Source organism: Rhizobium esperanzae, from assembly GCF_014197615.1.
GTDB classification, from domain to species: Bacteria; Pseudomonadota; Alphaproteobacteria; order Rhizobiales; family Rhizobiaceae; genus Rhizobium; species Rhizobium esperanzae_A.
Map to the genome: position 1 here is coordinate 56062 of NZ_JACIFY010000005.1, position 109906 is coordinate 165967.

Sequence of the window (109906 nt, forward strand, 5' to 3'; positions counted from 1 at the left end):
ACAGCCATTTGGCGATGACGACCTTCTGCTGGTTACCGCCGGAAAAAGTACGGACGGCCTGATGGATGGACGGGGTCTTGATCCGGAGTTCGCGCACCAGGCGCTGCGCGTGCTCATCCTCGGCCTTGCCGAGGATCAAGCCGTTGCGGGAGATCTTGTCGAGAGCGGTGATGGTGGCGTTTTCGGCGCAGCTCATATCGAGCATCAGGCCCTGCATCTTGCGGTCTTCGGTCGCCAGGCACAGCCCGGCCGCAACGGCATCCTTGGGCGCATTGATCTCGACCGGCTCGCCGTTCAGGCGGATCTCGCCAGCCGCCTTGACGTCGGCGCCGAACAGGGCGCGAACCGCCTCGGTACGGCCGCTGCCGACCAGGCCGGCAATGCCGACGATCTCGCCCTTTGCCACGGAGAACGACAGTTCCGGGCTATGCCGCGTCACCTTGAGGCCGGAAACGCCGAGCGCCTCGCCGGATACGGTGCTGTCGCCTTTGAAAATGCCGTGATCGGAAAGCTTGCGCCCGACCATCAGCTCGACGATTTCGGGGATGCCAAGTCCGGCCAGCGGCCGGGTGATCACATGCTGGCCGTCGCGCAGCACCGTCACATCGTCGCCGACTTCGAAGATCTCCTCCAGCCGGTGCGAGATGTAGAGCGTGGTGACGCCGCGGCTCTTCAGGCGCTTCAGAATTTCGAAGAGGCGATCGACCTCCTTGGAGGTCAGGGTCGCCGTCGGTTCGTCGAGAACGAGAAGCTTGCTTTCGTAGCAAAGCGCCTTGGCGATCTCGACCAGTTGCAGCTGCGCGACGCTGAGGCGGCTTGCCAGTGTCGTCGGCGCCACGTCGAGGCCGACCTCTTCCAGCAGCTCCGCGGCTCTGGCGTTCATCGCCTTGTAGTTCACCAGGCCGTATCGGCGGGGCAGGTGCTCAAACAACAGGTTTTCGGCAACCGTCAGGTTGGAAAGCGGGTGCAGCTCCTGGTGAATGACCCGGATGCCCGCCCTGAACGCCTCGAGCGGCGAAGACGGATGATAAGGCTTGCCGTCAAACAGGATATGGCCATCATCCGGCCGGAAGACGCCGCCGAGCAGATTGATCAGGGTCGACTTTCCGGCGCCGTTCTCGCCGAGGAGAACGTGCCCCTTGCCGCGACCGATCCGAATGGACACATCCCTGAGCGCCACGACGCCGGGGAAGCGTTTGCCGATCCCCTCAAGGCTCAGGATGTCGTCATCTGCTCTGTCTGACACGGCGACCTCATGCATGGTCTCTTCAAACCTCCACGCAATGCGCATCAGGGAGGCCCGAAACGAGCCTCAACCGAAGCGATCAACGCGTCAATCGGTTGGTGGCGATGGCGTCGGCCGGCAGCCGACGCCACGTTTGCTTTTTGGGGCTTGATATCCCGACTATTTCAGATCGGCAGCGGTGACCAGCTTGACGTCGGTCTTGACCCAGCCGGTGAATTTCTCGCCGGCCAGTTCGCGCATGCCATAGTCGATGCCCATGACCGCCATCTGCGCGCCATACTGCTCGACGGTGGCAAGCATCTTGCCGTCCTTGATCAGCGGCTGAACGGGCGGGATGTTGTCAAAGCCGACGACCTTGATCTTGCCAGCCTGGCCGGCAGCATCGAGAGCCTTGACGACGCCGAGGGCCATGGAGTCGTTGGCGGCCATGACACCTTGAATATCCTTATACTTCGTCAGGAAATTCGTCATGACGGTATTGGCTTCTTCGGTCTCCCAATGGGCGGTCTTGCTGTCGAGAAGCTCGAGCTTGCCCGTCTTGACGGAATCCATGAAGCCTTCCTTGCGCTCCTTGGCATTGTCGGCCTCGGGGTTGCCCTCGAGGATGACGACCTTGGCGCCGGCGCCGAGATCCTTGGCAAGCGCATCGCCCGCGAGCTTTGCGCCTTCCTTGTTGTCAGGCCCGAAGAAGGCGAGATCGATCCCGGCCTTCTTCTTGGCGTCGGCATCGAGCGGCACGTCGATGTTGATCACCTTGACGCCGGCCTTCACAGCCTTTGCCAGCGGGGTCGCCATCGCCTTGGAATCGGCGGGCGCCACGACGATGATGTCGTATTTCTGGGTGACGAAGTTTTCGACGGCGTCGACCTGCGCGGCGAAATCACGCTCGTCCTTCATGCCGACGGCCTTGAAGTCGAACTTGTCCTTGTTCTCGGCCGCATATTTGTCGGCGCCGGCCTTCATCTGCTTGAAGAACTCATTGGACAGAGACTTCATGATCAGGCCGACCTTCGGCTTTTCGGCCGCAAAGGCGGGCGAGACGCTGCTCGCCAGCGCCAGCACCAGGGTGCCGGCAAGGCCGAGCTTCAAGGCCGCACGGCGCGGTGCACTGATCATGACGGATTCACGCTTAGAATTGGACATTTTTTCCTCCCTAACGGCTCTGGGCTCAGCTCCATCTGAGTTGCCCGCGGCAATGAACCGTTTCCAACACCATCTGGGTAGCACGCCCCTGAAAATTGTCAAGCGGCCGAAAAGACGGGCGGACAATATGTTGGATCGCCCTGTCTGGCAGATATTGACATATGCACGATGAACCGTTTCCATGCAGTGCCTTATCGAATGTTGCATGCAGGTTCAGCCGTCGAAATCGCCACACAGCCCTTTGACTAGGAACCTGAAGACCATTAGCTGGAAGCCTCGATCAGGCGCTCTCGGGCGTTTTTCGAAAGGCGAAGAAGAAGGGCCACTGTTTCTGTCATGTCAAAGGTCGGGATTAGGGACGTTGCCAAGCTTGCGGGAGTTTCCACCGGCACCGTTTCGCGGGTTTTGAACGACCATCCCTCGGTGACCAGGGAATTGCGGGCGCGCGTCACCGGGATCATCAACGACCTCGGCTACCTGCCCGACCCGTCGGCGCGGAGCATGCGCAGCAAGGTCAGCCGGCTGATCGGCATCGTCATTCCGGATCTGACCAATCCGTTCTTCGCCGAACTCGTCCAATCGGCGGAACAAGCAGCAGCCAGTCACGGCTACAACATCATCGTCATGACATCCTTCGATCATGCGGCCAAGGAGGCTGACCGCATCAGCCAGCTGACGAGCCGGAAGGTCGACGGCATCATGCTCGTTCCCAGCAATGATTTCCACAAGATCAAACTGCCGAAGGGCGTGCCGATCGTCGTCGTCGACCGGCTGATGCCGGGATATTCCGGCATTGCCGCCGATCACCGCAACGGCGTTCGTCTTGGCGTCGAACATCTTCTGAAGCTCGGCCATCGCCGCATCGGCTTCATCTCGGGGCCTGGGCACTCCGTGCCCGCCAATGACCGCCTCAGAGGTTATCTCGACGCGATGGAACAGGCCGACGGCGGCACGAAAATCGCAGGGCCGCCGCTGATTGCCGAGGCGGCCTTCGACTATGAGAGCGGCCGTTCGGCGGGAAATTATCTTCTGGCCCGCGCCCGCAACGAGCGGCCGACGGCGATCTTTGCCAGCTCGGACCAGCAGGCGATCGGCTGCATGCGGGCAGCCCATGATCTCGGCATTCCGGTCCCCGCCGCCCTTTCCATCGTCGGCTTCGACGGTATCCCGCTCGCCAGCATGACGACGCCGCGCCTGACGACGGTGAAGCAGCCGATTCAAGACATGGCCGCAGCGGCGGTCGCCGTTCTCCTGAACAAGCAAACCGCGCCCGAGCTCGACAATCCGATCCTGTTTGCCTGCGAGGTTTTAGCAGGCGAAACGACCGCCCCGCCCCAGCCCGATTAAAGCATGTCGCGCAAAAGTGTGCAGAGGTTTTGCGGCAACGACATGCGCAAAACAAGAGCTAAAGCGCAAAGAGCGAATCTGAAAGATCGCGACGCGCTTTAGGCAGCGATGCCCTGGTTGCCGCCGCTGTTGCGCAGCATGTTGCGGAGGCGATAGGCGATCGCCAGCGGCTTCGGGAAGGGCTTGCGCAGGAAGGCGACCTTGCGGACGTAATTGTCGACCCGCCAGCTCGCCCAGGTTCCGCCGGCGAAAAAGGCGACGTCGCCGACGCTGAGCGTTCGTTCGGTGCCATCCTCGGCGGTGATATGGACCTCGCCTTCGAGGATCATCACGGTCTCGTCCCAGCCGAAACGCCAGCGGAATTCGCCCGCCGTGCAGTCCCAGATCGCCGTCAGCGAGGCCTCGTCATGACCGCGCGAATGTTCGCCGGTGCGAGCCTGCGGGTTGCCGCTGACGATCCAGTCCGGATTGATCGGCGACGGCTTCATCGGCAACAGGTCGCTCGCATGGGCGACGAAGGATTTCCCGGCCGGCTTCGCCACGGCATAAGGCACCGTGCGCGCGGCCATGGCGACCGCACTTGCAAGCATCATTTTCCAGGCCATGAAACAATCCCCAATTGTTATCCCCATCGAGGGGGTAGCAGAGAGGCGTAAGGAGCTGGTTCACGCGGGAACTAAAAGTTTAACGATCCGGAAAGCGATCGGTCAAAAGAGGGTCAGAACGCATCCGGAAAATGCCGCGGCAGCCGGCCGGGCGTAACCGCGACGATATCGTAGCGCTGGGAAAGACGGACCTGATCCACTTGCCGGGCAAGCCAGAGATCGCTTGCCGCCCTTATCCGTTTCTGCGAGGCGGCAGAGACGGCGTCGACAGCCGCGGCCTCGCCATGGCGTGCCTTGACCTCGACGAAGACGGCGAGATCGCCCTTGCGGGCAATAATGTCGATCTCGCCGAGCCGGGTGCGGTGGCGCAGCGCCAGGATGCGGTACCCTTTCAGCATCAGGAAGACCGCCGCGATATATTCCGACATCAGGCCCCGGCGCAGCGCCCTCCGCCGGATAGCGGTCAGACCCTTATCGCCCATCGGCGCCCTTCAACTCCAGCAGGCGCTGGTAGAGTAGCTTCCGCGGCAGGCCGGTGAGGCGGGCGGCTTCCGTCGCGGCCTTGGCCGTCGGCATGATCTTCGAGAGGTCCGCCAGCACCGCTTCGACATCGGCCTCATCGGTCTCCACCGGCTCCGGCGGACCGACGACGAGGACGATCTCGCCCTTGACGTTTTCCACTTGCTCGTAATGGGCAGCCAGCTCCGCAAGCGTGCCGCGGCGGAACTCCTCGTAGGTCTTGGTCAGTTCGCGGCAGACGGAGGCTGGCCGGCCGCCTCCGAGCACATCGGCGGCGGCGATAAGCGTTGCGCCGATGCGATGCGGCGATTCAAAGAAGATCAGCGTCGCCGGGGCTGCGGCAAATTCGCCGAGACGGTCGCGGCGGGCCTTGTCCTTGACCGGCAGGAAGCCGGCGAAAAGAAAGGCATCGTTCGGCAGGCCGGAACCGACAAGGGCCGCCAGCGGCGCCGAGGCGCCCGGAATGGGGATGACGCGGTAACCGGCCGCTATCGCCTGCTGCGCCAGCCGATAGCCGGGGTCGGACACCAGCGGCGTGCCGGCATCGGACACCAGCGCCACCGAGCGCCCGGCCTCCAGCGCCTGCAGCAGTCGCGGGCCGGCCTCGTCGGCATTGTGTTCGTGATAGGAGAAGGGGCGGTTCTGGATGCCGTAGCGGTCGAGCAGCACGCGGGTGACGCGCGTATCCTCGCAGGCCAGCACATCGGCGCCGGCCAGCGTTTCCAACGCGCGCAGCGTGATGTCGCCGAGATTGCCGATCGGGGTTGCGACGAGATAGAGCGCCGGCTCCAGCGGCCGCGCCGGCACCGCCATATTGTGCAGGCGGAAACTTCGCCGGGTGGCGGCCTCCGCTGTCGTTTCCTCATTCATGCCATTTGCTTTCGTCGCGGCGTCATCGCGCCTTTATGGGCGAGCGGCATCGCTTCGGCAAGGGTTCGGATTTCTGTGAGCATCGCTCGGGAAAACCTGAAATGCAGGCGCTTGACCCTGCATGCCTCTTGCAAACCGGTGCTGAAGTCTGCCATTTTGCCCGTCCACTCCCCCGGCCTCAAAGTCGGGAAAGCATTCTCGGGTGCTCGACGCGCCCGGACAGTCACGGTCGAAAGCGGTAGCATCCCATGCGTATTACTATTGAGCGGTCAAACCTGTTGAAATCGCTGAACCACGTCCACCGCGTGGTCGAACGTCGCAACACGATCCCGATCCTGTCCAACGTATTGCTGAAGGCCGACGGCCAGAACCTCGACATGAAGGCGACCGACCTCGACCTCGAAATCACCGAGGCGACGCCGGCAAGCGTCGAACAAGCAGGCGCCACGACCGTTCCCGCCCATCTTCTCTACGACATCGTGCGCAAACTTTCCGACGGCTCGGAAGTGCTGCTCGCCACCAGCACCGACGGCAGCTCGATGACCGTGCAGTCCGGCCGCTCGAAATTCTCGCTGCAGTGCCTGCCGGAATCCGATTTCCCGGATCTGACCGCCGGCACCTTCACGCATTCGTTCAAGCTGAAGGCGACCGATCTGAAGATGCTGATCGACCGCACGCAGTTTGCGATCTCGACGGAAGAGACACGTTATTATCTCAACGGCATCTTCTTCCACACGATCGAGAGCAAGGGCGACCTGAAGCTCAGGGCCGTCGCCACCGACGGCCACCGGCTGGCGCGCGCCGATGTCGATGCGCCCTCGGGCTCCGAAGGCATGCCCGGCATCATCATTCCGCGCAAGACGGTGGGCGAACTGCAGAAGCTGGTCGACAATCCGGAAGCGATTGTGACGGTCGAGGTCTCCGACGCCAAGATCCGCATGACGATCGGCTCGATCGTCATGACCTCGAAACTGATCGACGGCACCTTCCCGGATTACCAGCGCGTCATCCCGACCGGCAACGACAAGGAAATGCGCGTCGACTGCACGAGCTTCGCCCAGGCCGTCGACCGTGTCTCCACCATTTCCTCCGAGCGCGGCCGCGCCGTGAAGCTGGCCCTGTCCGAGGGGCAGCTGATGCTGACCGTCAACAATCCCGATTCCGGCAGCGCCACGGAAGAAGTCGCCGTCGGCTACGATACGGATGCGATGGAAATCGGCTTCAATGCCAAATACCTGCTCGACATCACCGCGCAGCTTTCCGGCGAGGAAGCGATCTTCCTGTTGGCCGATGCCGGCTCGCCGACGCTGATCCGCGACACGGCGGGCGACGACGCGCTCTACGTGCTGATGCCGATGCGCGTCTGACGGGAACGAAGCCTGCCTGCCTCCGTTTTCATCCTGTGAAAGCGGAGGATCCCCGGATGAAGACGGCTGGAACGGTGCGCATCGGCATATCCGGCTGGACCTAGAGCATGTCGCGCAAAAGTGTGCAGCGGTTTTGCGATAACGACATGCGTAAAAACAAAGACCTAAAGCACGAGAAGCGAATCTGAAAGATCGCGACGCGCTTTAGGCCCCCTGGCGCGGCCAATTCTATCCGGAGGACCTGCCGCAGAAGCAGGAGCTTTCCTACGCCGCCCGGCACTTCCCGTCGATCGAGATCAACGGCACCTTCTATAGCCTGCAGCGGCCCGAAAGCTTCGGCCGCTGGCGCGACGAGACGCCCGACGATTTCGTCTTTGCGGTCAAGGGGCCGCGCTTCATCACCCATATGCTGCGGCTGCGCGATATCGAGACGGCGCTTGCCAATTTCCTCGCCTCCGGCCTGTTCCGGCTCGGCCCCAAGCTCGGGCCATGACGTCTAACTCTATTTCGACAATACCGACAAGAAGCTGCGCGCCCCTGTCGATGCCGATCACTTGAGCGCAAGGCTTGCCGATCTCATGCCTCGGCGCCACGGACAAGCCGCATGAATTGTTGATGTCGATGTCCTTGTTGCGAAAATCCTTGTCCCCAGAGCGACAAGCAGCATATTAAGACAGTCGATCAACATGCGGAATGGGTGGAGAATGCGCTTAAGGGTCAAGGTGAAGGAACACCTCGGGAAAAAATTCGATGAGGAAATCCGTTTCTTCCGAGGCATGATGCAGGGACCGAAGACGGTGGGCTCGATCGTGCCGACCTCCTCGATCACCGCCAAGCGCATGGCAAGCGTCATCGACATCCATTCCGGGCTGCCGGTGCTCGAACTCGGGCCGGGCACCGGCGCCATCACCAAGGCCATCCTCGGTCGCGGCGTGCGGCCGGACAATCTGGTCGCGATCGAATATTCGACGGATTTCCACCAGCATCTGTTGCGGGCCTATCCCGGCGTGCACTTCATCAACGGCGACGCCTTCGATCTCAAGACCACGCTCGGCGACTATGGCGACCGGACATTCGATTGCGTCATCTCCTGCATTCCGCTCTTGAACTTCCCGATGGCGATGCGCGTCTCGCTGCTCGAAAGCCTGCTCGACCGCCTGCCGGCCGGACGGCCGGTGGTGCAGATTTCCTACGGCGCGATTTCGCCGATCGCCGCCAACGCCGATCGCTACAGCATTCATCATTTTGACTTCGTCGTGCGCAATATTCCGCCCGCCCAACTCTGGGTTTACAGGCGAGGATAAATGTTCGGACTTTATATCACCCACCCACAGGTCAAGATCGACCCGCAGGTTCCCGTTCCCAAGTGGGGTCTTTCCGATATCGGCGCCGAGCGTGCCCGCAAGGCTGCGTCGAGCCATTGGGCAAAACGGCTGGCCCGCATCATCTCCAGCGACGAGACGAAAGCCATCGAAACAGCGGAAATCCTGGCCGAAGCTGCCGGCGTGAAAATCGAGATTGCGCACGGCACGCATGAGAACGATCGCTCCGCCACCGGCTTCCTGCCGCCGGACAAGTTCGAAGAGGCAGCCAACTGGTTCTTCGCGCACCCGCAGGAGAGCTTCAGGGGCTGGGAGCGGGCCGCCGATGCGCAGGCCCGCATCGTTTCTGCCGTCGAGACCATCCTCTCCGCCCATGATGCGACGGCACCGATCGCCTTTGTCGGCCATGGCGGCGTCGGCACGCTGCTCAAATGTCATCTGGCCGGCAGGCCGATCGGCCGCGACCGCGACCAGCCGGGCGGCGGCGGCAATCTCTATGCTTTCGGCCTTGCGGATCGCCGCTTATCATGCGACTGGACGCCCATCGAAGACTGGCGGGGGTGAGTTGAAATGGACGCACGCGAGCGGTTGATCGTCGGCCTGGATGTTCCAACGGTCGGCGAGGCGGAGAAACTGGTTTCGACGCTCGGCGACGACATTCTCTTCTATAAGATCGGCTATCAGCTGGCCTTTGCCGGCGGCCTCGAATTTGCCCGCGATCTCTCTGCCAGTGGCAAGAAGATCTTCCTCGACATGAAGCTGCTCGACATCGACAACACGGTGGCATCAGGCGTGGAAAACATCGCCAAGATGGGCATGTCGATGCTGACGCTGCATGCCTATCCGAAGGCGATGAAGGCGGCGGTCGAGGCCGCGGCCGGCTCCGGCCTCTGCCTGCTCGGCGTCACCGTGCTGACCTCGATGGATGCCGCCGACCTTGCCGATGCCGGCTACAGCCAGGACCCGCACAGCCTGGTGCTCAGGCGCGCCGGCCAGGCGCGCGCCGCCGGCATGGGCGGTATTGTCTGTTCGGCGGCGGAAGCGGCCGAGGTGCGCGAAATCGTCGGGCCCGACATGGCGATCGTCACCCCCGGCATTCGCCCGACCGGCAGCGACCATGGCGACCAGAAGCGGGTGATGACGCCTTTCGACGCGCTGAAGGCGGGGGCGACGCATCTCGTCGTTGCCCGGCCGATCGTCAGAGCACCCGATCCGAGAGAGGCCGCCCGCGCGGTACTCAACGAAATGGTCGGCGCGCTCTGGCCGGCCAACCGCTGAATTCATAAAGCAAGAGGGAGAAGATCATGGCCAAGGGATACTGGATCGCCCGCGTCGACGTTCGCGATGCCGAGCGCTACAAGGATTACGTGGCGGCGGCGAAGCCCGCCTTCGAAAAATACGGCGCGAATTTCCTCGCGCGCGGCGGTGCCTTCACCGAACTGGAGGGCAAGGCGCGCGCCCGCAACGTCGTGATCGAATTCCCCTCGATGCAGCATGCGGTCGACTGCTACAATTCGCCGGAATACCAGATCGCCGCCAAAATCCGCCAGGAAGCGGCGGATGCGGAAATGGTCGTCGTCGACGGCATCTAAGCTGCTCGCATCGCCAAAAACTGACGGCGCGATGGGCCTTCCCGTCGCGATCGGATTCGGTTAAGACGGAGCCGATCAAGCATCTCCCAAAGCCTTTCGAGGAACCTGCCATGACCCTTGCCAACCTGCCGCCGCTCGTCACCGTGTTCGGAGGGTCCGGCTTCGTCGGCAGGCACGTGGTTCGGGCGCTGGCCAAACGCGGCTATAACATCCGCGTCGCGGTGCGCCGTCCCGATCTCGCCGGCTTCCTGCAGCCGCTCGGCAATGTCGGCCAGATCTCCTTCGTGCAGGCAAACCTGCGCTATCGCAGCTCGATCGACCGCGCAGTCGACGGCGCAAGCCATGTCGTCAACTGCGTCGGCATTCTGCACGAGACCGGCCGCAACACCTTCGACGCCGTGCAGGAATTCGGCGCCCGCGCGGTCGCCGAAGCGGCGCGCAACGCCGGTGCGACGCTCACCCATATTTCAGCGATCGGCGCCGACGCCAAATCCGCTTCGGATTACGGCCGCACCAAGGGCCGCGCCGAAGCCGCCATCCACTCCATCAAGTCCGATGCGGTGATCTTCCGTCCCTCGATCGTCTTCGGGCCGGAGGACAGTTTCTTCAACAAGTTTGCCGACATGGCCCGCATGTCGCCGATCCTGCCGCTGGTCGGCGGCGGCAAGACGAAATTCCAGCCCGTCTATGTCGAGGATGTCGCCGAGGCCGTCGCCCGTGCCGTCGACGGCAAGGTCGCCGGCGGCAAGGTCTATGAGCTTGGCGGCCCTGAAGTGCTGAGCTTCCGCGAATGTCTGGAGACGATGCTGAAGGTGACCTGCCGCAAGAACCCGCTGGTCTCCCTGCCCTTCGGCGTCGCGTCGCTGATCGGCAGCATTGCCTCGTTGATCCCTTTCATCACGCCGCCGATCACGCCTGACCAGGTGCGGATGCTGAAGCACGACAACATCGTCTCCGCAGCAGCAGAAGCGGAAGGCCGCACATTGAAGGGCCTCGGCATTACACCCACCATGGCCGCATCGGTGCTCGGCTCCTATCTCGTGCACTATCGCCCGCACGGCCAGTATACGGGCACCGGCAAGGCCGCCTGACCAATTTCGCCCCTTCGGAACAACGCCGTTCGCATATGATGCGGGCGGCGTTTTCCTTTGCCGTCTGAAGCAAAGCCGGCGCAAGTTTGAAATGTTGTTGTGCCGGCCATATCAAGTGCAGTTGCATAAAAGACGCATCGGAAAATTTGTGAAATTAACGCCAAATTTAGCAGGAACATTTATTGCTATTTGCCATTCCACTGACTACCAAACCCGCGCGTCTTCCAACGGACTCAACGCTTGGGATCGCGTGCGGCAATCACTGTGAAAGGCAATTCTCGATGGGCAAGTCAATCGCGCTCCTTTTTGCGTGTGCGGCGCTAATTATCCTGGCAGGCTCTTTCGTTGCGCCAGGTTCTGTCGCAGCGGTCAAGGGCGACTGCTCGCCGGCCTACGGCGTCGATCCTTGCTCGACGGCTTCGATCAGCCACTGACGAAAAGTCCGGCCTTGGCGCCGGCATTCTTAATCCAAGACAGGCAGCGGTCGGAATGTCCGAAGCAGGACGTTCCCAAATGAACGCTCAGTCTTGCCGGCCTCAAAATTGGCGGCCGTTTATCCTCTCGATATTGCGAGCTTAAAAAAATCGGCGCCTGCCGACGATCCCATGTCCGTTCGCGAGATCCGACGTCCGGAATCGCGTAAAAACAAAATGCATTCGCGCTGGGGGCCGCGCGAATGCAATGCAGTGGGAATACCTCAGGCGATCAGGCCGGTGGCGGCCATGCCGAGCAGCAGGGCGCCCAGAATGATGCGGTAGACGGCAAACAGCGTGAAGCGGTTGCTTCTGATATAGGCGAGCAGCCATTTGACGGCGATGAAGGCGACGATCGTGGACACGACGAAGGCTATGCCGAGTGCCGTCCAGTCTTCGTTTGCCGCACCGCCGTCCTTGAACGTCTTCAGCAATTCATAGCCGCTTGCGGCATACATTGTGGGAATGCCGACGAGAAAGGCGAATTCCGTTGCCGCGGCGCGGTTGCCGGTGCCGGCGAGCATGGCGACGAAGATCGTGGCGCCGGAGCGCGACGTTCCCGGAAAGATACCGGCAACGATCTGGGCGATGCCGACCAGAATGGCGACGAGCCAGGTGATCTCCTTATGGGGAGCTTTGCGCGCCGCAGCCCATTCGGCAAAGATCATCCAGATACCGCCGATGATCAGCGCCCAGGCGATCGGCGTCGCCGTCTCCGGCAGTTCGAAGCCGAGCTTCTTGACGATAAGTCCGAGAATTGCGGTGATGAGAAAGGCGACGATCAGCTTGGCGGCGTAATCGCGGTTCTCCGGCTGGCGCCAGCCGAGCACCAGATCCAGCAGGCGACGCCAGTAGATGATGGTGACGGCGAGAATGGCGCCGGCCTGGATGACGATATTGAACATGTCCGACCGGTGTCCGAGCCATTGCTCGGCGATGATCAGGTGGCCGGTGCTCGAGATCGGCAGAAATTCGGTGATCCCCTCGATGACGCCGAGAATTGCAGCATTGATATAATCCATACATTGTCTCCGGTTTAAAGTGCGGGCGGGCCTGAGCGCTTGGGCCGATCAGGCTGCCGCTTTCATTCGTTCGTCAGACCGTGTTTCGTCATCCTCAGATGGCGTAAAATCCGATTCGCTTGTATTGGCGGGGCCAAGCTCCTATAGCTTCAACCAATGAGTCATGACTAGGGCGCTATAATCGAGCTGCCACACAGTCCTGTAACAGCAATCACAAAGCCCGAGTATCGATGCCCACGCTTTATCATCATCCCATGTCATCCGCATCTCGCTTCGTCCGGCTGATCCTGGCGGAATACGGCTATCAGGCGGATCTGATCGAGGAGCAGACATGGGAAAAGCGCCGGGATTTCCTGGCGCTCAACCCGGCCGGCACCCTGCCTGTCTATGTCGACGACAGCATGCGGGCGCTCTGCGGCGCGACCGTCATTTCCGAATATCTGGACGAGACGCACGGTGTGCTGAAACGCGACCGGCGGCTGCTCGCCGAGGACCCTTTCCAGCGGGCGGAAATCCGCCGGCTGAGCGAATGGTTCATGCAGAAGATGGAAAACGACGTGACCAAGCCGCTCGCCCGCGAGCGTGTCTATAAGTTGCAGATGACCGCCGATCAGGGCGGCGGAGCGCCGGATTCGAAGATTTTGCGCACGGCCCGCGCGAATATCCGCCAGCATATGCGCTATCTCACCTGGCTTGCCGGCTCACGCCAGTGGCTGGCGGGCGAGAGGATGAGCTATGCCGATCTTGCCGCCGCCGCCTCGATTTCGATCCTCGATTATCTCGGCGAAATCGAGTGGGCAGATTCGCCCGTCGTCAAGGACTGGTATCAGCGGCTGAAATCGCGCCCCTCCTTCCGGCCGATGCTGACCGAGCGGGTGCGCGGCCTGACACCGGTTTCGCATTATGCCGATCTGGATTTCTGACGAGGGCTCTCCATGCCCGAAGCCGATAGACGAGATGACAAAGAGCGCCGCCGCCGCGACAATTTGACCGAGTTCGTGCGGCGGGAATCTGCCGCCAAGGGCTTCGATCTCTGCCGCATCACGCGACCGGACGCGATCCCGCAAGCCAAGCAGCGTCTCGGCGCGTTCATCGATGCCGGGCACCACGGGACGATGGAATGGATGGCGGAGACGCGCGACCGGCGCGGCGACCCCCGGACACTCTGGAGCGAGGTGAAATCGGTCGTCGTCTTCGGCCTCAATTACGCGCCGGAGGAGGATCCGCGCGGCATCCTTGATAAGCCCGATAAAGCAGCCATCTCCGTTTATGCCCGCAACCGCGATTATCACGATGTCATCAAGGGCCGGCTGAAGGAGATCGCCACGCGTTTTGCGGCGCGGGCCGGTGCCGACGTGAAGGTGTTCGTCGATACCGCGCCCGTCATGGAAAAGCCGCTGGCGGCGGCAGCCGGCTTGGGCTGGCAGGGCAAACACACCAACCTCGTCAGCCGCACACACGGTTCCTGGCTGTTTCTCGGTACGATGTTCACGACCGCCGATCTTGCCGTCGACGCCGAGGAGACCGATCATTGCGGCTCCTGCCGCGCCTGTCTCGACGCATGCCCCACGGCCGCCTTTCCGGCGCCTTATCAGATCGACGCACGGCGCTGCATTTCCTATCTCACCATCGAACACAAGGGGCCGATCGATCCCGACCTGCGGGTGCTGATCGGCAACCGCATCTATGGCTGCGACGACTGCCTTGCCGCCTGTCCCTGGAACAAGTTCGCAACTGCGGCCTCCGAGATGAAGCTGCAGGCGCGCGAAGAACTGAAGGAGCCGTCGATCGCCTTTCTGCTGACGCTCGACGATGCCGCCTTCCGCGCCTTCTTCAGCGGCTCGCCGGTCAAGCGGATCGGCCGCGACCGTTTCGTCCGCAACTTGCTGATCGCTGCCGGCAATTCCGGCGAGACGGCGCTGATTGCCCAATGCCGCCTGCTCGCCGGCGATGCCTCGCCGGTGGTGCGTGCCATGGCGGTCTGGGCGCTTTCGCGGCTGATGGAGGCTGGCGAATTCTCTCTCTTTGCCGCACAAAGGGCTGATGAGAGCGATGGCGACGTGTTGAACGAATGGCTGATGGCAGGAGCGGGCTGATGCATGTGATGATCTTTGGCTGCGGTTATTCCGGCACGGCGATCGCCAGAGCCTTCGCCGGCGACGGCGTGCGCATTTCCGGCACCACGCGCTCGGCGGAGAAGATGGACGCGCTCGGTCAAGCCGGCATCAAGGCCTATCTCTTCGACGGAGAGACCTTGGACGAAGGGCTCATCCAGGCTTTGGCCGATGTCACCCATCTCGTGCAGTCGATCGCGCCGGGGAAGGCCGATCCGCTGCTGCGGCTGCTCGGCGAAGACAGCGCAAGCCTGTTGCCCCGCCTCGAATGGATCGGTTACCTCTCCACCGTCGGCGTCTATGGCGATCACAAGGGCGCCTGGATCGACGAGGAAACGCCCTGCGTGCCCGTGTCCGGACGCTCGAAGGAGCGGCTCGAGGCGGAAGCGGGCTGGCTGGCCATGGGCAGGCAGCGCGGCGTGCCGGCGGCGGTGCTCCGCCTTTCCGGGATTTACGGGCCGGGCCGCAATGCCTTCTGCAATCTGGAAAAGGGCACGGCGCGGCGCCTGATCAAGAAAGACCAGGTGTTCAACCGCATCCGGGTCGAGGATATCGGCGCGGCGACCCGCTTTCTGTCCGACCACAGCCTCGGCGGCCTCTATAACATCACCGACAACCGGCCCGGGCCGCCGCAGGATGTGATCGTCGAGGCAGCACGGCTGATGGGTGTCGAACCGCCGCCGGAACAGGCCTTCGAAACAGCCGAGCTGACGCCGATGGCGCGCTCCTTCTACGGCGAGAACAAACGGGTTTCGAATGCGAAACTCAGGGCCGCCGGCTTCGAATTATCCTTCCCCGACTACCCGATGTCACTTGCGCAATTGTGGCAGGACGGACGCTGGCGCGGTTAGACCAGCCCCGCCTGAGGCGACCGGGTTATCACCCGAAATGAGTAGGAAATTCCTACTTTCTGCATTTGGCAGAACAATTCTCGCCGCATGTCATGGTTAACGGCCTTTGAATTTGCGCAAATGTGGCAGCAAATATGGCGAAGCCCGAAAAAATATTTCGTGATTTTTGTGAAGGGTGGGAAGTTTAAAACTTCTTCGGAAAAATCATTTGAATTTTAGCTGATTTCATTGCGTTTTTTCCACGTTCTGCCGCACGCGGCAAATTCTCATATTTTATCAATGGCCTCACAAATATTACAGACTGTAATATTCCGTGATCGCGCGCGGCACTTTTTCGCCATTTTTCGACGGATTTAAGCCCCGCCGCCTGCAAGGGCGTTGAGTTCAATAGTTGAGGGATACTCTGTTTTGAAGAAAATAAGCCGTTCTATTATCGCTGCCGCAACTATTGCAGCCTGCTCTTCCTTGCTTCCGGCGGAGAGTTTTGCTGGAAATGGCTGTGGCGGCGCTTCATGGTACGCACTTCACTCCAAAACTGCTTCCGGGGAACGTATGAACCCTGCCGTCTTGACTGCCGCACATCGTTCGCTTGCCTTCGGCACCAAGGTGAAGGTCACCAACCGCAACAATGGCCGCACCGTCGTCGTTCGCATCAACGATCGCGGTCCGTTCATCCGCGGCCGGGTGCTCGATCTGTCGCGCGCCGCCGCGCAGAATATCGGCATGGTGAGCTCCGGCACGGCGAAGGTCTGCTACCAGGTGATCAGCTAAGACCAACAACCGGCTGCGCCGTCAGCGGCGCTTGCTCTTGCCGCCAATCGCGGTTACCACGCGGTTGAGACTTGTGAACAATCCATCCCGCGACTGTCGCGGCTGACGGGATCCTTCGCAGGCATGGCAACAGGAGACTTGTGAATGCGTCTGGGCGGCCGCCTCGAAGGGGCGATTTCTGTGCTCGCGGACATCGATGCCCGCAAGCGGCCTGTCGCCGACGCGCTGAAGGACTGGGGCCTTGCGCATCGTTTCGCCGGCTCCGGCGATCGTGCCGCCATCGGCAACATCGTCTACGATGCCCTGCGCATGCGGCTTTCCCATGCCTGGCTGATGGATGACGACAGCGCCACAGCAATTGCCCATGCCGTCATGTTCCGCCAATGGGGTTTTACGCCGGACCGTCTTGCCGCCGAACTGGCGGACGACAAGTTTGCGCCGGCGCCGCTGTCGGCCGAGGCCGTCTCGGCCTTCGAAAGCCGCTCGCTCGACGATGCACCGCCGCATATCCGCGGCGATATTCCCGAATGGGTTCAATCCTCCTTCGAACAGGCTTTCGGCGCCGGCTGGCTTGCCGAGGCACAGGCGCTCGCCGCCCGCCCGACACTCGATCTGCGCGCCAATATCCTGAAATCCTCCCGCGACAAGGCGGTCAAGGCACTCGAAAGATCAGGCGCGCAGGCCGCGAGGATCGCCCGCTACGGCATCCGGATTGCCGCCGGGGAAGGCGCCTCGCGTCTTCCCAACGTGACAGCCGAGCTTTCGTTCCAGAAAGGCTGGTTCGAGGTTCAGGACGAGGGTTCGCAGATCGTCGCCGATCTGGTGCTCGCCAGGGACGGCGAACAGATTCTCGACTATTGCGCCGGTGGCGGCGGCAAGACGCTCGCCATGGCGGCGGCCATGCAGAACAAGGGACAGGTTCACGCTTATGACGCCGACCGCAAGCGGCTGGCGCCGATCATCGAGCGGCTGAAGCGGGCGGGCACGCGCAATGTCCAGGTGCATGACGACGCCAAGGCGCTCTCCGGCCTTGCCGGGCGCTGCGACAAGGTGCTGGTCGACGCGCCCTGCACCGGCACCGGCACATGGCGCCGCCGCCCCGACACCAAATGGCGGCTGACGGCAAAGAACCTCGACGAACGCACCGCCCAGCAGCAGGACGCGCTCGCCCAGGCGAGCGGCTTCGTCAAACCGGGCGGCGAACTGATCTACGTCACCTGCTCGGTCCTGCCTCAGGAAAACGAGGAGCAGGTGCGCCGCTTCACCGCCGGCAATCCCGATTTCCAGATCGTCAGCGCCCTGCCCGCCTGGGACGGCCTCTTCGGCAAAGACGCTCCGCGTCCGCACTCTTCCGATGGCCTGACGGTGACGCTGACGCCGGCTTCCACCGATACGGACGGCTTCTTCTTCTGCCGCCTGCAGCGCAAGGGCTGACGCGGCCTGGCAAAGCCAACAATAAATTGGAGATACCCGCGGCGCAATGACGCTGCGCGGCAACGGTTGCTGCCGGTTTTTCAAGCAGATGCCGTTCAAAGGAAACCGGTTTGCCGGCGCCAATCCATCCTTAAAACCATTCCAAACTAGAGCGTTTGACACCAGTTTACTTTTGCGCGAAGAGACGGAGCCCGATTAGACGGAAAATCCCGTCACAGGAGAGGATTATGAAGCTCAACCGCAAATTCCGCGCAGCCGTGCTGGCGATTGCCCCCGCCGCCCTGCTCGCCTTACCCGCCCATGCCGAGACCGATGCTAGCGCCGTGGTGAAACACTATACCGACGTGGCGCATGCGAAATACGAAGACTCGCTGACGACGGCCAAGGCACTCGACGCCGCCATCGACGCCTTTCTGAAGGCGCCGACCGATGCGACGCTGAAAGCCGCCCGCGACGCCTGGATCAAGGCGCGCGTTCCCTACCAGCAGACGGAAGTCTATCGCTTCGGCAATCCGATCGTCGACGACTGGGAAGGCAAGGTCAACGCATGGCCGCTCGATGAAGGCCTGATCGATTACGTCGATGCCTCCTACGGCACCGAGAGCGACGAAAATTCGCTCTATGTGGCCAATGTCATCGCCAATAAGACGATCAAGATCGACGGCAAGGATGTCGACGCCTCGAAGCTGACGCCGGAATTCCTCTCCGGGACGCTCGCCGAGGCCGGCGGCATCGAAGCCAATGTCGCGACCGGCTATCACGCCATCGAATTCCTGCTCTGGGGCCAGGATCTGAACGGCACCGGACCCGGCGCCGGCGACCGCCCGGCAACGGATTACGATCTCAAGAACTGCACGCACGGCAATTGCGACCGCCGCGCCGAATATCTGAAATCCGCCTCCACCCTGCTCGTCTCCAACCTGCAGGAAATGACCGACAACTGGACGCCGGACGGCGCTGCGACGAAGAACGTCGAAGCCGATCCGAAGGCCGGCCTTGTCGCGATCCTGACGGGCATGGGTTCGCTTTCCTACGGCGAACTCGCCGGCGAGCGCATGAAGCTCGGCCTGCTGCTGCACGATCCGGAAGAAGAGCATGATTGCTTCTCCGACAATACCTACAACTCGCATCTCAACGACGCGATCGGCATCGCCGCCGCCTATACCGGCAACTATACCCGCGTCGACGGCACCAAGCTCAGCGGCCCGTCGCTGCACGATCTCGTTGCCGCCAAGGACAAGGCGCTCGATGCCGAGATGGAAGGCAAACTCAACAAGACGCTCGATGCCATGAACGCCATGGCCAAGCGCGGCGAGACCGTCGAGAAGTACGATCAGATGATCGCCGAGGGCAACAAGGAAGGCAACGCCGTCGTCCAGGCTGCCATCGACGGGCTGATCGACCAGACGAAGTCGGTACAGCGCGTTATTGCCGCACTCGATCTCGGCACGGTTCAGCTTGAAGGTTCCGACAGCTTGGATAATCCTAACGCCGTCTTCAAATAAGCAAAAAGGCGGGCCGCTTCCATGGGAGCGGCCCGGACTCTGAAATGTCGCATGCTCCGGCCCGCCGATTGATCGCCAGCGCAACGCTCTGCGCCATGTTTGCCGGTATTTCCGCAGCCATCGCCGCCGGTTTCGATCTGCCGACAAAACGCGCCGACCTTTCCGACGCGGATCTGAAACGCGTCGCCGATGTGACGCGGCCGACCGAAGACTTTGCCAAGGCCGAACAATATGAAGCGATGCAGGCGGGGGCTACGACCTCGATCGACCCGGTCACCGAGGACAGCTTCTCGCATATTTCGGCCAACATCCCCTTCGAGGAAGAGCAGAATTTCAAGCTCGGCAACGCGCTCTTCCGCAAGCTCTGGGTATCCGCTCCCTCCTCGACGCAGGCCTCCGATGGCCTCGGGCCGCTGTTCAACGCCCGCTCCTGCATGAGCTGTCACGTCAATGATGGCCGCGGCAAACCGCCGGAGGGCGGCCCAAGCGCCGTCTCGATGTTCCTGCGGCTTTCCCGCGCAGCCAAAACACCCGGGGAAGAAAAGGCGATCGCGGGCGCGGATATCCTCAATTTCCCCGATCCGGTCTATGGTCACCAGCTGCAGGATCTAGCCGTTCCCGGTCTTGCCGCCGAAGGCCGGATGGCGATCCGCTATGATGAGGAGACGGTGACACTTGGCGACGGCGAGACCGTGCCGCTGCGCCGTCCGCATTATGCAGTGACCGACCTTGCCTACGGACCGCTCGATCCGGCGACGACGATTTCGGCGCGGGTTGCCCCCGCGATGATCGGCCTCGGGCTGATCGAGGCGATATCCGAGGCCGATATCCTTGCCCACGCCGATCCCGACGATGCCGATGGCGACGGCATATCAGGCAAGGCGGCGATCGTGCGCGACCACCGCAGCGGAAAGATCGCCCTCGGCCGGTTCGGCTGGAAGGCGCAGAACGCCACGGTGCGCGACCAGAATGCCGATGCCTTCGCCAATGATATCGGTATTTCCACGCCCGACCACCCGGATGCATATGGCGATTGCACCGAGGCGGAAAAGAAATGCCTCGATATGCCGACCGGCGTGCAGAAGCGCCTCGGCGACGAGGAAGCGCCGGGGCCTGTTCTCGACCTCGTGACCTTCTATTCCGAAAATCTTGCCGTTCCCGCGCGCCGCAAGGCGAGCTTCCCCGAGACGCTGCGCGGCAAGCGGATCTTCTACGAAACCGGCTGCATTTCCTGCCATGTGCCGAAATTCGTCACCCGCCGGGATACATCAGACAAGGCGCAATCCTTCCAGCTGATATGGCCCTATTCCGATTTTCTTCTGCACGATATGGGCGACGGGCTTGCCGACGGACAACAGGTCGGCCTTGCAAGCGGACGTGAATGGCGCACGCCACCGCTATGGGGTATAGGACTGACCCGGACGGTCAGCGGACACAGCTTTTTCCTGCATGACGGCCGTGCGCGGGATCTCACCGAGGCGATCCTGTGGCATGGCGGCGAAGCTGAAAAAGCCCGCAATGCTTTCTCCTCCCTGTCGAGAGATGACCGGGCGGCCCTGATTACATTCCTGGAGTCACTTTGATGCGCCTTTGGCACCCCCTGCTCTGCCTCACTCTGATCGGCCTCGCCACACCGGCCGCCGCCCAGACCGCCGCTCCTCCGGCAGGGCTGAACGAGGATGCCGTTCCCGCCGTCATGCAGCGCGCCGTCGACGAGGTCATCCGGCCCGGCTATCGCAACATGCAGCAATCGTCCGCCCGGCTGACGACGGCAATGAAGGACCTTTGCGCCGACGGCACGCAGCAGTCGCTCGACAAGGCGAAATCGGCCTTCGACGATACGATCCGCTACTGGTCGATCATCGAGATCGTGCAGACCGGACCGGTCATCCAGGACAATCTCTTCGAGCACATCCTGTTTTATCCCGACCGCAAGGGTGTCGGCTTGAAGCAGGTGCAGGCGCTGATCGCCAAGGCCGATCCGAAGGATGCGACGGTCGATGCGATTGCCGGCAAGAGCGTGGCTTTGCAGGGCCTGACGGCACTGGAATACGTGCTTTACGGCAATGGTTCCGACGATCTCGTCAAGCAGAAGGGCGGCTTCCGCTGCCTCTACGGCCAGGCGGTCGCCGGCAATATCCAGCGGGAGGCCGGCGAGATCGTCGCCGCCTGGGAAAAACCCGACGGCGTGCAGGCAAGCTGGAAACATCCCGGCCCGCAGAGCAACGATTTCATGGACAACAAGGAAGCCGTGACGGCACTGCTCGGCATTCTCGTCCACGGTGCGGAAAATCTCCGCGACCAGCGGCTCGAACAATTCTACAAGGGCAAGGACACCGCGCCGCGTCCGCGCATGGCAATCTACTGGCGCTCTAAGAACACCTGGAAATCGATGGCCGCGAATATCGACGGCCTGCGCACGCTCTGGCAGAAGGCCGGTATGGCCGAGCTTCTGCCGCCGGACAAACAGGCCGTCGCCGCCTCGATCGACGAGGACTTCAAATCGCTGCTCGACAGCGTGCCGAAGCTCAACCCTGACATCGACGCCGCCGTGAGCGATGCGGAGAAGGCCAAACTCGATACGCTGCTGGCCGAGAGCCGCGACCTGATCACCAGGATCAGCGACGAATATGGCTCCGCGATCGGCCTTTCGGCCGGCTTTTCCTTTTCGGATGGAGACTGAAGCGATGATGCGAAGTGCCGCAATCGACCGACGCAGTTTCGTCAAGGCGGCCGGGATCGGCTTTCTTGCGGCCTTGACGCCAAAGTCGCTTCTGGCCCTGGAGCGGGCCGATGCGGTCTATGCTTCCGGCATTCGTGCCGCCGACGGCTCCTATGCGGTTGCCACCGTGACGGAGCGCGGCGAGGTCGTCGATCAGGTGGTGCTTCCGGCCCGGGCGCACGGCATGGCCTTCAGCGCCGTCACCGGCAAGACCGTCGCCTTCGCCCGCCGGCCCGGCACCTATGCGATGATTTTCGATGCCCGCAACAAGCGCGAACCGATCGTCATCAGCTCTGCGGAGGGCCGGCATTTCTACGGCCATGGCGCCTTTTCCCCTGATGGCCGTGTGCTCTACGCCAGCGAAAACGACTTCGACGGCAATCGCGGCATGATCGGCCTCTACGACGCCACCGACCGCTTCAGCCGCATCGGCGAATTCGAAACCTACGGCATCGGTCCGCACGACATGACGGTTTCGGACGACGGACGCCTTCTGATCGCCGCCAATGGCGGCATCGAGACACATCCGGATTTCGGCCGCACCAAGCTCAATCTCGGGGCGATGCAGCCGTCGCTTGTTCTAATCGATGCGGCGACCGGGGCGCTGATCGAAAAACATGTGCTGCCGGCGCAATGGGCCCAGCTCTCCACCCGCCATGTCGATCTCGACGATAAGGGCCGTATCTGGTTTGCCTGCCAGTACGAAGGCCATCGTAAGGACCTGCCGCCACTTGTCGGCCATTTCGCCAGGGGAGAGGACCTGTCCTTCATCGACCTGCCGGAAGAGACGACGCGCAGGCTTGCCAATTACGTCGGAGCAATCGCCGTCAACCGCAGCGAAGGCCTCGTCGGCGTGACGTCGCCGAAAGGCGGTGCCTCGGTGACCATCGATGCGAGGTCGGGCAAGGTGCTGACCGAGACGACCATTCCGGATGCCGCGGGCATCGCGCCGGCAAGAAGCGGCTTTGCCGTTTCCTCCTATGACGGCGATTTCCTGTCGACCCGCAGCGATGTCGCCTGGGACCAGCACATCGTGCGGATTTCTTAAAGCGTGTCGCGATCTTTCAGATTCGCTTTGCCACGCTTTAGGTCTTAGTTTGCCGCATGTCTTCAGCACAAAACCGCTGCGCACTTTTGCGCGACATGCTTTATTGGCCGCGCGCATAGGCCTTCTGCTCGGCACCGACGCTTGATGCGGCGGCCCTTGCCGCCTCATGCAGCCATTCAGGTCCCCTGGCCTGCACGTCCTGCAGGATCGCGGCAGCCGCCGACGCATCGTCGGAATGGCAATTGGCGATCTCGAAGCCCATCAGCTCGAGCATCGTCGGCGAAAGCAGGACCTCCGGGTGCTTGTCGATCTCGATCTTGCGGCTGTTCGGCGAAAGCCGACGCACGAGAATACGGCCGGAGACGCTATAATGAGGATCGGGTGAGCGCGCCCGTCCGCCGGCGATTTCGCCCGCGTGGATTGCCAGGTCCTGCGGCCTGTGGCGAAGCGACCAGGCCGATGGCAGCAGCGCCTTCGCCTCGCGCAGCACCGGCCCGCCCTGCCATTCGGCGTAGGCGACGAAACGCGGCCGGCCGAGGCTGCCGGTGCCGCCGCTGCGCGGCTTGGCGACGAAGGGTCCTGAGCCGGGCGGCAGCGCATCGGCGAGCGCCTTTGTATAGGCGGCGGGCGCCTCGGTCTTGCCCGGCGTCAGCGTCTTGTATTTCTCCCAGAATTCCCGACGTTCGGAATTCGGCAGCATCAGCGCCTTGCGCAGCCATTTGTGATCGCGTTCGAGGATCACCGGCAGCGGATTTTCAAGGCCCCGGCGATAGCCGCCGAGGATCAGTTCGCCGATCATCCGCACCGAGGGGCCGTCGCCGCCCCGGGCCAGGATGGCGCTTGCAGCAAGGCGAACGAGATCCAGCGCATAGGGCATGACAGCCGCATCGTCGAAATCATTGACGCCCCAGACGAGCCGGCCCTCGGCATCGCGCCAGGTGCCGAAATTCTCCAGATGCGTATCGCCGATCGCCAGCACCTCGGGCGCGCCTGCGAGCTCCGGGCGGATATCGAGGATGATTTCGCACCAGCGCCAGTAGGTGGCGCGCAGGAAGACGAAATCGTCACTGCGCATCTTCTCGTGCTTCTCGCGGAGATCGTCCTCGACGAGATCGCCACCGAGTTTGCCGGCGAGCCAGCTCTCGAAATTCCGCACCGATTGCGATATCGTCGTCATCCGCCGGCGCTCCGTCGTTTCGAGATATAGAGCATGTCGCGCAAAACTGTGCCGCAGTTTTGCGAGAACGACATGCGTAAAAACAAAGACCTAAAGCGCGAGGAGCGAATCTGAAAGATCGCGATGCGCTTTAACGCGGAGAATACCCGCTGAGCGCGAAGCTGCAATCGTCTTCGCACCGGCTTGCACTGCGATCGAAAGTCGAAAGGTGGCCCCGGGGACACGCTGCGCGCTTTCCACTGCTGCCCAGACCGATTTCGGCAATGTGCAGCTTGTCGAATCCGGCCCGCCATGCCACTTTCGCCGCTGCAAGAGGGGCAGACATGAGCGAGACTGACAGGGGCGATTTCCGCGCGCGAATCCGCCGCAATTTTGCGCGGCAGGCGGCGATGGAGACGATCGGCGCGGAACTGACACGTGTCGAACACGGCGTCGTCGAGATCGAGCTTCCCTTCGACGTCAAACTGACACAGCAGCACGGCATCCTGCATGCGGGCATCATTTCCGCCGCGCTCGATTCGGCTTGTGGTTTTGCGGCCTACAGCGTCATCGACCCCGAAGCCTCGATCCTGACGATCGAGTTCAAGGTCAATCTCATGTCGCCGGGGCGTGGCGATCGTTTCCTGTTTCGCGGGGAAATCACCAAACCCGGCTCCACCATCATCGTCGCCGACGGGCGAGGCTACGCGATCAGCGACGGGCCGGCGAAACTCATCGCCTCCATGACCGGAACGATGATGGTGATCCGCGGTAGGGAAGGAATTACGGGATGAAGTTCGAACTGAAATCGGTCGCAGGGAAATCCATCCTTTTCGTCATGGCGGCCGAGGCCGAATACGGTCCCTTCCTGCGTTCGCGCATCGAACCCTTGATGACCGGCGTCGGCCCGGTCGAGGCCGCGGTGGCGCTGACCAAGACGCTGGCACGTCTCGATGCGGCCGATGATCTGCCCGATCTCGTCGTTTCCCTCGGCTCGGCCGGCTCGGCGAAACTGGAGCAGACCGAAATCTATCAGGTGACCTCGGTTTCCTACCGCGACATGGACGCCTCGCCGCTCGGCTTCGAAAAGGGCCGGACACCCTTCCTCGACCTGCCGGCGGTGATCGAGCTGCCGCTACGCATTCCAGGCATTGCCGAAGCCAGCCTTTCCACCGGCGGCAACGTCATTTCGGGTGCGGCCTATAGCAATATCGACGCCGACATGGTCGATATGGAGACCTTTGCGGTGCTGCGCGCCTGCCAGGGCTACAAGCTGCCGCTGATCGGCCTTCGCGGCATTTCCGACGGCGCGGTCGAACTGCAGCATATCTCCGGCTGGACGGAATATCTGCACATTGTCGACCGCAAACTCTCCTATGGCGTCGACAGCCTGTTCACGGCGCTGGAGGACGGAGTTTTCTGGTTCTGAACCCTCGACGTCGCCACGCGTCTTTTCAGGCGCGCGAGGGACAATCGGAACAATAAAAACCCGATGCCGCCGATTTCCCGGATTGCCAGGCGAAGCGCTTTTCATTAAAGCCTCGCCATGACCCAGACAGCACATCCCGACTCCGTTCTCATCGTCGATTTCGGCAGCCAGGTGACCCAGCTCATCGCACGGCGCGTGCGTGAGGCTGGCGTCTATTGCGAAATCGTTCCCTTCCAATCGGCCGAAGAGGGCTTCAAGCGCTTGGCACCGAAAGCCGTGATCCTGTCCGGCAGCCCGGCTTCGACGGTGGACGAGGGATCGCCGCGGGCGCCGCAGATCATCTTCGACAGCGGCCTGCCGGTCTTCGGCATCTGCTACGGCCAGCAGACGATGTGCATGCAGCTCGGCGGCAAGGTCGAGAGCGGCCATCACCGCGAATTCGGCCGCGCCTTTCTCGAGGTCGACAAGGACTGCCAGCTGTTCGAGGGCCTCTGGTCCTCTGGCTCGCGCCATCAGGTCTGGATGAGCCATGGCGACCGCGTCACGGCGCTGCCCGAAGGTTTCGAGGTGGTCGCCACCTCCTCCAACGCGCCCTACGCCTTCATCGCCGACGAGAAGCGCAAATATTACGGTGTGCAGTTCCATCCGGAAGTCGTGCATACGCCCGACGGCGCCAAGTTGATCGGCAACTTCATCCATAACGTCGCCGGCATCAAGGGCGACTGGTCGATGTCGGCCTACCGCCAGAAGGCGGTCGACGAGATCCGCAAGCAGGTGGGCGACAAGCGTGTCATCTGCGCGCTTTCGGGCGGCGTCGACAGTTCCGTCGCAGCACTGCTGATCCACGAGGCGGTCGGCGACCAGCTGACCTGCATCCTCGTCGACCACGGGCTGATGCGCAAGGACGAGGCGGCCAACGTCGTCGCCATGTTCCGCGAGCACTACAATCTGCATCTGCTGCATGTCGACGCTTCCGACCGTTTCATCGGCGAACTCGAAGGCGTTTCCGACCCGGAAACCAAGCGCAAGATCATCGGCCGGCTGTTCATCGAAACCTTTGAGGACGAGGCGAAGAAGCTCGGCGGCGCCGATTTCCTCGGCCAGGGCACGCTCTATCCCGACGTCATCGAGAGCGTTTCCTTCACCGGCGGCCCGTCGGTGACGATCAAATCGCACCATAATGTCGGCGGCCTGCCGGAGCGTATGAAGATGCAGCTCGTCGAGCCGCTGCGCGAACTCTTCAAGGACGAGGTGCGCGCGCTCGGCCGCGAACTCGGCCTGCCCGACAGCTTTATCGGTCGCCACCCCTTCCCGGGTCCGGGCCTCGCGATCCGCTGCCCCGGCGGCATCACCCGCGAAAAGCTCGAGATCCTGCGCGAAGCCGATGCGATCTATCTCGACGAAATCCGCAAGGCCGGCCTTTACGACGCCATCTGGCAGGCCTTCGCCGTGCTGCTGCCCGTCCAGACCGTCGGCGTCATGGGCGACGGACGCACCTATGAATTCGTCTGCGCACTGCGCGCCGTTACCTCCGTCGACGGCATGACGGCGGATTTCTATCACTACGACATGGAATTCCTCGGCCGCGCAGCCACCCGCATCATCAACGAGGTGCGCGGTATCAACCGGGTGGTCTACGACGTCACGTCGAAGCCGCCCGGCACGATCGAGTGGGAGTGAGGGGTGAGTTGATCCCCCTATTGGAAACGGGACGACTTCTTCATGACTGCCAGCAACCGAATTGTCCTCTCCAGCGACCACGCCGCCATTGAGCTGCGGCAGGCCATTGCCGCTCATATCGCGACGCGTGGCTGGACCGTCGTCGACATCGGACCGATGACGGCGGAGAGCACACCCTATCCCAAGCACGGCGAAGCGGCAGCCCGGCTCGTCGCCTCCGGCGATTGCCGGTTCGGCATCATCCTGTGCGGCACCGGCCAGGGCATCATGATGGCGGCGAACAAGGTCAAGGGCATCCGCTGCGGGGTCTGCAGCGATACATTCTCAGCCCGCATGATCCGCCAGCACAACGACGCCAATATGCTATCGATTGGGGTGCGCGTGGTGGGCCAAGGGCTGGCGCTCGATATCGTCGACGCGTTCCTGTCCGCCCAGTTCGAGGGCGGCCGGCATGCGACGCGGGTGGAGATGATCGAGGCGCTGGAAAGTTAGCCTCGCTTTTCCTCTTCCTTGGGAGAAGATGGTTTCAGGACCCAAGCTCCTGGCCGGTCTGGAGTGGACAACGGCCTGCCCACTTCCAACTCAAGAGGACAAGCCGCCGTCAGAGGGCGCTATTTCAGCGGCAGAAACAGTTCGGCCACCGCCTCATGCTCCGGCACCTCCGGGAAGAAGCTCAACCGCTGGCAATAGATCGGGAAATCGCGTGCTTCCTCGCCGCTCGCCGGCAGCCAGTCGCGATAGAGGTAGAGTGCCGCGGGCTCCAGATTGTCGGTGTGGCCGACGACGCGCAGCGCCCGCCAGGGATCTCGCCGGCTTTGATCTCTTCGCCCACCTCGATCGGCCGATCGGTCCCGACACAGAGATCCACGCTATAATCGGCCGGCGACGCCGGGCGCCGCTCGGAGCGCCAGACATTGAAGGTCGGGCTTGTCCTGGGATGCAGGCCGGCGGCCTTGCGCCAGGCGATGAACCGCTGGATGGTGGCGCCGAGCATCGCCGGGTCACCCCGATGCTGCATGATCGCCACCGACGTGGGCGGCACATCGCGGATCGTCACGTCGTTGGGTGTAAAAGTCTTCTGCATCAGCTTGCTCCTGGCGTTGTCGAGAGGCCCGAAGGCCGCAAGCCACGGCTCCCAGTCGGGAGACTTCCGGAACGACGAAGGTGATTGCCCGAATCTTTGCCGAAAGGCGCGAGCGAAAGCATCCGGTGCGGCGTAGCCGGCATCCATCGCTATATCGGTGACGCGGTCGTCATCCCTGTAGGCCAGCCGGTATGAAGCCCGCTTCATGCGGGCAAGCCTGACATAGCCATGCACGGACAATCCAAAGGTCGCCGTAAACTGCCGGTGGAAATGAAACTTCGAGAAGGCCGCGACACCGCTCAGGCCATCAAGATCGAGATCGTCATCGAGGTGCCGGTCGATATGGTCCAGCACCCGCTGCATCCGCTCATGATAGTTCCGAAGCGCTGCGGTCATTCCTCTTGGTCTCCGTGGCAGCTCAAACTAGATCGCTCAGGCAAGACAGCGCTCGACCGATCTTGCGCTTTTCGCCGCGGCACTGCAGTTGTCAGTCTCACCGGCTCCTTTCCGAACGCCGGATTTCATCGACCAGCATGGCGACGAAGGCGGTCACTTTTGGCGGACGGAAGCGGGCGGCGGGATAGACGGCGTGAATGCCGCCTGATGGCAGGGACCATTCGGGCAGGAGCTCGACGAGCCGGCCGCTGCCGAGATGGTCGGCGACCTGGAAATCCGGCAGCACCGACAGGCCGCCGCCGGCAAGCGTTGCCGCCAGCACGGCCGTCGTGGTGTTGATGGTGAGCGCCTGACGCATGCGGACGGTGCGGCGGTCGAAATCTCCCCTGGCGAAATGCCAGAGCAGCGGCTCACGCAGCGCGCCATTGGCAATGAAGGGCAAGGCTGCGAGATCTTCCGGCTCCCGGGCGGCGATCGTCCCGAACTGGTTTGCGGATGCGACCAGACGCTGGCGGAATGTGCCGATCCTCCTGGCTTGCAGACTGGAATCGTCGAGCCATCCGACCCGGATCGACACGTCGATATGATCGGCGACGAGATCGGCCCTCGCATCGGAGAGAACGAGGTCGACGCTGCAGGCGGGGAAGCGCCGGGAAAAGCCCGCCGCCAGCGGCGCGATCATCGAGGCGCCATAATCATGGGGCGCGGCGATGCGCAGCACACCCATCGGCTCGGCCCGGGCCTCGGAAAGTTCGTCGACGGCGTCCTCGGCTTCGCGAAGGATCATGACGCAGCGTGCGTAGAGCATGCGGCCCGCCTCCGTCGGCTCCACCCGGCGTGTCGTCCTGATCAGCAGGCTGGTTTCGAGTTCCGCTTCCAGCCGGGCGACCTGCTGGCTGACCACCGTCTTGGTGATCCCCAGACGGTCAGCCGCCCTGGTGAAGGATCCGGTGTCGACAACCGCCGCGAAATAGGCAAGCCGATTGAGATTGATCGCTTCCATGCTCGCGCTGACCGCCTCATTGTTAGCTTATGGCTTACAGTATGTCAGACTGAGTGCTGTTTATCCATGTCCGGCATGAGGCTATTTCTTCTTCCAGACAGTTCGGAGGCGCACATGCGGATCACCTATCTTTTCGACCCCCTTTGCGGCTGGTGTTACGGCGCCGGCCCTGCCATCGAGCGCCTGGCGGCGGTCGAGGACGTGACGGTGGAGCTCGCTCCCACCGGGCTTTTCGCCGGGGCCGGGGCACGATCGATGGATGCGGGCTTTGCGGCCTATGCCTGGCAAAACGACCAGCGTATCGCCCGGCTCACCGGACAGCCGTTCACGGAGGTCTACCGCAGCCAGGTTCTCGGCGCGATCGGCTCCCTGTTCGATTCGGCGCCGGCCACCCTCGGGATCGTCGCGACCGGCATCGAGGCGCCGGGCCGCGAAATCGAAATCATGAAACGGCTGCAGCGCGCCCGCTACGAGGACGGCCGCGATACCGCCGATCGCGCCGTCGTCGCCGACCTGCTTGCAGAAGCCGGCCTCAAGGACGAGGCCCGGCGCGTCCGCTCACCCGACGAGGATCTTCTTGCAGCCTATCATCGACGGATCGACGCTGCCCGTGCCGATATGCGGCGCTTCGGCGTCGACGGCGTGCCGGCCCTTGTGCTCGACGACGGCGCCGGGCGGCGACTGCTGCGCGGCAATGCCCTGTTCGGCCATTTCGACCTTCTGCTTGCCGAGGTGCGGGCGGCCTGACCGTCGCCTCTGCGTCAAGGAAGCTATCCCCACATCACATTCCCTGGAGTTCCACATGTTTTCGAGGAGACAGATCATGAAGACCACTCTTGCCATTGGCGCCGGCGCCGTTTTTGCGCCCGCAGATCTCGGCCACGCCGCCGGATCGAAGCTGTCCTGGAAGCACTTCCCGGCCGGCCCCAACGGTTTCTTCCGCGCTCCGGTCCTCGTCAGCGGTCCATCGGAAGCCCTGCTGATCGACGGCGGCTTCAGCTATCCCGACGGCCGGGCGCTGGCGGACGCCATCAAGGCGACCGGCAAGAAGCTCACCGCGATCTATGTCAGCCAGTCGGACCCGGACTATTATTTCAGCCTGAAGCCGGTTATCGAAGCCTTCCCCGGCACCAGGGTGCTTGCCGCATCCGATACGCTCGATGCCATCAAGGGCAATGTCGAGAAGAAGCTGGCGGTCTGGGGACCGCAGCTTAAAGAAAATGGCCCGCAGACACTTGCCGATATCGTGCTTCCCGAAGCCTTCGACGGCCCGGGCCTGACCGTCGACGGTGAGACGGTGGAGATCGTCGCAGCCGAAGCCGGCCTCGCCAACCGCCGTTATCTCTGGGTGCCGTCGCTGCAGGCGGTGTTCGGCGGTGTGATGATCTTCTCCGGCGTCCACGTCTGGACGGCCGACACCCAGACCAAAGAGCAGCGCGGCGCCTGGATCGCCACGCTGGACAAGATCGCGGCCCGCAAGCCGGCCGTCGTGGTGCCCGGGCACCTCACGCCCGAGGCGGCGACCGACCTCTCCGGTGTCGCCCACACCAAGGCCTATCTCCTCGCCTTCGAGGAAGAGCTGGCCAAGGCCCCGGACGCCGCCGCGCTGAAGGCGGCCATGGAAGCCCGTTTCCCCGGCCTCGGCATGGGTGTCGCCCTCGATATCGGCTCGAAGGTCGCCAAAGGCGAAATGAAGTGGGGCTGAATTGCCGGTGCATCCGCTGATGCAAGCGGATTGATGCTTAACGAATGCCTGCCGCTATCAGTTAGGCAGGCATTCGTGCCCAGTTCAGAACCAATTGCAAATTAAAATCAGTTGATCTAGCTTCTTCCTGTCGCTGCGCAGCCGAACTCACGCGGATGCTCCGTTCAGGAAAGGAAGTTGGCATGGCTAAGCTCGTCTTCGGGATGAACCAGTCGCTGGACGGCTACGTCGACCATACGAGGTTTGCGCCAAGTCTCACTCTCTTCCGCCACTTCATCGAGACGGCTCAGAGGCAGGCAGGCAGCATCTATGGCCGGCGAATATATGAGGTCATGCGCTATTGGGATGACGATCATCCCGAATGGGATGTAGAGAAACAGGCCTTCGCAGCGGCGTGGCGGAACCAGCCGAAATGGGTGGTCTCGCGCTCGTTGACGTCGGTCGGCCCCAACGCCAGCCTTGTTGGCGATGATCTCGAGGGCGCGATCCGGGCGTTGAAGGCCGAGCACGACGGGGAAATCGAAGTTGCCGGCCCAGACATGGCCCAAAGCCTTACCGAACTCGGCCTGATCGATGAGTATCACATCTACCTGCATCCCGTCGTGCTTGGCCACGGCAAACCCTATTTCGCGGGACCCCGGCCGCCACTGCGCCTTGTGAGCCATGATCGGGTCGACGAGAATGTGATCAAACTGACCTATGTTCCGGCCTGATTTCAGGAGTTGCGAACTGGTTGAGATCGATGAGAACCAAGCGAACGGGAGTGGAGTTGGCGTGACTTGCTTCCTGATGGCTTCGCCGGGCGAGACGGAAGCCTCGGTCCTCCAACGTCCCTCATCCTTGTAGCCGTAGAGCGAAGCCTCGAAGGACATGCCGCAGCGCTGCACTTGCATACGTCCGATGTCGGCATACGTCCGATGTCGGCGCATCCGCTGCGTCCTTCGAGGCCCTGCGGGGCACCTCAGTGAGGTTCACTTGACTGCCGCGCTTGCCACGGACAACATCAGAGCGCTGGCCGGCCGAGGTTCCCTCCCCACGGCCGGCCTTCCTCATGCTTGCGGATCCTTATCCGGCTTCAGCGGCCATAGGTGACTTCGAGGGAGGCCTTGGCGAGGGTATTTGCCCTGACATAGAAGCCGACCATGGCGCCCGGCGCGGTATCAGGAAGCGGCAGCTTGTCAACCTTGAGCGCGTAGACGGTGAACTGGTAGTGGTGCGGCGCATCGCCGGCCGGCGGGCATGCGCCGCCATATCCCGACGTGCCGAAGTCGGTGTGACCTTCCACGGCGCCGGCCGGAAGCTTCTTGTCGCCGCTTGCGCCGTTGACGATCTTCGAGGCATCCGCGGGAATGTTGAACACCGACCAGTGCCACCAGCCGGAGCCGGTCGGAGCGTCCGGATCGTAAGCCATGATGGCGAAGCTCTTGGTGCCCTCCGGAGCGCCGGACCACACCAGTTCCGGGGAAATATTCTTGCCCGAGCAGCCGAAGCTGTTGAAGACCTGCGCATCGGCCATGACCTTACCGGCGGTCAAATCCTTCGAGGCAAGCTTCATTTCGGCCTGTGCGGCGGTAGCGCCGAAGACCGACGCGGCGAGAAGGGCTGCTGTTATGAGACGCATGTTGTTTTCCTGCGGTTGACGATGCAGGAGACCTATCGTCAGCGGGCGAGTATATCTGCCCGGATCTGCTCAACTTCTGCCCCGATCCGCTCAAAATTCTCAGGTCCGCTCCGCACATGGCGCGGACTGACGCCAAAGCGCTCCTTGAAGCGGGCTGAGAATTGCGACGGCGAATCATAACCGACCTCCAGCGCAACCTGCGCCATCGGCAACGTCGTAGTATGAATAAGCCCCAAGGCCCGATTCATTCTCGTATCGCTCAAGATCTCGCTGAAACCGGTCTTCTCGGCCGCCAGCTTGCGCCTGAGGGTCGCTTCGCTCATGTTGAACGCGCCCGCTGCATGCGCCAGCGTCCAGTCAAAGGCCGGATCGGTTTCGATCATCTGCCTCAGCCGATCCTCCAGCCGTGGGCTATGGCTTTGGCCGAGCACGGCTCCGGATAGCGCAAACCAGATGGCGAGCTCCATCAAACGCGCCTTGACGATGGGGCCGGGAAGGCTTGCCAGGTTGCCGGGCTGACAGCAATAGTCGAACAATGCCGCAGCCTCCTTCGGCAAGCTTGAGGCGTTCGCCGAGACCGGTCGGGATGGAACGACAATCGATCCCATTCTTGTGTAGGCATCCTCGAACACTTGCCGGGGAATGGGAAGCGCCAAGGTCTGGTACTTCTGCGGAGCCTTCGGAATATTTTCCATCGTCAACGGCTGATGATCCGGCAGCAAACCATAGGCGCCTGTCTCGAAGCGCAAAGGCTTATCATCCGCCATGACGATCTTCGTTCCCGATTGCACCTGAAACAACAAGGGGCTCGTATTAACGAGACGATAAAAACAGGCGCGTCCACCCTGGCGGATCAAGGCCCTGGCCGGAATGGGAAAGACGTCGTCGAGCATAGGTTCTCCGGCAATAGGATGGAGCAGAGCGGCGACCGCCAGCGCCGGCATCAAGACACACGCCTCGTCACCTCGCTGCCCCGTGCGGATCGAAATATCAAAACCGTGTCCCAGCGGCAATATTGGCCGGCGCAGTCCGCATCTACCGCCTGCCGGACCTGCTGACATAATCGACCAGCGCTCGCAGCTTCAGCGGCTGCCGCTGGCGCCTGGGATAATAGAGATAGAAGCCCGGAAAGGGCGGACAGAAATCCTCGAGCAGCGGCACGAGTTCGCCGCGCTTGATATAGGGTCCGAAGGTTTCCACCATGCCGAAGGTGATGCCGGCTCCCGCACAGGCCATGCGGATCATCATGCCCATATCGTTGGTGGTGACGGCGGGATCGACTGCGACGTCGAAGTCGCCGTCATTCTCGGTGAACTCCCAGCGATAGGGCGCGGTATCCGGGCGCGGCCGCCATCCGATGCAGGCATGGTTCTGCAGGTCGCGAGGGTGGCGGGGTTGGCCGCGGCGCTCGAGATAGGCGGGGGACGCGACGGCGCATTGCCGCTGCTCTTCGGAGACCGAGATCGCGATCATATCCTGCTCGATCACTTCGCCGAGCCGCACACCCGCATCGAAGCCGGCCTCGACGATATCGAATTCATCATCGGTGATGGTGATATCGAGCTTGATCTCGGGGCAGGCTTGCATGAAGCCGGCCAGCAAGGTGCCCGATAGAAAGCTCTCGGCGATCGAGGAGACGGTGACCTTCAGCAGGCCACTCGGGCGCGCCTGCATGTCCCGAACCGTCTGCATAACATCCCTGACCTGGCGCACCGACGGGCGAACCGCGGCGAGGAACACTTCGCCGGCTTCGGTCAGGCTGACGCTGCGCGTCGTGCGCTGGACGAGCGCAACGCCGAGCCGATCCTCCAAGCGCTGCAAAGCCTGGCTGACGGCGGAGCGGGTGACGCCAAGCCGCTCGCCGGCGCGCCGGAAGTTCAGCGCCTCCGCCACGGCGAGAAAGACCGAAATGCCTTCGAGATCATCGACCATTGGTTAGGACTACTAACCAAGGCATCTTCGATTGGCAACTTAATCGCCGTGCCCGGAAGCGTTATCTCTGTGTCCGGTCACAGCGAGCAACGGCCGAACCCAGGCATCAACAAGCGAGAATATCATGCAGCAACATCCCTATGTCGGCATGTGGGTGACGGATGACGGCCGGATCCGCCACGAACTTCTGGCCGATGGCCGTTACGACGAAGCCCGCGGCAACCGAGAAAGCGCCTATCGAGGCCGTTACGAAGTCACAGGAAACCACATCGAATATTGGGACGATACCGGCTTCACCGCCGACGGCGATTTCGTCGACGGCAACACCCTGCATCATGGCGGCATGGTGTTTCGCCGTAAGGGACATGCCGCCTGACGCGGCAATCTCAAGCAGGAAAGCCGCGTCCAGCTGACCGCCCAAAAAACACTCAACAGACCAATGGAGCTTGAAATGTCTGATATCGAAGGAAAAGTCGTTGCCATTACCGGGGCGAGCAGCGGCATCGGTGAGGCTGCTGCAAGGGTGCTGGCTGCGGCCGGCGCCCGTATCGTCATCGGCGCACGTCGTACCGAGCGGCTGGAGACGCTCGCCGGCGAAATCGCAGCCAAGGGCGGGAGGGTGCGCCTGCGAAAGCTTGACGTCACCGACCGTTCTGAGGTGGAAGCATTTGCCGGCTTTGCCAGATCCGAGTTCGGCCGGCTTGATGTCATCGTCAACAATGCCGGCGTCATGCCGCTTTCGCCGCTCGATGCCCTCAAGGTCGAGGAGTGGGATCGGATGGTCGACGTCAACATCAAGGGCGTTCTCTACGGCATCGCAGCCGCTCTTCCGATCATGAAGGCGCAGGGATCGGGGCAGATCATCAACCTGTCTTCCATCGGCGGCCACAGGGTCTCGCCGACGGCTGCCGTCTATTGCGCGACGAAATACGCGGTGCGGGCAATCTCGGACGGATTGCGGCAGGAGACCGATCACATCCGCGTCACCGTTATTTCTCCCGGCACGACGACCTCGGAACTGGCCGAGACGATCACCGATCCCAGAGCTCGGGACGCCATGAAGGCTTTCAGGGCAGTCACGATCAGCCCGGAAGCCGTGGCCAATTCGATCCTCTACGCGATCAGCCAGCCCGATGACGTCGATGTCAGCGAGATCATCATCCGGCCCACAGCCAGCCCGCATTGAGCTGGCGGCCTTTCGCTTAGAAACCCAGCGTTTGCTGGGCGGGCGGCGGCGGGGCGAGGCTGACACCTTCGAGCTCCAGCATGCGGGCCTTCGACGACGAGCCGCCGGGAGCGGAGAAGCCGCCGATCTTGCCGCCGGCGGCCAGCACCCGGTGGCAGGGAATGATCAGGGCGACCGGGTTTTTCGCCATCGCCTGGCCGACGTCGCGGGCGGCTTCCGGCCCGACGCCAAGCTCCTTCGCCAGCGCGCCATAAGTGGTCGTGCGACCCCAACCGACGCGTCTGGCTGCCGCGTAGATATTGCGGAAGAAGTCATCCTGGCCGGCAAGATCGAGTTCGACGCCGGAAAAATCGGTTTCCTCACCCTGGAAATAGCGCTTCACCGCCGCGACCGTCTCGAGCACGCCAGGCGTCGGCGCGCCGGGCTGGGCATCCGGCAGGCGGCGCAGCAGCAGCCGTTCGGTCGCTTCCGCAGTTTTCGTCGGCAGCTGGAAGCGGGCGATGCCGGTGTCGCTCCAGGCGATGCCGCAGAAACCGCCTGATGTTTCGAAGATGAGATAGTGATGTATCGTCTCGGCCATGACACAGCCTCCGCGTTTTCGATTTACACCAGAATCATACGGGACGACCGCTGTTTCAACCCGTTTCTTGCACATCTCGTTCTTTTTTTGTTCTTGCCATTCTGTTTGGCCGGCGTATCTTTCCTCCCGTGGGAACGACGAGGTAGGTCATGACGACCTGACAGCGCATGAACCAGATTTGCTTCGATTTCGATCATGGTCAAAGTCCGCCTGGGCGGCGGCGCGCAAGCCACAGCGGCGGGCACCGGCTTTTCTTCGCAATCGGCATTCCGGCGATCGTCGAACGGCCAGCGGCTTCGATCGCCGATGACTATGGCAAAGCTTTTTCTCTTTCCGCAAAGCCGCGGCTGACGACGCTGCATATCAGCGTCATCAGCATCGGCGACTACGAGGCGCTGCCGGAGGACGTGGTCTTTGCGGCGCGCCAGGCCGGCGCCACGGTCGAGGGCGCGCCGATCACGATCACCTTCGACAGGATCATGAGTTTTGGTCGGAAAGGCAAGGGGCGACCTCTGGTGCTCTATGGCGAAGGCGGGCGGAAAGCCCTCACCCGACTGCATGTCCAGCTCGGGGTCGGCATGCACAATGCCGGATTGCCGCATAATATCGACCCGCATTTCATGCCGCATATGACGCTGCTCTACGACCGCAAGGCTGTGCCGCCGGCGAGCCTCGACAAGCCGGTTTCATGGGCAGCACAGGAGTTCCTGCTCATTCACAGCCTTCTCGGAAAAACCGAACACCGCATCATCGATCGTTGGCCGCTGCTCGGCTGATCGCAACGATGTCCCTCGACCGCGGCTTGCGCGAGCCGGATTTCCACGCGTAAAACTCGGAAAAGCTGTTCGATTGCAAGCGAGACAAAACATGGACGTTTCAGAGATCATCATTCCGGGCGATACGCCGGGAACAACGTGGCGGCTGCCGGTGCTGCGTTTTGCCGGCCACGATCCGAAGGCTGCGAAAGTCTATATCCAGGCGGCACTGCATGCCGGCGAGCTGCCGGGAACGGTGGCCTTGCACTTCCTCTGCGAGAGGCTGCGGCAGGCGGAAAGCGAGGGCGGAATTGTCGGCGATATCACCATCGTGCCGCAGGCCAATCCGATCGGTGCGGCGCAATCGCATTTCGGCGAGTTGCAAGGCCGTTTCGACCTGGGATCGCGCACCAATTTCAACCGGGATTTCCCGCTGATTTCCATTGCTGACCGGGCCACACTGATCGAAGACCTCGATGATTATCCGGCTACCGACAGGTTGAAACGGCAGCTCCTGCATATGGCGCTCGGCGCCGATCTCGTGCTCGATCTGCATTGCGACGATGAATCGCTGCAATATGCCTATATCGACGAGGCCTTCTGGCCGGAGGCAGCCGATCTTGCCGCCGCGCTCGACATGCAGGCCGTGCTGCTTTCCGATGGCGAAAGTTCGGCCTTCGAGGAGGCCGTCGGCTTTGCCTGGAAATATGAAATTCCCGGCGAGCGCCGATCCCGGTTGCCGGGCAGGCTTTCCGTCACCGTCGAGCTGCGCGGCAAGCGCGACGTCGATCCGGCACTGGCGAAGAAGGATGCGGACGGGCTCTGGCGTTTCCTCGTGACGCGGGGGATCGCCAGCGGCGAGACGGCGGCAACGGCATTTTCCGGGCCGGCCGTGCCGCTCGACAATGTCGAGATCCTGCGCGCTCCCGAAGGCGGCGCCGTGCTTTTCCATCGCAATATCGGCGAGAGAGTTGCGGAAGGCGACGTTCTGGCGACGATCGTCACCCGGCCGGGACAGCCGGGCGGCGGCATCGACCTGCATGCGCCGCAGGCCGGACTGATCCTGACCCGAACCTCCGACCGGCTGGTGCGGCGGCGCGGCGACCTGATGAAGATCGCTTGCGACAATCCCAGCAAGGCCTCGCGCAAGGCCGGCACTCTGGAGAATTGAGCCTCCGGGTTATCGGCGCGCTCGGGATAAAACGCCGCGGGACGTTTGCGCCGGTCCTCGCCCATGTTATCTCGCCGCCATCACAGGAGATCGATCGGCATGGCCATTACCATCTATGGCATCAAGAATTGCGACACGATGAAGAAGGCCCGCAGCTGGCTGGAAGACCACGGCGTCGCCTATGAATTTCATGATTACAAGGCGCTCGGCATCGACCGCGCCCATCTCGAGACCTGGATCGATCAGGCCGGCCTCGATACCGTGCTCAACCGCGCCGGCACCACCTTCCGCAAGCTGCCCGATGCCGAGCGCGAGAATCTGAGCCGGGAAAAGGCGATCGCGCTGATGCTCGATCAGCCGTCGATGATCAAGCGGCCGGTGCTGGAGGCGCAGGGCAAGCTGCTGGTCGGCTTCAAGCCGGAGATTTACGCGGATATGTTCAAGGGCTGAGCCATGTCCAAGACCACGCGCGCGACACAGCTTCTTTCGCAGGCAGGCGTCGCCTTCACTGTCCACACCTATGATTACGATCCCGGCGCCGAGCGCGTCGGGCTGCAGGCGGCCGAGGCACTCGGCGAGGCCCCGCAGCGGGTGCTGAAGACGCTGATGGCCGAGGTGGACGGCAAGCCGGTCTGCGTCGTCGTGCCGTCGGATCGCGAGGTCAGCATGAAAAAGCTGGCGAGCGCCTTTGGCGGCAAATCGGCCAATATGATGAAGCCTGCCGACGCCGAACGGCTGACGGGCTATCATGTCGGCGGCATCAGCCCCTTCGGCCAGAAGAAGATCGTGCCGGCGGCGATCGAGGTATCAGCCCTTGCCGAGCCGCTCGTCTATATCAATGGCGGGCAGCGCGGGCTGCAGGTGCGGCTCGATCCGAAGGATGCGTTGAAGGCGTTGAAGGCGGTCGCTGCGCCATTGATCGCCTGATCAAAGGAAGCGATCGAGCAGGCCCGCGAGCGCCTTCGCTTCGCTTTCGGCAAGCTTGCAGCCGATATGGGTCTCGATCGATCCGGCATAGATGGCCCAGATGCGCTCCCGCAGCTGCCGGCCGGCCTCGGTGATGACAACCCAGCGGCCGCGTCCATCCCTGGCGAAGACTTCGCGCCGGACGAGACCCTCTCTTTCCAGCCGGTCGATCAGGCGGGAAAGATTATACTGCGCCAGCAATGTGCGCTCTTCGATCTCATAGGGGCGCAGCCTGCCGTCTTGCGCGCGCGCCAATTCCCACAGCACGTCATACCAGGCAAGCGGCGGCATGCCGGCGGCTTTCAGGTCGGTTTCGATCGCGCCAAGCAGCCGTTCGCGGGCGCGCATGATGCTCGTCCAGGCGCGGGTGGAGGCTTCGCTCGGCTCGACTGTTTTTTTAGACATAAATGCAATTACATCTATCTTGAATTCTGCCGCAAGCGATATTAGATGCATTTGCATGGATTGTGACCAGGAGATTTCCATGCGCAGACTTACCCTCATCAGCCATCATCTCTGCCCCTATGTGCAGCGCGCCGCCATCGCTCTCCTTGAAAAGGGCGTGGCCTTCGAGCGCATCAATATCGACCTCGCCGACAAGCCGGACTGGTTCCTGAAGATCTCGCCGCTCGGCAAGGTGCCGCTGCTGCGGATCGAAGAGGAGGATGGCAGCGACGCGGTGCTGTTCGAAAGCAGCGTCATCTGCGAATATCTGGAGGAAACGCAGGCGGGTGCAGCTTTGCATCCCGCCGATCCGCTCATCCGCGCCCGTCATCGCGGCTGGATGGAATTCGGCTCCTCCGTGCTTTCCGACCTCTGGGGTTATGAAACGGCGCAGGATGCGGTGCAGCTGGAGACCAAGCGCAAGGCGCTGATTGCCAAGTTCGCGACGGTCGACAGCGCGCTGACCGACGGACCCTATTTCGCCGGCAACAGCTTCAGCCTCGTCGATGCCGTCTTTGCGCCGGTCTTTCGTTATTTCGATCTCTTCGACAGGTTGGGCGACAGCGGCATCTTCGACGGGCTTGAGCGGGTCAAAAGCTGGCGCAAGGCGCTGGCGGCGCGGGCGAGCGTCAAGAATGCCGTTGGTGAGGATTACCCGCAGCGGCTGACGGAATTCCTTGAGAAACATAGCTCGATCCTGCTCAGGCAGCCTGCCGCCGCTTGAACCCCCGGCAGCGGCCGGACAGATATCCGGCCGCTTCAATTCGCCAGCAGGACGCTTCATTTTCGCCGCAAACGGGTCTAAGTCTTCCAGCCTCTTGGTGCGGTTCAGCTTTTCACGGAAGCGCAGAACCGCTCCAATCTTTGGATTTACGCAATTCCCGGCAAAAGCGCTTCGCGCTTTGCCGGGAATTGCTCTAGCGTCGATGACAGAAGGCAGGTTGAACCATGACTTTCATGCCCCAGAGCCAGAACACCATTGATCCCGACAAGCTGGAGAAGCTTGCGGAAGTCGCCGTCAAGGTCGGGCTGCAGTTGCAGAAGGATCAGGATCTGGTGATCACGGCCCCCGTCGTGGCGCTGCCGCTCGTTCGCCTGATCACCAAACAGGCCTATCAGGCCGGCGCCGGGCTGGTGACCGCCTTCTATTCCGACGAGGAAACGACGCTGGCGCGCTATCAGTATGGCAGCGACGAGAGTTTCGACCGCGCCTCCGGCTGGCTCTACGAGGGCATGGCCAAGGCCTATGCCAACGGGGCCGCCCGTCTGGCAGTCGCCGGCGACAATCCGCTGCTGCTGTCGGCGCAGGATGCCGGCAGGGTCGGCCGCGCCAATCGCGCCATGTCCACCGCCTACAAGCCGGCGCTTGAAAAAATCTCGAATTTCGACATCAACTGGAACATCGTCTCCTATCCCAACCCGTCCTGGGCCAAGGTGGTTTTCCCCGACGATCCGGAACCGATCGCGATCGCCAAGCTCGCCAAGGCGATCTTTGCCGCCTCGCGCGTCAATGTCAGTGACCCCATCGCCGCCTGGGCCGAGCACAATGCCAACCTTGCCAAGCGCTCCGCCTGGCTGAACGGCAAGCGCTTCGCCGCGCTGCATTTCAAGGGACCGGGCACCGACCTGACGGTCGGTCTTGCCGACGGGCATGAATGGCATGGCGGCGCATCCACCGCCAAGAACGGCGTTACCTGCAATCCGAACATCCCGACCGAGGAAGTCTTCACCACGCCGCATGCGCTGCGCGTCGAAGGCCATGTGTCGAGCACCAAGCCGCTGTCGCACCAGGGCACGCTGATCGACAATATCCAGGTGCGTTTCGAGGGCGGGCGCATCGTCGAGGCCAATGCCTCACGCGGCGAAGAGGTGTTGAACAAGGTGCTGGATACCGACGAGGGCGCACGCCGGCTCGGCGAAGTGGCGCTGGTTCCGCATTCCTCGCCGATTTCGGCCAGCGGCATCCTGTTCTACAATACGCTGTTCGACGAAAACGCCTCCTGCCACATCGCGCTCGGCCAGTGTTATTCCAAGTGCTTCCTCGACGGCGCGACATTGAGCCAGGAGCAGATCAAGGCGCAAGGCGGCAATTCCAGCCTGATCCATATCGACTGGATGATCGGCTCCGACAAGGTCGATATCGACGGCATCACACCGGATGGTTCGCGGGTTGCTGTGATGCGCCAGGGCGAGTGGGCCTGACCGGCATCGTCGCGCGCTGACTGAGCCAGACGCCGGCAAGCACCATGGCGAAACCGGCGATCTGCGCCGGCGCCAGGCTCTGGCCGAGCGCCAACCAGCCAAGCAAAGTCGCGACGACGGGGCTCAGAAAGCCGAGAGAGGCGACCGCCGAGGGCTCGATGCGCGACAGGCCGCGAAACCAGAGCAGATAGGTGAAGGCCGCGCCGATCAGGCCGAGATAGGTGATGCCGGCAATGTTTGCAGCGCTCAGCGTCGGTAGCGCCGGTTCGAGCAAAAGCGCAAAAGGCAGCAGCAGGATGCCGCCCGCCGTCAATTGCCAGGCGGTGAAGGTCAGGTTTGACACCGCCGGCGCCCAGCGCCGGGTCAGCACGGTGCCGAAAGCCATCGACACGGCGCCGGCGAGCCCGGCGGCCACCCCGACCGGATCGAGCCCCGCCTTCGGCGTCAATACCAGTAGTCCGACGCCGGCCACGCCGGCAAGACCTGCCAGCACCGCAAGCAGCCGGATCGGCATGCCGAGGAAAAACCGCGACAGCGCGATGACGATCAGCGGCTGCACGGCGCCGACCGTTCCGGCAACGCCGCCGGGCAGCCTGTAGGCCGAGACGAAGAGCATCGCCCAGAAGAACGAGAAGTTCAGGGCGCCGAGAATGATGGCCCTTCCCCACCAGATTCCGGTCGGCAACATCCGAACAATCAGCAACAGAAGCAGACCTGCCGGCAGGGCGCGCAGCAGGGCGACCGTCAGCGGATAGCCCTGGGGCAGAAAGGATGTGGTGACGAAATAGGTACTGCCCCAAATGGCCGGCGCCACGGCGGTCGTCAGCACGTCGGCGAGGTATCGCGAATTTGTCTTCATCTCAAGAATCTCTATATCAAGATAAATTCAGGATAGCTTGTTTTATCTTGACGTCAAGATGTCTGCTGATATCGATACGGAATGGCCGATGAGAAGCACGATCACGTCGACAGGATCCTGGCGCAATGGCGGCGTGAGCGGCCGGACCTCGATGTCGAACCGATGGGCATCCTCGGGCGCCTGAAGCGCCTTGGCACCCATCTCGGCCGCGAGGTCGAAGCCGTGTTGCTGGAGCACGGGCTTTCCACCTCCGCCTTCGATGTGCTCGCCACCCTTCGCCGCTCCGGCACGCCTCACCGACTTTCGCCGGGCGAGCTTCTGGAGATGACGATGGTCAGTTCCGGGACGATGACGAACCGGATCGACCAGTTGGAGAAGGCGGGCTTCGTCCAGCGTATCCTCAATCCCGAAGACAGGCGCAGCGTGCTGATTGCTCTGACGGACAAGGGGTTTGCGACCGTCGAAAAGGCGGTCGACGCCCATGCCGCCAACCAGCAGCGGCTGATGGGAAATCTGAACGCTGCCGACAAGGCGGAGCTCGACAGATTGCTGCGCAAGTTTCTCTCGGATTTCGAGTAGTTCGCGCGTTCGATCATGCGGTGGAGTGCTTACCGCATGGATACTCGGGTCAAGCCCGAGTATGACGGAGAATGGGGGCACGATGGGCAAGAAACCGGACACCGGGAGAAATTTCAGCAAAAATGCGCGAGCGGTTTTGCATTAGGAATTGTGCAAACAATGACGGCAATTCCCCAAAAACCGCTGCGCTTACGGTTCTTGCTGCATAGCCTCCCCCACCCTCTGTCGTCCTCGGCCTTGAGCCGAGGACCCATGGCGGCAAACACCGCGTTCGGGTTCACCACAGCGTCAGTGACGATGCAGAATTGCTCTAGAACAGGCTTCCCTGTTTCGGCGGCGGCTCGGTGGCCTTGGCCGTCCGCTTCTTCGACCCTCCCGGCGGCATGCCGCCTTCGGTGGTGACGGCGCCGATGCGGCCGTCGGAAAATTCGATGGAGACCGCGGCACCGGCCGAAAGAGCGGCAGCCTGCGAGATCGGCCTGTCCTCGTCGTCGCGGATCACTGCGTAACCGCGCTTCAGCACGTTTTTGTAGGACAGCGACTGCAGCACTCGGTCCTGTGCCGCAAGCGCGGCTCTTGCCCGGATCAGCTGATGGGATGTGGCGGTGTCGGCGTGCCTGATGAGATTGCCGAGACGCTCGCGGGAGCGGTCGGTTTGCGCCTTCAACCGTGCCGGCAACGAGGCGAGGATGGCCTCGGCGCGCTCGACACGCGATGTCGAGCGGTCGATCAGCCGCTCGACCATGCGTTCAGCCCGCACCATGCGCTCGTTCAGCGTCTGGCGGCGCTCGGCGATACGATTGGAGAGCATATCGGGGCGCAGATGCGAGGCGGCGCGTTCGAAGCCGCGGCGTTTGTTGATGGTGTTGAGTTCCAGCCCGCGGCCGAGGCCGGCCGCCGCTTCGTCGAAACGACGGCGCGGCAGGGCGAGAAGCTGGTCGAGCGACGGCAGAGCCCGCATCAGGGCGCGGACGGACTGGCGGCGCTGATCCATCTGCCGGTTCATGCAGCCTTGCAGGCGCGCGGCGAGAGCAGCCGCCTGCGCTTCCAACTCAGCCTTAACAGGCACCGCCATTTCCGCAGCCCCCGTCGGCGTCGGCGCGCGGACATCGGCGGCATAATCGATCAGCGTCCAGTCGGTTTCGTGTCCGACCGCCGAGATCAGCGGTATCCGGCTTTCGGCGGCTGCGCGCACGACCACTTCGTCGTTGAAGCTCCAGAGATCCTCAAGACTGCCGCCGCCGCGTGCAACGATCAGCACGTCCGGGCGCGGGATGGCGCCTGAAGGTTCCATCGCGTTGAAGCCGCGAATGGCGTTCGCCACCTCCTCGCCTGATCCCTCCCCCTGCACCTTCACCGGCCAGACGAGGACATGCACGGGAAAACGATCGGAGATGCGGTGCAGAATATCGCGGATCACGGCGCCGGTCGGCGAGGTAACGACGCCGATCACCCTGGGCATGAAGGGCAGCCGCTTCTTGCGGGCGGCATCGAACAGGCCCTCGGCGCCGAGCCTGCGCTTGCGCTCCTCGATCAGCGCCATCAGCGCGCCGGCGCCGGCCGGCTCCAGCGTCTCGATGACGATCTGGTATTTGGAGGAACCGGGAAAGGTCGTGACCTTGCCGGTGGCGATGATCTCCATGCCCTCTTCCGGGCGAAACTTCAGCCGCGAGAAGGTGCCCTTCCATATGACGGCGTCGATGCGGGCACGGTCGTCCTTCAGCGCGAAATAGGCATGACCCGAGGAGTGCTGACCACGATAGCCCGATATTTCGCCGCGCACGCGAACCTGGTCAAAGGCCGTTTCGACGGTGCGCTTGATCGAGCCGGAAAGCTCCGAAACCGAATATTCGGCAAGGTTGGTCGGCGAATCGCTGTCGAAGACATTGCTCATTCCTTCTTTCTAGCGCATCGGCGGCAAACGGGAAGGTCGGTAGCGATGCAGAGGCCGTTTTCCCGGCTATTGAAATCGGCAACGCGCTGACGCTGTCGTCGCGCCGTCAAGCTCGGCCGGCGTGGCGACCGAGAGCGAAATCGCCTAAATTCGTTTGGTTGCGGAACGGATAGTTACAATTCGCGTTTTACACGAAAGGGATTGCTAACCACCGCAATACAAAGGCTTTTCTGCTACGATGGCCGGTAAGTCTTCGTTAGCTGGCGCTTCCTATGCTTCCCCTCGTTATCTCTGGGAAGGTGCTGAAATGATTATTCTCACAGCAGCAGCATTGGGCGTCAGCGCCGGGCAAATGCGCTCGGCCGCCGCGATCGCGTTGGTCGCCGCGCTGATCGGAATGACATTCGCGGTGGCGGCGATAACCTCGCCCGGGCCGGTGTCAATTCTGGCATTCGTCTATGCCGTTCTCGGCTATAATGCCGGCCTCATGCTCTTTGTTCTCGGCCTCTACGCCAGTGCGCGCCTTCGCCGCGCGCCGCGCGTTTCCCACTAAAGACTGCCGGCACAGCTGGCGGCGTCAATTCGCCGCCGGCCGATAGCGAAAGAACTGAACGCCGGCATCCGGCGCCTTCGGCAGCGGCTCCAGATAGGGCGGGATATTGCCCTTGCCGAGCTCAGCATAGAGACCATCCGGCTTCAGCTTGGCGAGTTGACGCGTCTGCGGGTCATCCGCGCAGAAGGCCAGCATCGTGACGCCGGCTCCTTTCAGGAAGGCTTCCGCCTCCTGCGGCTCCGCCAGGCCGATATGCAATTCCGTCAGCATGCCGCCCTGATTGCGGTGATAGGGTGCGGAGAGAACCCGGTTTTCCGTGAAGCGGAGGATCGGCACGCCCATTTCCGACGGGGCAGCGATCAGCCCGGCCGGAAGCCCGGCAAGCGGCGCCAGCGCTGCTTTCGATGTGCAGGGATGCTCCTGTGCCGCCGTTGCCTGTTTCTGCACATCATTTTGCACCTGCCGCGAGACAAGCCCGCCGCCGACCGCCCAGGCGGCCGGAACGCTTGCGAGCACGGTCACGACATAGACGAAGGCGGCGGCGACATTCTCGCTGTCTTCGTTGGAGATACGTCTGACATCGATGATCAGCAAAGCAAGCGGCAGAATGGAAAGCAGGTTCGAGAAGGTGGAGCCGCGCACCTGGACCAGCGCGATGGCCCAGCTCGTGGCGAGCAGGATGAGCAGGATCAGGTGGATCTGGGTGCGGTCGCGCCGGGCGATGCGGAAGATGCAGACGGCGATGCCGAACAGACCCGCCGCATAGAAGGCGCCGACCGAAAAGGAATCGGTCCGTGCGAGAGCGAAAATCGACTGCGCTTCCGTAACATTCCTCAGCCAGAGTTCGACCAGCATCGGATCGAGACCGGCCAGCGGATTGCTCAGGCATTGCGGGGCGATCACAACAGCCGAACCAAGAACGCCGGCGCCGACGACGGCCAGCGCCGCAAAGCGCATGGGCCGGCGCAGGCGGCTCGCAAAAACTGCCGAAAACAGCAACAATCCGCCGCCGATCGCCGCCAGGCTGTAGTAACCGAGCGAGAGATTGTCGCAGGTGACCATGGAATAAAGCCGGGGCGGCACCGTTGCGACAAAGAGGATGCTGATCGCAATCGCCAGCGCCAATCCGAAGGAGCGAGCGGCGACGGCGAAGTTTTCACCCTCCCACGCCCAGAGCAGGGCAACGGTCAGGCAGACGGCTGCGACGAAGGGCGTCGTTTCGGCGCCGATGGCAATGGCGACGGCCGCCGCGGTACCGGCGACCGCATAATTCCAGCCGCGACGCTCGGGGTCCAGCAGCATCGCCACCATCGTCGCGACCAGCGCCAGCTGGGCATTGTGATGGTCGATGGCGCCCGGCGCGAAACGGCTTCCGGTATAGATGGCAAGGCCGGTCAGGACGAGACTGATGTGCATGCCGGCAACCCCGCCGATGCGCCGGCCGGCAACGGCCATGGCGAGCATGGCGGGCAGAATGAGCGACAGGGGCCAAACGGCGAGTGCCAGTGCCTCGGCCGTCTTGGGGGGCGCAAACAGGCCGAAGAACCGGATCAGCGAGGCGATCGGCAGATCGATCAGCCGCGACCAGTGCATCAGCGTGCCGCCGTCGATGCCAAGACGGTACTGCATCAGATCGAACCAGCTTTGCCCGGCCAGTAAATCGCGCACCTCGACGAGACGCATTCCGTCGTCATTGTCGGGGCCGACATAATCGGTGGCGCGGTAAAACTTGGCGGCGAAAATGACGACGGCGAAGATGACGCTATAGGCAATGACGGTTGGCCACAGCCGCGTCAGCAGGCCGGACACCTTTCCCTTGGGGGTGGCGGTCGCGAATGATGCATTGGCGATCGGCTGCACAGCGTTCATCGTGGTTAGCGGTCCGTTTCCAAAGATGCCAAACCTTAGCCGCCGCCGATCAAGAAAGTGTAAAGCTGTTGGCCGCCGCCACGGATTTCGGCTGCGTCATAGGGTCTTATTAACGCCGGTTGGTTTAGGCTCGGCACGGCTTTTGTGTAACGAGTAAAGTCATGGCCCGATCGCGTACCGATAAACTGGACATTGCCGTCCTGCTTCCCTGCTATAATGAGGCCGCGACGATCGGCCCTGTCGTGCGAGGTTTCCGGGCGGCGCTGCCGGATGCGGCGATCCATGTCTACGACAACAATTCCACCGACGGGACAGCGCTGCAGGCGATGCTTGCCGGTGCGCATGTCGTGCGCGAGCGGCGCCAAGGCAAGGGCCATGTCGTGCGCCGCATGTTCGCCGACATCGAGGCTGACATCTATATCATCGCCGACGGCGACGGAACCTATACGCCCGCCGATGCCGAGGAACTGGTGCGCACGCTGCTGACGGAGCGCGCCGACATGGTGGTGGGCACCCGGCGCGGCGTGCATGACGATGCCGGCCGTCAGGGTCATGCGCTCGGCAACCGGTTGTTCAACCTGCTCTACCGGATGATCTTCGGCCCCGATTTCACCGACATCTTTTCCGGCTACCGTGCTTTTTCGCGCCGTTTCGTCAAAAGCTTCCCGGCAGTATCGGGCGGCTTCGAGATCGAGACCGAAATGTCCGTGCACGCCTCCCGGCTGAAGCTGCCGGTCAGCGAGCTGGAGCTCGACTACGGCCGCCGGCCGGAAGGCTCACATTCCAAGCTTTCGACCTTCCGTGACGGCGCCAAGATCCTCTGGATGTTTGCGATGCTGATGAAGGAGACGCGGCCCTTCGCCTTTTTCAGCGCGATCAGCGCCGCCTTCATGCTGACGAGCCTCGGCTTCATGGCCCCGGTGCTGGCGGAATATTTCCAGACAGGTCTGGTCAGCCGCATGCCGACCTGGGTGCTGTCGATGGCGCTGATGATGATCTCCTTCATGCTGTTCACCGCCGGCGTCATCCTGGATTCCGTTGCACGCGCCCGCGCCGAACAGCTTCGCATCCATTATATGAGCCTGGAGACGCCGAGCGCGATGAAGGCGCCGCTCAGCGACACAGGGCCGATAGCGCGCCCCGGTCGCGGGAAGGCGGATGCGGCATGAGAAAGCTCATCCGCTTTGCCATCGCCGGCGGCATCGGTTTCCTCGTCGATGCCGGCGTGCTCTTGGCGCTGCTCGATCTGACACCGCTCGGCCCATTTCTGGCGCGGATCATCGCCATCGCATTGGCAATGGCGGCGACCTGGGTTTTCAACCGGAGCTTCACCTTCGACCGCTCCGGCCGGTCGCTTGCCGCCGAAGGCTTCCGTTACGGCTCGGTCGGGGTGACGGCGGCGCTCGTCAATTACGGGCTGTATTCCGCCCTTCTGCTGTCGCTGCCGGCGCTTCAGCCGCTTGCGGCCATGGTGATGGCCAGCATCGCCTCGATGGTCTTCAGCTTCTTCGGCTATTCGCGCTTCGTCTTCCGCGCCGAATAATGACAGCGCAGCGCTTCCAAAGGACGCGCCGAGGACGCTGCAAGACTTTGAATCTTTGCTTTACGCACGTCGTTCTCGCAAAACCGCGGCACGCTTTTGCGCGGCATGCTTTAGACCGCTTCCCAGCCGTCCTTTTCGCTGGCGCGGTAGATCGCGTCGATCACCTTCTGGTTCAGCTTCGAATTTTCGAGTGTGACGATCTCTTCCTTGCTGTCCTTCACCGCCCGGGCGAAGGCTTCGACCTCACGCCGGTATTGCCGGCTGTCCTGGAAGCGGAAGATGCGCGATTCATTGTGGCTGCGGTCGGTTAGCTCAATCTCCTCCGGCCCCCAGCGATTGGCGTTGAACGGCGACTTGACCTCGATATAGCCGTCGGTGCCGTGGAAGACCATGACCTGGCGGTTGGCCATCTGCGTCGAGATATAGAAGCTCAGTTCGAAATCGCCGAAATCGGCCTTGACGCTCGAATAGATATCCGTACCGAAATCCGCATCGCGCTCGGTGATCGCCTGGATCCGCAGCGGCTCCTTGCCGGTGGAAAACCGGGTGCTCATGACCGGATAGACGCCGATATCGGGAAGGCCGCCGCCGCCGAGTTCGGGAATGTTGCGCATGTTGGCAGCGTCGCGGTTGAAATAGGTGAAGGCGCCCTGCACATGCTTGAGCGAACCGATCGCACCCTCCTCGATCAACGCGCGCACCTTCTGCCAGACCGGGGCATAGGTGACCATATAGGCTTCGGTCACCACGACCCCGTTGCGGTCGCGGGCGGCGATCACCTCGTCGATATCGGCTGCTTTCAGCGCAATCGGCTTTTCGCAGAGCACGTGCTTGCCGGCATCGGCTGCTTTGATCGACCATTCGATATGCTGCGAAGTCGGCAGCGGAATATAGACGGCGTCGATGACGTCGGAGGCCAGCATCTCCTCGTAGGAACCGAAGGCATGCGGCACCGAGAAGCGGTCTGCCATCTCCCTTGCCCGCGTGAGATCACGGCTGGCAATCGCCGTGACGACGCAGTTTTCCGCATCCTGAATTGCCGGAACGACATTGTCGCGGCCGATCTTCGCCGTTGAAAGGATACCGAAGCGCAACATGATCAATCTCCCCAAAGCTGATGTTCGCGAACCTTATTCAGGCCCTGGCTGCGGCGCAATGGCGCGACCGGAAATCACGGAAGTTTGGTTTCCCTGACGCCCGGATCGCACTAGGTTAGGTCAGGCGGTGTCCCGCCGTATCAGTAATTTCGAACATTTCAGTCATTTTGGAGAGCGTCATGGAAATGCGCCGGCTTGGAAAAACAGGTCTTTCGATTTCGCCGATCGTCTTCGGCGGCAATGTCTTCGGCTGGACGGCCGACGAGAAAACATCCTCCGCCATTCTCGACGCCTTCTTTGACGCAGGGCTCAACACCATCGACACGGCGGATGTCTATTCCGCTTGGGTGCCCGGCAACAAGGGCGGCGATTCCGAGGAGATCATCGGGCGCTGGCTGAAGCAATCGAATATCTCTCGCGACAAGGCCGTCATCGTCACCAAGGTCGGCTCGGACATGGGACAGGGAAAGACGCTCAAGGAAAGCTATATCCTCAAGGCTGTCGAGGATTCGCTCAGCCGGCTGCAGACCGACTATATCGACCTCTATCTCTCGCATTGGCCGGATGCCGATACGCCGCACGAAGAAACGCTCGGCGCCTATGCCAAGCTGAAGGAGCAGGGCAAAATCCGCGCCATCGGCTGCTCGAATTATGATGCGCCGCTGCTGCAGGCCTCGTTCGACGCTGCCGAAAAGGCCGGGCTGCCGCGGTACGACGTGCTGCAGCCGGAATATAATCTCTACGAGCGCGCGAGCTTCGAGGGGCCTCTCGCCGAGCTCTGCGTCAGGGAAGATGTCGGCGTGATCACCTATTTCAGCCTTGCCGCCGGTTTCCTCACCGGCAAATACCGCAGCAAGAGCGATACGCAAGGCCGCGCCCGCGAAGGCCGCGTGTCGCAATATCTCGACGACAAGGGCCTTCGCATCCTTGCCGTGCTCGACAAGATCTCGGCCGAAACCGGCGCCAAGCCCGCGGAAATTTCGCTCGCCTGGCTGTTGCGCAAGAAGGGCGTGACGGCACCGATCGCCAGCGCGACCAGCCTTTCGCAGCTTGAAAGCCTGGTGAAATCGGCGACACTTGCGCTTTCCGATGAGGCGATGGCGCTGCTCGACGAAGCCGGCGCCTGAAAAGGACCCCCCATGACCGTGACGATCCGCGATGCCCACCCCGAGGACGAAGCGCGCTGGCGCGAACTCTGGGCTGACTATCTTGCCTTTTACGAGGTCACGGTCGATGCCGATATCAGCGATCTGACATGGCGCCGGGTTTTCGATCCGGCGTCGGCGATCGCCATGCGCGTCGCCGAGGTCGACGGCAGGATCATGGGCTTTGCGCTCTATCTCACCCATGAGGGCACGTGGATCCGCACCAGGGACTGCTATCTCGAAGACCTGTTCGTCGATCCCGAAGCTCGCGGAAAAGGCGTCGGACGGGCGCTGATCGACGATCTCGTCGCGCTCGGCAAGGCGAAGGGGTGGTCGCGGCTCTACTGGCATACGAGCGAGCAGAATAAAACGGCACGGGCACTCTACGACAGCTATGTCGAGAGCGACGGCCATATCCGCTACCGCATCACTCTCTAAGCCCCGGAAATCCCTCATACCATTCGGAATGATCGCCTTCCCAGTTCGCCATGCCGGGCTTGGTCAGGATGCCGCGCGGGCTGATATAACTCTGGATCACCCGCTTCGGCCGTTCGTGCCATTGGATATTGAAGGCCCATAGCTTCGGGAAGAAGCAGAGCGAGGCATAGGGCAGATGGTCGTGGATCCACCAGGCGAGCCGCTGCCAGTCGCTTTCGTCGCGGTAGCGGTCGATCATCCACGGCACGACGATGCAGACTGCCGCGCCCATGCAGCCGTCGAAGTCCCTCATGTCCCAGATGTGATGCGCCGCGGTGGCGGCATTGGTCGAACAGTTCAGCTTGTTTTCGTTGCCGAACCTGTTGACCGCGGGAGAGCGATAGCCGGAACGGATGTGCAGACGCCCGAAGGTCGCTTCCAGCGGCTCCAGCAATTCCTGGCAAAGCCTCCTGCCCACCTCGATCGCCAGATCGGGATCCTCGGGAATATTGGGAATGCGATAGAAATCGGCGATTTCAGAATGCAGGAAATCGCGGAAGAAGAAGTTTTGCGACAGCCGCACGCGGCCGAGATCCTCCAAACCTTTCATCGAATTCGGCTTTCGCATTGTCTCTCTTCCTCCCACATCGACGGCTGGAAACATCGCGCGGAGCTGATTTTCAGTCCACCCGAAATCGATCGGGAACAATTTTGGCAAAGTTCGCTTCTTAAGGTGTCGCCGCATTCGCGGCCTTTCCCAAAACAAGGATCGAGAACATGGCCAAGGAAAAGACGCTGGAAGATCTCTTCTACGACACGCTGAAGGATATTTATTTCGCCGAACGGCAGATCCTGCGCGCCCTGCCGAAAATGGCACGCGCGGCGCAATCCTCCGAACTGAAGGCGGGTTTCCAGAAGCACCTTGAGGAAACCGAAGGTCAGGTCGAGCGCCTGCAGCAGATTTTCGACAAAATCGGCAAACGTGCCCAGGGCAAGACCTGCGAGGCGATCCAGGGCATTATCGCCGAGGGCGAGGAAATCATGGAGGAATTCAAGGGCACGCCGGCGCTGGATGCCGGGCTGATCTCGGCCGCCCAGGCCGTCGAGCACTATGAAATCGCCCGTTACGGCACGCTGAAGACCTGGGCCGCGACGCTCGGCCACAAGGATGTCGTCGGCCTTCTCGACCAGACGCTGCAACAGGAAACGGCCACCGACAAGACCCTCTCGCAGCTTGCCACCACGGCGGCAAACCAGAAGGCGAAGGCTGCCTGACGGCTTGCGAACGGGCGGCGGTTCAGCCCGACCGGCCGCCCGTATCCTTCTCCACATATCTGAAGAAATCGATGAAGGCGCGCAGCGCCGGCCGCATCTGCCGGCGGCTGGGATAATAGAGAAACGGCCCGGAATAGGGCGCGCACCAATCTTCCAGCACCCGCACCAACCTGCCGCCCGCCAGTTCGGCATGCACCCGCATATCGAAGAGATAGGCAAGGCCGGCGCCGTTCAGTGCTGCCAGCAGAGCCAGCCTGTCTTCGCTGACAACAAGCGGCCCGTTGACCGCAACGACCAGTTCCTGCCCGTCCTTTTCGAATTCCCAGCGATAGATCGAGCCATTGGTGAAGCGCCGCTTGATGCAGCGGTGATGGACGAGATCGCGCGGGTGTTCGGGTTTCGGATAGCGCTCGAAATATTCGGGCGACGCGGCGATCACGGTCGTCAGATTGGGCGAGAACCTCACCGCGATCATATCGGCCTCCAGGCTCTCCTCCAGCCTTAGGCCGGCGTCGAAACCTTCCTTGACGATGTCGGTGAAACCATCCTCATTGGCGATCTCCAGGGTGATATCGGGATAGAGATTGAGAAAATCACCGAGGCGCGGGGCGAGCAGGAGATCGGAGGCAAAGCGCGGCGCTGTGATGCGCAGGTTTCCCGCCGGTTTGCTGCGGGTATCGCGGACGGCCTCGAGCGCAATATCGATCTCCTCCAGCGCCGGACGCAGCCGTTCGAGCAGCAGGCGGCCCTCTTCCGTCGGCGCGACGCTGCGGGTCGTGCGCGCCAGAAGCCTGACGCCCAGGCTTTCCTCGAGGCTCGATATCGCATGGCTGATGGCCGAGGGCGCGACGAGAAGTTCCTTGGCCGCGGCGCGGAAGCTGCGATGCTCCGAGACGGCGGCGAGAACGGCGAGTTGTGAGAGCTGGGTTCTGTTCATTGATCGAAATAATAGAACAGCCCGTTAGAAACTGCATGTATTTTCTGATCGATATCACAGCGATATGGTTTGTCCGTACCGCAACGACCCTCTCCGAGCGGTTCAAAATCAGCTCAGAAAAGGAGCCCATGATGAAAACCCGGAAACTCGGAAACGATCTTACCGTCTCTGCCGTCGGCCTCGGCTGCATGGGCATGAGCTTTGCCTATGGCGCCAGCGACGAGGCGGAGTCGGTGAGGACGCTGCACCGCGCCGTCGATCTCGGCGTCACCTTCTTCGACACCGCAGAAGTTTACGGCCCTTTCACCAACGAGATTCTTCTCGGAAAAGCGCTGAAGCCGTTTCGCGACCGCGTGGTGATCGCCACCAAATTCGGCTTCAAGATCGATACCAGCCAGTCGGGTGCTGCCGCCATTGCCGGCGTCGACAGCCGTCCGGAGCATGTGCGGGAGGTCACTGAGGCCTCGCTGAAGCGGCTCGGCATCGAGACCATCGACCTGCTCTACCAGCATCGCGTCGATCCCAATGTGCCGATCGAAGAGACGGTCGGCGTGATGGCCGAACTGGTCAGGGAAGGCAAAGTCCGCGCGCTCGGCCTCTCGGAGGCCGGCAGCGCCACCATCCGCCGCGCCCATGCCGTCCATCCGATCGCCGCGCTGCAGAGCGAATATTCGCTCTGGACGCGCGATCCCGAGGAGGATGTGCTTGCGACCTGCCGCGAATTCGGCATCGGCTTCGTGCCCTACAGCCCGCTCGGCCGCGGTTTCCTCACCGGAGCGATCCGCAAGCCGGAGGATCTTGCCGCCGACGATTTCCGCCGGCAGGTGCCGCGTTTCCAGGCGGAAAATTTCGACGCCAACGCCGCTCTCGTCGCCACGCTCGAAGAGCTTGCCGCCGAGAAGGGCGTGACGGCGGCGCAGCTGGCGCTCGCCTGGGTATTGGGCCAGGGTGACGACATCGTGCCGATCCCCGGCGCCCGCAAGCTTCACCATCTCGAACAGAACGCCGCTGCGGCCGATATTACGCTCAGTGCGGCGGAACTCGAGCAGCTTGGCCGGATAATCCCCCTCGGCGAGGTGGCCGGCAAGCGCTATTCGGACTCCTTACTTTCCATGACCAACCTCTGAACCGAAAACAAGCAGCGAAAGCCCGGCCTGATGCAACGGCCGGGCTTGCCTTCGCGGCAGGCGAAACTATCTAACGTCATCTCGGAAAACGGGATGAAAACATGTCGGACAGGCAGGCAGTCGAACAGACGGTTCACCTCTATGTCGAAGGCATGGCCTTCGGCAATGAGGCAGCCTTGAAAAAGGCTTTTCACCCGAAAAGCTCGATCATCGGCCATTACCAGAATGCGGTGGAATGGCTGACGCGCGACGAATTCATCGCCGCCATCCTGGCGGAGGAGCCGGCACCGCCCGGCACGCAGCCCTTCATGGACATCCAGAGCGTTGATGTCGAAGGCGATGCGGCCAGCGTCAAGGTCACCGACGATTTCGCCGGAATGCGCTTTACCGACTATCTCTCACTGCTGAAGATCGACGGCCGCTGGACGATCGTCAGCAAGCTCTACCATCTGCATCTGTGAAAAGACCGGCCGCTTTCGCGACCGGTCCCTCGTTTTGCGGGAAGACGGACAGAACTCAGCTTCTGAGAACGCCACCGGTGAATTTCGTCACGCCGGCGACGATCTTCTGCGTCAGCGCTTCGAAATCCTCATCCGTCAGCGTGCGCTCGACCGGCTGGATCTGAACCTCGATCGCCACCGACTTCTTGCCCTCGCCAACCGATGCGCCCTCGAAAATGTCGAAGACATTGACGCCGGTCACCAGCTTGCGGTCGGCGCCGGTGGCCGCCTTGACGATGGCGCCTGCTTCCACCGTCTTATCGACGACGAAGGCGAAATCGCGCCGCACGACCTGGAAAGGTGAGAGCTCGAGCGCCGGCTTGGTGCGGGTCGCCTTGCGCTTGGCTTCCGGCATGGCGTCGACATAGACTTCGAAGCCGCAGAGCGCGCCGGAGACATCGAGCGCCTCCAGCGTCAGCGGGTGGAATTCGCCGAAATAGCCGAGCACCACCTTCGGCCCCATCTTGATCGTGCCGGAGCGGCCGGGATGATACCATTCCGGGCCACCCTGCTCGATCTGGATATTGCCCATCGGCAGGCCGCAGGCTTCGATGACGGCGAGCGCATCGGCCTTGGCGTCGAAGACGTCGACCGGCTTGCCGCCGCCCTTGGCGCCGTTCGACCAGGCGCGACCGGCGCCAGCCAGCGAGGCCGTGCCGCGGCGGATGCCGCCGGCAACGCGACGCTGACCTTCCGGCCTGTCGTTCTCATAGGTGCCGGAAACCTCGAAGATGGCGACGTCGGCATAACCCTTGTCGGCATTGCGCTGGGCCGCGCTCAGCAGGCCCGGGAGCAGCGAGGGGCGCATATCCGACATTTCGGCGGCGATCGGATTGGCAAGCTTCAAGGCCGGTGAACCGCCGCCGAAGAGCTTGGCGTGATCTTCCGGAATGAAGGACCAGGTGACGGCTTCGAGCATGCCGCGCGATGCAAGCGCGCGCTTGGCGACGCGGGTGCGGATCTGCAGCGTCGTCAGGATTCTGCCGTTGACGGCGGCATGGCTTTCGAGCGGCGCCGGCTTGATATTGTCGACGCCGTGGATACGCATGACCTCCTCGACGAGATCGGCCTTGCCGTCGACATCGGGACGCCAGGAGGGAACGGCGACGGAAACACGTTCGCCGGAATCGGAAACCGTAAAGCCGAGACGCGTCAGAATCGTGTCGCTTTCCTCATTCGAGACCTCGAGGCCGGTCAGGCGCTTGACCTCGGAATAGGGGAAATCGACGATCTTCGGTTCGTAACCCTTGTAGCCGACGACCTCGGCCCTGGCAGCCGTGCCGCCGCAGAGTTCCAGCACCAGTTCCGTGGTGCGTTCGAGACCGGGGACCATATATTCGGGATCGACGCCGCGTTCGAAGCGGTAGCGGGCATCGGTGATGATGCCGAGGCTGCGGCCCGACTTGGCGATGTTCATCGGGTCCCAGAGGGCCGATTCGATCAGCACATCGACGGTGTTTTCATCGCAGCCGGAATGTTCGCCGCCCATGATGCCGCCGATCGATTCGATGCCGTCTTCATCCGAGATGACGACATTGTTCGGGCCGAGCTTGTATTCGCGCTGGTCGAGCGCCAGTACGGTCTCGCCTTCTTTGGCGCGGCGCACCGTCAGGTTGCCCTTGACCTTGGCGGCGTCGAAGACGTGCATCGGTCGTCCTTGGTCGAAGGTCATGTAGTTTGTGATATCGACCAGCGCATTGATGGGGCGCAGGCCGATGGCAAGAAGCCGCTGCTGCATCCAGCGCGGGCTCGGGCCGTTTTTGACGCCGCGCACGAGACGCAGCGAAAAGCCCGGGCAGAGCCTGGCATCGTCGAGATCGAGCGTCAGCTTCACCGGCGTCTCGCCTTCGACGGCAAAAGACGGCGCCGGCCGGGCCTTCAGCGTGCCGAGGCCGGAGGCCGAGAGATCGCGGGCGATGCCGTAGATCGAGGTGCAGTCCGGCCGGTTCGGCGTCAGGTTGATCTCGATGACCGGGTCATCAAGGTGGGCATAAGCCGCATAGCTTGTGCCTACCGGCGCATCATCAGGCAGATCGATGATGCCGTCGTGGCTGTCGGATATCTGCAGTTCCTTTTCGGAGCACATCATGCCGCGGCTTTCGACGCCGCGTATATTGCCGACAGCAAGCGTCACGTCGATGCCGGGAACATAGGTGCCGGGGGCTGCAAAGGCGCCGACGAGACCGGCGCGCGCATTCGGGGCGCCGCAGACGACCTGGATCGGCGCACCGGCACCGGTATCGACCATCAGCACCTTCAGGCGGTCGGCCTGGGGATGTTTTTCCGCCGAGAGAATTTTGGCGATGACGAAGGGCTTGAATTCCGCCTTGTCGTCGACATCCTCGACCTCCAGCCCGATCTGGGTAAGGCGCGTGCAGATTTCATCGAGCGTGGCATCGGTTTCCAGATGCTCTTTCAGCCAGGAGAGCGTGAATTTCATCGTCTCAATTCTCCGTTCAAACGCTGAGGCCGCCGAACAATGTCGGCATATCGAGCGGGCGGAAGCCGTAATGCGTCATCCAGCGGACGTCGGCGTTGAAGAAGTCGCGCAGGTCGGGCATGCCGTATTTCAGCATGGCGATGCGGTCGAGGCCCATGCCCCAGGCAAAACCCTGATATTCGTCCGGATCGAGCCCGCCATAACGCAGCACGTTCGGGTGGACCATGCCGCAGCCGAGGATTTCCATCCAGTCGCTGCCTTCGCCGAACTTGACGATCGGGCCGGAGCGGTCGCACTGGATATCGACCTCGAAAGAAGGCTCGGTGAAGGGGAAGAAGGACGGGCGGAAGCGCATCGTCACGCTGTCGACCTCGAAGAAGGTCTTGCAGAACTCCTCGAGCACCCAGCGGATGTTGGCGACATTGGCCTTTTTGTCGATAACAAGGCCTTCGACCTGATGGAACATCGGCGAATGCGTGGCGTCCGAATCCTGGCGATAGGTCTTGCCGGGGATGATGATGCGGATCGGCGGCTTCTGCGTCTCCATGGTCCGGATCTGGACCGGCGAGGTATGGGTGCGCAGCACCTTGCGCTCGCCATTCTCATCCGGGTTGAAGAAGAAGGTGTCGTGCATCTCGCGGGCCGGATGGCCTTCCGGGAAATTCAGCGCGGTGAAATTGTAATAATCCGTCTCGACGTCGGGACCTTCGGCAATCGAGAAGCCCATGTCGGCGAAGATCGCGGTGATCTCGTCGACGATCTGGCTGATCGGATGGATGCGGCCGCGCTCGGCGGGCGAGGAACGCACCGGCAGGCTGACATCGACCGTCTCGGCCTTCAGGCGAGCGTTGACCGCCGCCATTTTCAGCACCGACTTGCGTTCAGCGATGGCGTCCGTCACTTCGTTCTTCAGGGCGTTGATCGCAGCACCCCGGGTCTGGCGCTCCTCCGGCGTCATGGCGCCCAGCGTCTTCAGGAGTTCGGAGACCGAGCCCTTCTTGCCAAGGGCGGACACGCGCACAGCTTCGAGCGCGGGCTCATCGCCGGCGGCGGCAATTTCGGCAAGCAAAGGCGATTTAAGCTGGTCGATATCTGACATTGTCTTCTTTCCGTCCAGATAAGGCGGCGTTCGAAAGGCAGGCTGGAGAGGCCGGCGCAAGGAGTATAGAGAAAGAAAAACCCGCGCTAGCCCAAACCAGCGCGGGTTTCCCAAATCATAAATTCAAAGCTTGGGAAGCGCTGGTAGCACATGTCCCGAGCGGGCGCGCCCGCTCGAAAGGTACATGCGCCACTTTAAGCAGTTGAGCCAGCTTTGCGCGTTCTTACGAACGCGCACGGCTCAACGGACCGCGCCTTCAAACTCGTTCGCCGTGCCGGCTTCCTTGAGGTACTCAAGAGCCTTCTTGGCAGCATTGACCAGCGCGCCGAATGCTTCCGGCTCGTGGATCGCCATGTCGGAGAGAACCTTGCGGTCGACTTCGATGCCAGCCTTGTTCAGGCCGTCGATGAAGCGGCCGTAGGTCAGGCCGAATTCGCGGACAGCCGCGTTGATGCGCTGGATCCAGAGCGCACGGAAGTTGCGCTTGTTGACCTTGCGGTCGCGGTAGGCGTACTGCTTCGAACGATCGACGGCAGCCTTGGCGGTACGGATGGTGTTCTTGCGACGGCCGTAAAAGCCCTTGGCGGCCTTCAGAACCTTCTTGTGCTTGGCATGGGCAGCGACGCCCCTTTTTACACGTGCCATATCATGATCTCCTTAAATCTAGCGTTCGCGGACGAGTCTCAGAGACCGTTCGGCAGGTAATTCTTGATAACCTTGCGGCCATCCGGTTCTGCGAGAACCATGGTGCCACGTGCATCGCGAATGAACTTGTTGGTACGCTTGATCATGCCATGGCGCTTGCCGGCAGCGGCAGCCTTGACCTTGCCTGACGCGGTGATCTTGAACCGCTTCTTGGCAGAGGACTTCGTCTTCATCTTGGGCATTTTGCTACTCCTTCTGTTCTCCCTGCGCGCTTTATCAAAAAAGCCCTCTCGCGAAGTCCGGTTCTCCGGCCGTCGCAACAAGGTGCGGGAGCGTTTGTTGTTGATCTGCGGCATCGGCGACGAACCGTTCCGCAAGCATTCGAAACTGCCACGGCATGCCCTGCCGGTCAGTTCGGACGCGCGCTTATAACCGCAGCGTCCTGAAAGTGCAACGGGGCCGCGGAGGAATCTTCGGCCACCCCGAAAGCGCAATACCTGAAAGCACAAAAGCCGCCCTTGCGGACGGCCTTGGGGCGAAAAAGTGCCTGGCGCTTACTTCGGCGCCAGCACCATCATCATCTGGCGGCCTTCGAGCTTGGGTTCGGCTTCGACCTTGGCGAATTCGGTCGTATCGGCCTTGACCTGCTGCAGAAGCTTCATGCCGAGTTCCTGGTGGGCCATTTCACGGCCGCGGAACTTCAGCGTCACCTTGACCTTGTCGCCTTCGTCGAAGAAGCGACCCATCGCCTTCATCTTCACGTCATAATCATGAGTGTCGATGTTCGGGCGCATCTTGATTTCTTTGACTTCGACGATCTTCTGCTTCTTGCGCGCCTCGGCAGCCTTCTTCTGGTTGGCATATTTCAGCTTGCCCAGATCGAGGATCTTGCACACCGGCGGTTCGACATTGGGGGAAATTTCGACGAGATCGAGGCCGGCTTCCTCAGCCATTCTCAGGGCCTGGTCGGTAGGCACGACACCCATATTCTCGCCGTCAGCCCCGATCAGCTGAACCCTGGGAATGCGGATTTCACGGTTCGAGCGCGGTCCGTCCTTCACGGGCGCGTCGGTTTTAAAAGGTCTGCGAATGGTCGTATTCTCCTCGCGTTGTTTTCGGAATGTTGCAGCCTCGCGCTCCCGATCAGGGTGCACAAACGTGTCGCGTCATTGCTGCAACGGAGTCAATATCATCCTTTAGCGGAAAAATCACCCGCTGTCAGCCTGCCAAGAATCTGTTTTATAGGCCAAAACAACAGGAGTTTCGCCGATGTCCGATCAGATGCCGAATGCCCAGCCGCAGTTCCTGACGGTCGGCGAAGGTGAGGCGGCGCGTGATATCGCTATCATCGTCCGCCCGGCGCAAGCCGGCAGCGACACACCGGCGCTTGTCTGGTTATCCGGCTACCGCTCCGATATGAGCGGCACCAAGGCCGTGGAACTCGACGGGCTGGCGGCGGAGCTTGGGCTCGCCTGCATCCGCCTCGATTATTCCGGTCACGGGCTTTCAGGCGGCAGCTTCCGCGACGGCACGATCTCGCGCTGGCTGGAGGAGTCCCTGGCTGTCATCCGCCATGTCGCCCCCGACCGGGTGATCCTCGTCGGCTCCTCGATGGGTGGCTGGATCGCGCTCAGGCTGGCGCAGGAACTTGCCCGGCAGGGCGGCCCGAAGCTCGAACGCCCAAAACTCGCAGGGATGGTGCTCATCGCACCGGCGCCGGATTTCACCTCCGAGCTGATCGAGCCGAACCTCAAGGCCAGGGAGCGCAAGTCGCTTGCCGAGCGCGGCTATTTCGAAGAGCGTTCGCAATACAGCCCCGAACCGAACATCTATACAAGGGCGCTGATCGAGGACGGGCGCGAAAACCGGGTGCTCGACGGCATCATCGAAACGGGCTGTCCGGTGCATATCCTCCAGGGCATGAAAGACGCCGACGTGCCGTATGCGCATGCGATGAAACTGGTCGAACATCTTCCCGCCGACGACGTGGTGCTGACCTTCGTCCGCGACGGCGACCACCGCCTTTCCCGCCCCGGCGATATTGCGCTTCTCCTCGGCGCCGTCAAAGGCATCATCCGCTCAGTGGCGGATATGAAGATGCCCGCCTGAATGGCAACGGCGGATAAATCCCCCTAAAGTAAGTCCCCGATCCGTGGCATTTTAACCATACCGGCGAGTCGCAAGGTGCTCCCAAGAAGTAACGATTGACTCTTCTCGGCCCTCTCCATTAACACTTTGTTAATAATTAAGGGGCGATGCGAGGAAGAGCGGGCGTGCGGATCAAGGGTATCTTCGTGGCCATGATGGCCGTGTTTGCGATGGCGACAGCCGCCGTACCGGCCCCAAGCAGAAATGCTTCGATGGTCACAGGCAATGCCACTTCGCAGCCGATCGGCCACTATGATTTCTGTCAGATTCACCGCAATGAATGCGGTCCGAACCGGAATTCCGGCCCGGTCGAGATGACCCCGGCAAAATGGTCGCTCGTGCGTTCGGTCAACGCCACCGTCAACCGCACGATCACGCCGATGACCGACAAGGAAATCTACGGCAAGGACGAGGTCTGGGCCTATCCGACCACGGCCGGCGACTGCGAGGATTTCGCGCTTCTGAAGCGCCGCATGCTGATCCAGCGCGGCTTTTCGGCAGCCGACCTGCTGATGACCGTCGTGCGCAAGCCCGACGGCGAAGGTCACGCCGTGCTGACGCTGCGCACCGCCGAGGGCGATTTCGTGCTCGACAACCTCGCTTCCGACGTCAAGCCGTGGTTCGGCACGCCCTATTCGTTCGTCAAGCGCCAGTCGAGCTACAATGCCGGCCGCTGGGTCACCATCGAGAACGGCCGCGACGTTCTGGTCGGCGCACTGCGGTAAGAATTTCGGGGGGAATGTGGGAAAAGGCCGGCGAAAGCCGGCCTTTTGCTGTTCGGGATCCGCTGCAATCTTTCCAGTCCTGACGAGGGCTGATCGCTGTGCCGCACCCTCGTATGAGATAGGGTATTGGTTTGCCGCAGCGCTTCCCGGCCCTTCGCTTTAGGCTCAGGGCGTTCGTTGCTGCAATCGATTCACTGGATCGATTGCTCGGGCTTTGCCCGACCGCAACTCACCCATTCCCAATCAAAATACCGGCGCCGAGCACCAGGCCGCCGCCGAGCACAACCTGGAAGGCGGCGCGCAGGAAGGGGGTTTCCATGTAGCGGTTCTGGATGAAGGCGATGGCCCAGAGTTCGAAGAAGACGATGATCGCGGCGGTGATCGTTGCAGTCCAGAAGTGCGGGATCAGGTAAGGCAGTGCGTGACCCAAGCCGCCGAGCGCCGTCATGATGCCACAGGCAAGGCCGCGCTTGACCGGTGAGCCCCGGCCGGAGATCTTGCCGTCGTCATGGGCCGCTTCGGTGAAGCCCATCGAAATGCCGGCGCCGACGGAGGCGGACAGGCCGACAAGGAAGGTCTGCCAGGTATCCTGCGTGGCGAAGGCGGCAGCGAAGATCGGCGCCAGTGTCGAGACCGAGCCGTCCATCAGCCCGGCAAGACCCGGCTGCACATAGGTCAGCACGAATTGCCGATGCACCGCTTCGTTCTCGTCGCGCTTGACATCTTCGGGCGTATGTTTGTCGCCCAGCATGCGGGCGATATCTTCATGCCCCTGTTCAGCAAGTGCGAGATCACCGAGAAGTTCGCGCGTCGAGGCGTCCGAGGTGCGTTTTGCCGCTTCGACGTAGAAGCGGTAGGCCTGCTCCTCCATGGCTTCCGTCTCCTGCCGCATCGCATCCAGCGACAGGTTTGCCCTGAGCCAATCGGGCTTGCGCTCATAAAAGCCCTGCACATGCTCGCGCCGGATCAGCGGAATACGCTCGCCGAAACGCTGGCGATGGATTTCGAACAACGACTTGCGATGCGTGTCCTCGACCTCGGCCATATCCTCGAAGACCTTGGCCGAGGCGGGGAAGTCGCGGCGCAGCCTGTCTGCATAGGCGAGATAGATGCGGGCATCGTCTTCCTCCGAGGCGATCGCCAGGGCAAGGATTTCCTGCTCGGACAGCGAGTCGAAAGACCGTTTCGAGGATCTGAAAAACCGCGCCAGCATGACCTTCTCCAATAATTTAGAATAATTCTAAATCTAGAGAAGGCGGCGGTGACGGTCAAGGGCATGCCGCAGGCCGGCTGACAGATTGCCGCAAGCGGCGCAGGCGACTTTGGCTCGCCGCCACAAACACCTATATGAGGGCTGCCGCATCACGCGGCGCCGGGGTTTATGATGGACAATGAGATTCAGGGCCGCCCTGCCCATGTCGCGGCGATCCGCGAAAGGGCGGAGGCCGAAATGAAGGCGATGGGGATCGACCGGGCCTTCATCGACAGGTTGGTCGAGACCTTTTACGGGCGCGTGCTTGCCCATCCCGATCTCGGGCCGGTGTTCGACGCCAGGCTTTCCGGCCGCTGGCCGGAGCATATGGAGAAGATGAAAAGCTTCTGGTCGGCCGTCGCCTTCCGCAGCGGCGCCTATGGCGGCAAGCCGGTGCAGGCGCATACCGGCGTTTCGAACTTGACGCCCGATCTCTTTCCGAAATGGCTGGCGCTGTTTGCCGCAACGCTCGACGATCTCGCGCCCTCGCCGGAAGCCAAGGCCTGGTTCATGGCGACGGCGGAGCGGATCGCCAGGAGCCTGACGCTGTCGCTGTTTTACAATCCTGCCCTCGACGATCCGGCAAAGAAGACGGGCTGATCTTTATTGCCTGGCCGAAAAGGTCGCGCCGGCGCTTGCGGCGACGACCAGGGCCGTTCCGGCCATCTGCAGAAGCGTCATCGGCTGGGCCAGGATGAGGAAGCCTGCGAGTGCGGCGATGGCCGGTTCGAGGCTCATCAGAATGCCGAAGGAGGCTGTCGGCATCCGCCGCAAGGCGATCAGTTCCAGCGTGTAGGGCAGCAGCGGCACCAGAATGGCAAGGCCCGCCATTTCAATCAGGCCGTAGCCATCGAGCGCCGGTACGGCGCCCGCAAAGCCGAAGGGTGTCGCCACCAGTGCGGCAACCATCAGCGACATGGAAAGCCCTTCCAGCCCCTTGAAGCTCGCGCCGATCTTTTTCGTCAAGACGATATAGATCGCCCAGCCGGTTCCTGCGCCGAGCGCAAAGAAAATACCCTCGATATTGCCAACCCAGCCGTGGCCGTCATGGGCAAGCGCCAGAACGCCAAGCCCGGCAAGGAGGGGCCAGATCAGACGCCGGCCGAGGCCATAGCCGATGGTCGCCACGGAAAGCGGACCGAGAAAATCGATCGCCACGGCCAGACCGAGCGGAATGCGCTCGATCGCCGCAAAGAAACTCATGGTCATCAGCGCGGTCGTCGTGCCGAGAACCAGAGCACTCGTCCATTGCGCCCTGGTGTAGCTGACGAAACGCGGCCGCACGAAGACGGCGAGAATGATGGCGGCAAAGGCGAGGCGCAGCCAGGAGGCGCCGGCCGGTCCATAGGTTGTGATGGCCGAGGAGGACAATGCCGCGCCGAATTGGATCGACGACATGGACATGAGGCACATGAGTCCGCCGGCCGCCACGCCGCCGAATGCCGTCGATGCCTCCGCGGTCAGCGTGCCCGCGCCGCCATTTGCTTTTTCGTCCATGCTCGCCCCCGATTATGCGCTCTTCTTTACGAAGACGGCGTGCGAGCGACAAATTCAAACTTCTGATCCAGGCAGAAAGAGCCTTGATGCGAAAATAAAAGCATGTCGCGCAAAAGTGTACAGCGGTTTTTCGCCAAAGACATGCGGAATCAAAGGCCTAAAACGCGGCAAGCGCATCTGAAAGATCGCGACGCGCTTTAGCGACGGCCGGCAAGAATGACCTCTTCGGCATCCTCGAAACTCATCTCGAAAACCTGCCTGCCGATGTCGAAACCGAAGCCGTTGCGGGCGAAGGCCGAAAGCTCCTTGGCCTTCCGTTTTTCGTCAAGCTCGACCCGGCGGAACGGGCCGAAGGCGCGCTTGCGGGCAAATATCGCCGCGGCATAGAGATCGTCAGCCTCTCCAAGGGCAGCCTCGACCTTGTCGCTCGCGACACCCTTGGCAGCAAGCTTCTGGGCGATGGCGCGCTTCGATTTGCCGCCGCGCACGGCGGAGCGCGTGCTGATCTCGGCATAGGCGCTGTCGTCGAGCACCTTGTTGTCATAGGCAAATCTGACCGCGAAATCGGCAACGGTCTTGAGTTGGGCCGCGCTGATATCCTCGAACTTCTCCTTCGCCTTGCGGGTGATAGCGTCAAACAGCTGCTTTTCCGTCATCATCCGCCGCTCCAGGCGATAGATGGCGGAGTTGCGGGCCCAGCTCAGCATACGGGGTGTCGGGATATCGGATGGAACGGTCTCGTCGGTCATATCAAGCAATCAGGCTTCCAGACCTTTGAGGACATTGGCGACGTTGAGGCCGATCTCCGGCACACCGTAGCCGCCCTCCATGCAGGTGACGACGGGCAGGCCGGCGGCGGAGATCATCTCTCCCATGCGAATGAAGTCCTCCGATTTCAGCTGGAAGAAGGAGATCGGATCACGCTCGAAGGTATCGACGCCAAGTGCCACGACGATCGCCTCGGCGCCGAAGGTTTTGATGCGGGCGAGTGCGTCGGCAAGCGCCCAAGACCAGACATCGAAGGGCGTGTGGGGCGGCATCGGATAGTTGCGATTGGCCCCTGTGCCCTCCCCCTCGCCTTCCTCGTCGACATGGCCGAGGAAATAAGGGAAAGCGTGCATGGGATCGCCGTGCAGCGAGGCGGTGAAGACATCGCCTCGGTGATAGAAGAGATCCTGGGTGCCGTTGCCGTGGTGGAAATCGACATCGAGCACGGCGACCTTCTTCGCGCCGTAATCGAGCAGACGCTGGGCCGCCACGCCGGAATTGTTGATGAAGCAATAGCCGCCGAAGAGATCGATGCCGGCGTGATGGCCGGGCGGGCGGCAGAGCGCGAAGGCGAACCGATTGCCGGCATTCAGCCAATCGGCGCCCGTCACCGCGCAGCGCATCGAGGCGATCGCCGCTTCGTAGGAGCCCTTGGTGATCGAGGTATCGGCGGCATTGGCATAATGGCCGATCGCGCCGACGATATTGTCGGGTACGCGCTGGCTGGTGCGGCGGACCGGGAAGGAATTGGCGATCGCCTCGCCCTCAAAGCCCGCCGCGACCCAGCGATCCCAGACGGTGGCGAGAAAATCGAGATAGGCGGGATCATGAACCTTACGCGCCGTTTCCAGCCCATGCGCATCGGGCGACACGACATCCCGGAAACCTGCGTCCTTGACCGCCGCCAGGATCCATTCGGCCCGGAACGGCGCCTCGAAGGGCGTCACCAGTTGGCCGGCATAAAGCTCGGTCCTGGCATCGCGCAGCTTATGGTCCTCGGAATAGATGACGCGCATTTCGGATTCGTCCTCGATTTAAATTCTAGACTTACATGGCTCGGCCGCGACAAAAAAGCCGGCGCGGCGCCCTTGATCGACACGGGGGATGACTTCACCTTCCCGATGTTTGAAGACCGAAGGAAATTTCCGCATGACGGTGCTGATGGTCGATGTCGACGGTGTGCTCATTCATGGTCGTCCGGCCGACGGGCTGCCCCACTTCACTTATCTCGAGCGCGATCTCGGATTGCGGCCCGACCTGCTGCAGCAGGAATTCTTCCAGACGTGCTGGGGTGACATCATCATCGGCCGCGAGCCGCTGGAACCAAGGCTCGCCGAAGTGCTCGCAAAGATCGCGCCGCATCTCAGCGCCGCTGTCCTGATCGACTACTGGTTCGAGAACGATTCCCGCCTCGACCGCAATCTGCTGACGGATATCGCCGGGCTCAGGCAAAGCGGCGTCACCCTCTTCCTGGCGACCAACCAGGAACACAGGCGGGCGCGCTACCTGATGGAGCAACTCGGCCTTGGCGAACATTTCGACGACATCATCTATTCCGCAGCGCTCGGGCACAGCAAGCCTTCGCCCGACTTCTTCCGGCTGGCGACCGAACGCGCCGGCGTGCCGGCCGGGAAAATCGCCTTCATCGACGATATGGCAGCGAATGTCGAAGCGGCGCGGCAGTTCGGTTGGAATGCGGCGCAATGGACGGCGGGCGCGACGCTCGCCGGGACGCTTCCCATCTTCGCAAGGTGGGCATAGGCGGCGCGGGCGCAATCAGGCGAGCCGTTTGTAGAACAGGGTGGTGTCGCAGAAGCCGCCTTGCGGCCACAGCGCATAATCGGGGATGACGCCGACGCGCTGCCAGCCGAGCCGCGGGTAGATCGCCTCGGCATCGCTGCCGGTTGCCGTGTCGAGCACGAGCAGTGTCTTGCCGTATCGGACCGCCTCGCGTTCGGCGGCCTCCATCAGCAGCCGGGCGAGGCCGCGCCCGCGGGCGGAACGATGCACCAACAGCTTCTTCAGATCGCCGCGATGCGGCTGGTTCGGCATCTGCGCGGCCCCCACCTGCACCGTGCCGACGATCCGGCCCTCCAGTTCGGCGACCAGCAGCAGGCTGGCGCCGATGACGACCGCGTCGGCGACATCGCGCCAATAGGGCTCGGCATCGTCGGGCCCATAGGGCTGCATGAAGCCGACGGAGGCGCCGCCGGCAACGCAATCGGCCAGCACCGCCGACAGAGCCGGAATGGCGGCGCGCGCCTCGTCGGCGGAAAGGATACGAATGTCCGGCATGTTGTTCTCCTGAAATGAAGCTGTCATCGGCCGCCGCGATCGAGCACGACGCAATAGCGCGCCGGCGCGTTGCCGGGATTGTGGAAGACATGGCCCTCGCCGACCGGCATGAAGAGGCAATCGCCGGGTCGCAAGCGGTAAACGGTTTCACCCGCCGTCATCTCCAGCTCGCCGTCGAAGAGCCAGATATGCTGCGTCATGCCATGGGATGCGGCATGCGGGGGAAAGCTGACGCGGGCGCCGGAAGGGAATTCGACTTCGACGATATCGACATCGGAGGCTGTGCCCGGCGCCGAAACGGAACGCCTGAGATAACCGGTTTCGGGATCGCGCCAGATCTGCTGCTCCTGCCGGCGGGCAAGCGGCGAGGCCTGTTCTCCCTCTTCCGCGAAAAAGGCTGACAGCGACAGGCCGAGCGCGGCGCAGATCCTTGCCAGCAGCGAGGCGGTCGGGCTCGCCTCCGCCCGCTCGATGCGCGAGATCATCGCCCGGCTGACGCCGGAGGCAACAGCCAGATCATCCAGCGTCAGGCTCTTTTCCAGCCGCAGCGTACGGATGCGAAGGCCGATCGCCTGTTCGAGCCGCTGTTCCATCGTCCGATCCCATGATTCCACTATAAGAGAAATACATTATCCGATGATGGAATCAAGTCTGCTTCGATGGGGCAGGTCGCGCCTTGCTTTCACCACTCCGGCATCGATATATGGCAGCCGAAATCGGAGGAGAGAATGATGGACGCGAACACGCAGAGCATGGACGAGACGGGAAGCTTCACGGTCGCCGCCTGGAACCGGATAGCGCCTGTCATGGCCGAGATCGAAGTGTTGCCGCTGCTGACACGGCTTTCGGACGGCACGCTGCCGCCGGAGGTTTTCCGGCACTATATCCTGCAGGACGCGCTCTATCTGAAGCATTATGCGCGATGCCTCGCCATTGTCGCGGCCAAGGCGCCCGACAATGCGCAGGTGCTGCGCTTCCTCGGTTCGGCGCAGAAGGCGATCACCGTCGAGCAGGGCCTGCATGCCGGCTTCCTCACCCAGTTCGGCATCTCCTCCGAGGATGTGACGTCAGCCGAACCCTCGTCCGCCTGCTTTGCCTATACGAATTTCCTGCTTGCCACCGCCTATCACAGCTCCTACGCGGTGGCGCTTTCTTCGATCCTGCCCTGTTTCTGGATCTATTGGCACGTCGGCGAAGCGATCAAGAACCGGCCAGCCGTCGAGGGCAATGCCTTCCAGGCCTGGATCAACACCTATGGCGATCCGCAGTTCGCAGCCGGCGCCCGCGAGGTGATCGCGCTGACCGACATCGCCGCCCGCGGCGCCTCGCCCACGGAGCGCATAGAGATGATGGATGTCTTCGTGCGCGCTTCGCAATATGAATGGATGTTCTGGGATTCGGCCTGGCGGCTGGAGACGTGGCCGGTCTGACACGCCTTCGACCGGTGCGCAAAATAGCGTAAACAGCAGGATAATTACCGCTTTGCGGCAGGGGGCGGCGCTGCTATATGGCGCGCATGAGCACCAATTCGACCACTCCGCTGTCCCATATCCGCAACTTCTCGATCGTGGCCCACATCGACCACGGCAAATCGACGCTGGCCGACCGCCTGATCCAGACGACGGGCGGCCTTGCCGAGCGCGAAATGTCCGAGCAGGTGCTCGACAATATGGATATCGAGCGCGAGCGCGGCATCACCATCAAGGCCCAGACCGTGCGCCTGCATTACCAGGCAAACAACGGCGAAAAATACATTCTCAACCTGATCGACACGCCCGGCCACGTCGACTTCGCCTATGAAGTCTCGCGCTCGCTGTCGGCTTGCGAGGGCTCGCTGCTCGTCGTCGACGCCAGCCAGGGCGTCGAAGCGCAGACGCTCGCCAACGTCTACCAGGCGATCGACAACAATCACGAGCTCGTCACCGTCCTCAACAAGATCGACCTGCCGGCCGCAGAACCCGACCGGATCAAGGAACAGATCGAGGAAGTGATCGGCATCGACGCCTCGGAGGCCGTGCTGATCTCGGCCAAAACCGGCCTCGGCATTCCCGATGTGCTGGAGGCGATCGTCCACAAGCTGCCGGCGCCGAAAAGCCCGGGCGGCGACAAGGCGCCGCTGAAGGCGCTGCTCGTCGACAGCTGGTACGACACCTATCTCGGCGTCATGGTTCTCGTGCGCATCATCGACGGCGTGCTGACCAAGGGCCAGACGATCCGCATGATGGGCACGGATGCCAAATACCAGGTGGAGCGCGTCGGCGTGCTGACGCCGAAGATGGTCAATGTCGACAGCCTCGGCCCCGGCGAGATCGGCTTCATCACCGCCTCGATCAAGGAAGTGGCCGATACCCGCGTCGGAGACACGATCACCGAGGACAAGCGGCCGACGGCGCAAGCGCTGCCGGGCTTCAAGCCGGCGCAGCCGGTGGTGTTCTGCGGCCTCTTCCCGGTCGATGCCGCCGATTTCGAAGATCTGCGCGCCGCCATGGGCAAGCTTCGCCTCAACGACGCCTCCTTCTCCTTCGAGATGGAATCCTCGGCCGCCCTCGGCTTCGGTTTCCGCTGCGGCTTCCTCGGCCTCTTACATCTCGAAATCATTCAGGAACGGCTGGAGCGCGAGTTCGACCTCGACCTCATCGCCACCGCGCCTTCCGTCGTCTACAAGATGTACATGACCGACGGCTCCGAGCGCGAGCTGCACAACCCGGCCGACATGCCCGATGTCGTCAAGATCTCCGAAATCCACGAGCCGTGGATCCGTGCGACGATCCTGACGCCTGACGATTATCTCGGCGGCATCCTGAAACTTTGCCAGGACCGGCGCGGGATCCAGATCGAACTCACCTATGTCGGCACGCGCGCGATGCTGACCTACGATCTGCCGCTCAACGAAGTCGTCTTCGATTTCTACGACCGGCTGAAGTCGATCTCGAAGGGTTATGCCTCCTTCGATTACACGCTCACCGACCACCGCGAGGGCAACCTCGTGAAGATGTCGATCCTCGTCAACGGCGAGCCGGTCGATGCTCTCTCGATGATGGTGCACCGCACCGCCGCCGAAAAGCGCGGCCGCGACATGTGCGAGAAGCTCAAGGAACTGATCCCGAAGCACATGTTCAAGATCCCGATCCAGGCGGCGATCGGCGGCAACGTCATTGCCCGCGAGACGATCTCGGCGCTGCGCAAGGACGTGACGGCGAAATGCTACGGCGGCGACGCCACCCGCAAGCGCAAGCTGCTCGACAAGCAGAAGGCCGGCAAGAAGCGCATGCGCCAGTTCGGCAAGGTGGAGATCCCGCAGGAAGCCTTCATCGCGGCGCTGAAGATGGGCGACGAATAACGCTTCTCAATCACATCCTATGCGCATATGATCTGCGCATAGGACCGAGGAGAGCCTTATGACCCAGCAGGCGAGAAAAGCAGCGAACCTCTCTCTCGATGAAGGTCTCGTCTCCCAGGCGCGTGAGCTGAAGATCAACATATCCAGGGCGGCGGAAGATGGGATCGCCAAGGCGATAAAGGCGGAACGCGAACGGCTTTGGCGCATCGAGAACGCCGAGGCTATCGCTGCTTCCAATGCCTATGTCGAAAAGCACGGCCTTCCGCTTCAGAAATATCGGCAGTTCTGATGGCCCGGTTTCATGTCTACAATCTCACCCATACGGGTGCGCTTGTTCTTGATCTGCAATCCGACCTGCTTGGCGAGCTGACGACGCGGATCATGGCGCCAATGCTTCCGTTGGAAGCTCTCCCCAAGATCATGCGCCAGCTCAATCCGCAATTCATGATCAACGATCTGCCCTATGTGATGGCTACTCAATTTACCGGCTCGATTTCCACAAAGGAAATCGGAGGCGCCGTCGCTGATCTGACCTCCCATAGCGATCGCATTATCGCGGCCGTCGACTTTCTCTTCCAGGGCTTCTGAGCCTTCATTCCCTGCCCATATACTCCTTCACCAGCCCCTCATAAGCGTCCATCGCAGGCAGGGCCGCGTAGCTGTACACCGCCCCTGTCTCCGCAAAGGCCAGCTTCTCGCTCGTCCATGTCTCGATGAAGGGGGTGAACCAGCTTACATCGTCGAGCATGGTGACGCGCAGATTGACGAACCAGTCCATGCCTTCCGGCCGGGTGAACATCCAGCTCATGCAATGCGGGCAGAAATAATGCTTGGTGACGCCGTGCAGGCCGCCGATAACCGGCTCGCCTTTGGTGACCTCGAAGCCTTCGCTGGGGATGGCGGCGCTCAGCGAATAGGCGCTCGCCGTCATCCTCTGGCAGCCTGTGCAATGGCATGCCATGGTCAGCAGCGGCGGCGCACCGACCTTCAACCGTACCCGGCCGCAGCGGCAGCCGCCTTCCAAGGGTAAATTCAATTTGCTCATGGTTCCCTCCGTTTCGCTTTCTCATCTAGCGGAGTGATTCCGAGTGTCGAGATGGGAACCGGATTAGCGAATGCGGGCCGGATTGCCGACCACGGTTGCACCGGCAGGTACATGCTTCGTCACCACAGCGCCGGCGCCGACGATCGCGCCATCGCCGATCGTCACGCCGCCGAGGATGATGGCGCCGCCGCCGATCCACACGTCCTTGCCGATCGTGACCGGCCGGGCGATCTCGATGCCCTGGCTGCGAAGCGCTGCATCCCTGTGATGTTCGGCGCAATAGATCTGCACGCCGGGGCCGAACATGCTGCGGTCGCCGATGCTCACCCGGCCGGAATCGAGGATGGTGCAGCCGGCATTGAAATAGACGCGTTCGCCGAGAAGGATATTGATGGCGTAGGAACAGTGAAACGGCGCCTCGATGAAGACATCGGGCGCCGCCTGTGCAAAGAGCGCCCTCAGGGCGGGTGCTACGGCGCCGCGTTCCTCCGGCGGCAGCGTGTTGTGCGCGTGGATGGCCAAGCGCGCCTGCCGGCGCAAGAGATCGAGCGCGTCGTCGAGGCAGCAATACCATTGCCCCGCCGCCATCTTCTCGCGTTCGCTTGCCGGCATCGTCTCGCCTCTCACGCCGAAGCCTGCGACAGCACCACGATCTCTTGCGGTTCGATCAGGCTGACCCATGCGCGGGCAATGGCAAGGCCGGCGGCATCGGCGGCACCGCCATGTCTTGCCGCCAGTTCGGCATGGCTTTCCAGCCAGCCGGGGGCGATGCGCGCGATCGTATCGGGGAAATCGGCCTTCCACTCTTCGACGACGCTGGTGTTCGCCTCGAAATGGAACTGGGTGCCATAGACAGCGCGGCCGACGCGGAAGGCCTGATTCTCGGCGACGGGGCTGGTGGCGAGACGGACGGCACCCTCCGGCAGGGTAAAGGTATCGGCATGCCATTCGAAGATGGTGAATTCGCCGCCGAGCGCCTGTAGCAGCGGATCGGCCTGCCCCTCGCCGGTGACACCGATCTTATGCCAGCCGAACTCGCGGGCAGCGCCCAACAGATTGTCGGCGCCATAGGCACGGGCGAGGATCTGGCTGCCGAGGCAGATGCCGAGCACGGCCTTGCCAGCATCGCCGAAGCAGCGCGCCAGCCGGGCGAGCTCCGGCAGGTAGGGATGCGCCGCGTCATCCAGGGCGCTCTGCTCGCCGCCGAGGACGACGAGCGCATCATGCCTGGAGATATCCTGCGGCAGGATGCCGTCCTGCCACACGCGAAACCACTCGATGTCAGCTCCCGCTTCGTCGAGCGCTCTGGCGAGCGCTCCGAGACCGGTATTGCGCATATTTTCGACGACGGCGACTCGCATCAGCTTTCCCCGGTATGACCACCGGGGAAGAGACCATGCCGGAGAACCGCGCGCAAGATGCTTAAACGCGCCATTGCGTGGGCGCGCTGTAGAGGCTTAAATCCATGCAAACGAAAGGAAACATCATGACCGAAAAAGCCCGTGTCTCGATCCTCTACTGCACTCAGTGCAACTGGCTGCTGCGCGCCGCCTGGATGGCGCAGGAGCTGCTGCACACTTTTTCCGACAGTCTCGGCGAGGTGGCGCTGATCCCCGGCACCGGCGGCAATTTCGAGATCCGCGTCAACGGCGATCTCATCTGGGAACGCAAGCGCGACGGCGGCTTTCCCGGGCCGAAGGAGCTGAAGCAACGGGTCCGCGACATCGTCGAGCCCGGCCGCGATCTCGGCCATGTCGACCGCGCCTCGCTGGAAAGCTGAGCGGACCCACTCAGCGATAGGGCGAACGGCAGACCCGATAGACGCCTTCATAGGTGAGGAAGTGATCCGTCCTCGGATTGTAGGAGCGGTATTCATTGGTGCACCAGGCGATATGCTTGTTTGCAGCGTTCGGCTGAATCTTTTGCACCGGCGGCGGATCATAGGTCAGTTGCGGCCGGCCGGCGGCGCCCGGCAGATAATAGGTCGGTCCCGTCGCGCCGCGCGGCCGGTAATTCGGCTGAACATAGGCGGGGCGATGCCATTGCTGCGGCCCGAAACCGAAGCAGCCGCGAAAATCGCAAAGCGTCGATCCGGTGTTGAGCGGCCCGACCCCCGGCCTGCCCAGCTTCAGCGAATCAGCCGCTGCCATGGCTGGCGCGAGGGCTAAAAGACCGGCAAGCAGAAGGGCGCGGGAAACGGACATGCAGCATTCCTTTCGATATTTCCTTTATATAGGGCGTGCCGACCGGAGCGCTATGCCTGGTCTCCGGTCGTTCCCCACAGGCGGCCGGCTGCTTTTTCGTCAACTGTCAGAAAAACTTCAAAAACCCAGTTGACAGTCAGAAGCCGCCCCCTTACATCGCTCTCCGTCGCCCAGATGGCGGAATTGGTAGACGCGCCAGCTTCAGGTGCTGGTACCCGAAAGGGTGTGGAGGTTCGAGTCCTCTTCTGGGCACCATTCCCGTTTCAGCCGCCAAAAGCGGTCCAGAAACATCCCCAAAGAAGCCCGGTTTACCGGGTTTTTTTATTGCCTGATGTCTGAATGACGTCCCATTCATCCAGACACTTTGTTGGCATCAATGCCCTGAGCCAAGGCCAATGGGTCGACGTTTGCTCAGGCGGCCATATGGGGCGTCGTCTTCCGGCTGTCGGGAATAACGGTTAGAACCCCCATACCGGCTTCCCTGGCAGCGCTGAGGAGCAATTCCCGGAGTTCGTCCATGCCGATCTGGCCGATAATGGCATCGGCGCAAGCCTTCACGGCGACGACATATTCCTCTCCGTCTTCAAACGGCCAGTCCACCATCAGCACCTCGGCGGCGTCGCGCAGCGTCCTGACGATCCTGCGCTTGTGCCGGCCACCAAGAAAGAGAACAAGAGGCGCAAAATCCGCCGATGTGTTCCATTGCATGGCACTTTCTCCCCAAAGGTTAGAATATTAGTAACAATGCAAGAAGCATGCCGTCAACCGGTCGAGATGCTTTCTGGGGGGTCTCGATCCATCCGCCGGAGTACCCGCAGGCTCTCGCGAAGCGGCCTTCAGAACATGCGGGCTTCGAGCGCGCGACGACGGCCGAAAGCCTGCCGCTGCGGCGGACCGAAGAAGAGGGCATGGTCAAATATTCGATTGTCGACCGGTCCGAAGCAAATGCCAGCTTCGACTATCTAAGGATGGAGCTTCCGGTCGAACGTTTCCGGCAGTCGCGTCCAGAGGTTTTCTGACCGCCTGAAGCGCCTACCGCACCGGCTGATAATGGCCGCGCAGCGGCACCTTGTCATCCATCGAGATGAAACCGTCGCGTTCGCAGACATACATCAGCGTCGGCATGCCGCCGGAGCGGAAGATCTCGTCGTAACGGCGGCGGATCTGGACGGTTTCGGTGCGGCAATTATAGGATTCTTCGTCTTTCTTATCCGGCTGCGCCTTGACGCCGGGAAGACCCTTGTAGGGATAGAGGGGTTGAACGCCGGAATCGACCGACTTCCTCCAGTCGACGGCAAGGGCGGACGACAGGGCAAGGCCGGACACGGCAATGAGCAGCATCGGAAACATCATCACAAACCGCATCAGAAGCTGCATGGCAACTCTCCTGCCGGCAACAGGCCGCTCTCAGGATGTAGGGAAAGCAAAGGCCGGCATCAAGCGGCCGCAGCGGGCGGCTTCCTGAAATAACTTCTGATGAGGGGGTGGCCGAACAGGCCGGCGAGGATCGCAAAACCCGCGCCGACGACGAAACCGGCAAGAAGACCGCCGATGATGCCGGCGATCAGCAGGATTTTCCTGCTCGGGCCATCGGCCTTGACCGGCGGCTCGGCCGGCGAGATGACGCGAATGTTACTTTGGTTGAGGTTCTGCTCCTCGCTCGTCTGGCTGGAGCGCTTCAGAACCGTCTCGTAGATATCGCGCGCCGCCGTCGCCTTGCGCTGCAATTCGTTCAATTCTACCTGCTTGTCGGAGGTGCTCGCCTGCAAAGCCTTCTGCACGGCAAGCTCCTTGGCGACGCTGTCTTCGGCGGCCTTGGCCTGCTCGTATTCGCCTCTTGCCGAGGTGGCGAGGCGCTGCAATTCGCCCTTGATTTCGCCCGATATGCTCTGCAGCGAGGAGCGGGCCGCCTGCAGGCGCGGATGACGCGCGCCCATCTGGCTTTCGAGGCTGCCGACGGCGGCGGCCTGGGTGGCATATTGCTGACGCAGGCTGACGAGCGGCGAGGTGACGCCGCCTTCCGCCTGGTTGCCGGCGACGACGTCCTCGACGCGGAGATTGGCGACCGCATCGGCACGCGCTTTGGCCTGGATGGTCTTTTCCTGCGCCGTTACCAGCAGCGTGTTCAGCGAGACCAGCCGCTGATCGGAGATCAAATTGCCCTCGGTCGCGGCCATGTCGTTGTCGGCGCGGAAGGTTTCGACGGCCTGTTCGGCCTCCAGCACCTTCCGGCGCAGATCGTCGAGGCGTCCGTCGAGCGTCGAGGAGGTGTTTTCGTAGATGCCGTTCGAGGCGCTGTTTTCCTCTTCGGTGAAGGAGGTGACGACCTGGTTGGCAAGCCTTGCGGATTTTTCCGGATCGTTCGTCGTCGCGGCAAGTGAGACGACATAGGTGGTGGCCTCGCGGGTGATAACCAGTGCCTTCTGCAGCGTACCGATCACGGCGGCGCCATCGGTGCGGCCACCGGTGAATTCCGGATCCTGGTCAAGCTTCATAGCCTGGACGACGCGGCGCAGCACATTGCCCGACGTCAGGATCTGCACCTGGCTATCGATCAGCGTCGAGATCATTTCCGGCGAGGGTCCCGAAGATTGCGCGCCCGGATCGGCAAGGCCGATCTGGCGCGGATCGAAATAGAGGCTGCTGACGGCGGTGAATTTCTGCCCGATGAACGGCGCCAGCGCTCCGCCGGCAACGCCGCCGAGAAGCGCCAGACCGAGCACGACCAGCCGCCGGCTCCAGATCGCGGCGATACTGGAGCGCAGATCGAGAAGGGGCGCGTCAGGCGCAGCTGCAGCGTTCGACGGCGCGTCGACGACAGGCTGCTTCTGATGCAGAGGTGGAGGCGGAGGTGGCGGCGCCGGACGCTCGGATTGCCGGGTTTGCGCAACCCTTGCCGGCGGCGGCACAGAGACAGGAGGCGGGGCGGGTTCAGGCGGCGGAGGGACAAAATCGTCCGGACGGACGACAGGACTGCGCATGCGCACGCCTTCCGGCGCAGTCTGAGGCGGCTCAAAACTGCGCCAGCCGGGGAGCCGGCTTACCCTGTTCCTGTCATACTGGTTCATACGCGCACTCGTGTCCCGCCCAGCGTGAAAGACTGAAGCCGAGGTGCCGAGACTTTAGAAATTCTTAGCTAACGGACCGTTAAAATAATTTCAGCGACGCAATGTTGCGATTTGACGCGATTGCGAGGGGTAACGATGAGGGCGAGACGACATCTGACAGCGCTGCTGCTTGCCGCCGCGCTCGTCCCCTCGCCGGCCCTTGCAGCGGACGCGCCCTGTTACCGCGGCGTCAATCTTTCCGGCGGCGAATATGGCGAACGCGACGGCACCTACGGCACCAATTATAACTATCCCAGCGAAGAGACGATCGGCTATTTCGCCGAAAAGGGCATGACGATCGTCCGGCTGCCCTTCCGCTGGGAGCGGCTGCAGCCGGCGCTCGGCGGGCGGCTCGACGAGGACGAACTCAAGCGGATCAAGGATACCGTCGGCCTGATCCGCAAGCACGGCATGGCCGTGCTGCTCGACCCGCATAATTTCGGCTATTACGACAAGACCCAGGTCGGCACGGCGCCGGCGACGGATGCCGCCTTCGCTGATTTCTGGGCAAGGCTCGCGGTCGAATTCGCCAATCAGGACGGCATTCTCTTCGGTCTGATGAACGAGCCGCACGACATCAAGGCGACGGACTGGCTCACTGCCGCCAATGCGGCGATCCGCAGCATTCGCGCCGTCGGCGCCCGCAATCTCATTCTGGTGCCGGGGACGGCGTGGAGCGGTGCTCACAGCTGGGAAAAGGACGTGATCGGCGGCGCCAACGGCACTGTCATGCTCGGCGTGCGCGACCCTCTCGATTTCTACGCCTATGAGGTCCACCAGTATCTCGACGTCGATTCTTCCGGGACCCACCCGACATGCGAAGGTGCGGACGGCGCGGTCGAGGCGATCGCCGGCGTCACCGCCTGGCTGAAGCGGAACCACAAGCGCGGCTTTCTCGGCGAATTCGGCGCCGCCGCCGACAAGGATTGCATGAGCGGGCTGACCGAGATCTACGCCACCTTGACCGGCAATGGCGACGCCTGGCTTGGCTGGTCTTATTGGGCGGCGGGCGACTGGTGGCCGGCGGACGAGCCGTTCAACGTCCAGCCGCGCAAAGGCCCTGAGCGACCACAGATGCGGCTTCTGGCCGAGGCGGCAAAGGCCGATACCGGCATTTGCTCCGCCGTCAAGCCGGCGAGGAAGTGAGAATGGCGGTCAGCGACCACAAGGCTGCGACCTTCGCTGTGGCCGGCAACCGGCTCGATGGCGCAGGCGCGGCATCGCGCGTCGATTACCCGGTGCTGTGGCTCGGCCTGCTGTCGGTGCTCTACAACGGCATTCTCGCCTTCATCAACCACAACATCATGCCGCTGTCGATGACGCATGTCGCCGCCAGCGAAGGCCTGATCATGGCGAGCGCCATCATCTACATCCTGCACAGAGGCATCTACGAGACCGACCTGCCGGCCTTCCTGTTCCTGCTGTTCACGCTCGTCGTGACCATCTATGTCAGCGTGCTGAACCGCATGCTGTTCATCGATCATTTCCGCAACATTCTGATCATCTTCTGCTTTACCGGGCTCGGGGGCTGGAGCAACGAGAAGACGATGAAGCTCGCCTTTCGCGGGGCAAGCCTTACGGTGCTGATCTTCCTGATCTTCGAGATCATCAGCGTGCCGTTCTTTGTCAGCATCGTGCATCCGTCCGATTATTTCGCCAATACGCGCGGACTGCTGCCGCTGAGCTACAACACCACGGGCCTGTTTCAGAACGCGCTCGGCTTTCCCGAGCGTTTCTCCTTCGGCATCATCGACCACCGTTCCTCGTCGATCTTTCTCGAGCAGGTGTCGCTCGCCAATTTCTGCGGCGTGATCGCGATCTACCTGATTTCCATGTGGGAAAGACTAGGCCGCTGGGACCGGCTGCTGTTCATTGCCACGGCCGTGCTGATCCTGGTGACGAACGACACCCGCACGATGCTGATCTTCTGTTTTGCCTGCATCGCCGGTTATTTCGTCTTTCCGAAGATCCCGAAAAATTTCAATCTGGCGCTGATGCCGCTGATCGTCGCTGCGGGTTTTCTGGTCTACACCTTGAAACCCAATGCGACCGGCGACAACTTCACCGGCCGCATCAACCTGACGATGAAGAAGATCATGGAACTCGATCCGCTCGCCGTCCTCGGGCTTTCGGTCGACCGGGTCGCGGAATTTGCCGACAGCGGCTATGTCTATCTGATCTACGCGGCGACGATCTTCGGCGTCATCGCCCTCTGGCTGTTCGTCTGCCTTTTTCCCGCCGGGCGCACGGCGGCGCAGCGGCGCTGCGCCCATTCACTTTCTCTTTTCATTTTTCTGAATATGATGATCGGGGGAACCGCCGTTTTCTCGATGAAGATCGCCGGCCTCCTCTGGTTCGTCGTCGGATATATGCGCTTCCACGACAGCCCGCGCATCCGGCAGGGTGGTCCGGCAGATGTAGAGAGTTGACCGCAGCGGCACGGTTCTGACCGACGCCCGAGGGAGCAAGACGCCAGATGCTTGTCCAGCTTCAATATCTGCGCGCCGTCGCGGCGCTGATGGTCGTCTATTTCCACGCGATATTGCAGCTTGCCAAGGTCAATCCGGCGGTCGACGCCACCGCCTTGGTCTATGGTGAAACCGGCGTCGACATCTTCTTCGTGCTCAGCGGTTTCGTCATGTGGCTGACAACGAGCGGGCGGGCGATGAGCCCCGTCGATTTCGCCCACCGGCGCATCAAAAGGATCGTTCCGCTCTATTGGCTGGCAACGCTGTTTTCGGCTGCGGTGGCGCTGGTGGCCCCGTCACTGCTGAAATCGACGGTGTTCGACCTGCCGCATCTCATCGCCTCGCTGTTCTTCCTGCCGTGGGCCAATCCCGCCGATCCCGCCACGATCACGCCGGTGGTCGTGCCGGGCTGGACGCTGAATTACGAAATGTTCTTCTACTTCGTTTTCGCGCTGCTGCTGCCGCTCCGGGAAGTCCGCCGTATACCGGCGATGTTTGCCGTCTTTGCCGTCGTCCTGATCGCCTGCCGGCTTTTGCCTGATACAACCGCCACCCGGTTCTATGGCGAGCCGATCATATTGGAATTTCTCGCCGGCGTCGTGCTCGGCTGGCTCTATGGGCAGAAGCTGCTTCTGCCCAACCGCTGGGCTTGGGCGGTGCTTGCCCTGGGTTTTGCGTTCCTCTTCATCAACGAGGCGCTGATGCCGCCGGAAAGCCGGTTCTACGCCTGGGGTATCCCGGCAATCTTCATCGTCTATAGTGCTGTTTCGACCGACTTTTCCAGGCTGCCGATCATCGGCTGGCTGAACTATCTCGGTGACTGCTCCTACAGCATCTATATCACCCACGCCTTCACGCTGGCTTTCCTGAGGGTCGCCGCCGACCGCCTGCCGTTTGGCATCCTGCAGCAGCCGGTGCTCTTCATCGTCCTGGCGCTGGTGCTTTCGTCGATCGGCGGCGTGATCATCCATGAAATCACGACGCCGCGACGAAAGGTGGCGGTTGTCAGCCGCCCGCCGGCCTAAAACATGTCGCGCCCCCTGGGATTTGCCTACCGCGCTTTACATCCTTGGCATCTCGATGTCGCAAATTGCTCAGCGGCTTTGCGCGACATGCTTTATTTCAGCCAATGAAGGCGAGAATACACATCCAGGCGGCGCTGGTGGCACAGCTTTTCCAGCAACTTCTCCTAAGCTGACCAGCGATGAGAGAACTTGCAGGAACGTGATGGTTTATCTTGCAATTTGTCGCATGAATGAAAGTGCACCGGCCTATTCGCGGCCCAGGGTTTGATCTAAGCACGGCGGCGATCTTGCAGAGGGAAGAGGGAAAGACATGAGAAGCTATGTATTGACGGTATCCTGCAAATCGACGCGTGGCATCGTGGCGGCGATTTCGAGCTATCTGGCCGAGAAGGGCTGCAACATCATCGACTCCAGCCAGTTCGACGATCTCGATACCGGCAGGTTCTTCATGCGCGTCAGCTTCATTTCCGAAGAGGGCCTGTCCGGCACCGAGATCGGCGCCGATTTTGCCGCTGTCGCCGCACCCTTTGCGATGGAATACGAATTCCACGACAGCGAGAGCCGCATGAAGGTGCTGTTGATGGTGTCGCGCTTCGGCCATTGTCTCAACGACCTGCTCTACCGCTGGAAGATCGGCGCCCTGCCGATCGACATCGTCGGCGTCGTCTCCAACCATTTCGACTACCAGAAGGTCGTCGTCAATCACGACATCCCCTTCCACCATATCCCGGTCACCAAGGCCAACAAGGTTCAGGCCGAAGCCCATATCATGGAGGTGGCCGAGCAGACCGGCACCGAACTGATCGTGCTCGCCCGCTACATGCAGATCCTGTCGGACGAGATGTGCCAGAAGATGTCGGGCAAGATCATCAACATCCACCACTCCTTCCTGCCGAGCTTCAAGGGCGCCAATCCCTACAAACAGGCCTATGGCCGCGGTGTGAAGCTGATCGGGGCGACCGCCCATTACGTCACCGCCGATCTCGACGAAGGTCCGATCATCGAGCAGGACACGGCGCGCATCACCCATGCGCAATCGCCGGACGACTATGTCTCGATCGGCCGCGATGTCGAAAGCCAGGTGCTGGCGCGCGCCATCCACGCCCATATCCACCACCGAACCTTCATCAACGGCAACCGCACCGTCGTCTTCCCGGCAAGCCCCGGCAGTTTCGCTTCCGAACGCATGGGCTGAGGGGCGCCGAAGCTCACATCTCTTTTGCTGGCGAAAGACAATCTCCCGTTGCCTGCCAGCGGCAAGTATTTGATTATCTCGTCCAATAGGTAATCGAATCATGCTGCGGGAGGGGTCATGACCGACGAGGCGCTTGTTGATCGCATGGCGCTGCCGCGTCCGGACGTCACCGTCGCGGACGCGGAAGAGATCCTTCTTGCCCATTACAACCTGTCCGGCACCCTTGCCGAACTTGGCAGCCAGCAGGACCGGAACTACCGCGTCGATAGCGATCGCGGCCGCTACGTCCTGAAGATTTGCCATGCTGCCTACGAGACCCGCGAACTCGAAGCGCAGAATGCAGCGATCCATCACCTCAAGAGCAAGCAGGATGCGCCACGCGTTCCCAATGTGATCGCCACGAATGACGGGCGCGAGATCGTCGTCCTGACCGTGCGCGGGCAGGGCTACCAGGTCCGGCTGCTGGAATATCTGGAAGGCCAGGGGCTGACGGAGCTGAATCATGTGGCGCCGGCCTCCGTCGCCGCACTCGGCGCCCTCTGCGCAAGGCTGGCGCAGGCGCTTGCCGATTTCAACCATCCCGGCCTCGACCGCAGCCTGCAATGGGATCTGAGGCGGGCTGGGCCGGTCGCGGTGCAGCTGCTTTCCGCCATCACCGACAGCGCAGCGCGCGACCGGATCGCCAAGACGATGGTGATGGCCGTTCGCCGTATCCAGCCGCTAGCGCCGTCGCTTCGGCTGCAGGCGGTGCATCACGACGTCACCGGCGACAATGTCGTCGGTCACCGCAATGCCCATGGCCACACCATCCCCGACGGGGTGATCGATTTCGGCGACATCATCCGCGGCTGGCTGGTCGGCGACCTCGCCGTCACCTGCGCTTCGCTGCTGCATCAGGCAGAGGGCGACCCTTTTCATATCCTGCCCGCCGTCACTGCCTATCAGGCGATCTATCCGCTGACCTCGGAGGAGCTGAAGGCGCTCTGGCCATTGGTGGTCGCGCGCGCGGTCATTCTCGTCGCCAGCGGCGAACAGCAGATTTCGGTCGATCCGGAGAATGATTATGTCCGCGGCAATCTCGACCGCGAGTGGGCGATCTTCGATACGGCGATGTCCGTTCCCTTCGAGCTCATGGAAGCGGCGATCCTCAAGGCGGCCGGCGCCGATGCTGCCGCCCCGGAAACATCGGGATGGCTGCCGCTGCTGCCCGACATCGATCCCGCCGGGATCGCCTATGTCGACCTTGGGGTGCGGAGCCCGCATTTTTCTGGAGGCAACTGGCTGAATTCCGACATGGACTGGCGGTTGCTTGCCCGCGCTGCGACCGAAAACGGGACGGCCGCGACGCGCTACGGCGAATATCGGCTTTCCCGGGCGGGAACCGCCAGGAGACAGGCGACCTGCGCCCTGCATGTCGACATCTGCCTTGCCGCGGGCAGCGCGGTCGCAGCACCCTTTGCCGGCCGCATCGGCTGGAAGGACCAGCATCTGACGCTGACCGGCGACAGCATGACCCTTCACCTCGACGGGCTCGAGCTCGCGGTCGAGGATGGAGCCGAGATTGCCGCCGGCGACCCGCTCGGCACGGTTGTCGGAGAGGCTACGTCGCTCGGCGGGGTGCGCGTTCAGCTTTGCAGCGTCGCCGGGCTCGAGCCGCCGCTCTTTGCCACACCGCACGAGACAGCGGCATGGTCGATGCTCTGCCCTTCTCCCTCGCCGCTTCTCGGCCCGGGAGCAGATGCGCCACGACCTGACAGCACCGAGCTGCTCGCCAGGCGGCAGGCGCATCTCGCCGGCGCGCAGAAGAACTATTATGCGGCGCCGCCGCAGATCGAGCGCGGCTGGCGGGAGCATTTGTTCGACGTCGAGGGCCGCGCCTATCTCGATATGGTCAACAACGTCTCCATTCTCGGCCATGGCCATCCCAAGCTCGCGGCAGCGATCAGCGCCCAATGGCTGCGGCTCAACACCAATTCACGCTTTCACTATGCCCCGATCACGGAATTTTCCGAACGCCTCGCCGCACTGGCCCCGGATGGGCTCGACACGGTCTTCCTCGTCAACAGCGGCTCGGAGGCGAACGATCTGGCGCTTCGGCTGGCGCAAGCCCATAGCGGCGCCCGCAACATGCTCTGCCTGCTCGAAGCCTATCATGGCTGGTCAGCGGCGAGCGACGCCGTCTCCACCTCGATCGCCGACAATCCGCAGGCACTGACCACCCGGCCCGACTGGGTGCATGCCGTCGTTTCGCCGAATACCTATCGCGGCGCATTCCGCGGTCCCGACACGGCGAGCGCCTACCTCAGCGCCGTCACGCCAGTACTGGAGGCGATCGACGCCGGCGGCGAAGGTCTTGCAGGCTTCATCTGCGAATCGGTCTATGGCAATGCGGGCGGCATTCCGCTGCCGGACGGTTACCTCGCACAGGTCTATGCCGAGGTGCGCGCCCGCGGCGGCCTCTGCATCGCCGACGAAGTGCAGGTCGGCTATGGCAGGCTCGGACATTATTTCTGGGGCTTCGAGCAGCAAGGGGTCGTGCCCGATATCATCACCGTCGCCAAGGGCATGGGCAACGGCCATCCGCTCGGCGCCGTCATTACCACGCGGGAGATCGCCCAGTCGCTGGAGAAGGAGGGCGCATTCTTTTCCTCCACCGGCGGCAGCCCGGTCAGCTGCGTCGCCGGGATGACGGTGCTCGACATCATCGCCGAGGAAAAGCTGCAGGAAAATGCCCGGACGGTCGGCGATCATCTGAAGGCGCGGCTTGCGGCGTTGATCGACCGCTATCCGGTCGCGGGCGCCGTGCATGGCATGGGCCTTTATCTCGGCCTCGAATTCGTCCGCGACAGAACGACGCTGGAGCCGGCGACGGAGGAGACGGCTGCCATCTGCGACCGTCTGCTTGCACTCGGCGTCATCATGCAGCCGACCGGCGATCACCAAAATGTGCTGAAGATCAAGCCGCCGCTCTGCCTCAGCATCGAAAGCGCCGATTTCTTCGCCGACATGCTGGAAAAGGTGCTCGACGAAGGCTGGTAACGCAGGGCTACCGGCGTTAACCAAATCGGTCATTTCGAGGCTTTTTGACTTTTCGCGAAACGGCCCATTGCCTGAAACAGTCAGGCTTCCTATGTCTGCCGCGGTGATCGATGAAACTCTGATTCTGTCATGCGAATTTTACGAAGAGCTGATATGTTTCTTTCTGTAAGTTCAAAGTTCGGCGGAATGAATTTTTTCGGATCGTCGATATTTTGACACGTTTCGGAATATGTTTCTGGCAGGCCATCGGGTAATCTCTACCAAGTTAGTAGATTATCAAAGGCAGCCATCACCGGCTCCGGGCTCTTCCGGGACCACTCAAGCGCAACGCCAACGCAAGGAACGAGACATGATAGACATCGATATTCTCGCCGATCTGCCTGGGCGATCCGTGCTTGGCAATGACCGTCCGGGCGCCCTCTCCCGCCCGAACTGTCGAATGTGACGTTCGTCCTCCTTTCAACGGTACCAGACAAGTCAATTCGCCATGGCTGTGCATGTCGCGCGGCAGGAGTTCTATCTATGAAGAAGCAAGTTATCGAATATGCAGGCGTTCCCGTCGGGATCGTCATCCCCGATGAAGACCGGTTGAAGTTCATCGCCGTGAAATTCCATGTCCACGACCTCGACGAGCAGCGTTTCCGCTCGCCCGACGAGGTGCGGCTGGCCATCCACGATCTGATGACCCGCCGTCATCCGAAGCCGCTTCATGCCTGACGGCATGTTGCCGCGAGCGGCTTTCGCGGCTTTCTGATCTGACCGGTCCTGCCGAAAGGGCCGGTCTTGTCTTTTGAGGGCAATTGCAGTCCTATCGGCCGCATCAGCGCCACCAGGATCAGCCCTTGCCCGATCTTCTCAATCTGCTCACCGACATCGAAGGCGTCTCCGTCGGGCATGCGACCGATCTTGAGCTCGGGTCCGGCGTGACCGTCATCGTCTTCGACAAACCAGCCGTCGCGTCCGGCACGGTGCTCGGGGGCGCGCCGGGCGGGCGCGACACCAGCCTGCTCGATCCATCCATGACCGTCAGTTTCGTCGATGCCTTCGTGCTCTCGGGCGGTTCCGCCTTTGGACTGGATGCCGCCGGCGGCGCGCAAGCGGGCCTGCGCGAAGCGGGCCGCGGCTTTGCAGTCGGGCCGGTCAAGATTCCGATCGTGCCGCAAGCCATCCTGATGGACCTGCTGAACGGCGGCGACAAGGATTGGGGCCTTCATTCCCCCTATCGTGAGATGGGTTACACCGCACTGAAGGCCGCGACAAAGGGCGTCTTCGCGCTCGGCACCGCAGGCGCCGGCACCGGGGCGACGACAGCCACCGTCAAGGGCGGGATCGGCTCGGCCAGCGCCGTCAGCAGCGCCGGGCATCGCGTCGCGGCGATCGTTGCCGTCAATGCACTCGGCTCCGCAACGATCGGCGACGGGCCGCATTTCTGGGCGGCGCCCTTCGAGCAGGATGGCGAATTCGGCGGGCTCGGCATGCCTGCGGCGGCCGACCACCGGATGCGACTCAAGGGCATGAACACGCCGGCGACGACGATCGGCGCTGTCGTGACCGACGCACAGCTGACGAAGGCCGAGGCGCACCGCCTTTCGCTGGCCGGCCATGACGGCTTTGCCCGGGCGCTGCTGCCGGCGCATCTGCCGCTTGACGGCGATACCGTCTTTGCCGCTTCGACGGCCAGGCATCGGAGGAACGACATGGCGAGCCTGATGGAGCTTTGCCACCTCGCCACCATCGTCATGGCCCGGGCGATCGCCCGCGGCGTCTATGAGGCGAGCGCCCTTCCGGTCGACGGCGCGCAAAAGGCATGGCGCGACCGCTATCCGAACTGAAGCCGATTGAATAGGGTTGCAACCCGAATATGCCGAATGGCGGAGAGACGTGAATGCAGATCCGGGCGCTGATGTATTTCGACGAACTGGTTAGGACCAATTCCATGCGCCAGGCGGCCGAGAACCTCAATGTCGCGCCGACCGCAATCAGCCGGCAGATCGAGAACCTCGAATATCATTTCGGCGCGCCGCTCGTCGAACGCAGCGCCCGCGGCGTCAAACTGACGGCGGCCGGCGAGCTGCTCGCTGCCCGCGCCGGCCGCACATTGCGCGAACTCGATCACGTGCAGCAGCTGATCGAAGACCTGAAGGGCCTGCAGCGCGGCCGTGTCAGCATCTATGCCAATGGTGCGACCGTCGCCAATCTCTTGGCTCCGGCGCTGGCCGAATTCAGCCTGAAATACCCGCAGCTGCGTTTCAGCGTGACGATCACCAGCGCGCGGCAGGCCGTCGATGCCGTCAACAGCGCCGAAGCGGATATCGCGGTGACGCTGTTTGCGCCCGTCATATCAGGCACCAAAGTGCGGCTGCGCTCCGAGATCGCCTATGATCTCATCACCACACCGCAGCATCCGGCCGCCGCATATGCCGAAATCCCTATCCGGAAACTCGTCGACTACCCATTGGCGCTGCCGGATCAATCCTTCGGCTTCCGCCAGGCCTTCGACGCGCTGTTGGAGAAGGAGGGGCTGAGTCTCGACCCGGTCTTCATCACCAGTTCGCTTGAAATGCTGAAGGAACTCGTGCTCAGCGGGGCGGCCGCGACGCTGCTGCCGGCGCTGACCGTCCGCCGCGAAATCGAGGCGGGCCAGCTGCTTGCCATTCCACTCGCCGGCAAGACCGGCATCCGCACCCATGTCGATCTCTGCGTCGCACCGGACCGGCAGCTGTCCTTCGCGGCGACCAAGCTGCTCGACTTCATCGAGAGGTTCATGCGCGAACGCACGAACCGCCGGACCGAGACAAAAGCCTGACGCTTCCGGCTTGCATTGGCCGCGGATTTGCGGTGTAGCTTTTTCGGCTACACTGAGCACACAAAATCGCCATTGTGTGTGCACTGTCGCAGTGACATTCTCATCGCAAGGGCCTTCGACGCGGCCGGACAGGGACATGATGACCAAGCTTTCGTTTGCGCCTTCAGCACGCTTCATCAGACAGCTTTCTCTCGGTGCCATGCTTTCGGCCGGCGTCGTGATGACGGCGATGACGCCGGCGGAAGCGGCCAAGACTACCCTCAATCTCGGCATGAGCGTCGAGCCCACGGGCCTCGATCCGACGATCGCCGCGCCGGTGGCGATCGGCCAGGTCACCTGGCAGAACGTGTTCGAGGGGCTGGTGAGGATCGACCAAGCCGGCAAGATCCAGCCGCAGCTGGCAAAAAGCTGGGAGATTTCGCCCGATGGCCTGACCTATGCGTTCAAGCTGCAGACCGGCGTCAAATTCCATGACGGCGAGGCCTTCGATGCCGCCGCCGCCAAGTTTTCGCTCGACCGCGCCCGCGGCGCGGATTCGGTCAATCCGCAAAAGCGCTTCTTTGCCTCGATCGCCTCGATCGATACGCCCGATGCCGAAACGCTGGTGCTGCATCTCTCGGCACCGACCGGCAGCCTGATCTACTGGCTCGGCTGGCCGGCCTCGGTGATGGTGGCGCCCAAGACGGCGGCCGACGACAAGGTGACGCCGGTCGGCACCGGCCCCTTCAAATTCGCCGGCTGGGCGAAAGGCGACAAGGTGGAGCTCACCAGAAACGCCGATTACTGGAACAAGGATGCAGCCGCCAGGCTCGACAAGGTGACCTTCCGCTTCATCGCCGATCCGCAGGCGCAGGCCGCAGCGCTGAAATCCGGCGACCTCGATGCCTTTCCGGAATTTGCAGCACCCGAGCTGATGAGTTCTTTCGACGGCGATGCGCGGCTCGTCACCCGGATCGGCAATACCGAGCTGAAGGTCGTCGCCGGCATGAACAATGCCAGGAAGCCGTTCGACGACAAACGCGTGCGCCAGGCGCTGATGATGGCGATCGACCGCAAGACGGTAATCGACGGCGCGTGGTCCGGCCTCGGCACGCCGATCGGCAGCCACTACACGCCGAATGATCCGGGCTATCAGGATATGACTGACGTGCTTCCCTATGACGTCGAAAAGGCGAAAGCGCTGCTGGCCGAAGCCGGCTATCCCAACGGCTTCACCTTCACGATCAAATCGCCGCAAATGGCCTATGCGCCGCGCAGTGCCGAGGTGATGCAGGCGATGTTTGCCGAGATCGGCGTGACGATGAATATCGAGCCCACCGAATTTCCGGCGAAATGGGTCCAGGACATCATGAAGGACCGCAACTTCGACATGACGATCGTCGCCCATGCCGAGCCGCTCGACATCGACATCTATTCCAGGGATCCCTATTATTTCAACTATAAGAACCCCGCCTTCAGCGCGCTGATGAAGAAGGTCCAGGAGACGACCGATCCCGCCGCGCAGAACGCGATCTACGGCGAAGCGCAGAAGATCCTCGCCGAGGACGTGCCGGCGCTCTACCTCTTCGTCATGCCGAAACTCGGCGTCTGGGACAGGAAGCTGAAGGGGTTGTGGGAGAACGAGCCGATCCCGTCGAATGTGCTGTCGGGGGTTTCCTGGGAGGAGTGAGGCGCGGAAATGAACGAAGGGAAGCCGGATAGCAAGCCGTTCAATGCCGGTCACCACCCTCTCCATCCCTCATTCCTGTCCTTGGGCGCGGGAGACGCTCTTGCCTGGGTGACAGTCATTCACGGCGCCGACGCGCCGTGGCTGGATTCCTGTGACATCCCTCGGGTCAAGCCCGAGGACAGGAATGAGGGTGGATGGGATGGCGGTCGCATTCCGTCGAAAGCCCAGCGAAAAGGCCACCCTCCAAAAGCCGCACCGAAAGCGTGGCACGCATGATCGCGCTCCTCGCTCGCCGCTTCGCCGGCCTCCTGATCACCCTTCTTATCGTTTCGCTGCTGATCTTCGCCGTGATGGATCTCCTGCCCGGCGACCCCGCTTCGATCATGCTCGGCACCTCCGCGAGCCCGGAAACGCTGGCGGCGCTGCGTCACGATCTCGGCCTCGACCAGCCGCTCATCCTGCGTTACGGGCAATGGCTGGCCGGTGTGATCTCCGGCGATCTCGGCAATTCCTATACCTATGGCGTGCCGGTCGCCGGATTGATCGTCGAGCGGCTGGCGGTGACGCTGCCGCTGGCGCTGATGGCGATCGTGCTCTCGGTGGCGATTGCCTTGCCGCTCGGCGTGCTGGCTGCCTCGCGCCGCGGCGGTATCATCGACATCATCGCAACGTTGTTTTCGCAGATCAGCATCGCCGTGCCCGCCTTCTGGGTGGCGCTGTTGTTGATCATCCTGTTTTCGACCATGCTCGGGCTGATGCCGGCCGGCGGTTTCCCGGGCTGGGGCGCCGGTCTGCTGCCGGCGTTGCAGGCGCTTGTCATGCCGGCCGTCGCGCTGGCGCTGCCGCAGGCGGGCGTGCTGACACGGGTGGCGCGTTCGGCTGTGCTCGAAACGATGCATGAGGATTTTGCCCGCACCGCTGTCGCCAAGGGGCTTTCCCGCCGGGCGGTGTTGTGGCGGCATGTCGTGCCGAATGCGCTGATCCCGATCCTGACGATGATCGGGCTGCAATTCACCTTTCTCGTCGCCGGCGCGGTGCTGGTGGAAAATGTCTTCAACCTGCCGGGCCTCGGGCGGCTGGCGCTTCAGGCACTCTCGCAGCGCGACGTCATCGTCATGCAGGACGTGGTGCTGTTCTTCGCGGGCCTTGTCATTGTGGTGAATTTCTTCGTCGATCTCTCCTATCTGGCGATCGACCCCAGGATGAGAAAGGCGGCCTGACGCATGACCTCTGTCGTTTCCGCCGCCATTGCCAGCCGCCGGAGCTTCAAACTTAGCCGGCGAATAAACCTGGTGTCCGGAGCGGTGATTATCGGCCTGCTGGTCACGGTTGCCCTGCTGTCGCTCGTCTGGACGCCGCTGCCCCCGGCAAAGATGCAAATCGTCCACAAGCTGCAGCCGCCGCTTACCTTCGGCCTGCTCGGTACCGATCAGTTCGGCCGCGATGTGCTGTCGATGCTGATGGCGGGATGCTGGAACTCTCTGTCGATCGCCATTACCGCGGTTATGATCGGCGGGACGCTCGGCTCAATCGCCGGCATTTCGGCGGCGGCGATCCGCGGTCCTTTCGAAGCGCTGCTGATGCGCCTCTGCGATGTCGTCTTTGCGCTGCCGCCGATCCTGTCGGCCATGGTGCTCAGCGCCTTTCTCGGGCCGGGGCGGTTCACAGCAATCACCGCAATAGCCGTCTTCATGATCCCGGTCTTTGCCCGAGTGACGCTTGCGACCTCGCTGCAGGCCTGGAGCCGCGACTATGTGCTCGCCGCGCGGGCGATCGGCAATACACGCCTGACCATTTCGCTGCGCCATGTGCTGCCGAATATCATCAGCCAGATCATCGTGCATGGCTCGATCCAGCTGGGGCTCGCCATCCTGACCGAAGCGGGTCTCAGTTTCCTCGGGCTCGGCATGGCGCCGCCCGCGCCGACCTGGGGCCGGATGCTTGCCGACGCGCAGACCTATCTGGCGCTCGCTCCCTGGCTGGCGATTCTGCCAGGCCTTGCCATCGCGCTCACCGTCTTCGGTTTCAACATGCTCGGCGATGGCTTGCGCGATCTTCTCGATCCGCGCGAGGCGAGCCGCTGATGTCCTCCCGAGATGTGCGAAAGACGATGCGATGACCGAAACCGACCTTACCATCCGCGAACTCCGGGAGCACTTTACCGACAAAAGCCTCTCTCCGCTCGAATATTGGCTTGCCCTCGAAGACCATATCGCCGCCTGGGAGCCTTCGATTTCGGCACTCTACCTCTATGATCCGGAAAGGGCGCGCGCGCAGGCGAAGGCTTCGACGGCGCGCTGGGCGAAAGGTCGACCGCTCGGCGCGCTTGACGGCATTCCGGTGACACTGAAGGAACTGATCGCCACGAAGGGCCAGCCGGTACCGCTCGGCACCAAGGCGATGGAGCTGAAGCCCGCAGAGGCCGATGCGCCGGCCGCCGCCCGGCTGCGGGAGGATGGGGCGGTGATCTTCGCCAAGACCACCTGCCCCGATTACGGCATGCTCTCCTCCGGCCTTTCGAGCTTTCACCCGCTCAGCCGCAACCCCTGGGACCTGTCGCAGAATCCCGGCGGATCGAGCGCCGGGGCTTCTGCTGCTGCGGCAGCCGGCTACGGACCGCTGCATATCGGCACCGATATCGGCGGGTCGGTGCGGCTTCCGGCCGGCTGGACCGGCATCTTCGGCTTCAAACCGAGCCATGGGCGCATTCCCGCCGACCCCTATTATGTCGGGCGCTGCGTCGGGCCGATGACGCGTACGGTCGAGGATGCCGCCTTCTCGATGGCGACGCTGTCACGGCCGGACTGGCGCGACGGCACCAGCCTGCCGCCAAACGATTTCAACTGGATGGATCTCGACATCGACTTAGCGGGCATGAGGATCGGGCTGATGCTCGATGCCGGCTGCGGGCTTGCCGTGGAAGACGAGATCAGGGTGGCGGTCGAATCGGCAGCGAAACGTTTCGAGAAAGCCGGCGCGACCATCCTATCCGTGCAGCCGGTGCTGACCCGGGCGATGCTGGATGGGCTCGACAATTTCTGGCGCGCCCGTCTCTGGGGCGAGATTGCCGATTTCGGCGACAGCAGGTGCGACAGTATCCTGCCCTATATCAGGGATTGGGCGAAGGGTGGCGCCGCTATCAGCGGCGCCGATGCGGTCAAGGGCTTCAACCAGACGATCGAGATGCGCAGGAGCTGCGGGCAGTTGTTCACCCAGGTCGACGCCCTGCTGTCGCCGACCAATCCGATCGTCTCCTACCCCGCCGATTGGGCGTCGCCGACCAACGATCCGGCCTTGCCCTTCGAGCATATCGGTTTCACCGTGCCGTGGAATATGTCGGAGCAGCCGGCCGCCTCGATCAATTGCGGCTTCTCCCGGTCGGGCATGCCGATCGGGCTGCAGATCGTCGGGCCGCGTTTTGACGACATGCTGGTTCTGAGACTGTCGAAAGCCTTCGAGGACTGGACGGGCGGGGTGAGATCCTGGCCGCGGCCAATCAGATGATCGGGCGGCGATAGCCGGTCGGCTGCTCGTAGAGCCGGCCGATGCGCTTGACGGCGGCCTCGAAATTCTCGCGCGCCACCGTCATGCTGTAGCCGTTGGCGTGGAGAATGGTTTGCGGATCCTCGAAGACGGCAACATGCCCCTTCCAGAACACCAGATCGCCGCGGCGGATTTCGGCGCGGTCGATCGGCTCGCCGAGTCCGGCCGCCTGCATGTCGGTGTCACGCGGCGCATTTTTGCCGGTCATCAGCATCGCCAGCTGCACGAGGCCGGAGCAATCGATGCCGAGGCCGGAGCGGCCGCCCCAGAGATAGGGCGTTTCCAGAAAACGGGCGGCGATCGCGACATAATCGGCACCCTCGAGAGCGCCGATCGGCTGCACGTGGCTGGCGAAGATCGCCGTGCCGTCCGTCAGCACGACGTAGTGATTGCCGCGCACTTCCGCCTCGCCGGCGACGTGAATGCGGCTTCCCATCGACAGGATGGCCTGGTGCGGTTTGCGCAGTTCCGGCTCCGGATAGAGGAAGCTGCGCGGCACGGTGACGACATGGGTCGGCGCCGGCTGGCCTTGCGAAAGCGCTTCTGCGGGGAGATAACCGACATAGTCGTCCGAGGCGGCCTTCACCCAGCACCAACCACCGGCGCGGTCGAAAACCGTCACGTCTTCGCCGAGAAGCAGTTCGGTATCGATGCCGCGCGCAAGATCCGGTTCGGGGCGCAAGGCCACGACCGGAACGGCAATGCGGGCCGGGGCGCCTTGCACGAAGCGCGACGCCTCCACCTTGCCTTCGAGCCCCGCTTCGGCGAGATCCGGCCTATAGGCGTGCAGCCGGCGGTCGAGCATCGTCATTTGGAATTCCTTTCACATCGCCCGTCAGATCGCCCTTTTTAGATCGGCAACCGGCGTCCCTGATCCCGAACGAGATCGCCGAGCTTTTCCAGATAGAGCGCACCACCGACCGTCCGCTTGATAATGACGTTACGCCGGTCGGCATCGTCGCGGACGCGGTCGACCAGGCCCATCTCGCCCATCGTATCCAAGGCTCGCGTAATGACCGGCTTGGTGACGTCAAGTGTCGCAGCAAGCCCGCGCACCGTATGCGGCGGCGGTACCAGATAGATATGCAGCAGGATCGCCATCTGGCGCAACGTCAAATCGCGGTCATCGTGGCGGACCTGATCGAGCGCCACGCCATGCCAGAGCCCCAGCGCCTGCGAGGCGGTCAGTTCGATCGGCACGGCCCCTCCGGAAAATCGTTACGCTAGCGTTTCATTTTCCGGCAGTTGCCATGCACATGCAAGGGGCGCTGGAAATTGCCGCCCGGCAAGGTGAATAAAATTTTAACGATCGGCACCGGCGCGCATGGCATGAATCCCATCATGCCATGCGGCTCGGCGCTGATTTTGCGTCTGGTGTCAGCGCACGCTCTCGCGGATGTGGTGGAAGAGCGCGCGAATCGCCTGTGATTCGCCGCCGCCCGGCGAATGCGGCCGCTCGGACTGAGCCCAGCCGTAAATGTCGAAATGCGCCCAGCTCTTCGTCTTGCTGACAAAACGCTTGAGGAAGAGGGCGGCGGTGATCGCTCCCGCCATGCCGCCGGCCGGCGCGTTGGTGAGGTCGGCGAACTTGGTGCGGATATCCTTTTCGTAGCCGGAATAGAGCGGCAGGCGCCAGATCGGGTCGTCCGTTTCCAGGCTCGCTTCGGTCAGGTCATGCGCAAGATTGGCGTCGTCTGTGAAGAAGGGCGGCAGATCCGGACCCAGCGCAACGCGGGCAGCACCGGTCAGCGTCGCCATATCGATCAGGAGTTCAGGCTCTTCCTCGTCGGCATAGGCAAGCGCATCGGCAAGGATCAGACGGCCTTCGGCGTCGGTATTGTCGATCTGGACGGTCAGGCCCTTGCGGCTGCGATAGATGTCGCCGGGGCGGAAGGCGTTGGACGAGATGGCGTTTTCGACGACCGGCACGATGACGCGCAGGTCGACCTTCAGCTTCGCGTCCATGATCATCAGGGCAAGCCCCATGACATTGGCGGCACCACCCATGTCCTTCTTCATCAGCAGCATCGAGGCGGCGGGCTTGATGTCGAGGCCGCCGGTATCGAAGCAGACGCCCTTGCCGACGAGCGTCACCTTGCGATGACCCTTCTTGCCCCAGCGCAGCTCGAGAAGGCGCGGCGCATCGGCGCTGGCGCGGCCGACGGTGTGGACCAGCGGGAAGTTCTGCTTGAGCAGGTCGTCGCCAGATATAACCGACATCTCCGCCTTGTAATGGGCGGCCAGGCCACGGAAAACGGCCTCGAGCTGGTCCGGCCCCATGTCGTTCGTCGGCGTGTTGATCAGGTCGCGGGCGAGAAAGACGCCGGCGAGCTGGCGCTTGATGTCGGCGCTGTCGGCATCACGGGGAATCATCAACGTCGCCGCCGGCGATTTTTCGGATTTGTAACGGTCGAAACGGTAGCTGCCGAGCCCGAAGCCAAGGGCCAGGCGATTTGCCGTCAGCGGTGCGGTCTCGATGTGCCAGTCGCCGGCGGGCAGCGCGCGGGCGAGCCTGCCGGTGATGTAAGGCTGCTCCGATGGATTGGTGCCGAGGCCGAAAAGCGCGCCACCGAGATGGCCGTCGGCCGTCGGGATCAGCAGCAGCGATCCGCTTTCGGCCCTGTAGTCCGCCTTGCGCGCCCAGTCGAGCGCGATCGGATCGATCGTGCCGGTCTCGATATGGGCAGGGGTGACGGCAAAGATCGGCAGCGTCGAACCGCCCTTCGTGTTGAAAGGGGTCGGTCTCTCGATAAACTGATAGGGGGCCATGATCGTCCTTCGGCGGTCGTCAGGAATCGTTCCTTAACGGTCTGTTAGGGTTAACAGACTATTGCTGGAGCGAAGATTGCGTCAAACCTTTCCTGTTCCGCGTTCGAGGTCAGGCGCCGATTTCGGAATCCAGGAACGCATCATGCCTGCCTCGCTCACAACCACATTCACCAATCGTATCCTGCAGGGCGCTGCGGCATCGCTGATCGTCCTGGCGCTTGCCGGCTGCTCGACGACGACCAAGGACCGGATGACGACAGGCTCGGTGCCGAAGCTCACCAAGCCGGTCGAAGAGATGGACGCGACCGAGTTGCGCTCGGCGACCGACCGGCTCGGCCAGGCCTATGAAAAGAACCCGCGCGATCCCGTCACCGGCGTCAATTATGCCAATCTGCTGCGGATGAACGGCCGCGATACGCAGGCGCTCGCGGTCATGCAGCAGGTGGCGATCGCCAATCCCGGCGACCGCAATGTACTGGCCGCCTACGGCAAGGCGCAGGCGGCAGCCGGCCAGTTCCAGCAGGCGCTCGACACGATCGGCCGCGCCCAGACACCGGACCGTCCGGACTGGAGGCTGATCTCGGCCGAGGGCGCGATCCTCGACCAGATGGGCAAGGCAAGCGACGCCAGACAGCGCTACCGCGACGCGCTCGACATCCAGCCGAACGAGCCGTCGATCCTTTCCAACCTCGGCATGTCCTATGTGCTGACCGGCGATCTGCGCACCGCCGAAACCTATCTGCGCTCGGCCGCCAGCCAGCCGACCGCCGACAGCCGCGTCAGGCAGAACCTTGCCCTGGTCGTCGGCCTGCAGGGACGTTTCCCGGAGGCCGAGCAGATCGCCCGGCGCGAACTTTCGCCACAACAGGCCGATGCCAATGTCGCCTATCTCCGCGGCATGCTCTCGCAACAGAATTCCTGGCAGAAACTCGCCGCCAAGGACAAGACGCCGGGAGCGGCGAACGGCAGCAATACCAACTGACAGAATGACCCGGATCGTATCATCCGACAGTCCGGGGCCTTCTCAGAGCATGATGCCGAAAAGTGTGAGCGGTTTTCGGACGACATCATCCTCTAACTCTCTAATTCAGATCAGGATTCAGATTTAAGGCCGACCCGGCATCAAATCATCCTGTTCTAGCGGGCGCTCAGACCCGAAAGTATGAGACGAAGGCCAAGGCCGCCCATGACGGCACCGGCGGCCCGGTCTATCCAGCTCTTCGCAGCGAGATAGAGCCGCCGTGGATGGCGGGCCGAAAAGGCGAATGCCACGATCGAATACCAACCAGCTTCCACCGCAAAGACGCCGAGCGGCAGCGCAATCATGAGATCAAGCGGTACCGTCCTGGGCAGGAGCGCGGCAAAGAGGCTGGCATAGACGATGATGGTCTTCGGGTTGCTGAGTTGGGTCAGCACAGAGGTCGTGAAGCTGCGCATCCGCGTGCGGTGGCTATGGGGCACGCTGTGGCTATGGACGGCGTCGGAAACCTCGAGCGGCCGCGCAGCACCTCTCCAGATGTTGACGGCGATATAGATGAGATAGGCGCCGCCGGCGACTTTCAGCAGCACATAGAGCCATTCGAACTGCGACAACAGCGCCGTCAGACCGGCGAGCGCCAGCACGGCAAAAACCACACCGCCGGCGCCCATGCCGAGCGCGGCCGCAAGACCGTCCAGCCGCGACCGCGAAATGGCAATCCTGGAGACGACGACGAAGCTCGGGCCGGGGCTCATGGCCCCGACGGCCAGGGCCGCCATGATGCTGATGAAAACGCCTGCAGAAGACATCCGGGAACCCTCGTTTGCGATCGCAAGGTTACGGCATAATCGCTTAAACCGGAATCGATTTAACGGCGTCAGGCATCAGAACTTGTCCGACACCTGGATGCCGGCCGGACCGAGAATGACGGCGATCAGCACCGGCAGGAAGAACAGGATCATCGGCACTGTCAGTTTCGGCGGCAGGGCGGCCGCCTTCTTTTCCGCTTCGTTCATGCGCTCGTCGCGTCCTTCCTGGGCGAGAACGCGCAGCGCCTGGGCGACCGGCGTGCCGTAGCGATCGGCCTGGATCAGCGCCTGGGTCACCGAGCGGACCAGCTCGATCTGGGTGCGCGTCGCAAGATTTTCGAGCGCCACGCGGCGATCCGGCAGGAAGGAGAGCTCGGCCGTGGTGAGCACCATTTCTTCGGCGAGCGCCGGCGACTGCTCGCCGAGTTCTTCCGACACGCGACGCATCGCAGCCTCGATCGAGATGCCAGATTCGACGCAGATCAGCATCAGGTCCAGCGCATCCGGCCAGGCGCGCTTGATCGAGTGCTGGCGTTTGCCCATGCGGTTCGAGATATAGATGTTCGGCGCGTAGAAACCGAGATAACCGACGCCGATGATGGCGAAGAGGCGGATGGGCATGCCTCTTTCGGCGAGATTGCCGAGGCCGAAGACCCAGAAGGCGGCAAGCGCCAGAAACAGGAAGGGCAGCAGGAAACGCGCGACGAGGAAGGTATTCAGCGCATTTTCCGAGCGCAAGCCGGCCGCGCGCAGCTTGTTGACCGTATTGTCGTCGACCAGCGCCTTGCGCAGGTTGAAGCGCTCGACGATCTGGCGGACCGAACGGTTGTTCTGGCTGCGGAGCGAGGCCTTGCTTGCGCCGGGTTCGGTATTCATACGGGCGCGTTCGCGTGCGCGGATCTGCTCGCGCTCGGTCGAAACGGCCTTCATCCGCTTGCTGAGATCGCCACGTTCGAAGAAGGGGATGGCAATCGTGTAAAAGGTGGCGAAGACGGCGATCGCGACGAGGAGCGCGATCAGCATGCTCGGATTGGTGAGGGTTGCGGCAAGGTCCTGCGACATGGTGCGTCCTTCCGGCTAGATGTCAAAATTGACCATGTTGCGCATGACGAAGATGCCGATCGACATCCAGATCCCCGAAATGCCCATGATGAGGTGGCCGCGCGGATCGGTGAAAAGGATCATCATGTAGTTCGGCGAGGTGAGATAGACGAGGGTCGCGACGATGAAGGGCAGAGCGCCGATGATGACGGCCGACGCCTTGGCTTCCATGGACAATGCCTGGACCTTGGCCTTCATCTTTCTGCGCTCGCGCAGCACCTTGGAGAGGTTGCCGATTGCTTCGGAGAGATTGCCGCCGGCCTGCGACTGGATGGCGATGACGATGGCGAAGAAGTTGACTTCCTGAAGCGGCATATGGAGCGTCATGCGCGCGCAGGCGTCGGGAATGCTGAGCCCCACCTGCTGCGCCTCGATCACGCGGCGGAACTCGCTCTTGACCGGCTCGGTGCCTTCGGTGGCGATCAGACGGATCGCATCGTTGAGCGGCAGACCCGATTTGATCGAGCGGGTGATGACGTCGAGCGCATTGGGGAGCTCGTTGAGGAACTTGTTCTGCCGGCGCTTGATCAGGAAGCCGACGATCCAGCGCGGCAGGCCGAGACCGGCGACGACGGCGATACCGATCATCACCATCGGGGATGCCCCGACGACAAAGGCCACGAGCAGCAGCACGCAGGCGAAGATGGCACTGATGAGATAGAATTTCGCCACCGTGATCGCCAGACCGGCCTGCACCAGCCTGGACTTCAGCGACAGAGTCTTCTTGGTCTTTTCGTGCTGGCGCTTTTCCAGATCCTTGAGATTGTCCTGCACCGATTTACGGCGCTTCGACAGCTCCTGCACCCGATCGCGCGCAGCCTTGACCTTGACCCGGTCGACTTCGGCCGATTTGACGCGGTTGATGCGGCTTGCCGATTTCTTGTCGGCCTCGATCCGGGAAAACAACAGGGCATAGGCGACCGCCGCCGCAGAGACGGCGGCGAGGACGGTGATGGCCAGCACTATCGGATCGAACCCGAACATTTCGCCTATTCCTTCGTTTTCGCTTCCATCGCGTCGAGGGCGGCGGCAAGACGCTTTTCCTCGTTGAAGTAGCGGGCGCGATCCCAGAAATGCGGCTTGCCGATGCCGGTCGACATGTGCCGGCCGATCAGGCGGCCACCCGCGTCCTCGCCCTCGATCTCGTAGCGCATCAGGTCCTGGGTGATGATGACGTCGCCTTCCATGCCGATCACCTCAGTGATCTGGGTGATACGGCGCGAACCGTCGCGAAGACGTGCGGCCTGAACGATGACGTCCACCGAACTCGAAATAATCTCGCGCACCGTCTTTGCCGGCAGGGTGAAGCCGCCCATGGCGATCATTGATTCGATACGGCTCAGGCATTCACGCGGCGTGTTGGCGTGGATGGTGCCCATCGAGCCGTCGTGACCGGTGTTCATCGCCTGCAGCAAGTCGAAAACTTCTGGTCCGCGCACTTCGCCGACGATGATGCGCTCGGGACGCATACGCAGGCAGTTCTTGACGAGATCGCGCATGGTGATCTCGCCCTCGCCTTCGATATTCGGCGGGCGTGTTTCCAACCGCACGACATGCGGCTGCTGCAGCTGCAGTTCGGCGGTATCCTCGCAGGTGATGACGCGTTCATCCCTGTCGATATAGTTGGTGAGGCAGTTCAAAAGCGTCGTCTTGCCCGAGCCGGTGCCGCCTGAAATGACGACGTTGCAGCGCACCCGCCCGATGATCTGCAGCACGGTCGCGCCTTCCGGCGTGATCGCGCCGAAGCGGACGAGCTGATCGAGCGTCAGCTTGTCCTTCTTGAACTTGCGGATGGTGAGCGCCGGCCCGTCGATCGACAGCGGCGGTGCGATGACGTTGACACGCGAGCCATCAGGCAGGCGGGCGTCGCAGATCGGGCTCGATTCGTCGACGCGGCGGCCGACCTGGCTGACGATGCGCTGGCAGATCGAGAGAAGCTGCGCATTGTCGCGGAAGCGGATCTCCGATTCGATCGTCTTGCCGCCGACTTCGATGAAGGTCTGGCCGGCGCCATTGACCATGATGTCGGCGATGTCGTCGCGCGCCAGCAACGGCTCCAGCGGACCGTAGCCGAGAACGTCGTTGCAGATATCCTCGAGCAGCTCTTCCTGCTCGGAGATCGACATCGCAAAGTTCTTGATGGTGATGATGTCGTTGACGATGTCGCGGATTTCCTCGCGCGCACTTTCGCCGTCGAGCTTGGAAAGCTGCGAGAGATCGATCGTATCGATCAGCGCGGAAAAGACCTGCGCCTTGGTGTCGTAATATTCATCGGTGCGGACAGGGCGCTTGCGCTGCGGCGTCTGCATCGGCGGCGGCGTCACCTGCTGTCGTGCAGGCTCGCGCGAGGGTTCGACCAGAATAGAGGGGGAAGAGGCCGCAGGGGCTGCGGCCGGAGCCGGCGGCGGAGGAGCAATCGCTCCTCCGACCTTTCCGGAACCTTCGTTTCCGCGTTTTCCAAACATACCGCTTAATCCAATCTGCTCGAACTTTTTGTTTTCACGCAACTCCGGACGCAAACCGCTGCGCAGTTTCGCTGGAATTGCTCATCGTCTACTTGCGCTTCAGGAGGCCCAGCAGGCCGCCCTTCTTCGCCTTCCTGATCGCGACACGGCCGGTGACGATGTGCGATATCTGCGAAAAAGTTTCCGCCGTCGGCGACTTCGGGTCGACTTCCGAGATCATCCGGCCGCTATTGGCGGCATTGCCGAAAAGATTGATGTCGAAGGGAATGATCGCGATCGGATCGATCTCCAGCGGCTCGCAGAAATCCGACGGTGAAATCTCCGGGCGTTTCGGCATGCCGACCTGATTGAGGACGAGATGCGGCGGCTTGTCGTTCGGCCGCATCTTGCGCAGCGCGTCCAGCATGTTCTTGGCATTACGCAGGTTGGCGAGATCGGGAACCGCTGCGATGACCACTTCGTCGACACTTGATAGCACCGAGCGCGTCCATTCCGACCATGCATGCGGAACATCGAGCACGGTGACGGGCGCGCTGCGCTGCAGGACATCGAGCACCGGCTGGAAGGCCTGGCCGTCGAAATCATAGGCGCGGTCGAGCAGCGAGGGGGCCGCAAGCAGGGAAAGATGCTCGGAGCATTTCGTCAGCAGGCGGTCGAGGAAGACCTCGTCGAGACGATCGGGCGCGAAGACCGCTTCGGCGATGCCCATGGCCGGATCCTGGTCGAAGTCGATATTGGCCGTGCCGTAGGGCAGGTCGAGATCGGCGAGAATCGTCTCGGTGGAGAAGAGATTGGAAATGCCGAAGGCGCAATTGTGGGCGATGGTCGAAGCGCCGGTGCCGCCCTTCGAGCCGATGAAGGCGACACTGCGGCCGAGCGGCTCGGCTTCCGGATCGACGAAGATCGATGCCATCGACGCCAGAATATCGGGCATGGCGACGGGCTGGACCATATATTCGGATATGCCGTTGCGGATGAGCTCGCGATAGAGCCCGATATCGTTGTAGTAACCGATAATGACGACCTTGGTCGTCGGATCGCAGACGGCGGCGAGCGGCGCGAGTTCGCCGAGGAGGTTTGCCGCATTCGCCTTGGTCTCGAGGATGATGAGGTTCGGCGTCGGGGCGCCGGAAAACATATTGGCGGCAGCGGCGATGCCGCCGCTGGTGATGCGCATGCTGACCTTGGCCACGCGCCGGTCGTTGGCGCAGCGTTCCATGATATGCTGGAGCGCCTCGCTCTCGCAGAAGGCATGCACTGAGATGCGCGGCAGCGGCCGCATATTTTCCAGATCCGCCATCCGTACTGCCTCTTCGGCGTGGCGAAGCTCGCTGGGATTCTTGATTTCGTATTCGATCGCGCTCATCGTCCCGTTCCGCCTCAGAAGCTGCTGTCGCTGCCGGCGACATCTTCGATCGTCGACGTCGTCGTCCGATATTCCTGGATCGCGTTATTGCGCCGCTGTGCGTCGATCGGGGTCATACCGCGAGGCGCCACCAAGTCCTCGGGATTAGCGACCTGGGCGGCAAGGTTGTTCTGCGAGGCGCAGCCGAAATTATAATAATTCTGGTTGGTGAGATCGCTCGAAATGTCTTTCGGCCACTGACCGCATTGCGTGGTGATTGCGGTGGTGCCGGTAAAGCTCAGCCGGATCGGCGCCGCGTCGCCGGGCCCGGCTGCGGCGTAAGAGGTGTAGATGATTTTCGAGCTTGCTATTCCCCTCGAAGCCAACTCGGCACGGACCTGATTGCGCAGCTGATAGGCTGCCGCTGAATTCGGCGAGCCTTGCGGCGACAGCACGTAAACCGGACCCGAGGCGCGCGCGGTGTAGTTTGCGGCAAAACCGCGGATGAGGTCACGCTGAGCGCTGGTCAGGCGGCGATCGGTGGAGGCGACGGGTATATCCACCGTCTGCTCGGCCTCCGTCACGATGATCGGGTGGCGGGCGCGATAATCATCCGGAATACCGCCTGTTGTCAGCTGGTCGTGCGGGCCGGCGCATCCGGAAAGGATCGCCACAGAAATGGCGGCTGCAGACAGAAGCGCCTTCGAGATTCCGAGGCGGGGTGTCGTCGATTTCATATGGGCCATCGCCTGATCTCTGTTCTCGTCCATTGCTGCCGATCGCGCCCCGCTCATTTGTAGATGAACCCGATCGAGCCGTGGAACTGCGCATCGGCGACGGGTGCCTCGCGGCGGCCGTAGACCTTGTTGACACGGTTGAGGAAGAAGGTTGCGCCGTCGTTCTCGGGGCTGAAATTATCGTCCGGCCGGTTGAGCTGATTGCGCGCCACCGGGCGCACCAGATATGGAGTCGCGATGATGACGAGCTCGGTTTCCTGACGCTCGAAACCCTTCTGTCGGAACAGCGTCCCGAGCAGCGGGATCTTCGAAACGCCGGGCGTGCCGCCCATCGTCTGGGACACGTTGTCGCGGATCAGGCCGGCGAGCGCGATCGAACCGCCGGAGGGCAGTTCCACCGAAGTCTCCGCCGAACGGCGCTGATAGGTGGCGTTGCCGCTGCCGGCCACCGGTTCGGAAACATTGGTCTTGATCTGCAGGCTGATGCGTCCCGATGACAGCACGACAGGCTTGAAGGCGAGGTTGATACCGTAGTTGAACGGCGTGACGGTGACGTTGCCATCGCTGTCGGTCGTCGAATAAAGCTGTTGGCCGCCGGAATTGAAGGTCGCTGCCTGCCCCGATATCGCCGTCAGCGTCGGCTCGGCGAGCGTCTTGACAACCTTGGCCTGCTCCAGCGCGTTGAGGTAGGTGGAGATGTCGTATTTGCCGATCGTGCTCTTGAAGAGAGCCGCCAGGCCGCCGCCAACCGTCGATGTGGCGCTGTCGGCACTGGGGCTGCCGAGTTGGGCGACCGTCATGCCGGAGGAATTGGAAACGAGATTGTCGAAACCGAGCTGCTTCAGCACCTCGCGGCGTACCTCGGCGATCGTCACCTTGAGGGTGACCTGGTCCTCACCCTCTATCTGCAGGAGATTGACGACCTGCGAGGCCTGGCGGCCTTCGGCAAAGAGCGCTACCGAGCTGTCACCGCCGGTGCCGGATGCCGTCTCGGTTCTGGTCGTCGCCTCGCCACCCTTCAGGAAGACCTGCGCCAGATCGGCCGCTTGCGTGGCGTCCTGCGGCGTGCGCACGGTGCCGGTCAACACGATATTGTCGGAGACGATTTCGACGTTGATGTTGGAGTCCGGAATGAAGCGGCGGAGATTGACTTCGAGGCCGGAGACGTCACGCTCGATCTCGATGTCGAGATTGACGATCTCCTGTCCATCAGCGCCGAAGACGAAGATATTCGTCTGGCCGACCTTCTTGCCGAACAGGTAGATGCGCCGCGAAGTGCGGGTCACGGCATCGGCCATGGTCGGATCGGATACCAGGATATCATGTGCATCCTGCGGCAGATCGACGACAACGGCCTTGTTCAGTCCGAGCTTCAGCCGGCGGTGGGCATCGCGGCCGGTCTGAGAGATGCGGATCAGATTGTCGGAATCGGCACGTGCCTCGCCTGCCCCGAGAAACGGCGCGAAAGAGGCCGGCGCCGTTCCGGAGACGCCGACTGCCAGCGAAAGGCAGCCTGTCAGGAGAAGCCGGGTGCGCCGCGTTGAATTGCCCATTTGCACGTCCTCTTACTCCGCCTTCGGCGCTGCGCTGGCATCCGTAACGATCGCGCCCGATTTTATGACCTGGATGATGGCACTGCCGTTGTCGCCGCTCAGCAGATAATCTGCGGCGCTGGTATCCTGCTCCTGCGCATCGGCGACCGAGCGCAGCGCCAGGGACAGCCGGTCTGCCATCTGCTGGGCAACGGCGAGAACCTTCGTCTGGTCAGGGGTGAGCTCGAGAGTGGCGGTGGTGCCGACCACGGCCTTCGAGCCGTCGTCCTTTTCCTGAATCTGCTGGTCGATGGCGAGGACACGGACATTGCTGAGCACGGTTTCGGTGATGAGCTTGCCGGCTTCGGTGCCCTTGCGGACCATGATGACATCGACGCGGTCGTTCGGCAGGATGAAACCGCCGGCACCTGTTGCAACCGATATCTCGGTCGCCACGGCGCGCTTGCCGGCCGGCAACAGCGAAGACAGGATGCGGCTGTTGGAATCGGCGATCTTTTCCGGCCGGATCGGTTCGCCTTCGAAAATCGGCAGACGCACGACGGCGCCCTGCAGATCCTTGATCGCATCCGGCTTGTCGGTTTCGGTGATGAGGCCCGGGACGACGCCGCCCTGCGGCCAGGCCATCCAATGCACAGACTGATCGTCCAGCCTTGCGCCGACCGCCAGATTGCCGGTGGAGACGAGGACGTTGACGGTCGGTTCCTTCTCTATGACCGACTGAACCTGGGTGACGACACCGCCACTGCCTGCCATTTGCATCGCCAGCAGGCCGGCAAGGCCGGCGGCCGCCACGGCGACAGCGAGAATTATAAGGCGGGCCGGTTTCATCGATCATTCCTCAGGGCACGATATGTTCGCCCCGCAGAATGCTCAGCAAATGGTATAATTATGGTTAATGGAACGCTTAGATTTTAAGTTAACGGGCATTTAAAATGCCGTTATTTCAGGCTTTCCAACGCGGCGAGGAACAGCGGCGAGGCAGGGAAGGCCATGAAGCCGCCGATCGCGATCGCGATACCATAGGGGATCTTCTTGGCGAGCAGGACCGAGTTCGGCACCGGCAGGCCAATGGCCAGGATGGTATTGGACTGTGTTCTCACCAGCAGGATGAGCAATGTGATGAGACCGCCGATCGCGGCGACATCGGTCATCAGGAAAAGCAGCGATTCATTCAGACCGAACCAGAGCGCGGTGGCGCTCAACAGCTTGGCGTCGCCGCCGCCCATCACATTGAAGGCAAAAAGCGCGAAGCCGGCGGTAAAGACGATAGCGGCAGCAGCGAGGTGCATGCCGATCTCCCCCAGACCGAGACCGGAAAGCGGCGCGAGGATGACAAAGGAGGCAATGAGGATCAGGGAAATGCGGTTCGGGATCGTCATGGTGAACAGATCCGAGAAGCCCGCCATGGCGAGGCAGAGTGGCAGTATCAGGAAGACTGCAGCTGCGATCATGGATATTCCCAATCATGGTAAGATGCGAAAAGGCTCACGGCCGTTCAGCCTGTGAGCCCGCTCGATAGACCTGCCAGATCAGATCCAGCAGAAGCCGGGAGATGCCGCCTCGCGGCACCCCGATTAGTTGGCCGCGTTGGTGGCGCTGTCCATCTTGGTGCTCAAACCGCTAAAGGTGTTGCCGATCTTCGTGCCAAGGCTCGTTGCGCCGGTGATGAGCGCTACGGAAATGAGGGCGGCGATCAGGCCGTATTCGATTGCGGTCGCGCCGGATTCGTCCTTCAGAAAGCGGCTAAAAAGCTTGGTCATGGTAACTCCTAACTCCAGTTGATGTTCAGCACGTCCGCCAACTGTTGCCGTTGATCGGATGACTGCAACCTAGCGAATGGCCGTTTCCATCGGCTTAAGGAAAAGAGTTAACAAGATGCGAACGAGACAAATGGCCCTATACACAGTGAGTATTTCATTACCAACTCACCTCAATATTTAACAATACTTCCGAGATTGCCGCTGGATTCATCCGGAAACGGGACAAACGCCATTTCAATGGAGCCTATGCCGGCCGTGAGCCGCACCAAATCGGATCACAGCGCCTCATAGCGGAACAAAAGCGAGGGCTTAAGGCTTCGTTCACCATTTTTTTCCATTCTATGCGGATATTGCGCTGTGATCGTGAAAGAGGACCAAATGTCATCGAGCGGCAAAACCATTTTCTTTGCCGGCATGATCGCCGTTTTCGGTGTTTCGGGAATTTCCGCGGCCGCAGACGATGACATGCTGCGCGTCTATATGGATCACGCGCGCGTATTGAAGCTCGACCGCGCGGTCAGCAAGGTCATCGTCGGCAATGCCAAGGTCGCTGATGCGACCGTCGCCGACGCCAAGACCATCGTGCTGACCGGACGCAGCTTCGGCACCACCAATCTGGTGCTGCTCGATGCCGATGGCAATGCAATCCTCGACGAGCGTATTCTGGTGTCGATCGATGAGGGCAATACGGTGCGCGTCTACCGGCAGACCGAACGTTCCGTGCTGTCCTGTACGCCGAACTGCGAGCAGCATGCGCAGCAGGCGACCACCAGCACCGCCTCGCCCTGATCGGTCTACCGCACGTCTTCGGCTAATTCGTTAAAATCGTCGCATCAGATTGAAACGGAAAATCAACGAACGGACCCTAGTGTGACGGACACAGAATGTCGCTCGGGTCCAGGCCATGACGGTAATTGATCAGAAGATGGATAAAGCGCACTCCCCAGCGCCCTTCCGTTTCTCACGGTTTCGCGCTCTCGCCCGCTCGCGTGAGGGGGCTGCGGCGATCGAATTCGCCCTGCTCGCCATTCCCTATTTCCTGGTGATTTTCGCAATCCTCGAAACTTTCGTCGCCTTTGCCGCCGAAGAACTCGTCTCCAACGGCGTCGATACGATGAGCCGCAAGATGCGAACCGGGCAGATTACCTACAATCTCGGCCGCACGACCGATATGACCCAGACACAGTTCCGCCAAGCTTTCTGCGATGAGATCTCGATCCTGATCCGCTGCTCGGCGAGCGAAGTCGCCACGCCGAGCAAGCTCTACCTGGATGTGCAGACGTTCAGCAGCTTTTCGGCCATTCCGACGACGATCCCCAAGCTTTCAACCGACAAATATGCCGATATCAACACGGCAGCGTTCAAATATACGCCGGGCGGTGCCGGCACCATCAACATGGTGCGCGCCTATTACCGCTGGGAGATTATCACGGACCTGGTCCGGCCTTACATCACGACGATCCGTCCCTCCGACGGTTCGATGCCGAGGCAGTATCTGATCGTTGCGACCGCAGCCTTCCAGAACGAGCAGTATCCATAATGACGTTGCGCAACCCGTTCACCAGACTGGTATTATCGGCGCGGCGGCTCATCGCAGACCGCAAGGGCGCCGGCGCGATCGAATTCGCCATCCTCTTTCCGGTGCTGGTCATGCTCTATATCGGCGCTTTCGAGATCACGGTCGGTCTCAGCGTCAGCAAGCGCGCAACGCGCGCCGCAGGTTCGATCGCCGACCTCGTCACCCAGCAGCAATCCGTCACCAAAAGCGCGCTTGCGCAGATGCCCTCGGTCGCAACCTCGATCTTCGTGCCTTACAACACGACGGGGCTGACGTTGAAGATCACCGGCGTCACCATCGACGCCGGCGCCAATGCGAAGGTGCTGTGGTCCTGGGCGCAGGACGGGACAGTGCCCTATGCCAAAAACACCGC

116 protein-coding genes, 1 tRNA gene and 3 pseudogenes (2 of these 120 running past the window's edge) are annotated in these 109906 nt (G+C 62.3%); 68 read left to right on the top strand and 52 right to left on the bottom strand.

The genetic code is table 11. From position 1 onward, the window contains the following. Positions 1-1261, bottom strand: the 5' portion of a protein-coding gene (locus GGD57_RS08500; RefSeq protein WP_184468704.1) for a sugar ABC transporter ATP-binding protein. Its footprint begins 275 nt before the window's first position; the window shows 1261 of its 1536 coding nt (coding positions 1-1261); it begins with the start codon at positions 1259-1261; its stop codon lies off the left edge, out of view. Positions 1262-1405: 144 nt separating this feature from the next. Next, positions 1406-2389, bottom strand: a complete 984-nt coding sequence (locus tag GGD57_RS08505; RefSeq protein ID WP_184468706.1) for a sugar ABC transporter substrate-binding protein — start codon at positions 2387-2389, stop codon at positions 1406-1408. 336 nt (positions 2390-2725) lie between these two features. Between GGD57_RS08505 and GGD57_RS08510 the strand changes: the two genes are divergently transcribed. After that, positions 2726-3736: a LacI family DNA-binding transcriptional regulator gene (locus GGD57_RS08510; RefSeq protein WP_184468708.1), complete on the top strand. Its 1011-nt coding sequence runs from the start codon at positions 2726-2728 to the stop codon at positions 3734-3736. Between the two features lie 98 nt (positions 3737-3834). Here the strand turns inward: GGD57_RS08510 and GGD57_RS08515 are convergent, their stop codons facing one another. From GGD57_RS08515 to GGD57_RS08530, 4 genes are all read right to left on the bottom strand, one after another. Then, on the bottom strand, positions 3835-4341 hold the full coding sequence (locus GGD57_RS08515) for a cupin domain-containing protein (protein WP_085735774.1): 507 nt from the start codon (positions 4339-4341) through the stop codon (positions 3835-3837). A 113-nt stretch (positions 4342-4454) separates the two neighbouring features. Then, positions 4455-4823, bottom strand: coding sequence for a YraN family protein (locus GGD57_RS08520; protein WP_184468710.1), 369 nt, complete (start codon positions 4821-4823; stop codon positions 4455-4457). Continuing rightward, complete coding sequence (gene rsmI / locus GGD57_RS08525; protein ID WP_184468712.1) at positions 4813-5730, bottom strand: 16S rRNA (cytidine(1402)-2'-O)-methyltransferase; 918 nt, start codon at positions 5728-5730, stop codon at positions 4813-4815. The genes GGD57_RS08520 and rsmI overlap by 11 nt, the downstream gene beginning before the upstream one ends. Then, positions 5727-5885: a methyltransferase gene (locus GGD57_RS08530; RefSeq protein WP_184468714.1), complete on the bottom strand. Its 159-nt coding sequence runs from the start codon at positions 5883-5885 to the stop codon at positions 5727-5729. Before GGD57_RS08530 ends, rsmI begins: the two co-directional genes overlap by 4 nt. A 93-nt stretch (positions 5886-5978) precedes the next feature. Here GGD57_RS08530 and dnaN point away from each other — a divergent pair, with 93 nt between their 5' ends. The 7 genes and pseudogenes from dnaN to GGD57_RS08565 all read left to right on the top strand — a co-directional run bounded on the left by dnaN (position 5979) and on the right by GGD57_RS08565 (position 11102). Beyond that, the gene (gene dnaN, locus GGD57_RS08535) at positions 5979-7097 is read left to right on the top strand and encodes a DNA polymerase III subunit beta (RefSeq protein ID WP_184468716.1); all 1119 of its coding nucleotides are present in this window, start codon (positions 5979-5981) and stop codon (positions 7095-7097) included. 208 nt (positions 7098-7305) lie between these two features. Next, a pseudogene (locus GGD57_RS29455) lies at positions 7306-7587 on the top strand (DUF72 domain-containing protein); the annotation flags it as partial. 214 nt (positions 7588-7801) lie between these two features. Continuing rightward, positions 7802-8401, top strand: a complete 600-nt coding sequence (gene pmtA, locus GGD57_RS08545; RefSeq protein ID WP_184468717.1) for a phospholipid N-methyltransferase PmtA — start codon at positions 7802-7804, stop codon at positions 8399-8401. After that, positions 8402-8983, top strand: a complete 582-nt coding sequence (locus GGD57_RS08550; protein WP_184468719.1) for a histidine phosphatase family protein — start codon at positions 8402-8404, stop codon at positions 8981-8983. 6 nt (positions 8984-8989) lie between these two features. Then, positions 8990-9697 (top strand): orotidine-5'-phosphate decarboxylase, encoded by a 708-nt coding sequence (pyrF, locus tag GGD57_RS08555; RefSeq protein WP_184468721.1) that lies wholly within the window; start codon positions 8990-8992, stop codon positions 9695-9697. 26 nt (positions 9698-9723) lie between these two features. Then, positions 9724-10011, top strand: a complete 288-nt coding sequence (locus GGD57_RS08560) for a DUF1330 domain-containing protein (protein WP_085735767.1) — start codon at positions 9724-9726, stop codon at positions 10009-10011. A gap of 110 nt (positions 10012-10121) precedes the next feature. Then, positions 10122-11102 carry a complex I NDUFA9 subunit family protein gene (locus GGD57_RS08565; protein ID WP_184468723.1) on the top strand — a complete coding sequence of 327 codons (981 nt, stop codon included), beginning with the start codon at positions 10122-10124 and terminating at the stop codon, positions 11100-11102. A gap of 697 nt (positions 11103-11799) precedes the next feature. Here the strand turns inward: GGD57_RS08565 and GGD57_RS08570 are convergent. Beyond that, on the bottom strand, positions 11800-12597 hold the full coding sequence (locus tag GGD57_RS08570) for an undecaprenyl-diphosphate phosphatase (RefSeq protein ID WP_184468725.1): 798 nt from the start codon (positions 12595-12597) through the stop codon (positions 11800-11802). Between the two features lie 230 nt (positions 12598-12827). On the opposite strand from GGD57_RS08570, the gene GGD57_RS08575 reads away from it, so the two are divergent. From GGD57_RS08575 to GGD57_RS08615, 9 genes are all read left to right on the top strand, one after another. After that, positions 12828-13520, top strand: a complete 693-nt coding sequence (locus GGD57_RS08575; RefSeq protein ID WP_184468727.1) for a glutathione S-transferase family protein — start codon at positions 12828-12830, stop codon at positions 13518-13520. A gap of 12 nt (positions 13521-13532) precedes the next feature. Next, positions 13533-14693: a tRNA epoxyqueuosine(34) reductase QueG gene (queG, locus tag GGD57_RS08580; RefSeq protein ID WP_184468729.1), complete on the top strand. Its 1161-nt coding sequence runs from the start codon at positions 13533-13535 to the stop codon at positions 14691-14693. Next, positions 14693-15562, top strand: coding sequence for an SDR family oxidoreductase (locus GGD57_RS08585; RefSeq protein ID WP_184468731.1), 870 nt, complete (start codon positions 14693-14695; stop codon positions 15560-15562). The genes queG and GGD57_RS08585 overlap by 1 nt, the downstream gene beginning before the upstream one ends. A 408-nt stretch (positions 15563-15970) precedes the next feature. Further along, positions 15971-16333, top strand: coding sequence for a septal ring lytic transglycosylase RlpA family protein (locus tag GGD57_RS08590; RefSeq protein ID WP_085735759.1), 363 nt, complete (start codon positions 15971-15973; stop codon positions 16331-16333). Between the two features lie 144 nt (positions 16334-16477). Further along, positions 16478-17767, top strand: coding sequence for an RsmB/NOP family class I SAM-dependent RNA methyltransferase (locus GGD57_RS08595; protein WP_184468733.1), 1290 nt, complete (start codon positions 16478-16480; stop codon positions 17765-17767). Between the two features lie 227 nt (positions 17768-17994). After that, positions 17995-19272 carry an imelysin family protein gene (locus tag GGD57_RS08600; RefSeq protein WP_184468735.1) on the top strand — a complete coding sequence of 426 codons (1278 nt, stop codon included), beginning with the start codon at positions 17995-17997 and terminating at the stop codon, positions 19270-19272. Positions 19273-19316: 44 nt separating this feature from the next. Beyond that, positions 19317-20855 carry a di-heme oxidoredictase family protein gene (locus GGD57_RS08605; RefSeq protein WP_184468737.1) on the top strand — a complete coding sequence of 513 codons (1539 nt, stop codon included), beginning with the start codon at positions 19317-19319 and terminating at the stop codon, positions 20853-20855. Then, a complete protein-coding gene (locus GGD57_RS08610) occupies positions 20855-21955 on the top strand; it encodes an imelysin family protein (RefSeq protein WP_184468739.1) in 1101 nt (366 codons plus the stop codon). The genes GGD57_RS08605 and GGD57_RS08610 overlap by 1 nt, the downstream gene beginning before the upstream one ends. A gap of 4 nt (positions 21956-21959) precedes the next feature. Continuing rightward, complete coding sequence (locus GGD57_RS08615; protein ID WP_184468741.1) at positions 21960-23042, top strand: DUF1513 domain-containing protein; 1083 nt, start codon at positions 21960-21962, stop codon at positions 23040-23042. A 100-nt stretch (positions 23043-23142) separates the two neighbouring features. Here the strand turns inward: GGD57_RS08615 and GGD57_RS08620 are convergent, their stop codons facing one another. Beyond that, on the bottom strand, positions 23143-24219 hold the full coding sequence (locus tag GGD57_RS08620; protein WP_184468743.1) for a DUF2252 family protein: 1077 nt from the start codon (positions 24217-24219) through the stop codon (positions 23143-23145). 323 nt (positions 24220-24542) lie between these two features. Here GGD57_RS08620 and GGD57_RS08625 point away from each other — a divergent pair, with 323 nt between their 5' ends. The 4 genes from GGD57_RS08625 (at position 24543) to rpiB (ending at position 27799) form a co-directional block, all read left to right on the top strand. After that, entirely contained in the window at positions 24543-24992 is a 450-nt protein-coding gene (locus GGD57_RS08625) for a PaaI family thioesterase (RefSeq protein ID WP_003544704.1), read from the top strand. Beyond that, entirely contained in the window at positions 24989-25627 is a 639-nt protein-coding gene (locus GGD57_RS08630) for a 5'-methylthioadenosine/S-adenosylhomocysteine nucleosidase (RefSeq protein WP_184468745.1), read from the top strand. The genes GGD57_RS08625 and GGD57_RS08630 overlap by 4 nt, the downstream gene beginning before the upstream one ends. 117 nt (positions 25628-25744) lie before the next feature. Further along, on the top strand, positions 25745-27307 hold the full coding sequence (guaA, locus tag GGD57_RS08635; protein WP_184468746.1) for a glutamine-hydrolyzing GMP synthase: 1563 nt from the start codon (positions 25745-25747) through the stop codon (positions 27305-27307). Between the two features lie 42 nt (positions 27308-27349). Further along, the gene (rpiB, locus tag GGD57_RS08640; RefSeq protein WP_184468748.1) at positions 27350-27799 is read left to right on the top strand and encodes a ribose 5-phosphate isomerase B; all 450 of its coding nucleotides are present in this window, start codon (positions 27350-27352) and stop codon (positions 27797-27799) included. A 119-nt stretch (positions 27800-27918) separates the two neighbouring features. Here the strand turns inward: rpiB and GGD57_RS08645 are convergent. Together GGD57_RS08645 and GGD57_RS08650 are read right to left on the bottom strand one after the other, a co-directional pair. Beyond that, positions 27919-28787: pseudogene (locus tag GGD57_RS08645) on the bottom strand (AraC family transcriptional regulator). Between the two features lie 97 nt (positions 28788-28884). Beyond that, complete coding sequence (locus GGD57_RS08650) at positions 28885-29790, bottom strand: LysR family transcriptional regulator (protein WP_184468750.1); 906 nt, start codon at positions 29788-29790, stop codon at positions 28885-28887. A 114-nt stretch (positions 29791-29904) separates the two neighbouring features. Between GGD57_RS08650 and GGD57_RS08655 the strand changes: the two genes are divergently transcribed. The 3 genes from GGD57_RS08655 to GGD57_RS08665 all read left to right on the top strand — a co-directional run bounded on the left by GGD57_RS08655 (position 29905) and on the right by GGD57_RS08665 (position 32208). Next, positions 29905-30537, top strand: a complete 633-nt coding sequence (locus GGD57_RS08655; protein ID WP_184468752.1) for a DsbA family protein — start codon at positions 29905-29907, stop codon at positions 30535-30537. Positions 30538-30592: 55 nt separating this feature from the next. Beyond that, complete coding sequence (locus tag GGD57_RS08660; RefSeq protein ID WP_184468754.1) at positions 30593-31495, top strand: MBL fold metallo-hydrolase; 903 nt, start codon at positions 30593-30595, stop codon at positions 31493-31495. Between the two features lie 182 nt (positions 31496-31677). Continuing rightward, positions 31678-32208, top strand: coding sequence for a dihydrofolate reductase family protein (locus GGD57_RS08665; RefSeq protein WP_184468756.1), 531 nt, complete (start codon positions 31678-31680; stop codon positions 32206-32208). Between the two features lie 362 nt (positions 32209-32570). On the opposite strand, the gene GGD57_RS08670 is transcribed toward GGD57_RS08665, so the two are convergent. The 3 genes from GGD57_RS08670 to GGD57_RS08680 all read right to left on the bottom strand — a co-directional run bounded on the left by GGD57_RS08670 (position 32571) and on the right by GGD57_RS08680 (position 35048). Further along, positions 32571-33116, bottom strand: a complete 546-nt coding sequence (locus GGD57_RS08670; protein WP_184468758.1) for a YbhB/YbcL family Raf kinase inhibitor-like protein — start codon at positions 33114-33116, stop codon at positions 32571-32573. A 38-nt stretch (positions 33117-33154) separates the two neighbouring features. Beyond that, positions 33155-34009, bottom strand: a complete 855-nt coding sequence (locus GGD57_RS08675) for an AraC family transcriptional regulator (RefSeq protein WP_184468760.1) — start codon at positions 34007-34009, stop codon at positions 33155-33157. Positions 34010-34151: 142 nt separating this feature from the next. Next, the gene (locus tag GGD57_RS08680) at positions 34152-35048 is read right to left on the bottom strand and encodes a LysR family transcriptional regulator (RefSeq protein WP_184468762.1); all 897 of its coding nucleotides are present in this window, start codon (positions 35046-35048) and stop codon (positions 34152-34154) included. A gap of 100 nt (positions 35049-35148) precedes the next feature. Between GGD57_RS08680 and GGD57_RS08685 the strand changes: the two are divergent. Continuing rightward, a pseudogene (locus GGD57_RS08685) lies at positions 35149-35424 on the top strand (Atu4866 domain-containing protein); the annotation flags it as partial. Between the two features lie 75 nt (positions 35425-35499). Then, positions 35500-36234 (top strand): SDR family oxidoreductase, encoded by a 735-nt coding sequence (locus tag GGD57_RS08690; RefSeq protein ID WP_184468766.1) that lies wholly within the window; start codon positions 35500-35502, stop codon positions 36232-36234. 16 nt (positions 36235-36250) lie between these two features. On the opposite strand, the gene GGD57_RS08695 is transcribed toward GGD57_RS08690, so the two are convergent. Continuing rightward, a complete protein-coding gene (locus tag GGD57_RS08695; protein ID WP_184468768.1) occupies positions 36251-36814 on the bottom strand; it encodes a methylated-DNA--[protein]-cysteine S-methyltransferase in 564 nt (187 codons plus the stop codon). A gap of 167 nt (positions 36815-36981) precedes the next feature. On the opposite strand from GGD57_RS08695, the gene GGD57_RS08700 reads away from it, so the two are divergent. The 4 genes from GGD57_RS08700 (at position 36982) to ybaK (ending at position 39667) form a co-directional block, all read left to right on the top strand. After that, on the top strand, positions 36982-37590 hold the full coding sequence (locus tag GGD57_RS08700; protein WP_184468770.1) for a 2'-5' RNA ligase family protein: 609 nt from the start codon (positions 36982-36984) through the stop codon (positions 37588-37590). A 91-nt stretch (positions 37591-37681) separates the two neighbouring features. Further along, positions 37682-38740, top strand: a complete 1059-nt coding sequence (locus tag GGD57_RS08705; protein ID WP_184468772.1) for a succinylglutamate desuccinylase/aspartoacylase domain-containing protein — start codon at positions 37682-37684, stop codon at positions 38738-38740. A gap of 99 nt (positions 38741-38839) precedes the next feature. Next, positions 38840-39190, top strand: coding sequence for an ArsC family reductase (locus tag GGD57_RS08710; protein WP_184468774.1), 351 nt, complete (start codon positions 38840-38842; stop codon positions 39188-39190). A 3-nt stretch (positions 39191-39193) separates the two neighbouring features. Continuing rightward, positions 39194-39667: a Cys-tRNA(Pro) deacylase gene (gene ybaK / locus GGD57_RS08715; protein ID WP_184468777.1), complete on the top strand. Its 474-nt coding sequence runs from the start codon at positions 39194-39196 to the stop codon at positions 39665-39667. On the opposite strand, the gene GGD57_RS08720 is transcribed toward ybaK, so the two are convergent. Then, positions 39668-40111, bottom strand: a complete 444-nt coding sequence (locus tag GGD57_RS08720) for a MarR family winged helix-turn-helix transcriptional regulator (RefSeq protein ID WP_184468779.1) — start codon at positions 40109-40111, stop codon at positions 39668-39670. A gap of 79 nt (positions 40112-40190) precedes the next feature. Here GGD57_RS08720 and GGD57_RS08725 point away from each other — a divergent pair, with 79 nt between their 5' ends. Continuing rightward, entirely contained in the window at positions 40191-40874 is a 684-nt protein-coding gene (locus GGD57_RS08725; protein WP_184468781.1) for a glutathione S-transferase family protein, read from the top strand. A gap of 224 nt (positions 40875-41098) precedes the next feature. Then, positions 41099-42352, top strand: a complete 1254-nt coding sequence (locus GGD57_RS08730; protein ID WP_184468783.1) for an aminopeptidase — start codon at positions 41099-41101, stop codon at positions 42350-42352. Here GGD57_RS08730 and GGD57_RS08735 read toward each other — a convergent pair. Further along, positions 42300-43211 carry an EamA family transporter gene (locus GGD57_RS08735; protein ID WP_184468785.1) on the bottom strand — a complete coding sequence of 304 codons (912 nt, stop codon included), beginning with the start codon at positions 43209-43211 and terminating at the stop codon, positions 42300-42302. The genes GGD57_RS08730 and GGD57_RS08735 overlap by 53 nt on opposite strands. Positions 43212-43292: 81 nt before the next feature. Between GGD57_RS08735 and GGD57_RS08740 the strand changes: the two genes are divergently transcribed. Further along, positions 43293-43790: a MarR family winged helix-turn-helix transcriptional regulator gene (locus GGD57_RS08740; RefSeq protein WP_184468787.1), complete on the top strand. Its 498-nt coding sequence runs from the start codon at positions 43293-43295 to the stop codon at positions 43788-43790. Positions 43791-44100: 310 nt separating this feature from the next. Here GGD57_RS08740 and xseA read toward each other — a convergent pair whose 3' ends face one another. Further along, positions 44101-45684 carry an exodeoxyribonuclease VII large subunit gene (gene xseA, locus GGD57_RS08745; protein ID WP_184468789.1) on the bottom strand — a complete coding sequence of 528 codons (1584 nt, stop codon included), beginning with the start codon at positions 45682-45684 and terminating at the stop codon, positions 44101-44103. Between the two features lie 307 nt (positions 45685-45991). Here xseA and GGD57_RS08750 point away from each other — a divergent pair, with 307 nt between their 5' ends. Continuing rightward, positions 45992-46237: a hypothetical protein gene (locus GGD57_RS08750; protein WP_184468791.1), complete on the top strand. Its 246-nt coding sequence runs from the start codon at positions 45992-45994 to the stop codon at positions 46235-46237. 24 nt (positions 46238-46261) lie between these two features. Here the strand turns inward: GGD57_RS08750 and GGD57_RS08755 are convergent, their stop codons facing one another. Next, positions 46262-48106 carry a hypothetical protein gene (locus GGD57_RS08755; protein ID WP_184468793.1) on the bottom strand — a complete coding sequence of 615 codons (1845 nt, stop codon included), beginning with the start codon at positions 48104-48106 and terminating at the stop codon, positions 46262-46264. Positions 48107-48267: 161 nt separating this feature from the next. On the opposite strand from GGD57_RS08755, the gene GGD57_RS08760 reads away from it, so the two are divergent. Both GGD57_RS08760 and GGD57_RS08765 read left to right on the top strand, forming a co-directional pair. Beyond that, on the top strand, positions 48268-49275 hold the full coding sequence (locus tag GGD57_RS08760) for a glycosyltransferase (RefSeq protein WP_184468795.1): 1008 nt from the start codon (positions 48268-48270) through the stop codon (positions 49273-49275). Beyond that, on the top strand, positions 49272-49649 hold the full coding sequence (locus GGD57_RS08765; RefSeq protein WP_184468797.1) for a GtrA family protein: 378 nt from the start codon (positions 49272-49274) through the stop codon (positions 49647-49649). The genes GGD57_RS08760 and GGD57_RS08765 overlap by 4 nt, the downstream gene beginning before the upstream one ends. Before the next feature lie 110 nt (positions 49650-49759). On the opposite strand, the gene GGD57_RS08770 is transcribed toward GGD57_RS08765, so the two are convergent. After that, positions 49760-50746 carry a Gfo/Idh/MocA family protein gene (locus tag GGD57_RS08770; RefSeq protein WP_184468798.1) on the bottom strand — a complete coding sequence of 329 codons (987 nt, stop codon included), beginning with the start codon at positions 50744-50746 and terminating at the stop codon, positions 49760-49762. A gap of 179 nt (positions 50747-50925) precedes the next feature. On the opposite strand from GGD57_RS08770, the gene GGD57_RS08775 reads away from it, so the two are divergent. After that, positions 50926-51873 carry an aldo/keto reductase gene (locus tag GGD57_RS08775; protein WP_184468801.1) on the top strand — a complete coding sequence of 316 codons (948 nt, stop codon included), beginning with the start codon at positions 50926-50928 and terminating at the stop codon, positions 51871-51873. A gap of 12 nt (positions 51874-51885) precedes the next feature. Further along, positions 51886-52329, top strand: a complete 444-nt coding sequence (locus GGD57_RS08780) for a GNAT family N-acetyltransferase (RefSeq protein WP_184468803.1) — start codon at positions 51886-51888, stop codon at positions 52327-52329. Here GGD57_RS08780 and GGD57_RS08785 read toward each other — a convergent pair. Next, entirely contained in the window at positions 52319-52972 is a 654-nt protein-coding gene (locus tag GGD57_RS08785; protein WP_184469154.1) for a hypothetical protein, read from the bottom strand. The genes GGD57_RS08780 and GGD57_RS08785 overlap by 11 nt on opposite strands. 113 nt (positions 52973-53085) lie before the next feature. On the opposite strand from GGD57_RS08785, the gene GGD57_RS08790 reads away from it, so the two are divergent. Next, positions 53086-53583 (top strand): ferritin-like domain-containing protein, encoded by a 498-nt coding sequence (locus GGD57_RS08790; protein WP_184468804.1) that lies wholly within the window; start codon positions 53086-53088, stop codon positions 53581-53583. 22 nt (positions 53584-53605) lie between these two features. Here GGD57_RS08790 and GGD57_RS08795 read toward each other — a convergent pair whose 3' ends face one another. Continuing rightward, positions 53606-54520 carry a LysR family transcriptional regulator gene (locus tag GGD57_RS08795; protein WP_184468806.1) on the bottom strand — a complete coding sequence of 305 codons (915 nt, stop codon included), beginning with the start codon at positions 54518-54520 and terminating at the stop codon, positions 53606-53608. Positions 54521-54651: 131 nt separating this feature from the next. Between GGD57_RS08795 and GGD57_RS08800 the strand changes: the two genes are divergently transcribed. Continuing rightward, positions 54652-55647: an aldo/keto reductase gene (locus GGD57_RS08800; RefSeq protein ID WP_184469156.1), complete on the top strand. Its 996-nt coding sequence runs from the start codon at positions 54652-54654 to the stop codon at positions 55645-55647. Between the two features lie 101 nt (positions 55648-55748). Continuing rightward, on the top strand, positions 55749-56108 hold the full coding sequence (locus tag GGD57_RS08805) for a nuclear transport factor 2 family protein (RefSeq protein ID WP_184468808.1): 360 nt from the start codon (positions 55749-55751) through the stop codon (positions 56106-56108). 55 nt (positions 56109-56163) lie between these two features. On the opposite strand, the gene pheT is transcribed toward GGD57_RS08805, so the two are convergent. The 5 genes from pheT to infC form a co-directional block, all read right to left on the bottom strand. Beyond that, positions 56164-58587, bottom strand: coding sequence for a phenylalanine--tRNA ligase subunit beta (gene pheT, locus GGD57_RS08810; protein WP_184468810.1), 2424 nt, complete (start codon positions 58585-58587; stop codon positions 56164-56166). Between the two features lie 16 nt (positions 58588-58603). Then, positions 58604-59686 carry a phenylalanine--tRNA ligase subunit alpha gene (gene pheS, locus GGD57_RS08815; RefSeq protein ID WP_184468812.1) on the bottom strand — a complete coding sequence of 361 codons (1083 nt, stop codon included), beginning with the start codon at positions 59684-59686 and terminating at the stop codon, positions 58604-58606. A 240-nt stretch (positions 59687-59926) separates the two neighbouring features. Continuing rightward, positions 59927-60331, bottom strand: a complete 405-nt coding sequence (gene rplT, locus GGD57_RS08820; RefSeq protein ID WP_126912214.1) for a 50S ribosomal protein L20 — start codon at positions 60329-60331, stop codon at positions 59927-59929. Positions 60332-60369: 38 nt separating this feature from the next. After that, positions 60370-60573, bottom strand: coding sequence for a 50S ribosomal protein L35 (gene rpmI, locus GGD57_RS08825; protein ID WP_133708090.1), 204 nt, complete (start codon positions 60571-60573; stop codon positions 60370-60372). 312 nt (positions 60574-60885) lie between these two features. Beyond that, the gene (gene infC, locus GGD57_RS08830; protein WP_184469158.1) at positions 60886-61422 is read right to left on the bottom strand and encodes a translation initiation factor IF-3; all 537 of its coding nucleotides are present in this window, start codon (positions 61420-61422) and stop codon (positions 60886-60888) included. A 178-nt stretch (positions 61423-61600) separates the two neighbouring features. On the opposite strand from infC, the gene GGD57_RS08835 reads away from it, so the two are divergent. Together GGD57_RS08835 and GGD57_RS08840 are read left to right on the top strand one after the other, a co-directional pair. After that, positions 61601-62440: an alpha/beta hydrolase gene (locus GGD57_RS08835; protein ID WP_184468814.1), complete on the top strand. Its 840-nt coding sequence runs from the start codon at positions 61601-61603 to the stop codon at positions 62438-62440. 164 nt (positions 62441-62604) lie between these two features. Next, positions 62605-63204, top strand: coding sequence for a transglutaminase-like cysteine peptidase (locus GGD57_RS08840; RefSeq protein ID WP_097612464.1), 600 nt, complete (start codon positions 62605-62607; stop codon positions 63202-63204). A gap of 229 nt (positions 63205-63433) precedes the next feature. Here the strand turns inward: GGD57_RS08840 and mbfA are convergent, their stop codons facing one another. Then, positions 63434-64417, bottom strand: coding sequence for an iron exporter MbfA (gene mbfA, locus GGD57_RS08845; protein WP_085735703.1), 984 nt, complete (start codon positions 64415-64417; stop codon positions 63434-63436). A gap of 171 nt (positions 64418-64588) precedes the next feature. Between mbfA and GGD57_RS08850 the strand changes: the two genes are divergently transcribed. Further along, complete coding sequence (locus GGD57_RS08850) at positions 64589-65056, top strand: group III truncated hemoglobin (RefSeq protein WP_184468816.1); 468 nt, start codon at positions 64589-64591, stop codon at positions 65054-65056. Between the two features lie 3 nt (positions 65057-65059). Here GGD57_RS08850 and GGD57_RS08855 read toward each other — a convergent pair whose 3' ends face one another. The 3 genes from GGD57_RS08855 to GGD57_RS08865 all read right to left on the bottom strand — a co-directional run bounded on the left by GGD57_RS08855 (position 65060) and on the right by GGD57_RS08865 (position 67737). Further along, the gene (locus GGD57_RS08855) at positions 65060-65953 is read right to left on the bottom strand and encodes an EamA family transporter (RefSeq protein ID WP_184468818.1); all 894 of its coding nucleotides are present in this window, start codon (positions 65951-65953) and stop codon (positions 65060-65062) included. 197 nt (positions 65954-66150) lie between these two features. Continuing rightward, on the bottom strand, positions 66151-66702 hold the full coding sequence (gene recX, locus GGD57_RS08860; RefSeq protein WP_184469160.1) for a recombination regulator RecX: 552 nt from the start codon (positions 66700-66702) through the stop codon (positions 66151-66153). 9 nt (positions 66703-66711) lie between these two features. After that, the gene (locus tag GGD57_RS08865) at positions 66712-67737 is read right to left on the bottom strand and encodes a histone deacetylase family protein (protein ID WP_184468820.1); all 1026 of its coding nucleotides are present in this window, start codon (positions 67735-67737) and stop codon (positions 66712-66714) included. Positions 67738-67870: 133 nt separating this feature from the next. On the opposite strand from GGD57_RS08865, the gene GGD57_RS08870 reads away from it, so the two are divergent. Next, positions 67871-68482, top strand: coding sequence for an HAD-IA family hydrolase (locus GGD57_RS08870; RefSeq protein ID WP_184468822.1), 612 nt, complete (start codon positions 67871-67873; stop codon positions 68480-68482). Between the two features lie 15 nt (positions 68483-68497). Here GGD57_RS08870 and GGD57_RS08875 read toward each other — a convergent pair whose 3' ends face one another. Then, complete coding sequence (locus tag GGD57_RS08875) at positions 68498-69016, bottom strand: GNAT family N-acetyltransferase (RefSeq protein WP_184468823.1); 519 nt, start codon at positions 69014-69016, stop codon at positions 68498-68500. Positions 69017-69039: 23 nt separating this feature from the next. Then, on the bottom strand, positions 69040-69609 hold the full coding sequence (locus tag GGD57_RS08880) for a helix-turn-helix domain-containing protein (RefSeq protein ID WP_184468825.1): 570 nt from the start codon (positions 69607-69609) through the stop codon (positions 69040-69042). Between the two features lie 138 nt (positions 69610-69747). Here GGD57_RS08880 and tenA point away from each other — a divergent pair, with 138 nt between their 5' ends. From tenA to GGD57_RS08900, 4 genes are all read left to right on the top strand, one after another. Beyond that, positions 69748-70446, top strand: coding sequence for a thiaminase II (gene tenA, locus GGD57_RS08885; RefSeq protein WP_184469162.1), 699 nt, complete (start codon positions 69748-69750; stop codon positions 70444-70446). Positions 70447-70523: 77 nt separating this feature from the next. Further along, positions 70524-72356, top strand: coding sequence for a translation elongation factor 4 (gene lepA / locus GGD57_RS08890; RefSeq protein WP_184468827.1), 1833 nt, complete (start codon positions 70524-70526; stop codon positions 72354-72356). 58 nt (positions 72357-72414) lie between these two features. Next, positions 72415-72645, top strand: a complete 231-nt coding sequence (locus GGD57_RS08895) for a type II toxin-antitoxin system CcdA family antitoxin (RefSeq protein ID WP_184468829.1) — start codon at positions 72415-72417, stop codon at positions 72643-72645. Continuing rightward, positions 72645-72944 carry a CcdB family protein gene (locus tag GGD57_RS08900; RefSeq protein ID WP_184468831.1) on the top strand — a complete coding sequence of 100 codons (300 nt, stop codon included), beginning with the start codon at positions 72645-72647 and terminating at the stop codon, positions 72942-72944. The genes GGD57_RS08895 and GGD57_RS08900 overlap by 1 nt, the downstream gene beginning before the upstream one ends. Before the next feature lie 4 nt (positions 72945-72948). On the opposite strand, the gene GGD57_RS08905 is transcribed toward GGD57_RS08900, so the two are convergent. The 3 genes from GGD57_RS08905 to GGD57_RS08915 form a co-directional block, all read right to left on the bottom strand. Next, complete coding sequence (locus tag GGD57_RS08905) at positions 72949-73401, bottom strand: GFA family protein (RefSeq protein WP_184468833.1); 453 nt, start codon at positions 73399-73401, stop codon at positions 72949-72951. Positions 73402-73464: 63 nt separating this feature from the next. Beyond that, a complete protein-coding gene (locus GGD57_RS08910; protein ID WP_184468835.1) occupies positions 73465-74013 on the bottom strand; it encodes a sugar O-acetyltransferase in 549 nt (182 codons plus the stop codon). An 11-nt stretch (positions 74014-74024) separates the two neighbouring features. After that, the gene (locus GGD57_RS08915; protein ID WP_184468837.1) at positions 74025-74762 is read right to left on the bottom strand and encodes a type 1 glutamine amidotransferase; all 738 of its coding nucleotides are present in this window, start codon (positions 74760-74762) and stop codon (positions 74025-74027) included. Positions 74763-74887: 125 nt separating this feature from the next. Here GGD57_RS08915 and GGD57_RS08920 point away from each other — a divergent pair, with 125 nt between their 5' ends. Beyond that, positions 74888-75181 (top strand): SelT/SelW/SelH family protein, encoded by a 294-nt coding sequence (locus GGD57_RS08920; RefSeq protein WP_071084390.1) that lies wholly within the window; start codon positions 74888-74890, stop codon positions 75179-75181. Positions 75182-75191: 10 nt separating this feature from the next. Here the strand turns inward: GGD57_RS08920 and GGD57_RS08925 are convergent, their stop codons facing one another. Next, the gene (locus tag GGD57_RS08925; protein WP_184468839.1) at positions 75192-75605 is read right to left on the bottom strand and encodes a BA14K family protein; all 414 of its coding nucleotides are present in this window, start codon (positions 75603-75605) and stop codon (positions 75192-75194) included. A 168-nt stretch (positions 75606-75773) separates the two neighbouring features. On the opposite strand from GGD57_RS08925, the gene GGD57_RS08930 reads away from it, so the two are divergent. Then, positions 75774-75860 (top strand) — tRNA-Leu (locus GGD57_RS08930). Between the two features lie 156 nt (positions 75861-76016). On the opposite strand, the gene GGD57_RS08935 is transcribed toward GGD57_RS08930, so the two are convergent. Further along, on the bottom strand, positions 76017-76313 hold the full coding sequence (locus tag GGD57_RS08935) for a DUF982 domain-containing protein (RefSeq protein ID WP_184468841.1): 297 nt from the start codon (positions 76311-76313) through the stop codon (positions 76017-76019). Between the two features lie 47 nt (positions 76314-76360). Here GGD57_RS08935 and GGD57_RS29115 point away from each other — a divergent pair, with 47 nt between their 5' ends. Beyond that, entirely contained in the window at positions 76361-76624 is a 264-nt protein-coding gene (locus tag GGD57_RS29115) for a hypothetical protein (RefSeq protein WP_184469175.1), read from the top strand. Positions 76625-76637: 13 nt separating this feature from the next. On the opposite strand, the gene GGD57_RS08945 is transcribed toward GGD57_RS29115, so the two are convergent. Both GGD57_RS08945 and GGD57_RS08950 read right to left on the bottom strand, forming a co-directional pair. Then, the gene (locus GGD57_RS08945) at positions 76638-76970 is read right to left on the bottom strand and encodes a hypothetical protein (protein ID WP_184469165.1); all 333 of its coding nucleotides are present in this window, start codon (positions 76968-76970) and stop codon (positions 76638-76640) included. A gap of 71 nt (positions 76971-77041) precedes the next feature. Further along, on the bottom strand, positions 77042-78673 hold the full coding sequence (locus GGD57_RS08950) for a GumC family protein (RefSeq protein ID WP_184468843.1): 1632 nt from the start codon (positions 78671-78673) through the stop codon (positions 77042-77044). 135 nt (positions 78674-78808) lie between these two features. On the opposite strand from GGD57_RS08950, the gene GGD57_RS08955 reads away from it, so the two are divergent. From GGD57_RS08955 to GGD57_RS09010, 12 genes are all read left to right on the top strand, one after another. Beyond that, positions 78809-79858 (top strand): glycoside hydrolase family 5 protein, encoded by a 1050-nt coding sequence (locus tag GGD57_RS08955; protein ID WP_184468845.1) that lies wholly within the window; start codon positions 78809-78811, stop codon positions 79856-79858. Positions 79859-79860: 2 nt separating this feature from the next. After that, entirely contained in the window at positions 79861-81141 is a 1281-nt protein-coding gene (locus GGD57_RS08960) for a hypothetical protein (protein WP_184468848.1), read from the top strand. A 47-nt stretch (positions 81142-81188) separates the two neighbouring features. Further along, positions 81189-82205 (top strand): acyltransferase family protein, encoded by a 1017-nt coding sequence (locus GGD57_RS08965; RefSeq protein ID WP_184468849.1) that lies wholly within the window; start codon positions 81189-81191, stop codon positions 82203-82205. 310 nt (positions 82206-82515) lie between these two features. Next, positions 82516-83400, top strand: a complete 885-nt coding sequence (purU, locus tag GGD57_RS08970) for a formyltetrahydrofolate deformylase (protein ID WP_184468852.1) — start codon at positions 82516-82518, stop codon at positions 83398-83400. 117 nt (positions 83401-83517) lie between these two features. Next, complete coding sequence (locus GGD57_RS08975; protein WP_184468854.1) at positions 83518-86439, top strand: aminotransferase; 2922 nt, start codon at positions 83518-83520, stop codon at positions 86437-86439. A gap of 522 nt (positions 86440-86961) precedes the next feature. Further along, complete coding sequence (locus GGD57_RS08980; RefSeq protein WP_008525170.1) at positions 86962-87156, top strand: hypothetical protein; 195 nt, start codon at positions 86962-86964, stop codon at positions 87154-87156. A gap of 125 nt (positions 87157-87281) precedes the next feature. Beyond that, positions 87282-88271 carry a P1 family peptidase gene (locus GGD57_RS08985; RefSeq protein ID WP_184468855.1) on the top strand — a complete coding sequence of 330 codons (990 nt, stop codon included), beginning with the start codon at positions 87282-87284 and terminating at the stop codon, positions 88269-88271. Between the two features lie 53 nt (positions 88272-88324). Then, positions 88325-89245: a LysR family transcriptional regulator gene (locus tag GGD57_RS08990; protein ID WP_184468857.1), complete on the top strand. Its 921-nt coding sequence runs from the start codon at positions 88325-88327 to the stop codon at positions 89243-89245. Positions 89246-89384: 139 nt separating this feature from the next. Further along, complete coding sequence (locus tag GGD57_RS08995; RefSeq protein WP_184469167.1) at positions 89385-90914, top strand: ABC transporter substrate-binding protein; 1530 nt, start codon at positions 89385-89387, stop codon at positions 90912-90914. Positions 90915-91186: 272 nt separating this feature from the next. Continuing rightward, a complete protein-coding gene (locus GGD57_RS09000) occupies positions 91187-92134 on the top strand; it encodes an ABC transporter permease (RefSeq protein WP_184468859.1) in 948 nt (315 codons plus the stop codon). Positions 92135-92137: 3 nt separating this feature from the next. Further along, entirely contained in the window at positions 92138-92998 is an 861-nt protein-coding gene (locus GGD57_RS09005) for an ABC transporter permease (protein ID WP_184468861.1), read from the top strand. Positions 92999-93029: 31 nt separating this feature from the next. After that, positions 93030-94418 (top strand): amidase, encoded by a 1389-nt coding sequence (locus tag GGD57_RS09010; protein WP_184468863.1) that lies wholly within the window; start codon positions 93030-93032, stop codon positions 94416-94418. Here the strand turns inward: GGD57_RS09010 and GGD57_RS09015 are convergent. The 3 genes from GGD57_RS09015 to GGD57_RS09025 form a co-directional block, all read right to left on the bottom strand. Further along, positions 94411-95268, bottom strand: a complete 858-nt coding sequence (locus tag GGD57_RS09015; protein WP_184468865.1) for an NlpC/P60 family protein — start codon at positions 95266-95268, stop codon at positions 94411-94413. The two genes, GGD57_RS09010 and GGD57_RS09015, sit on opposite strands and share 8 nt — an antisense overlap. Positions 95269-95306: 38 nt before the next feature. After that, entirely contained in the window at positions 95307-95657 is a 351-nt protein-coding gene (locus GGD57_RS09020) for a MarR family transcriptional regulator (protein ID WP_010067789.1), read from the bottom strand. Positions 95658-95834: 177 nt separating this feature from the next. Beyond that, a complete protein-coding gene (locus tag GGD57_RS09025; protein ID WP_184468867.1) occupies positions 95835-97226 on the bottom strand; it encodes a leucyl aminopeptidase family protein in 1392 nt (463 codons plus the stop codon). A gap of 142 nt (positions 97227-97368) precedes the next feature. Between GGD57_RS09025 and GGD57_RS09030 the strand changes: the two genes are divergently transcribed. After that, positions 97369-98208, top strand: coding sequence for a tetratricopeptide repeat protein (locus GGD57_RS09030; protein WP_184468869.1), 840 nt, complete (start codon positions 97369-97371; stop codon positions 98206-98208). Positions 98209-98363: 155 nt separating this feature from the next. Here the strand turns inward: GGD57_RS09030 and GGD57_RS09035 are convergent, their stop codons facing one another. The 10 genes from GGD57_RS09035 to GGD57_RS09080 all read right to left on the bottom strand — a co-directional run bounded on the left by GGD57_RS09035 (position 98364) and on the right by GGD57_RS09080 (position 107975). Further along, positions 98364-99014, bottom strand: coding sequence for a LysE family translocator (locus GGD57_RS09035; protein ID WP_184468871.1), 651 nt, complete (start codon positions 99012-99014; stop codon positions 98364-98366). A gap of 75 nt (positions 99015-99089) precedes the next feature. Beyond that, positions 99090-100076: a type II secretion system F family protein gene (locus tag GGD57_RS09040; RefSeq protein ID WP_184468873.1), complete on the bottom strand. Its 987-nt coding sequence runs from the start codon at positions 100074-100076 to the stop codon at positions 99090-99092. Between the two features lie 15 nt (positions 100077-100091). Then, complete coding sequence (locus GGD57_RS09045; protein WP_184468874.1) at positions 100092-101099, bottom strand: type II secretion system F family protein; 1008 nt, start codon at positions 101097-101099, stop codon at positions 100092-100094. 5 nt (positions 101100-101104) lie between these two features. Continuing rightward, positions 101105-102580 (bottom strand): CpaF family protein, encoded by a 1476-nt coding sequence (locus tag GGD57_RS09050; RefSeq protein WP_085735648.1) that lies wholly within the window; start codon positions 102578-102580, stop codon positions 101105-101107. A gap of 88 nt (positions 102581-102668) precedes the next feature. After that, positions 102669-103946: an AAA family ATPase gene (locus GGD57_RS09055; RefSeq protein ID WP_184468876.1), complete on the bottom strand. Its 1278-nt coding sequence runs from the start codon at positions 103944-103946 to the stop codon at positions 102669-102671. 14 nt (positions 103947-103960) lie between these two features. Then, positions 103961-104719 (bottom strand): CpaD family pilus assembly protein, encoded by a 759-nt coding sequence (locus tag GGD57_RS09060; RefSeq protein ID WP_184468878.1) that lies wholly within the window; start codon positions 104717-104719, stop codon positions 103961-103963. Continuing rightward, positions 104716-106215, bottom strand: coding sequence for a type II and III secretion system protein family protein (locus GGD57_RS09065; protein ID WP_184468880.1), 1500 nt, complete (start codon positions 106213-106215; stop codon positions 104716-104718). The genes GGD57_RS09060 and GGD57_RS09065 overlap by 4 nt, the downstream gene beginning before the upstream one ends. A 12-nt stretch (positions 106216-106227) precedes the next feature. Next, positions 106228-107043 carry a Flp pilus assembly protein CpaB gene (gene cpaB, locus GGD57_RS09070; protein ID WP_184468882.1) on the bottom strand — a complete coding sequence of 272 codons (816 nt, stop codon included), beginning with the start codon at positions 107041-107043 and terminating at the stop codon, positions 106228-106230. A 110-nt stretch (positions 107044-107153) separates the two neighbouring features. Then, positions 107154-107666 carry an A24 family peptidase gene (locus GGD57_RS09075; RefSeq protein ID WP_184468884.1) on the bottom strand — a complete coding sequence of 171 codons (513 nt, stop codon included), beginning with the start codon at positions 107664-107666 and terminating at the stop codon, positions 107154-107156. 123 nt (positions 107667-107789) lie between these two features. Beyond that, the gene (locus GGD57_RS09080) at positions 107790-107975 is read right to left on the bottom strand and encodes a Flp family type IVb pilin (protein ID WP_184468887.1); all 186 of its coding nucleotides are present in this window, start codon (positions 107973-107975) and stop codon (positions 107790-107792) included. A gap of 378 nt (positions 107976-108353) precedes the next feature. Between GGD57_RS09080 and GGD57_RS09085 the strand changes: the two genes are divergently transcribed. From GGD57_RS09085 to GGD57_RS09095, 3 genes are all read left to right on the top strand, one after another. Further along, positions 108354-108764 carry a pilus assembly protein N-terminal domain-containing protein gene (locus tag GGD57_RS09085; protein ID WP_184468888.1) on the top strand — a complete coding sequence of 137 codons (411 nt, stop codon included), beginning with the start codon at positions 108354-108356 and terminating at the stop codon, positions 108762-108764. A 115-nt stretch (positions 108765-108879) separates the two neighbouring features. Continuing rightward, a complete protein-coding gene (locus GGD57_RS09090) occupies positions 108880-109515 on the top strand; it encodes a TadE/TadG family type IV pilus assembly protein (RefSeq protein ID WP_184468890.1) in 636 nt (211 codons plus the stop codon). Then, on the top strand, positions 109515-109906 hold the 5' portion of the coding sequence (locus tag GGD57_RS09095; protein ID WP_184468892.1) for a TadE/TadG family type IV pilus assembly protein. Its footprint extends 190 nt past the window's final position; only the first 392 of its 582 coding nucleotides appear in the window; the start codon lies at positions 109515-109517; its stop codon lies beyond the right edge, outside the window. Before GGD57_RS09090 ends, GGD57_RS09095 begins: the two co-directional genes overlap by 1 nt.

Excerpts from the sequence above, each read along its gene's own strand:
- GGD57_RS08505 (WP_184468706.1), bottom strand. The coding sequence starts at position 2,389 with ATGTCCAATTCTAAGCGTGAATCCGTCATGATCAGTGCACCGCGCCGT.
- GGD57_RS08510 (WP_184468708.1), top strand. The coding sequence starts at position 2,726 with ATGTCAAAGGTCGGGATTAGGGACGTTGCCAAGCTTGCGGGAGTTTCC.
- GGD57_RS08515 (WP_085735774.1), bottom strand. The coding sequence starts at position 4,341 with ATGGCCTGGAAAATGATGCTTGCAAGTGCGGTCGCCATGGCCGCGCGC.
- GGD57_RS08520 (WP_184468710.1), bottom strand. The coding sequence starts at position 4,823 with ATGGGCGATAAGGGTCTGACCGCTATCCGGCGGAGGGCGCTGCGCCGG.
- rsmI (WP_184468712.1), bottom strand. The coding sequence starts at position 5,730 with ATGAATGAGGAAACGACAGCGGAGGCCGCCACCCGGCGAAGTTTCCGC.
- GGD57_RS08530 (WP_184468714.1), bottom strand. The coding sequence starts at position 5,885 with ATGGCAGACTTCAGCACCGGTTTGCAAGAGGCATGCAGGGTCAAGCGC.
- dnaN (WP_184468716.1), top strand. The coding sequence starts at position 5,979 with ATGCGTATTACTATTGAGCGGTCAAACCTGTTGAAATCGCTGAACCAC.
- pmtA (WP_184468717.1), top strand. The coding sequence starts at position 7,802 with ATGCGCTTAAGGGTCAAGGTGAAGGAACACCTCGGGAAAAAATTCGAT.
- GGD57_RS08550 (WP_184468719.1), top strand. The coding sequence starts at position 8,402 with ATGTTCGGACTTTATATCACCCACCCACAGGTCAAGATCGACCCGCAG.
- pyrF (WP_184468721.1), top strand. The coding sequence starts at position 8,990 with ATGGACGCACGCGAGCGGTTGATCGTCGGCCTGGATGTTCCAACGGTC.
- GGD57_RS08560 (WP_085735767.1), top strand. The coding sequence starts at position 9,724 with ATGGCCAAGGGATACTGGATCGCCCGCGTCGACGTTCGCGATGCCGAG.
- GGD57_RS08565 (WP_184468723.1), top strand. The coding sequence starts at position 10,122 with ATGACCCTTGCCAACCTGCCGCCGCTCGTCACCGTGTTCGGAGGGTCC.
- GGD57_RS08570 (WP_184468725.1), bottom strand. The coding sequence starts at position 12,597 with ATGGATTATATCAATGCTGCAATTCTCGGCGTCATCGAGGGGATCACC.
- GGD57_RS08575 (WP_184468727.1), top strand. The coding sequence starts at position 12,828 with ATGCCCACGCTTTATCATCATCCCATGTCATCCGCATCTCGCTTCGTC.
- queG (WP_184468729.1), top strand. The coding sequence starts at position 13,533 with ATGCCCGAAGCCGATAGACGAGATGACAAAGAGCGCCGCCGCCGCGAC.
- GGD57_RS08585 (WP_184468731.1), top strand. The coding sequence starts at position 14,693 with ATGCATGTGATGATCTTTGGCTGCGGTTATTCCGGCACGGCGATCGCC.
- GGD57_RS08595 (WP_184468733.1), top strand. The coding sequence starts at position 16,478 with ATGCGTCTGGGCGGCCGCCTCGAAGGGGCGATTTCTGTGCTCGCGGAC.
- GGD57_RS08600 (WP_184468735.1), top strand. The coding sequence starts at position 17,995 with ATGAAGCTCAACCGCAAATTCCGCGCAGCCGTGCTGGCGATTGCCCCC.
- GGD57_RS08605 (WP_184468737.1), top strand. The coding sequence starts at position 19,317 with ATGTCGCATGCTCCGGCCCGCCGATTGATCGCCAGCGCAACGCTCTGC.
- GGD57_RS08610 (WP_184468739.1), top strand. The coding sequence starts at position 20,855 with ATGCGCCTTTGGCACCCCCTGCTCTGCCTCACTCTGATCGGCCTCGCC.
- GGD57_RS08615 (WP_184468741.1), top strand. The coding sequence starts at position 21,960 with ATGATGCGAAGTGCCGCAATCGACCGACGCAGTTTCGTCAAGGCGGCC.
- GGD57_RS08620 (WP_184468743.1), bottom strand. The coding sequence starts at position 24,219 with ATGACGACGATATCGCAATCGGTGCGGAATTTCGAGAGCTGGCTCGCC.
- GGD57_RS08625 (WP_003544704.1), top strand. The coding sequence starts at position 24,543 with ATGAGCGAGACTGACAGGGGCGATTTCCGCGCGCGAATCCGCCGCAAT.
- GGD57_RS08630 (WP_184468745.1), top strand. The coding sequence starts at position 24,989 with ATGAAGTTCGAACTGAAATCGGTCGCAGGGAAATCCATCCTTTTCGTC.
- guaA (WP_184468746.1), top strand. The coding sequence starts at position 25,745 with ATGACCCAGACAGCACATCCCGACTCCGTTCTCATCGTCGATTTCGGC.
- rpiB (WP_184468748.1), top strand. The coding sequence starts at position 27,350 with ATGACTGCCAGCAACCGAATTGTCCTCTCCAGCGACCACGCCGCCATT.
- GGD57_RS08650 (WP_184468750.1), bottom strand. The coding sequence starts at position 29,790 with ATGGAAGCGATCAATCTCAATCGGCTTGCCTATTTCGCGGCGGTTGTC.
- GGD57_RS08655 (WP_184468752.1), top strand. The coding sequence starts at position 29,905 with ATGCGGATCACCTATCTTTTCGACCCCCTTTGCGGCTGGTGTTACGGC.
- GGD57_RS08660 (WP_184468754.1), top strand. The coding sequence starts at position 30,593 with ATGTTTTCGAGGAGACAGATCATGAAGACCACTCTTGCCATTGGCGCC.
- GGD57_RS08665 (WP_184468756.1), top strand. The coding sequence starts at position 31,678 with ATGGCTAAGCTCGTCTTCGGGATGAACCAGTCGCTGGACGGCTACGTC.
- GGD57_RS08670 (WP_184468758.1), bottom strand. The coding sequence starts at position 33,116 with ATGCGTCTCATAACAGCAGCCCTTCTCGCCGCGTCGGTCTTCGGCGCT.
- GGD57_RS08675 (WP_184468760.1), bottom strand. The coding sequence starts at position 34,009 with ATGCTCGACGACGTCTTTCCCATTCCGGCCAGGGCCTTGATCCGCCAG.
- GGD57_RS08680 (WP_184468762.1), bottom strand. The coding sequence starts at position 35,048 with ATGGTCGATGATCTCGAAGGCATTTCGGTCTTTCTCGCCGTGGCGGAG.
- GGD57_RS08690 (WP_184468766.1), top strand. The coding sequence starts at position 35,500 with ATGTCTGATATCGAAGGAAAAGTCGTTGCCATTACCGGGGCGAGCAGC.
- GGD57_RS08695 (WP_184468768.1), bottom strand. The coding sequence starts at position 36,814 with ATGGCCGAGACGATACATCACTATCTCATCTTCGAAACATCAGGCGGT.
- GGD57_RS08700 (WP_184468770.1), top strand. The coding sequence starts at position 36,982 with ATGAACCAGATTTGCTTCGATTTCGATCATGGTCAAAGTCCGCCTGGG.
- GGD57_RS08705 (WP_184468772.1), top strand. The coding sequence starts at position 37,682 with ATGGACGTTTCAGAGATCATCATTCCGGGCGATACGCCGGGAACAACG.
- GGD57_RS08710 (WP_184468774.1), top strand. The coding sequence starts at position 38,840 with ATGGCCATTACCATCTATGGCATCAAGAATTGCGACACGATGAAGAAG.
- ybaK (WP_184468777.1), top strand. The coding sequence starts at position 39,194 with ATGTCCAAGACCACGCGCGCGACACAGCTTCTTTCGCAGGCAGGCGTC.
- GGD57_RS08720 (WP_184468779.1), bottom strand. The coding sequence starts at position 40,111 with ATGTCTAAAAAAACAGTCGAGCCGAGCGAAGCCTCCACCCGCGCCTGG.
- GGD57_RS08725 (WP_184468781.1), top strand. The coding sequence starts at position 40,191 with ATGCGCAGACTTACCCTCATCAGCCATCATCTCTGCCCCTATGTGCAG.
- GGD57_RS08730 (WP_184468783.1), top strand. The coding sequence starts at position 41,099 with ATGACTTTCATGCCCCAGAGCCAGAACACCATTGATCCCGACAAGCTG.
- GGD57_RS08735 (WP_184468785.1), bottom strand. The coding sequence starts at position 43,211 with ATGAAGACAAATTCGCGATACCTCGCCGACGTGCTGACGACCGCCGTG.
- GGD57_RS08740 (WP_184468787.1), top strand. The coding sequence starts at position 43,293 with ATGGCCGATGAGAAGCACGATCACGTCGACAGGATCCTGGCGCAATGG.
- xseA (WP_184468789.1), bottom strand. The coding sequence starts at position 45,684 with ATGAGCAATGTCTTCGACAGCGATTCGCCGACCAACCTTGCCGAATAT.
- GGD57_RS08750 (WP_184468791.1), top strand. The coding sequence starts at position 45,992 with ATGATTATTCTCACAGCAGCAGCATTGGGCGTCAGCGCCGGGCAAATG.
- GGD57_RS08755 (WP_184468793.1), bottom strand. The coding sequence starts at position 48,106 with ATGAACGCTGTGCAGCCGATCGCCAATGCATCATTCGCGACCGCCACC.
- GGD57_RS08760 (WP_184468795.1), top strand. The coding sequence starts at position 48,268 with ATGGCCCGATCGCGTACCGATAAACTGGACATTGCCGTCCTGCTTCCC.
- GGD57_RS08765 (WP_184468797.1), top strand. The coding sequence starts at position 49,272 with ATGAGAAAGCTCATCCGCTTTGCCATCGCCGGCGGCATCGGTTTCCTC.
- GGD57_RS08770 (WP_184468798.1), bottom strand. The coding sequence starts at position 50,746 with ATGTTGCGCTTCGGTATCCTTTCAACGGCGAAGATCGGCCGCGACAAT.
- GGD57_RS08775 (WP_184468801.1), top strand. The coding sequence starts at position 50,926 with ATGGAAATGCGCCGGCTTGGAAAAACAGGTCTTTCGATTTCGCCGATC.
- GGD57_RS08780 (WP_184468803.1), top strand. The coding sequence starts at position 51,886 with ATGACCGTGACGATCCGCGATGCCCACCCCGAGGACGAAGCGCGCTGG.
- GGD57_RS08785 (WP_184469154.1), bottom strand. The coding sequence starts at position 52,972 with ATGTTTCCAGCCGTCGATGTGGGAGGAAGAGAGACAATGCGAAAGCCG.
- GGD57_RS08790 (WP_184468804.1), top strand. The coding sequence starts at position 53,086 with ATGGCCAAGGAAAAGACGCTGGAAGATCTCTTCTACGACACGCTGAAG.
- GGD57_RS08795 (WP_184468806.1), bottom strand. The coding sequence starts at position 54,520 with ATGAACAGAACCCAGCTCTCACAACTCGCCGTTCTCGCCGCCGTCTCG.
- GGD57_RS08800 (WP_184469156.1), top strand. The coding sequence starts at position 54,652 with ATGAAAACCCGGAAACTCGGAAACGATCTTACCGTCTCTGCCGTCGGC.
- GGD57_RS08805 (WP_184468808.1), top strand. The coding sequence starts at position 55,749 with ATGTCGGACAGGCAGGCAGTCGAACAGACGGTTCACCTCTATGTCGAA.
- pheT (WP_184468810.1), bottom strand. The coding sequence starts at position 58,587 with ATGAAATTCACGCTCTCCTGGCTGAAAGAGCATCTGGAAACCGATGCC.
- pheS (WP_184468812.1), bottom strand. The coding sequence starts at position 59,686 with ATGTCAGATATCGACCAGCTTAAATCGCCTTTGCTTGCCGAAATTGCC.
- rplT (WP_126912214.1), bottom strand. The coding sequence starts at position 60,331 with ATGGCACGTGTAAAAAGGGGCGTCGCTGCCCATGCCAAGCACAAGAAG.
- rpmI (WP_133708090.1), bottom strand. The coding sequence starts at position 60,573 with ATGCCCAAGATGAAGACGAAGTCCTCTGCCAAGAAGCGGTTCAAGATC.
- GGD57_RS08835 (WP_184468814.1), top strand. The coding sequence starts at position 61,601 with ATGTCCGATCAGATGCCGAATGCCCAGCCGCAGTTCCTGACGGTCGGC.
- mbfA (WP_085735703.1), bottom strand. The coding sequence starts at position 64,417 with ATGCTGGCGCGGTTTTTCAGATCCTCGAAACGGTCTTTCGACTCGCTG.
- GGD57_RS08850 (WP_184468816.1), top strand. The coding sequence starts at position 64,589 with ATGGACAATGAGATTCAGGGCCGCCCTGCCCATGTCGCGGCGATCCGC.
- GGD57_RS08855 (WP_184468818.1), bottom strand. The coding sequence starts at position 65,953 with ATGGACGAAAAAGCAAATGGCGGCGCGGGCACGCTGACCGCGGAGGCA.
- recX (WP_184469160.1), bottom strand. The coding sequence starts at position 66,702 with ATGACCGACGAGACCGTTCCATCCGATATCCCGACACCCCGTATGCTG.
- GGD57_RS08865 (WP_184468820.1), bottom strand. The coding sequence starts at position 67,737 with ATGCGCGTCATCTATTCCGAGGACCATAAGCTGCGCGATGCCAGGACC.
- GGD57_RS08870 (WP_184468822.1), top strand. The coding sequence starts at position 67,871 with ATGACGGTGCTGATGGTCGATGTCGACGGTGTGCTCATTCATGGTCGT.
- GGD57_RS08875 (WP_184468823.1), bottom strand. The coding sequence starts at position 69,016 with ATGCCGGACATTCGTATCCTTTCCGCCGACGAGGCGCGCGCCGCCATT.
- GGD57_RS08880 (WP_184468825.1), bottom strand. The coding sequence starts at position 69,609 with ATGGAACAGCGGCTCGAACAGGCGATCGGCCTTCGCATCCGTACGCTG.
- tenA (WP_184469162.1), top strand. The coding sequence starts at position 69,748 with ATGGACGCGAACACGCAGAGCATGGACGAGACGGGAAGCTTCACGGTC.
- lepA (WP_184468827.1), top strand. The coding sequence starts at position 70,524 with ATGGCGCGCATGAGCACCAATTCGACCACTCCGCTGTCCCATATCCGC.
- GGD57_RS08895 (WP_184468829.1), top strand. The coding sequence starts at position 72,415 with ATGACCCAGCAGGCGAGAAAAGCAGCGAACCTCTCTCTCGATGAAGGT.
- GGD57_RS08900 (WP_184468831.1), top strand. The coding sequence starts at position 72,645 with ATGGCCCGGTTTCATGTCTACAATCTCACCCATACGGGTGCGCTTGTT.
- GGD57_RS08905 (WP_184468833.1), bottom strand. The coding sequence starts at position 73,401 with ATGAGCAAATTGAATTTACCCTTGGAAGGCGGCTGCCGCTGCGGCCGG.
- GGD57_RS08910 (WP_184468835.1), bottom strand. The coding sequence starts at position 74,013 with ATGCCGGCAAGCGAACGCGAGAAGATGGCGGCGGGGCAATGGTATTGC.
- GGD57_RS08915 (WP_184468837.1), bottom strand. The coding sequence starts at position 74,762 with ATGCGAGTCGCCGTCGTCGAAAATATGCGCAATACCGGTCTCGGAGCG.
- GGD57_RS08920 (WP_071084390.1), top strand. The coding sequence starts at position 74,888 with ATGACCGAAAAAGCCCGTGTCTCGATCCTCTACTGCACTCAGTGCAAC.
- GGD57_RS08925 (WP_184468839.1), bottom strand. The coding sequence starts at position 75,605 with ATGTCCGTTTCCCGCGCCCTTCTGCTTGCCGGTCTTTTAGCCCTCGCG.
- GGD57_RS08935 (WP_184468841.1), bottom strand. The coding sequence starts at position 76,313 with ATGCAATGGAACACATCGGCGGATTTTGCGCCTCTTGTTCTCTTTCTT.
- GGD57_RS29115 (WP_184469175.1), top strand. The coding sequence starts at position 76,361 with ATGCCGTCAACCGGTCGAGATGCTTTCTGGGGGGTCTCGATCCATCCG.
- GGD57_RS08945 (WP_184469165.1), bottom strand. The coding sequence starts at position 76,970 with ATGCGGTTTGTGATGATGTTTCCGATGCTGCTCATTGCCGTGTCCGGC.
- GGD57_RS08950 (WP_184468843.1), bottom strand. The coding sequence starts at position 78,673 with ATGAACCAGTATGACAGGAACAGGGTAAGCCGGCTCCCCGGCTGGCGC.
- GGD57_RS08955 (WP_184468845.1), top strand. The coding sequence starts at position 78,809 with ATGAGGGCGAGACGACATCTGACAGCGCTGCTGCTTGCCGCCGCGCTC.
- GGD57_RS08960 (WP_184468848.1), top strand. The coding sequence starts at position 79,861 with ATGGCGGTCAGCGACCACAAGGCTGCGACCTTCGCTGTGGCCGGCAAC.
- GGD57_RS08965 (WP_184468849.1), top strand. The coding sequence starts at position 81,189 with ATGCTTGTCCAGCTTCAATATCTGCGCGCCGTCGCGGCGCTGATGGTC.
- purU (WP_184468852.1), top strand. The coding sequence starts at position 82,516 with ATGAGAAGCTATGTATTGACGGTATCCTGCAAATCGACGCGTGGCATC.
- GGD57_RS08975 (WP_184468854.1), top strand. The coding sequence starts at position 83,518 with ATGACCGACGAGGCGCTTGTTGATCGCATGGCGCTGCCGCGTCCGGAC.
- GGD57_RS08980 (WP_008525170.1), top strand. The coding sequence starts at position 86,962 with ATGAAGAAGCAAGTTATCGAATATGCAGGCGTTCCCGTCGGGATCGTC.
- GGD57_RS08990 (WP_184468857.1), top strand. The coding sequence starts at position 88,325 with ATGCAGATCCGGGCGCTGATGTATTTCGACGAACTGGTTAGGACCAAT.
- GGD57_RS08995 (WP_184469167.1), top strand. The coding sequence starts at position 89,385 with ATGACCAAGCTTTCGTTTGCGCCTTCAGCACGCTTCATCAGACAGCTT.
- GGD57_RS09000 (WP_184468859.1), top strand. The coding sequence starts at position 91,187 with ATGATCGCGCTCCTCGCTCGCCGCTTCGCCGGCCTCCTGATCACCCTT.
- GGD57_RS09005 (WP_184468861.1), top strand. The coding sequence starts at position 92,138 with ATGACCTCTGTCGTTTCCGCCGCCATTGCCAGCCGCCGGAGCTTCAAA.
- GGD57_RS09010 (WP_184468863.1), top strand. The coding sequence starts at position 93,030 with ATGACCGAAACCGACCTTACCATCCGCGAACTCCGGGAGCACTTTACC.
- GGD57_RS09015 (WP_184468865.1), bottom strand. The coding sequence starts at position 95,268 with ATGACGATGCTCGACCGCCGGCTGCACGCCTATAGGCCGGATCTCGCC.
- GGD57_RS09025 (WP_184468867.1), bottom strand. The coding sequence starts at position 97,226 with ATGGCCCCCTATCAGTTTATCGAGAGACCGACCCCTTTCAACACGAAG.
- GGD57_RS09030 (WP_184468869.1), top strand. The coding sequence starts at position 97,369 with ATGCCTGCCTCGCTCACAACCACATTCACCAATCGTATCCTGCAGGGC.
- GGD57_RS09035 (WP_184468871.1), bottom strand. The coding sequence starts at position 99,014 with ATGTCTTCTGCAGGCGTTTTCATCAGCATCATGGCGGCCCTGGCCGTC.
- GGD57_RS09040 (WP_184468873.1), bottom strand. The coding sequence starts at position 100,076 with ATGTCGCAGGACCTTGCCGCAACCCTCACCAATCCGAGCATGCTGATC.
- GGD57_RS09045 (WP_184468874.1), bottom strand. The coding sequence starts at position 101,099 with ATGTTCGGGTTCGATCCGATAGTGCTGGCCATCACCGTCCTCGCCGCC.
- GGD57_RS09050 (WP_085735648.1), bottom strand. The coding sequence starts at position 102,580 with ATGTTTGGAAAACGCGGAAACGAAGGTTCCGGAAAGGTCGGAGGAGCG.
- GGD57_RS09055 (WP_184468876.1), bottom strand. The coding sequence starts at position 103,946 with ATGAGCGCGATCGAATACGAAATCAAGAATCCCAGCGAGCTTCGCCAC.
- GGD57_RS09060 (WP_184468878.1), bottom strand. The coding sequence starts at position 104,719 with ATGAGCGGGGCGCGATCGGCAGCAATGGACGAGAACAGAGATCAGGCG.
- GGD57_RS09065 (WP_184468880.1), bottom strand. The coding sequence starts at position 106,215 with ATGGGCAATTCAACGCGGCGCACCCGGCTTCTCCTGACAGGCTGCCTT.
- cpaB (WP_184468882.1), bottom strand. The coding sequence starts at position 107,043 with ATGAAACCGGCCCGCCTTATAATTCTCGCTGTCGCCGTGGCGGCCGCC.
- GGD57_RS09075 (WP_184468884.1), bottom strand. The coding sequence starts at position 107,666 with ATGATCGCAGCTGCAGTCTTCCTGATACTGCCACTCTGCCTCGCCATG.
- GGD57_RS09080 (WP_184468887.1), bottom strand. The coding sequence starts at position 107,975 with ATGACCAAGCTTTTTAGCCGCTTTCTGAAGGACGAATCCGGCGCGACC.
- GGD57_RS09085 (WP_184468888.1), top strand. The coding sequence starts at position 108,354 with ATGTCATCGAGCGGCAAAACCATTTTCTTTGCCGGCATGATCGCCGTT.
- GGD57_RS09090 (WP_184468890.1), top strand. The coding sequence starts at position 108,880 with ATGACGGTAATTGATCAGAAGATGGATAAAGCGCACTCCCCAGCGCCC.